Genomic DNA, 104,349 nt, shown 5'->3' on the forward strand with positions numbered 1-104,349 from the left:
CCTGTTAAACGACGAAACTCATCTGCTGCTAACTTGTTTATCGTTTCCCATCTCATTGATCATATCCACCTTTAATTTTTAAATAGCTATTTTGCTAGATTAAATACGGTTTGGAAAGAACTCTAATGTAATAGGTTGACCATTAATTGTAAGTTTACGTCTTTTATGAAGCAAGGATTCTTTTGCTAAAGCGTTTTGGCAATGTTGACATAACCCTTGTTTGGTCTTTTGTAAACATAAAATACATTGGTAATGAATGAAAATTGTTTTTAGGATGGTTAGGACTTTTAAAATAAACATTTTTTGTTTTTAATTGAAGTATCTTCATAGCTTTTATTTAAGCAGGAATTTTGAATAATGCTTCTTGCTAGGAAAAATACTTAATACGTGGTAGATGCCAATTTTTATAAATCGCGCATAACCTTAAACAAAAGCCAATGCCAATAATGGTAAGCGCACTAATAAGATTATCAATTTGAAAATAAAGCGTAATAGTATGTAGAAATCCAACTACAGCAGCGACAATCGCATAAAGTTCTGCCTGGAAAACCAAAGGTACGTCGTTACATAGGATATCTCTTAACACTCCTCCAGAAATTCCAGTGATAATGGCCATGATAATGGCAATAATAAAACTACCGATTACAGTGAATCCATCATTGTTAACAGCATGCAAGGCAATTTTATAGCCAATATCGCTTCCAAGGTAGGCAAAGGTCACAAGACCAAGCGCATCAGCAATAAGGAAAAATTTATGTAGTCTTATGATATGTTTAGCAACAAAAATAGCAACAACTGATGCAAAGAAGGTAACAACGATATACTCAGGATAAAGTATCCAAGTTAAAGGGTAATAACCCAGTAAGATATCACGTACGGTTCCACCACCGAGTGCAGTAATGGTAGCAATTGTAATAATCCCAAATAAATCCATATTTTTTCTACCTGCAGAAATGGTCCCAGACATGCTCTCAGCCGTAATTCCAATCACAAATAAGATTTGAAAAATAATAATTTTATCTACTAAAAATGCCATATAATTAATCTTCTGAAAACCGCGAGGGGTATCATAACGCTAAGCTTAGCGACTACCAAGCTTTTTATATAGTAGATATGCAGATACGTCACCTTGTTGAGTCTGTTTTATGATCTCAAATAAATCAAGTTCTTTAGGTGGTGATTTGGTAGCAAATTCAGTATAGATAATTGTGTTAGTAGTAATATGAATATTATGATTAATAATGTTAAGTGCGCGATCAAGTAGTTCGCTTTTAAAAGGAGGATCAAGAAAAATAATGTCATAGTTTATTGGGTTTTGCAGATGAGATAACACATTAGCGTGGAGAATATGAGCATTACCTATATTTAAACGTTGAGTATTTTGATTTAAAAAAGCGAGTGCGTTTTTATCTAACTCGAATAAATCACAACTATGCGCTAACCTTGAGAGTGCTTCAAATCCTAATGCACCACTGCCTGCGAAAGCATCAAGACAGCGTGCATTTACTATATAAGGCATCAACCAATTAAAAAGTGTCTCGCGTAAGCGATCAGATGTAGGTCTTAAGTTGGGATCTATTGTTGGAAAAGAGATTTTGCGTGACTTATATTTACCAGCAATAATGCGCAGCTGGCTATACTGATTTTTAATAAGTGTTGATTTTTGAACGTTCTTTGGCATGACCATTACTCACGCATTTTCCAAAATAAAAAGCCTAGAATAAAGGTGAAAATGACATTTGGAATTGCCGCACCAAAGAATCCGGGTAAGTTATAAACAAGGCTAAATGGACCAAACGTTTGATTAATAATGTAAAAACTAAAGCCAAACAGCATACCAATAATAAATTTATAACCCAAAGCAGATGAGCGCATTGAACCTAATGAAAATGGTACTGCAATCAGCATAAGAATGATAAGTGATAAGGGTTGGAAGAAAGTTTGCCAGAATTTTAACCAGATACGGTTAGCATTTTGTTGTCCTTCTTTATTAACTTTGATGTAATCAATCAGCTCACTTAGGTTTAAATAATCTGTGTTAGAAGTAATGATTTTAAGTAAGGAGGGGGGCAATAAGTTATTCCAATATTGTTTAGCATCTTTGTAAACAACACTATTGTCTTTGCCAATTTGGGTACTGACAACGTTATTGACTTGCCATTGTTTATTTTCAAAGGTTGCACTATCACCATGATCAATAGCAGTCAGTTGATTGTTATCAACCGTATATTTGGTAACGTTGCTAAGTTTACCATCAGTATCATTTTTGCCAACGTGAATAAAAGCATTACCTTCTCGTACCCATAGTGTTTGCGTATCGTATAGTACTAAAGCTTCATTACCACCTGTAGCAAGCGTTTTGTTAATAGTGGCTTGTTTTTGGAAATAAGGTGCAATATAAGCACCTGTTAAAAAAGTAATAAGTGCTAAGCAAAATGCGGCTAACAGTACGCCTTTTGCAATCTGACTAATTGATTGCCCAGATGCACGCATAACAATAAGCTCACTGTTGTTAGCTAAAAGTCCTAATCCCATAAGCCCCCCTAATAATGCGCAAACAGGCATGATAAGGTAAATATTAGCAGGTGCCTGATATACTACATATAAAAAAGCTATTAGAGCTGTATACTTACCTTTACCAATATCACCTGCTTGCGCAATATAGGTAAACAAGAAGAAAATAGCAGTTAGTGCCAATATCATAATAAAAGAAGTATATAAAACAGTAGAGGCGACGTATAAGGTCAGACGCTTCATACCTTTACCTCACTTTTTGCAGTCTGATAATAAAAAAGTTTGCCATTATAACGCTTGAGTATTATTAGCATAGTCACTGCAAAGATAATATGAATCCACCATAGCCCAATCCAGCTGGGAATTGTACCATCATTAAGCCATGATTTAGATAAGGACAACAAGTTAAAGTACATGATAAAGACTAAAATAGCAGGAATAATTTTGCTATAACGGTTTTGGCGTGGGCGCATTTTAGACATTGCAAGCGCAATTAAAGTGGATACTAAAATTGCTAAAGGAAAGCTTAAACGCCATTGCAGCTCTGCTTGATAAAGTGGATTGTTACTGCCAAGTAACTCAAATGTAGGTACTGATTCGATGGAGGAGTTATAACCCACAGTGACTTTAGAAGATATAAATTGAGTCGCTTCTTTGAATTCACCTTTTTGAAGTTCGGCTGTACCAGCTTGAGCATCATAAAAATAGCCATCTTTTAGAATTAGATACTGATTACCATCTGGACGCGTTTCAGCATAACCGATTGGCGCAGTAATGATGGTGCTGGCATTATTGGGTTTTTGTTGATAGATGAAGATATCGTACATGGTGCCATCACTATCAGTTGATTTGGTATAGACAACTTGTTTGCCATCATTAAAAGGAATGATTTGACCTGGTTGAATAAAACTAATTAAAGAATTTTTTGTTGTGGTTTTTTGAACAAGGAAATAATTTTGGTCCATCTTAGGTAGAATGAATAAAGTCAAAATAATTTCGATAATAAATAAGCTTAAAGCGGGAATAAGAATAAATTTAAATAGGCGAAACCAACTTGTTCCACAAGCAAACGCAACTGTCAGTTCATTGTTGGCAAATAATTTACCATAGACAATGAGGATAGAAAAGAAAAAACTAATGGGCAGAAGATATGCAATATATTTAGGTAACATTACTGAAATCATTTTAAACACGGCATCTGCTTCAATATTACCACCTGAAACAATAGACAAATATCGAACAAACATGTTGCTGATCACAATTAGTAGCAAAATTAATATAATTGCCATTGTCATATTGACCAATTCACGGTTTAAATAGCGCAGTAAAATCAATAATTCACCCTCTAAGTGTTTGTTTTAAGCTTAAACGTTTTTTATTACTTAATTATTTCTCACAATAAACTCTCGATGACTACCTTTAAAAGGTAGCACACTTATCTCAAATGTATTTTGGAATCTAATAAGAACCTCATTAAAGTTTGTAACCTTAATAAATAAATCTGGGTGTATTTTACATGAATCTATCAGAAAATCAGTTATTTTGCGCATTGATTTTTATGTTGTTACAATTAGACTAACATAACATATTTCTTCAATTGCTGTTAAATTTTTGACTTACCAACCAGCTGTTGATATCTCTTGTTAGCGTTTGACTGAGTTTGTTAGTGGCGATTGCAAAACCTTTTGCGTTTGCATCTGATTTTTCTGTTAAGTCGAACGTTTGAATTGCAACAACTTTTCCTGAGTTAGCATTGGTTAGTGTATAAGTCACAGATAGGATAACACTACTATTACCATTTTGAATTAGCTGTGTTAACTGATTTAAATTTCCAGTAAGCCGATAATCGGCGTAGCCAATGAAGTTACTTGAAACAACATTTTTAAAATTATGAAATTGAAGCAAGGCTTGCAACGTATTTCTGCTTAACATTTGTTGAGGAGGAACTGCCCAACTGTTCTCACTATAACTTAATAACTGATATGATGTGTTTTCACGATAATACATTACGGTTGAATTATAAGGCTCAGCAGCAGTTAAGGGTGTAACAAATAAGGTCAGGTTATAACTTTTGTCAGGCTGTGAAATTGCTTCTCTCTGATCACCTTGATCTTTTTGAGTTTGTAAATTAGGAGGAAGTATTTGATATTGTTTGGTTTCTGGAGTTGAAATTGGCGCTAAAACGCCACAGCCACTTATTAAAAGTGTTGAACAGATTGCTAAAATAACTTTTGGGGAAGTAAACTTGATCATCGTTATTCTCCAGTGTTAGGTTTTTGAGATAATTCCCCTCGTACTAAAATTGAAGGGTTATGGTTGAGTTTTTTAATGAGTACTGAAAGTTCTAAAGAAGTTTGGTTAACGTTATCTAATGTCTGTACTAATTGTGGCAATAAGACATTATTGATTCCCTGTAGAGTCTGGTTATTAAAACTTGCTATGATAGAGCTTACATCATTTGACGCTTGAGCGACTGATTTAGACGCAACATTTATGTTATTTATTATCTGATCAAAATAAGCAGAGCTTTTAGCTGTGTTGTTTAAAATAATATTCAAAGATTCTAGGCTTTGATAAATGTTGTGACCACTTGTCGCAAGCGAGTTCGAAATATCTTCAATATTTGTCATGATATGATTGATCTTTTGAACATTTTCATCACTGATAATATTAGTAACACGTGTAGAAATTTGGCTTATTTGATCGGCAACAACGCTCATTTGATTAACAATATTGGTTAAAAAAGAAGGTTTGGTTTTAACAACTGAGTAAGGCGGTTTGGAGCTTGGCTCAATAAGCTCTCTGGTTGTATCTTTGTCAATAGATAACGTAATAAAAACTTGTCCTGTAATACCTTGAGGTACCAAATTTGCATAGGTTGTGGTGTAGATAGGAATGTCTTGTTGAATTTGCATGACGACAATCACAATACTGGGATTCTCTTTATCAATCCTAATACTTTCGACTTTCCCGACATTAACACCATTATAGTTAATTGCAGCATTAACATTTAATCCGTTCACTGATTCATTAAAACGCGCAATATAGGTATTATATTTAATATCTTTTAAGCCAAAGGTAAGCCAAAAACCAATAAATATCATGAGCAAACTTGTGATAATAATGAACAAACCTGCGATGAAATAACGATTGTTTTTCATACTTTTATCCCTTAAATTACGTTGTTAACCGTGGTTTTAGGACCATTAAAAAAGTTATTTAAATTTTCATACTGTGTCATTTTTACAGCATTTTCTACAGTATCGTGCACAAGTATGCGTTTATCATCGATATAAACAACTTCATCAACGATACGCCAAATGCTTTTTAGTTCGTGTGTAATCATAATAATTGATAGATTAAGACCTTGTTTTAACTGTAAGATGAGCTGATCTAGCTCATACATTGAATGAGGATCCAATCCAGCTGAAGGTTCATCAAGAAAGATAATAGCAGGATCAAGTGCAAGTGTTCGCGCAAGTGCAACGCGCTTTAGCATACCGCCACTTAACTGTGAAGGATATTTATTGTAAGCATCTTCCTTGAGTCCAACCATTTTAAGTTTAAGTCTAGCAAGGTCGATGACGATATCTCGACTAAATGATGTATATTCTTGTAGCGGAAACATGACGTTTTCAAGAGAAGTTAGTGCGCTAAAAAGTGCACCTCCTTGGAACATCATACCCATTTGACTTGCAAACTCACGTCTTTTAATTTCATCGTCGTATAAGTCAGATATCTTATGCCCAAGTAGAAAAATCTCACCTTCGGTGACAGGCTGTAACATCAAGATTTCTCGAATTAATGTGGTTTTGCCTGAACCGCTACCACCAATGATCGCAGTAATATGGTGAGGATAGATAGACAAGTTAAGATTTTTATGTACCCATACACCATCAAAACACGTCCCTAAGTTTTTAACTTCAATAATCGGTTGATTATCAATCTTATGCATATTTATATTCCAATAGTGCTAAATAAAATTGAAAATAGCGCATCGGTTACAATGATTAAAAAGGTTGAATAAACGACGCTTTTAGTTGTTTCTTGACCGATACTTAATGAATCATTTTTAACAATAGTCCCGCGATAACAGCCAACGGCTCCAATGATGATCGCAAAAAAGGGTGCTTTGATTAAACCTGTCAAGTAGTTATTAAACGATACAGCAGTAGAAAAGCGCTGGATAAAGTCATAAAAATTAATGCCAAGCGAGGCTTTTGCCATTACCATTCCGCCAATACAACTGATAATGTCAGCAATGACAATCAGTAAAGGTAAGGCTATAACCATGCCAATAATTCTAGGCAGAATCAAGCGTTTAATAGGACTAATACCAAATGTTTTAAGTGCATCAATTTCTTGCTGAACTTTCATGGTGCCAAGCTCAGCGGTAAAAGACGAAGCGGAGCGTCCTGCGACAATAATAGCGGTAATCAAAGGTGCAAATTCACGCAAAAGTGAGATGCCTAACAAATCGACCACAAAAATATTAGCACCATAAATTTTAAGCTGTGAACCAATCTGATAACAAAGTACGATACCAATTAAAAAGCAAAGCAAAGATACAATAGCAATCGCTTTGACTCCTGTTTGGGTGATGATATCAAGAAGTAAGCGCCACTGTGTAGCAAAAGGAGTGCGTATTACTTGTAAATAACTCATTACGGTTGCACCAATAAAGGCAACCAGATTTTTACTATCTTTGATGTAGTTGGTTGTCTGCTCGCCAATTTGATATACTTTTTCGTAAGTATTTAAAGGCTGGAGGCTACTATCATAAACGGTATAATTTTTGGCAATAAGGCTAATCAAACTTATTTGTGTTTCAGTTGCAACAAGACTTACATTTTTAAGTATTTGCTGAATTTTGTAAATGAAATAAGCTCCCATGGTGTCAAGTCTTTCAATATATTTAATATCTATTTGCTCAATAGTTTTTTTAAGGGATTTGATTTTATTGATAATATTTTGGTCAATCGAGTGCCAACACCACTGACCATTTAGCATCAATGTTGATGCTTCAACATGAAAGTGAGCCTGTTTTTTATTCTTTATACTTTTTTTGCTTTTCATCCGTGCACTTAAGTAAGTCATCTATGATTAAACAACTAAAATCAAAGTATATCTATTTATTGCTATCTCAGTCGATGATTTTATGTAAAAAGTCTCTATACCAAAGAAAAATCTGTATGAAAAAATGTATTTTTTCTATAGAAATGTCTGTGAAAAGTGGTTATTGAGCATTATTAATAAATCGATTTTTAAGTGTAGCTAGGTTACTTTTAGCAATATCTTTACGTTCTTGGTGGTTAGACTCGGATTTCCCACTCCAGCTTAAATCATCTTGTGGCAGTTCATCAAGAAAGCGACTGGGGTATGAAACGATGGATTCACCAAACTTTTTGCGTGCTTTGGTTAACGTTAAGGTGAGAGTGTATTTCGCTCGTGTAATCGCAACATAAGCTAAGCGACGCTCTTCTTCAATAAAGTCATCATCAATGCTTTGCTGATGAGGTAATAGTCCTTCTTCAACTCCCATAATATAGACATGAGGATACTCTAAACCTTTTGATGCGTGGACGGTTAGAATTTGAACTTTTTCGTCTTGTTTTTGCTCTTGCTGACGATCGATAATATCCAGTAGAAGCATACGATTAATAATTTCAGCAAAATAGAGCTCTTTCTCATCGTCTTGTGGTTTTTCAGTAATCCAATCAATTAAATCAAGGATATTCTTAAAGCGTTTTTCTGCCTGCTGAAGGCTACTTGCGTTATCAATAAGCCATTGTTCATAGTGAATATCTGTCATAAGTGAAATTAAGCTTTGGCGAAGCGTATCAGGATGTTTAATTTTTTGTTGATAGTGGCAGATAAATTGATGGAATTGTTTAAGTTTATGAAGTGCAATAGGTTTAAGCTCATTTTCTAAGCCTATTTCAGTGATTGCATCAAAAAGCGCTATCTGACGGCGACTGGCATATTGACCAAGCTTTTCTAAGGTAGAAGGACCAATTTCACGCCTGGGAGTATTAATTATACGTAAAAAAGCACAATCATCGTTACTATTGATCAAAAGTTTAAAATAAGCTAAAACATCTTTTATTTCTGTTTTGGCAAAAAATGAGCTGCCACCACTGATCGCATAAGGAATTTTATACAGTTGAAAATAACGTTCTAACAAAAAAGATTGGTGATTACCACGTATAAGGACCGCATAATCTTTAAAATAAGTATTATTTTTAATTTTATGTGTCATGATTTCACTTGCAATGCGTTGTGCTTCATCCTCTTCATTTTTGGTGATTAGTACGCGAATTGGTTCGCCATAATTATGCACTGACCACAGTTTTTTATTAAAGAGATGTGGGTTATTGCCAATAAGGGTGTTAGCAGCATGTAAAATGCGACCGCTGGAACGATAATTTTGCTCAAGTTTAATAACTTTTAATGTAGGGTAATCTTGTTGTAATGCGAATAGATTTTCAGGTCGTGCGCCACGCCAAGCATAGATTGATTGATCATCATCACCAACGACGGTAAATTGTTTGCGCCTGGCAACCAAAAGTTGCATAAGCTGATATTGGCTTTCATTAGTGTCTTGATATTCATCGATTAAAACATAATGCAATTTGTTACTCCAATATTCGGCTACTTCAGAATGAGTTTGTAAGAGTTGTACAGGAATAAAGATTAAATCATCAAAATCAACAGCATTATAAGCCTTAAGATATCGTTGATATTGGATATAGATTTCATGTGCTTGTTTGATATTACTATTTTTAGTAGAAAGGTTGACTTGATCAGGCGTCAAAAGAGCATTTTTCCACAGAGAAATTTGATGTTTAATTTCAGCTGCAACTTGCTTGGTTACTTGAAAAGCGCTATATGCGATTTCATGGATGAGTGTAAGTGAATCTTGTTCGTCAAATAATGTGAAATTTGCTTTATAGCCAAGTTTTGCATGGTGTTTACGAAGCAGGTTAAGTCCTAAGTTATGAAAAGTCGAAATGCATAAGCCGCGTGTATTGTCATTTTCTAAGCGTGATAATACACGTGTTTTCATCTCTTTAGCGGTTTTATTGGTAAATGTAACAGCAAGAATACTACTTGCACTGTAATGACAGGTTTGAATCAAATAAGCAATTTTCTCAGTAATGACACGTGTTTTACCACTGCCTGCTCCAGCTAAAACTAAGAGAGGACCACTGATATATTTGACTGCTTGTTGCTGCTCAGGATTAAGTTTATGCATAATCATGCAATAATCTTGGCTTCTATGTTACCGTTTAAGATAATAGGTGTTTCATTTACGGCATGCTTAAGTACAGCAAGGATATAACTTTTGTTATCGATATTGACTTGGTTAACCACATCGGCAACGTTTTTTAGTTCTAAATCTTGCAGTTTATCTGTGATAGGCAAAGCGGTTTCTGTTTCAAGGCTAAGAAGTGATTTTTTCAATGTGCCACGATACTTCATACGCGCAATAATTTCTTGTCCCATAAAACAACCTTTTTGATAGGATATAGCATTGAATTGATCTAAATTAAGCTCAGCAGGCAAAAAGACTTCACTATTTTTGATATCAATATAGGGCAGTTGTTGGCAAATATTTTCTTTACAGACAGTTTTATAATCAAGCTTGGAGTTTATTTCTTTAAGCTTAGTATTGACAATAATACTGTGTTGAAATAAAAAACCTTCTTGTGCGGGAAGGTTACTATATACTAACTGGTGGTTATCACAGGGATCAAAACTAATCTTAGAAAATACAGCATATTTTCTTAATGCACTTAACACCTGATCAGTTAAGTTATCAGGTAGTGCTAATAAAAGCGTTTGCTCATCTATAAAGTAAGTGAAAAATAATGCGATAAGGCGACCCTTTTGATTGCATAGACCATTTAACTGCATTAGGTTGTCGTGATTTAAAAGTGCCAAATCATTTGTCAATTGGCTTTGTAAAAATTTAATGCAATCAACGCCATGAGCGCGAACAATATGGATGTTTTGATAAATATGGTAATTCATAGATGGTACGGTAAACGGTTATTTATTGCTGGCAAAATAACGGATTTAGAGTGTAAAGTAAAGTTGTTACTTTTGCTTGTAACATTAAAAATTAGGTATTGCAATCTAGCTTATCAAAGAACAAAAAATAATAAGGTCAATTGTATTTATGGTGGGTAATATTACCATTGATTGTAATTTTCTTTTACTTCCTGAATTAAGCGATGATAGTTAATCAGACGTTGCCTTGAAATTTTTCCAGATTTCACAGCTTGATCAAGTGCGCAACCCTTGGTATTTTCAAGGTGTTGACAGTTCCTAAACTGACACTTATTATCAAGTTCAATAAATTCGTTAAATCCATTAAAAATATCCGTTTCAGTAAGGTGCCAAATGCCAAACTCTCGAATACCAGGGGAGTCAATGATATTGGTATTTTGATCTAAGTGAAACAGTCTGGCGGTGGTCGTGGTATGTTTACCACGATTATTTTGTTCCGATATTTCGCCAGTTTGGGCAATTTGCTTACCAAAAAGGGCGTTGAGAGTTTCGGATTTACCTACACCAGATTGACCAACGATAATAGATGTTTTATGACTGAGCATATCTTTTAATGCTTGTAAGTTTTTATCGCATAATGCCGAGCAGCTAATGCAAATGTAGCCTAGTGTGTGATATAAAGTCATGATCTCTTTTAACTGAAGTTTGTTATCAGAATTGTCAAACAGATCCATTTTATTAAGCACAATAATTGGCGTGATTTGCATGTGCCAAGCTGCAACTAAATAGCGATCAATATAATGCTCAATAGGAAGGGGGTTCACAGCAATCATAATGACAAGTTGATCAATATTTGCAGCCATGGTTTTATGCGTATGCGAGAGTTTACTTGGGCGAATAAGCGCATTTTTACGTGCTAAAACTTGGTAAATAATGCCATACGCACTATTAAGTTGTGGCATATAAAGCACTTTATCACCTGCGACAATGGTGCCTAAATTCTGGCGATATTGGCAAAAAATAGGTTGCCCATTTTCTGCCTCAACTTCAATAAACTTACCTCTGTGCGAGATAGCAAGTCCGCTCAAAATGGAAGATAAATCTTCAGAAAGTTGATTTGCTTTGTTGTTTTGAATATTTCGTAATTGCTGCTTGCTTAATTTCCATTTGACCATGCACTTGTAACGATATTGAGTAAAAAAACTTATATTGTTGGTTAGTATAACTACATATAACTAGAATAGAAATTAAATAATAGGTTCTACTCTATGTTTTTTTAATCAATATAAACTAAGCCATGTACATGCCACCATTGACATGAATAGTTTGACCTGTGATATAACGTGCACCTTCTGATGCCAAGAATAAAACAGTTGCTGAAATATCTTTAGGTTGACCTAAAATTTGGGCAGGGATTTGCTTAATGATGGTGGCTTTTTGCTCGTTGGTAAGCTTATCAGTCATATCGGTTTGGATAAAACCAGGTGCAACAACATTAACTGTAATATTGCGAGAGGCAATTTCTTGAGCTAATGATTTAGAAAAACCAATAACGCCAGCTTTACTTGCACAATAGTTAGCTTGTCCTGGATTGCCAGAAGTACCAACAACAGAGCCAATCGTAATAATACGACCCCAGCGTTTTTTTATCATATGACGAATTCCTGCTTTTGAAATATTAAATACTGAATCCAAGTTGGTGCGAATGACATCTAACCAGTCTTCTTCAGACAAGCGCATCGTGAGATTATCCTTTGTGATACCAGCATTATTAATAATAATATCAGGATGACCTGTGTTATCTTTCATCCAGTTAAAAGCAACTTCAATTTCAGCGGTATTCGTAACATTTAGCTTTAAGCCATGACATTTACCATGTTGTTGCAAGCTTTCAGTGATTTGTTGTGCTCCAGTTTCTGATGTGGCAGTGCCTATGACTATAGCACCTTGTTCGGCGAAATTTTTAGCAATCGCAGCGCCAATTCCACGGCTAGCACCAGTAACGAACACGATTTTGTTTTTAAAATCCATAATTTATCCTTGTATTTAGTTTTATGCTTTTACTTGTTCAATGAGTTTTTCAAATGTATCAACTGTTGAAGTGTCATAATAGTTAAGCTCTTTAATAATGCGCTTATTTAAGCCAGTTAATACTTTACTGGCACCACATTCAATCACAGTATTTATTCCATCTTTAGCCATTTGTTCAATAGTTTGAGTCCACTTAACAGGGCAATACAACTGTTTGATTAAGGTATGTTTAATTTCTTTAACATCAGTATGTGAGACAACGTCATAATTATGTAATACTTTTATTTCAGGTTTTTTAATATTTATTTTATCTAACGCAATGGCAAACTTTTTTGCAGCTTCCTTCATTAAAGAGCAGTGAGAAGGCACGCTCACTGGTAAAATTTGTGCACGCTTAGCTCCCATTTTCTTGGCGATTTCATTAGCTTTTTCGACGGCTTGAAGCTCACCTGAAATAACGACTTGACCTTGCGAGTTAAAGTTAGCTGGTTCGACGATACCCATATCGTTTGCGGTATTGCAGCATTCTATGACTTGCTCATTAGTCAATCCTAAAATGGCACTCATTGCACAAGCCTTGTCTGTAACAGCAGATTGCATTAGTTGCCCGCGAAGTTGAACAAGCTTCAAAGCATCAGAAAACTGAATACCATTAGCTGCACATAATGCTGAATATTCACCTAAACTGTGACCAGCTAAAACATTGGCTTGAGTATTACTGTGTATCGATAAAATACGCCAAATTGCGATACTTGCAGCAAGTATCGCAGGTTGAGTGTATTCAGTTTTATTGAGCTTTTCTTCGTCATTTTGAATAATTTCCCACAGATCAAATTGAAGTGTGTCATTTGCTTCAGCAAACGTTTTTCTAACTTCATCAAATTGCTGATAGTAATCGCTTAACATTCCAATCTTTTGTGAACCCTGACCTGGGAAAACAATTGCAGTATGCATCATAACTTAATTCCTGTAGTTTAAAATACGTAATTATGCTAGTGAATTTTACGCCAATCTTCAAAAGGTTTATTTGTTTAAACTCTAATTTAAGGCTTGGTAGTATTTTAGGCAGCACGACAGCTTGATTAGGCAATAAAATGCACTAAACATCTATCAGTATTTGAAAACTTAAGGTTTTGCTAAAAGATAATCCTCTAAATTGCCTTTGATTTTAAGCTCAGATATAGCAAAACGTGCGGCTGAAATACCAATCTTGTGAACACTGTTTTTATCTTGAGTGATAAGTGGATGCCAACTGGGCAAATTTTTGCCTTGATATAGGCGTTTGTAAGCGCAACTATTAGGCAACCAATGTTGAGCATGTCGTAGGTGATAGACATCTAACTGTAAACAGTTAGGTACAAGTTGTTTGCGTTTTGGATAATTGCTGCACTGACATGTTTTACAATCTAATAATTTACAAGCAACCTTGGTGTAATAGATTTCATTGGTTTCATCATCTTGCAGTTTATGTAAACAACAAAGCCCACAACCGTCACATAGCGCTTCCCATTCAGAAGCTGTCATGTCAGAAAGAGCAATTTTTTGCCAGAAGTTTGGGCGTAGGGTTTGGGACATGTTAATGTGTCCTTTCAACAGCAATATGTGCTAAGGCAATAAGTGCTTCTTTATAAGAAGAATGGGCTAAATTTTCAATTGCATCAATCGCTTTTTGTGCTGCATCTTGTGCTTTGCCTATGGCATATTCAATGGCGCCACTTTGTTTAATAATATTAATGATTTTATCCATTTGTGGGTGGTGACCTTGCTCTATTGCATTACGAATAAGATTAGCATCTGTATTATTGGCATTTCGTAGTGCATATATTACAGGTAGTGTGGTTTTGCCTTCGGTAAGGTCATCACCGATGTTTTTACCCAAGGTGTCTACATCAGAGATATAGTCTAAGATGTCATCTGCAATTTGAAAGGCGTTGCCTAAATTCATGCCATAGTTGTGGAGTGCTTGTTTTTCGATGCTATTGGCTTTTGCAATAATGCTTGCTACATCACATGCTGCTTCAAAAAGTTTAGCTGTTTTGCAATAGATTACTTGCATATACCCATCTTCTGTAACATTAGGGTTATGACAGTTCAATAATTGTAAAACTTCGCCTTCTGCGATTTTATTAGTGGCATCTGCGAGTATTTGCATAATTGATATTTCATTTAACTCAACCATCATCTGAAAGGCGCGTGAATAAAGAAAGTCACCAGTAAGAACTGAAGCGGCATTACCAAAAACATTATTAGCAGTTTGTTTACCACGACGCATATCAGATTCATCAACAACATCATCGTGTAAAAGCGTTGCAGTATGAATAAACTCAATAATGGCTGCGGCTTTGGTGTGAGCTTGACCTTGATAGTTAAGGGCTCGCGCAACAAGCATGAGTAATAATGGGCGCAAACGCTTACCACCACTGTGAATAATATGTTGACTGATTTGATTAATTAAAACAACATCAGAAGCAAGTTGTTCAACGATGACATCGTTATTTTGCTCAGTATCATAAGTAATGAGTTGTTGAATTTGTTTTAGGTTTAACATTCTTTTTTTTCTTAAATATATCGCTAACCGAGAGCATAAAGTGATGATAAGTTTGCGTCAAGTAGATTACTGGAAGTGGCGATGTAAAAATGAACCAAAGAGAGTAGTGACAATAAGAGATAAAATAAATATAACAAGCATGGTCAACCAGTTCGTTACAACCCAGATATTGTAAATCTTTTGAATAAAAGCACTTAGGATAATACTAGGTGCAATCAAACGTAAGCTTAGATTATAAATAGCAGATAGTTTAATTTGTGTTGCTTTTTGTAACTGATAACTGAGTCTTTGGGCATCAAAAATCCAACCAAAAATTAATATTTCTATATAAGTAATTACAAAGATTAAGTTTATTATTAGCTCCGATTGGATTATTTGTTTAAACTCATCTTTTACGATGTGCTGATAGATGATAACAGCAGCAAGTAATAGAATAAAAAAGGGTAGATACACATACCATTTTGTGTTTTTGATATTTTGAGTGACAAGTCCTTTAAAAGTTTGGCATAGTAAAATTGCAGCAGTTAACAAGCAGAAGAAAAATAAACCAAATGCAAGTAAATTCAATGTGTAGGCATATTCAAAGCCTAAAATCTCAGAAGCAGATTTGGTGCTTTTAACATAAAAGTTTTGAATAAGCATAATCACAATCGCTGCAATAACACTGCCAATAATAAATATCCAGCTAAAGCGACGAATAGAGCATTGTGCAGTAAGATAGGTGCCAAAAACAGTATTGATCCCTAAACCAATGAGACCTGAGAATAATGCAAGGGTTAAAGCATTTATCCAGACCTGTTGTTTGGTCAAAAGAGAAAAATTTGGGATGAAGAAATCAGTGGTGATTACACCTGCTTTAAAGGTGATTGAATTCATAATAAATAACCCAATTAAGCAGGCGATACCAAGAGTGGAAAAAGCAGCACTTAGATTTAAAAAACGCTTAGCCGTTTGAGTAATAAACAAAATAACGATCATCAAAACACTCAACGCAACACTAATTGTCAAAGCATACTGATGGATTATATAAAGCGTTTTTTCAGGTGAGTGGTCCATGTACCAGTGACTTGTATAGACTAGGCTTATGGTTAGTAAACTCATATTGTTAATAACAATGATAAGTATCAAGCCAGCAAGCAGCAAAGAGAGAAGACTCACAAACCGTAATCGGTTAGATTTTGTCATGTAGTGTAAACTTCCAGAAAGCTTTTTCTTACTTAAAAAACCGGATATAGATTCCGATATCAAAACAGGCATGCTAATAAAAACTAGCATCAGAATATAAGCAAAAATAAAACTGATATTGTTATACTCGATTGGGTATTTGCTAATTTGTGAATATAAAAACAAACCAATTGCGGCAGCAACAATAATCAACGAGTAAAGTGCTGAACGGATAGATGATATTTGGTTCATATGAATTCCTGTAAATAATAATGTCCTTATGATAGCAATCTCATTTTGCTTGTCATCTAAAACCAACTAATATTTATCGCTATACTTATAGCCATCTATTGGATGTTTTACTATGAAATACTGTTTTCCTTTATAAGGGTGATCAACTTATGTGATCATCAAAGTTTGTAGTAATTATTTAATTTAAAAGAGATATAAAGATGACTCTAGGTAGTAACGTTTATTCTTCGATCAACGCAATTAAAGCGGTTATAGCTACTGTAATTGGCTATTTAGTAGGGTGCTGGCTTGGGTTTTGGTTAGATGTGCCAGAAATGTATGCTTGGATTGTGGTAACGATATTGGTTGTAATGTCAAGTCAACCTAATTTAGGTGGTGCGCTTGAGAAGGCAAAAATGCGATTTCTAGGTACTATTGTTGCGACATTATGTTCAATTGTGATTTTATTATTAATGCCAGGCTTTCCCATTTGGCAGATGATGTTGGGGCTGTGTTTAATTGCTGTTGGTGTCTTTACTGCAACGGCATCGACTAAATATATGTACGCTGGTGTGTTAGGTGCTATTACTATAGCAATTATTTTATTTGGTAGTCGTGCGAGCTTAGAGATTGCAATTTCTCGAGCATCAGAAGTGTTCATTGGTATTACAATTGCTATTATCGTTAATCGTTATCTTTTTCCAATACGTGCCAGTAGACGCATATATCAGTCTTTTTCACAGAGTATGATGTGCATCAATAAATTGCATCAAAAGTTATTTGTAGGTGATGATCATGAAGACATCCTGGTGGAGATTTTTACACACTTTTCAAAACAGATCACCTTGCAAAAGGAAATTGTACATGAGAAAGAAAAAATCCATTTAAAGCAGTACAAGGCAACAACGCGTTATTTACGTCAACTTTATCGTTATACTTGTGTGATATATGAGTATATCAATCGGTATCCCAAAAAAAGAGAACGCTTTGCTAATAGTAATGAGTTTAAAGCATTACATGAGGCAATTAGAGTACTTTTTGAGAAGATAAGCAATAGCTTTAAACAACAAAAGTTCGATGATTATAGTGATGATTTTAAGTGCTTAACCAAGTTATTAGCAGCATTTACAGAAACCCTTAATATACAAGTGGAATTTCGTTATGCAAGCACCTTAATTTTTTCATTGAATATGATAGTTGATACTTTGCAGGCAATTGAAAAAACACAAAATTTAAAAACAGATAGTTTGCAAAATCATTCGTGATGTATATACCTAATTTTGACAAGTTTGATCATATTGTTTTCTACTTTTTTTACTTCAACAACATAATCATTTATTTTAAGACAACAATTCCCAATGGGAATTTCTCGCAGTTCATCGATGATAAAACCAGAGATTGTTTTCGCGCCGTGAGTAGGCAAATGCAAGTGCAAGTGGCGGTTAATCTCGCGAATGGTTGTATCTCCTGTCGTGGTATGTGTATTGTCAGAGCCAATTTTGATATGGGTTTCTAAGTTATAGGTATCGGCAAACTCACCAACAATTTCTTCAATGATATCTTCAACGGTTATAATACCTTCGATTTCACCATATTCATTAACAACAGTAGCAAAACGCATACCTTTCTTTTGAAAGTCAATCAATTGAGTTTGAATAGAGATATTGTCAGGTGTGTAATAAGGTTCATTGAGTAAGCTTAAAATTTCTTCATAAGTGGGGGTGTCATCTTTGGTGATGAATTTCAAAGCTTCTCTTGTTAAAATGATGCCTGCAATATTTTCGATCGTATCATAGCATGCGATTAAGATAGAATGCTTAGCATTGACGATTTGTTTGATGATGTTGTTAATATTTAAGCTTAAGTTAATGCATTCAACTTTGTGATGTGGAATCATGACATCGGATACTTTAATTTGGTTGAGCTCCAACACACCAAGCAGCATGTTTTTGTTTCGGGGTCCTAATTTGCTTTTTGAGTCATGAACAACAGAGTGAATTTCATCGCTGCTTAATGGTTCACTGGTTTCTTTGTGTTTAATTTTAAGACCACATAGTCTAAATAAGATATTAACAAAGCTATTTAATAACCATACCAGTGGATAGAAAAGCATAAGTAGCAGCCACAATATAGGTGAGGCAGGAAAAGCAAGTTGCTCTGGAAATACGGCTGCCAAGGTTTTAGGAATAATCTCACCAAATAACAAAATAATAATGGTCAAGCTAATGGTTGAAACCACAAGTCCAATTTGACCAAAGCTCTGCTCAGCATAGCTTGTTAGTATGGCAGACGCAATAATATTAGCAAATGTATTACCTACTAAAATCATACCAAGTAAGCGATCAGGGCGTTTAATTAAATTTAAACTGCGTTTTGCTGCCTTATTTTTGCGCTTTACAAGATGACGTAGCTTATATTTATTAAGCGACATCATTGCGGTTTCAGAAGCAGAAAAAAACGCAGAACATAAAATTAATAGAGCCAAAGCAATCAAAGTGAGGTTAACATCCATAACAAAATCTATGTACAAGTTAGGTTAATCTGGTGCTAATCATAGCAAGTGTTAATTGAGCAATCAGTATTTTTGTGGGCAATTTTTCGCAAATGGGTGAAAAGTTTTACGTGCGTGATATAATCGCCTGAAAATTTTGAATAAGGCTTAGGGCAATCTTTTAGTCATGAAAGACATACATCAACATAAATTACTAATTCTTGACTTTGGTTCTCAGTATACTCAACTCATTGCCAGACGTGTGCGTGAGATTGGTGTTTATTGCGAAATTTATTCATATGATGTGGCTATTGAACACATTAAAAGCTTTGCTGCTAAAGGAATTATTCTCTCAGGTGGACCTGAGTCTGTTAATGAGTCAGAGTGTGTTCGCGCACCTGAATGTGTGTTTGAGCTTGGTGTACCTGTACTTGGAATTTGCTATGGGATGCAAACGATGGTGCATCAATTTGGTGGTAAGGTAGCTTCCTCTGATAAGCGTGAGTTTGGCTATGCTAAGATCGAGTTAAAAACAACAAGCGTTTTATATAATGGCATTCCAGATGTACAAGATGTTTGGATGAGTCATGGCGATAAGGTTGTTGAGCTTGGTGAGCACTTTGAAGTGATTGCAGCATCAGAAAATGCGCCTATTGCTGCTATGGCACATAAATGTCAACCTTTCTTTGGAGTGCAATACCATCCTGAGGTTACACATTCAGCTTATGGCAAAGAGCTATTAGAAAACTTCGCATTCAAAATATGTGGTTGTGAAGCACGGTGGAATCCAGCAAGCATCATTGAAGATGCGGTTAATAAGATTCGCAAACAAGTTGGAGAAGATGAAGTAATACTTGGTCTATCAGGAGGCGTTGATTCTTCTGTAGTGGCAGCACTTTTACACAAAGCGATTGGGGATCAATTAACATGTGTATTTGTCGATACAGGATTACTGCGTTTGCATGAAGGTGATCAGGTCATGCAGACTTTTGCTGAGAATATGCACGTTAAAGTCATTCGAGTAAATGCCGAATCGCGTTTTTTTGAAAAACTAAATAGTAACTCTGACCCAGAACAAAAACGTAAGTTGATTGGGACTTTATTTGTCGATATCTTTAATGAAGAGTCAAGTAAGCTTAAGAGGGCTAAATGGTTAGCACAAGGTACAATTTACCCTGATGTAATTGAATCAGCAGGGAGTGCTACAGGTAAAGCACATGTGATTAAATCACATCACAATGTAGGTGGTTTACCTGAAGATATGAAGTTAGCTTTGATTGAACCATTAAGAGAATTATTTAAGGACGAAGTACGCAAGGTTGGTATTGAACTTGGATTGCCTTATCGGATGGTGTATCGCCATCCATTCCCAGGACCTGGTTTAGGTGTGCGTATTTTGGGGCAGGTCAAAAAAGAATATGCTGATATTCTTCGTCAAGCCGATGCAATTTATATGCAAGAGCTTGAAAAAAGTGGTTGGTATGACAAGGTCAGTCAAGCATTTACGGTTTTTTTACCCGTTAAATCAGTGGGAGTTATGGGTGATCAGCGTAAATATGACTATGTTGTCGCATTAAGGGCAGTTGAAACTATAGATTTTATGACTGCACGTTGGGCTCATTTACCTTATGAACTTATTGGTCATATTTCTAATCGTATTGTCAACGAAGTCAAAGGCATTTCACGTGTGGTTTACGATGTAACAGGAAAGCCACCTGGAACGATTGAATGGGAGTAGTTTTTCTCGAGTAAACTAGTTGTTTTGCTTGAGAAAATAAGCATAGTGAAGGATACTATTCTCAAACTAAAGAACCACTTGGTACTATGTCAAAAACCAATCGTGTTAATTATCCACTCCTTTCAAAAATCAATTCACCGCATGATGTGCGTAGATTGTCTATTAGCCAGTTATCTGTTTTGGCAACTGAAATACGCATGTTCCTTGTTGAAACTTTAGATGTATCAGGTGGGCATTTTGCCAGCAGTTTAGGTGCTTTGGAACTTACTATTGCATTACACTATGTCTATGGTACACCGAATGACCGCTTGGTTTGGGATGTGGGACATCAAACCTATGTCCATAAGATTTTGACTGGGCGTGCGGATGAACTTATCACTATTAAAAAGTCAGGTGGTTTATCAGGATTTCCTAAGCGATCAGAAAGTCAATACGATAGTTTTGGTGTTGGGCATTCTAGCACTTCAATTGGAGCTGCTCTTGGTATGGCTGAAGCCAATAAATTAAAAGGTGTGAACTATAAATCTGTTGCGGTCATTGGTGATGGGGCGCTCACTGCAGGAATGGCGTTTGAAGCACTTAATCATGCAGGTGGTATGCACGCCGATATATTGGTGGTACTGAACGATAATGAAATGTCAATTTCTGAAAACGTGGGGGCCTTAACTGCACATTTGACTAAATTACTATCAGGTTCTGCTTATAACAATTTTCGTGAAACAGGTAAAAGAATACTCAAGAAATTGCCTGGCGCGTTTAAAATTGCAAAGCGTATAGAAACGCAAGCTAAAGGCATGTTTGTTCCTGCAAATTTATTTGAAGCACTTAATTTCTATTATGTAGGGCCAATAAATGGGCATGATATAGATGGTTTGGTTGAAGCTTTAAAAACCCTTAAACATCATCAAGGTCCTAAGTTATTACATGTGTTAACCCAAAAAGGCAAAGGCTATGATAAGGCGGAAGAAGACCCGATTGCTTTTCATCATGTTAATCCTAAATTTAATTCACAGCAAAAAGTAGAACAATCCGCTAAGGTTGCTACAAAGCCCACATATTCTAATATTTTTGGTAATTGGATATGTGATATGGCAGCTAAGAGTGGTCAACTTGTTGGTATTACACCCGCTATGCGTGAAGGTTCTGATTTAGTGCGTTTTTCCAAAGAATATCCTAATCGCTATTATGACGTTGCCATTGCTGAGCAGCATGCGATAACCTTTGCTGCAGGATTGGCTTGTGAGGGCTTTAAGCCAGTGGTGGCTATATATTCTACTTTCTTGCAACGTGCTTATGATCAAGTTATTCATGATGTTAGCATTCAAAATTTGGATGTGCTTTATGCTGTCGATCGGGCAGGTTTAGTTGGTCCAGATGGTGCAACACATGCAGGAAGTTTTGATTTAAGCTTTATGCGCTGTATTCCCAATACAGTTATTATGACACCAAGCGATGAAAATGAATGTTATCATATGCTAAGCTTAGGTTATGAGCATAAAGGACCAGCAATGGTACGCTACCCAAGAGGAGCTGTTGTGGGTAAAGGGATTACACCAGAGCTTGACCTTAAATTAGGTCAAGCCAAATTACTAAGACAAGGTCAAGTGGTTGCAATTTTGAACTTTGGTACTTTATTGCCTATTGCATTAGAGGTAGCTGAAGTAGTTAATGCAACAGTTATCGATATGCGTTTTGTTAAACCTATAGATGAAAAAATGATTGAGCAATTAGCTAGCCAACATAGTTTGTTACTCACACTAGAGGAAAATGTGGTGATGGGTGGAGCAGGATCTGCAGTTAATGAATACTTAGTGACACATGATTTAATGACGAACTTAAAAGTTCGTAATATTGGTCTTCCAGATTACTATCAAAATCATGGCGATAAAAAAGAACTTCTAGCAGAAGTTGGAATCTCAGCTGCCAAAATTATTGAGTTAATAATGGAAGTTAAACAGTCCTAAGATTTTAATAGGACGTTATATTATTCAATATTCAAAGTCTATCAAATGTCTAAACAACAATCACAAGCCTGCTCAATCCTGACTTTTTTGTTTGCCAATAAGAGACTGATAACTTAGGTAAAAACTTTCCAATTCTATGTACTTTCTAGTATGATGTTGTTACTCCATTTTAGCCTATCTTTCTATGGATTTAGTGACCAAAAATCAAAAACATATTCAAGCTCAGTATCAAGCACTTTGCGATGAAATTAACTATTATGACTACGCATATCACACATTAGATAATCCTATCGTTAGTGATGAAGTTTATGATAAAAAATATCAAACTTTGGTAGAGTTTGAAAATATCCATAAAAAAGAGCTTGATATTTCATACTCACCAACACAACGAGTAGGGAGTAAACCCTTGCCCTACTTTGAAGTGATTGCGCATAAAGTACCAATGTTATCATTATCAAATGGTTTTGATGAACAGGATGTTAAGAGCTTTTATAAGCGTTTAAGTGAATTAACAAATGAAACTCATCTTGATTTTGAGTGTGAACCAAAGCTTGATGGCTTAGCAATCAGTATTTTTTATAAAAATGGCTTACTAGACTATGCCGTAACACGTGGTGATGGTGTGGAAGGTGAAAAAATCACTGAAAATGTCAAAACAATTCGTAATGTTCCTTTGCAGCTGCATGGTGAGGATCTTCCACTTGAGTTAGAAGTAAGGGGGGAAATTATTATCAATAAAGCAGATTTTCTTGCTTTGAATGAAGTGGCACAAAAAAAAGGCGACAAACTTTTTGCTAATCCTAGAAATGCCGCATCAGGTAGTATTCGACAGCTAGATTCTCGTATTGCAGCTAAGCGTAAGCTTAAAATGTATGCTTATGGCATTGGCATATACTTAGATTTTGAATTACCTAAGACGCAATTGGAGCTCATGCAACAGTTAAAGGATTGGGGGTTTCAATTAACAAATGAAGTGAAAGTTGTCACAGGTGAAAAAGGACTTATGGATTATTATGCTTATATGAGTCATAAGCGCGCAGATTTACCATATGATATTGATGGTTTAGTATATAAGCTGAACCTTTTGAGTTTACAAAATAAAGTAGGTTTTATTGCTAAAGCACCACGCTGGGCGTTAGCGCATAAATTCCCAGCCCAAGAAGTGGAATCTGAAATTATAACAGTGGATTTTCAAGTAGGTAGAACAGGTGCAATTACCCCTGTAGCAAGGTTAAAGCCTGTTGCTGTTGGTGGGGTAATTGTTTCTAATGCAACTCTACATAATATGGGTGAAATCAAACGTAAAGATATTCATATTCATGATAGGGTTATTGTACGCCGTGCAGGTGATGTCATCCCCGAAGTAGTAAGATCATTGCCAGAGTATCGCCAAAATGCGTTAATAGCAATTGTGATGCCAAAAAATTGTCCTGTCTGTTACTCTAAAATAGAAACGATCGAAGATCAGGCAATTGCTCGTTGCACAGGTGGCTGGCACTGTCAAGCACAGCGAAAAGAGCGAATTAAACATTTTGCTTCTCGTAAAGCCATGGATATCGATGGACTGGGAGATAAAATCGTTGATCAATTGGTTGATAAATGTTTAATTAGTTTACCAAGTGATTTATATCAGCTAACTCTACCAGCGTTGATGCAATTACAGCGAATGGGGCGTAAGTCTTCATTAAACCTGCTTGAGGCAATAGAAAAAAGTAAAACAGTTCAACTCCACCGTTTTATTTATGCACTTGGCATTAAAGATATTGGTGAGGTAAGTGCTAAGGCGCTTGCGAATCACTTCGGATCATTGGAGGAAATTAAAAAAGCTGATCTTGAGGAATTTAAAAGTATTCATGATGTCGGTGAGGTCATGGCTAAGAGTGTGGTTCAGTTTTGGTATGATGATTATAACCAGAAGATGATTGATGCGTTGTTAGCTAACGGCATAGTCATTATCAATCCTGAAAAACTTATAAGCAATAATCTAGAAGCAATAAAAGATAATCCTTTTTATGGTAAAACTGTGGTTATTACTGGAAGTTTTAGTAATTTTTCTCGTGATCAGCTAAAGCTGAAATTAGAGAGCTTAGGAGCTAAATGTATTGGTAATGTTTCAGCAAAAACCGATATTGTGATTGCAGGTGAAAAAGCAGGCTCAAAGCTTGCTAAGGCACAAGCGCTAAACGTATTGGTCATGGAAGAGGATAAGCTAAAAGACATTTTATTTTCGGTTGATTTGTGAGTAAGTTATGAGTAAAAGAGATCAAATACTTTAGTAACATAAGAAAGTTTTACCTTGCGACATATACTATTTAATTAAGTGATTGCAAATAAAATGCAAACAAAAGCATAAGAATAAAAAAGCGGAAAAATAATGAAAATAGCGATAGTTGGAAATGGTCAGTTAGCGCAAATGCTGATTGAAAGTGTGAAGGATTTAGCTTTTAAAATTGATGCATACCCTTTACCTGAAATTAATCAAAATGGGCACAGTAATGCTCATGAAATTGTAATGTGGCAAAATAAGCTTAAAAGCTATGACGTGGTGACCTATGAAATTGAAAATATTTCGGTTGAATTACTGAAAGCCGTAGCACAGGAAACGCAAGTTTATCCTGCAATTGGAGCCTTAAAGGTAGCACAAGATCGTTTAGCAGAGAAGAAGCTATTTACCGAATTAGAGATTGAAACGAACAATTTTATCGAAGTAAACTCAAAAGAAGATTTGTTGCTAGCAAAGGATCTGTTGGGCTTTCCTTTTGTATTAAAGAAACGTCGTTTTGGTTACGATGGAAAAGGGCAGTTTGTCATTAAAGCGGCTGCTGATTTACAACAAGCATGGGATGCTTTAGGGCAATATGACCTAATTGCAGAGAGTTTTGTTAATTTTGACTTTGAGGTGTCACAAGTTGCAAGTTGTGATCAATTTAGCAATATCGTGTTTTATCCTTTAGTGCGCAATGAGCATAGAGAAGGAATCTTACGTGAAACACATGTTTTAACTGATGCAAGTGAATTAAGTATGGTTGCTCAAGAAGTTGTTAAAAGATTTATTCGCCATTTTAATTATGTCGGGACTTTTGCGATGGAATTTTTTGTTAAAGGTAATACATTATATGCCAATGAAATTGCTCCACGTGTACATAACTCAGGGCATTGGTCTATAGATGGTGCGAACATCAGTCAATTTAGAAATCACATGTTGGCAATTACTAAAGAAGAGATTGTCCAAGTCAAAGTGAATGCGCGACACATTATGATGATTAACCTTATTGGAGAGAATGTACCTAAGTGCCAATTACCAGAAAACGTTTATGTTAAAAGCTATGGCAAGGAACTAAGAGCTGGGCGTAAAATGGGGCACATTAATATTGTTGATAATGAATTAGAGACATTTATTGAAAGCGTGAATATAATCTATAAAAATGTTGCAGCGAAATCATGCTTAGAGGAGTTCTAGCTGGAAGGCACTGTATACTTTGGGGTGTCACAACCATGTTAAAAGATTCGATGAATAGAAAGGAAAAATATGTTTGAAGTATCTGAAAATATAGAAAGTTATTATAACTTAAATCAAAGTATACGCGAGAAAATGCGTGCGATTGATGATATGGCAGATCAGCTTGGTGATCTTTTGGATTGGAATTTAACTGTTGATTTTCAAATTATTAATCAAAGTGATAAATCAAGCTTATATGCAGTGTCAATTATAGCGGGTGAAGTAGAGGATGAAGGTGCTCCTGTGTTCTTTACAACGGCGTCAGCAGACGAGGCACTTATTCGTTTGCAAGTTTACCTTGACCTTATGGAAAAATTTGAAATTAACAACCTTGCGCGATCTGTAGAATACTATCAACAAGCACTTGATAAACTCGCTCATTATTACAATGAAGAATGTGAAGATATTTTACACCAAATTGTACTTGAGGGCTTTTTTGCTTTTAATGAGTCTTTAGTTATCACTGAGTAAGGTGAGGTGCTTTTTCTTTTAAATGTTTCACAAATAAATCAACAAAAAAATAACACCTCAATCAGCATATTGCAAATTTTTCTTAGATTCCCAAATAGGAGAAAATAGATGTTATTAAGCTTTGCGGTTGCCCTTATTGTTATTATGAATCCAATTGGTAACTTGGCGATTTATAGTGCATTAATTGAAAATAGAAATACAGAAGAATGCAATAAAACCGCTAAAACTTGTGCTATTGCTATATTTAGCATATTAATGATTGCATTATGGATTGGCTGGCCAATATTAAATTTTTTTGGGATCAGTATAGGTGCCTTTGAGTTTGCAGGAAGCTTGATTATTTTGAGAATCGCTTTGTCGATGATTAAAGGTCATAGTCATACGCATGATAAAGAGAAAACAAAACAACTAAAATATCCGTCTATTGCAGTGGTACCAATGGCAACACCTGTCATTGCAGGACCAGGATCGATGGTCGTGATTATTAGCCACGCTAATGAGTTTACGATTACACAATTTATCTATGCGAGTGTCATATGCTTGATTATTTCTGTATTTTTTTGGCTGCTTTTGAAATTTACACCTAAATTTGCAAGCCATATAGGAGATGAAACAATGGCGGTTATATCAAGGATAATGGGATTAATATTGGCAGCTATTGCCATTCAAATGGCAGCAAGCGGTTTAATACTTTTATTCCCAGTTTTGGGAAGCTAAGGTCTTTGCTTTATCAGCAAACCTTGAAAGGACTCTGCAAAAATTGAACGTAACAAAATCAAAAAATACTAGTTGACAGTTTGTTAAAGTTATAATACAACTTTATGACACAGGGAGTTATTAATGAAACGAGGAGGGTTTACGAAGCGTAAATTCTATAAAGCTGAATTTGGTGATTATTTATGGGAATATGAATGGGATAATATTATGTCTGAAGAAAAAGCATGAGGTCTATCTAGAAAATGACTTATACCAGAATGCTTTGCGTATTTTTAATAATTACTTTATTAAGTCTTTTTTCACGTGACATTTATATTCCATCACTACCTGAAATAGTTAAAGATTTATCATCTAATCAATCTATGATTACTGGTTCTATCACTGCCTGCTTACTTGGCTGCGGAATATCTGCACCATTTTATGGGTTTTTCGCCGAAAAATATGGAAAAAAAATAATACTAATGTTTGGACTTTTTCTTTGCTTAATCGGAAATGTAGTAACTCTAGTTGCGTATAATGGGATTCTGTTTTGGACAAGTAGACTTGTTGTGGGTATAGGAATAGGCTTTGTACCAGTTATTACTAGAGCATTAGCTGCTGATTATTTTCAAGATTACAAATTAACTAAAATCTTGTCATATTTATCTATGGCTGCAACCACTGCTTTAGCTATTGCTCCAATATTAGGTGGGTACTTACACAGTTATTTAGGTTGGCAATCCAGTTTTATTTTTTTTAATAGTTTGTTCAGTTCTATCATATATATGTGTTAAATTTTTAATTATTAATGATATGCAGAAAGGTAGAGTTAAACCTAAGAGTTATAAATTTTTGACGAAAAATTTTATTTCTTTATTCGTTGATAAACAATTTATGAGTTATGCATTAATCTCATCTTTAGCTTTTTTTTATGGTATGGCATATCTTATGATTACTCCTTTCTTATTTCAAGGCGTACTAAATTTAAATGTTTCTGAAAATGGTTTTATGTATATATTCATCGCAATAGCATTCTTTTTAGGGACTTATTCTTGCGGAATTATAACAAAGCATATAAGTGATAATTTAATATTAATTATTGGTATAAGTGCCACTTTTGTTGGAACGATGATTTATCTGCTATTTCATTCTATCAACTTTGTAAGTATTTTCTCAGTAACTTTTGGTGGTTTTGTTTGTATTTTTGGAAGCGGTGTAATAATGCCTATAGCGAATAAAAAGTGTGTTACCAACAAGCTCAATTTAACAGGAATATCATCATCAATGCTATCTTTTATTAGAATGTTGATCGTCTTTATATTGGGCATTCCAGTATCTATGGTCGATAAAAGCAATTTAGTATCTTTGTTTATTACATATGCATTATTGAGCATAACCACATTCTTATTGTTTATATTTACACTGAAAAAATCGCTACAAACCGAACCCACAGCTCTTCCTAATCATTAACGTCCCTCAGGATTTTGTTACAAGCCACGATGACTGATCATCTAAAACAATATGGGGAGCTTGTGCTAGATTTAAACAGCATCCCCGCAAAGATAGATGACATAAGGGATAGAGAGCTATTTTAAAAAAACCATGACAGGTTTACTGACGTATTCCGACTAGACCCGAAGTTGAAAAGCCATAATTTTAAAAATTAAATTGACTTTGCAATGGTAGTCTTGTCTAATATCAAGCCTGGAATAATACTCGATTTTTAAGGAACTTGATCCTATGCGACAGGTATCTGCCAATGTTTCATATCGCTTCTTTTTACAGGCTTACCTATTGATCTTCTCAACAGAATTTATGTTTGCTTTGATTAATCCTAGCTATGTACAATTATTCTTTGACGCAAAATCTCCTTTTAGTAGTTCATTTGCTAATCAGTATAACGCCTCAATTATTTATGGTATTTTTTTACTAGGAGGACAGATCGCAGGGTTAGTTGCAAATATTGTGTGGGGCGTTATTTCAGATCATGTGGGTAGAAAACCTATTGCGACCATCTCAACTGTGGCACTTATTATAACGGCAATCACTGCAATATTGGCAGAACATTGGCAACTGATCACTTTATTTGTGGCGGGGGCAATCTTGGGGCACGCATTGTATGGCATGTTTCCTGTGGTGATTGCCAGTGTCTCTAGTGCTGCATATCAAAGTCAAAGAAAGTTAATTTGGATTGGTCTTTTGCAGTTTTTTACAGGATTAGCATTTGTTATTGGTCCCACTGTTGGTAGTTTATTGATGATTAATTATGCAAACTATATGGCGCCATATTACGTTGTGGTCCTATTAGCAATAGTGATGTTTTTTATCGTTGCAATTGGTTATTATCCTGAGCATTACTATCAGCAGCAAAGGGTAACACACCAAAAGAATGTCTTATGTGATTTGTTGCATTTATTAAAACAAAAAAAGGTTGGTGTTTTGGTTTGGTTGTTATTGCTAGATCAGCTTGCCTGGGGAATGTATTTTCAATTTATTCAACCATTAGCAAAATTAAGCTTAGGTTTTTCAATCAGTGATATTGGTTATTTAGTGAGTTTTATTGGCTTATCATTAATGGTATCAGCGTTGGTATTATTACCTATTTTGCAAAGATTCTTAAATCATAACATGTTATTTATTATTGCTGTGATCGCTATGCTTATAGGAAGCTTTGGTGCTATGCTTATTACTTTTTATCCGCAATTGAGTAAGTTTTGGATTTACGCAGTAAGCTTTATGGTTGCATTTGGTGATATGGTAGTTTTTTCACTATTAGTTGTTGGATTTTCAAATGCGGTACCTTCTGCATATCAAGGCTTTATTTCTGGGGTATTATATACCTTAGCAAAAGGATTTGGCTGGGGTGTATCAGGATTTTTAGGTGGATATTTCATTTCACTGCATATGTTTTGGTCAATGGGGTTTGCAACTATTATGCTTTTAATACTGCTTATTAGTTTTTGTAGCTTTCGAAATATTCGTATTTAAAAACCATTTGAATCTTAGCTAGTAAGAATTTTACACTTTTTCCTTATTTTTCCGTGAAAACTAGATTAAAAAATTTTAACTTAGTGTGATATAGTGTGACATAAAGAAAAATTCTTGGGGAGAGAAATATGAAACATATTAAGTTAATGACATTTATTCTATCTAGTGCATTACTGGTTAGTTGTGGTAATGATAACAGTAGTACAAGTCATTCAGAATTTGCATTAAAAGACAAAGACACATTGGTGCGTGGAAATGCTTTTGAACCTGAATCATTAGATCCTATACATGTACAAACGAATGCAGCAGCTTCAATTTTGTATGACGTTGGTGAAGGTTTGATGTCTGAGGATCAAGCGAATAACCCTGTGCCTGGAGTGGCGAAGTCTTATGAAGTTTCTAAAGATGGTATGACTTACACTTTTTATTTACGTGATGATGCTAAATGGTCTAATGGGGAGTCAATTACGGCTGAGGATTTTGTTTATGCATTTAAGCGAGCAGTAGATCCTAACATGGCATCTGAGATGGCGTATAAACTTGCACCAATTCAAAATGCGCAAGCGATTATGGATGGCAAGAAGCCTGTTTCAAGTCTCGGTGTTAAAGCATTAGATGCACATACTATACAAATACAGTTAGATTATCCAGTTTATTATTTTCTTAGCATTGTAGCCGACCCTATTAGTTATCCAGTTTATAAGGAAGGTGTTGACCAATATGGGCAGAGCTTTTTCCAAGCGGGTAAACTCATTAGCAATGGTGCGTATAAGCTAAAAGAGTGGGTACCTAATGGATATGTTTTAGTCACCAAAAATTCTTATTATTGGGATGCAAAAAATGTTCATATTCAAAACGTTAAATTTCTACCAATCGTTGAGCGTATGTCAGCGTTAAATGCTTATGCTTCTGGGCAAGTAGATTATTTGATGTATGTCCCGTCTGTTAATTTAGATACACTAGAAAAAAAATATGGTGATCAGTTGAAAGCAACTTCTTGGTTAGCATTAGAATATCTTGATTTTAATTTAACCAGACCACCGTTTAAGGATAATAAGGATTTACGTGAAGCATTATCTCTTGCTATTGATCGCGAAGCATTGGTTAAGCAAGTAATACGAGATGGTAGTATTGCAGCTTACAGCTTTTTCCCTGCTGATATAGATGAGGGGCGTTATAAAGATATCAAATATACATGGAGTGATTGGGGTCAAGAAAAACGCTTAGAATTGGCTAAACAACTATACACAAAGGCAGGCTACTCAAAAATTAACCCACTTCGTATATCAATTGAATACAACACAGATGAAAAAAATAAGAAAGTTATGGAAGCGATTGCGCAGATGTGGACACAAAATTTAGGTGTGAAAGTCAACTTGGTAAATTCGGAATTTAAAGTATTTTTAAAAATTCGTCAAACTCATAATTATGATGGTGTTGCACGTGATGGCTGGGCGGCTGATTTTAATACCATTGATAATTTCGCCTCAATGTGGACGTGTAATAATCCACAAAATAATGTAGCATATTGCAATCCTGAATATGATAATTTGATATTGGAAGGGCGAAAGCAATTAATAGTAGATGATGTAGTTTCTTATTATACAAAAGCCTTAAATATCGTACAGAATGATTATCCAGTTGCGCCACTTTTTGTCCACCCAGTTATTCACTTGGTCAAACCATACGTTCAAAATTACAATATGCAAACGAATCACCTTGATCATGTTTATGACAAGTGGTTTTCATTTAAATATCAATCATAAGTAATATAAAAATATGATATTTTTAATTTGTTTTTTTGTAAGCGAAAATACGATGTAAAACTAAAATAGTTTACCATACTGGTAAGCAGTTTATGCGCACATAAAATAAGATGAAAGAGGGAAAATTAAATGTTTGGTTATATAGTGAGACGTTTAGGTGGCGCCATTCCCACCTTATTTGTGGTGGTATTAATTAGCTTTTTAATGGTGCATATGACCCCTGGAGATCCGTTTGCAACAGAGCGTGCACTGCCTCCAGAAGTGTTAAAACAACTTCATCATCAATATCGTTTAGATTTACCGCTTTGGAAACAGTTTTTATATTATTTAAATGATTTGATTCATGGTAATTTGGGGTATTCCTATAAGTATCAAGGCCAATCAATTAATCAGCTTGTTTTTCCAGCAGGTGCTCAAGGTGGTTTTTGGGTGTCAGTACAGTTGGGTATGTTTAGTATTATTTTGGCAAGTATTTTGGGTGTGATTTTTGGTGCTTTCTCAGCGCTTACACGTAATACTAAATTTAACTTTATAGACCACATTATCGGTGTGGTTGCAATGTCGTTTATCTCAACACCTATCGTAGTAACAGCGCCTTTAGCGGTACTTATATTTGCTGTTATTCTAGGTTTGTTTCCGGCAGGAGGCTGGGGGTCGTGGAGCGATATGGTTCTACCTGTGATCGTATTGGCGATCCCTTATATTGCGATTATTACCCAAATTACAAGAAGTAGCTTGATTGAAATCATGAGCTCTCCATTTATTCGTACTGCTAAAGCTAAGGGTTTATCCATGCCACGAATTGTCTGGAGGCATGCGCTTAAGCCTTCACTTATGCCCGTGGTATCTTTTTTAGGACCAGCTGCTGCAGGGATCTTAACAGGTTCGGTTGTTGTGGAAACTGTTTTCACAATTCCTGGTATTGGCGTTCAAGTGGTACAAGGTGCAATAAACCGTGATTATAATCTTGTCTTGACCTTAACGATTATTTATAGCTTATTGGTGATTTTATTTAACTTAATTGTTGATATTATATATGCCTTTTTAGATCCAAAAATTCGTTATTAGGGAGAAGCGATCATGGCAAAAAGTTTCACAGTTGAACAAAAAAAGAAAAATGCAAATTTCTTAGAAGAGGTCGCTAATACTTCACATGAGCAATCGTTTAAGGGTAGGAGCCTTTATTATGACGCTTGGGAGCGTTTTAGAAAGAATAAAATAGCGATGATTAGTCTTATGATATTAGGATTAATCGTGTTAGCAGTGATTGTATTACCTTGGTTTTCACCTTATACCTATGCTCATCAAAACCTAACAGAGGTTTATCAAGCACCAAGTTCTAAGCATTGGTTTGGTACGGATAGTTTGGGACGTGATGTATTTACCAGAGTAATGGTTGGCGGACGTGTGACCTTGCAAATTGGTTTGGTGGCAACCCTCGTTAGTGTGATTATTGGTACATTAATAGGCGCTACAGCGGGATTTTTTGGAAATAAAATTGATAATATTTTAATGCGTATTGTCGATGTGCTTTATGGCTTACCATTTATGTTCTTTGCAATCTTATTGGTCACACTTTTGGGGCGCAATTTTGTGTTGGTGTTTATTGCCATTGGTGCGGTAAGTTGGTTGGATATGGCACGTGTTGTGCGTGGACAAACCTTAAGTTTAAAGAGCAAAGAATTTATTGAAGCAGCTTATGTGTGTGGCGTAAAAGAGCACACTATCATTACCCGTCATATTGTTAGAAATCTAATTGGTATTATTGCTGTGTATATTACATTAACTGTACCTGTTGTGATTATGGTAGCCGCATTTTTAAGTTTTTTGGGGTTAGGCGTCCAACCACCAATGACAGATTGGGGTGGACTTATCAGTGATGGTGTACAGGTCATTGCTTTCAATTATTGGTGGCTACTTATTATTCCTTCAATTTTCTTAACTACGACCTTGTTATGTTTTAATTTTGTCGGTAATGGTTTAAGAGATGCACTTGATCCACGTGAACATCGTTAGGAGGAAAGAAATATGTCACTATTAGTCGCAAAAGATTTAGAAGTAAAATTTAAAACCAACGATGGACTCGTTAGTGCAGTTAACAAAATTAGCTTTAGCTTAAACCAAGGCGAAACTTTAGGAATCGTAGGAGAATCAGGTTCAGGTAAAAGCCAAACCGTTTTGGCATTAATGGGGTTATCAGCTTCAAATGCAGTGATTTCAGGGTCGGTTAAGTTTGATAAAGAAGAGCTAATTGGAATGCCAATAGCGGCATTAAATAAGGTTCGTGGGGATAAAATATCCATGATTTTCCAAGATCCAATGACCTCGTTAAACCCTTATCTTACAGTTGAAAATCAATTAAGTGAAACCCTGATTACCCATCGCAATTGCTCGAAAGCGGAAGCTAGAAGAAAGGCGATTGAAATGTTAGATGCAGTACATATTCCAGATGCCAAGAATCGTATTAAGTTATACCCACATGAATTTTCAGGTGGGATGCGACAACGTGTGATGATTGCAATGGCTTTAATGTGTCGACCTAAACTGTTAATCGCAGATGAGCCAACAACTGCGTTAGATGTAACTGTTCAAGCACAAATTTTAAAGCTATTAAAAGAATTGCAAAATGAATTTAAAATGGCAACGATTTTGATTACTCATGATATTGGTGTAGTTGCAGGTGCTTGTGATCGGGTGATGGTGATGTATGGTGGTTCAGCTGTTGAGTCGTCAGCTGTAGATGATTTATTTATATATAGTCATCATCCTTATACTAAAGGCTTAATGGCTGCAACGCCTCGCGTTGATATCCCAAGTACACGTTTACAAGCCATTCCCGGGGAACCACCTGATTTATCTAATTTACCACGGGGCTGTGCGTTTGCACCAAGATGTGCATTTACATTGACAACGTGTGCGATGCAAAAACCTACTTTGAAAAATTTAGACAAGGAAAATACACATTTAGTTGCATGTTTTTATACACAACAACGATTGGAGACAGTATAGATGAGCACTGCAGAAGCATTATTGACGATTGAAAATTTAAAAGTATATTTTCCACTTAAAAAAACTTGGCCTTGGCAACAGACAAGATTTGTTAAAGCAGTTGATGGTGTATCATTTGAGGTTAAAAAAGGTGAAACATTGGGTATTGTTGGTGAGTCTGGTTGTGGTAAATCAACCTTAATTCGTGCTGTTGTAGGTTTAGTGGGGGCTACAGAAGGTAAAGTCGTGTGGGCAGGCAAAGACTTAACTGCATTAAAAAGTAAAAAATCTTGGCAACCCGTACGTAAAGAAATTCAAATGATCTTCCAAGACCCTTTTGCTTCACTTAATCCGCGTATTACTATTGGTAATATTATTGCGGAACCCCTAAAAGTGCATGAACCACATTTGTCAGTATCACAAAGGCGTGAACGTGTTGAGCAGATGATGCGGATGGTAGGTTTGTCTCCCAAACATATTAACCGTTATTCTCATCAGTTTTCAGGTGGTCAATGCCAGCGTGTGGGTATTGCTCGTGCCTTGATTTTAAAGCCTTCTATCTTGGTTTGTGATGAGCCTGTAAGTGCTTTAGATGTTTCAATTCAAGCACAAGTGGTAAACCTATTAAAAGAGTTACAACAAACGCTTGGGTTGACAATTTTATTCATTGCCCACAACTTAAGTGTGGTAAAGCATATTTCCGATCGAATTATGGTGATGTATTTAGGTAATGTAATGGAAGTTGGTGAATCTAAGTCTTTATGTGATTCTCCTCAACATCCTTATACGAAAGCATTATTGTCAGCTGTACCCTTACCAGATCCAGCGTTAGAACGAAATAAACAAATTCAAATTTTGGAAGGTGACTTGCCTTCGCCTATTAATCCACCATCAGGATGTGTGTTTCGTACACGTTGCCCATTAGCAGATGAGATTTGTGTTAAAGAGAAGCCTAAACTTCATGAAGTCACCAACGACAGAAAAGCTGCATGTATTAAGATATAAACGGGGTAAGTAATGTTGAAATAAGTTAATTAAAAATAATTGTTTAGAGCAACATTTTTTTTGATTACAATATCTTAATAGATAAGACTTAAGAATGATGTGAATTTTTATGTTAGACATTCAAAACATTCGTCGCGATTTCCCCTTTTTAAAACAAATGGTTCATGGCAAGCCAGTTGTTTTTTTAGATACAGGCGCATCAGCGCAAAAACCAAATGTAGTGATTGATGCCGTTAAAGAAAGTTATACCAATGACTATGCGAATGTTCATCGTGGTGTGTATTATCTTAGTGATCAAGCCACTGAAAAATATGAAGGTACGCGCAAGGTCGTACAGAACTTTCTCAATGCAGAAAAGCTTGAGGAGATTATTTTTACAAAAGGCACAACCGAGTCGATTAACCTGGTGGCAAGCTCACTATTAGATGATTATTTTGAAGTTGGTGACGAAATTCTCATCACCGAAATGGAGCACCATGCCAATATCGTACCCTGGCAATTAATGAGTAAACACAAGCCGTTAGTGATTAAATATATTCCTGTGACAGATAAAGGCGAGCTTGATTTGTCGGCTTTACCTTCACTTTTAAAAGCTAAAACCAAACTTATTTCTTTAACACATTGTTCAAATGTGCTCGGTACGATAAATCCAATTAAAGAGATTATTCAACAAATTCGTCAAAACTATCCTGATATTGCTATTATGGTTGATGGTGCACAATCGATTGTTCATCAAAAAGTCGATGTACGTGATTTAGATTGTGACTTTTTCGCTTTCTCATCTCATAAGCTTTATGGTACAACAGGGGTAGGAGTACTCTATGCTAAAGAAAAATGGCATTGGCTTATGTCACCTTATCAAGGTGGGGGAGATATGATTAAACTTGTTACGATGCAGCAAACGACTTTTGCTGATCCTCCCTATAAGTTTGAAGCAGGGACACCTGATATTATTGGTGTGATTGGTTTGTCAAAAGCAATAGAATATGTGCAAGGCGTTGGAATGGATAATATTTCTGCACATGAACAAGCATTATTACAATATGCAACAAAATCTTTAAAAACCATTCCAGGTTTGCGAATTTTAGGTGAAAGTGAACACAAGGCAGCTGTCATTACATTTGTCATTGATGGCTTTCACGCTAATGATTTAGGGACTTTGTTAGATTTGTCTGGGATATGTGTACGCACAGGACATCATTGCGCACAGCCGTTATTACAACGCTTTAATGTGCCTTCTACGGTGCGTGCTTCATTTGGTATTTATAATACTCAAGAAGATGTAGATGCCTTGATAAAAGGACTGAATAAAGCAATGAAAATGTTGAACTGATGACGTTTACCAAGCAGGAATCGCAGCATCATCTGGATAAAGTTTTTCAGCTAATTTTTTGACCTGGGGAGATTGGTAGGCTTGGATAAATTTCCTTAATAGAGGATTATTTTTATTATTGTCACGAATGACAATAATATTAGCAAAAGGCGAATCTTTAGACTCAACAAAAAGGGCTTGTTTTAGCGTTAAATTTGCTTTGGGTAAAAAATCATTGTTAATCACTGCAAGGGTTACACTACTTAAGTTATTTGGTATTTGGTCGGCTTGTAATGGAATAATTTGCAGTTTATAAGGATTATCAGTGATATCGCTTAGCGTTGCTTTCCAACTTGCTCCAGGTTTAAGTTGTATGAGTCCTGCATCAGCAAGTATCATTAAAGCACGACCTCTGTTAGTTGGATCATTTGGGATGGCTACTTTAGCCCCCATAGGGACTTCTTTCAGTGAGTTGATCTTAATTGAAAAGACGCCCATAGGATAAATAAAGGTTTTTCCAATTTCAGTCAGCTTATAGCCAAACTCTTTTATTTGGTTTTCTAAAAATGGGATATGTTGAAATACATTAGCATCAATATCACCATTATTTAAGGCACGATTAGGAAGATTATAGTCGCCAAATGAAACAAGTTTAACATTTAAACCATATTCATTTTTGGCTACTTGTTGTGCCATTTCCATGACCTTTTGCTGCTCAGATGATTGTGCATAACCAACAGTAATTATATTTTTATTTTGTGTGTCCTGATAAGCGTTATAGCCAATTTGTGCAATTGAAGCTAACACTAAGATGCCAGCAAGTACCCACATACTGGTAAGTTTTTTCGTATTTGTTAAGTAATTACCATAAGATTGACATAATTGCACTAAAACAATGAGTAAGATGACACCACCATATAACAAGAAATAATTGCCATTGTTATAACCTTGGAAATAGGTAAGGTCACCAAGTCCACCACCACCAACGATCCCAGCCATTGCAGAATAACCAATAAGACCAATAGTAGTTAAGGTAGCTGAATCTACTAATAGCGTTTTGGCTTCAGGTAATAAAACTTTAAAAATGATTTGCAGTTTAGTGGCTCCCATAGCATTGGCTGCTTCGATAAGACCTTTATCTACCTCTGAGATGGCTGACTCGGTTAAACGTGCATAAAATGGTAGCGCTGCTATGGCTAAAGGCACAATTGATGCAGTTGTGCCAATTGTCGTGCCAACGATTATTTTTGTTATTGGGTAAAGCAATATCAATAAAATAATATATGGGATGGAACGCGTGATATTCACAATAAAACCAATCACTTGGTTAAACAAACGGATGCTTAAGTTTTGTTTGTTGTGTGATAAATACAGAAGCACACCCAATATTAAACCGCCAATTATTGCAATAGCAGTGGCAATAAATACCATATAAATGGTTTGCCAAGTTGCAAGTGCCAAACTAGAAAGCATTGATTGTAGCATAACCGATTACCTCGATTTTGATTTGTTGTTGATGCAAAAAGCCTAATGCCTTTTCCCAGTTATCTTTCTCACCTAACATATGGCAAATAGTGATCCCAACTGATTGAGCTTGAATACGTTCGATGTTGGCCTGAATAATGTTACAAGAGACTTTAAATTTGCTATTTAGCTCAGCAATCACAGGTGTAGTAATACTGTCTCCTAGAAAAGTCATTTTGATAACAGGAGATAAGTGTTCAGCCTGATAAGGGTCATTGTAAAGTTTGCTTTGAATTTCTTCAGGTAATTTCAAGTGCATGCTATTTTCAGTAAAGCTTTTGGCAATAGCGGTTTTGGGGCTTAAAAAAAGCTCTGTAACGGTTCCAGTTTCTTGAATTTCACCTTCATCAATAATTGCTACCTGATCACAAATTTTACGGATAACGTCCATTTCATGCGTGATTAAAATGATAGTAAGGTTAAGCTCTTTATTTAGCCTTTTGAGCAGCGTTAGAATTTGATCTGTTGTTTCAGGATCAAGCGCTGAAGTCGCCTCATCACATAAAAGCGCAACTGGTTCTGACGCTAAAGCGCGTGCAATAGCAACACGTTGTTTTTGACCACCACTTAACTCATCTGGATAACTACGTGCTTTTTGATCTAAACCAACTAGTGTTAATAATTCATTTACTTTGGTGTGAATTTTGTCCTTGCTAACATGTTGCAATTCAAGTGGAAAAGAAATATTGTCATAAACCGTCCGTGAAGACAATAAGTTAAAATGTTGAAAGATCATACCAATTTTTTGACGTGCTTTTCTTAGCTTCTCATTTGAAAGCTTGGTAATATCTTCACCATTAATCAAAATATGACCTTCGCTTGGAGCTTCGAGCAAATTAATACATCGAATAAGTGTACTTTTACCAGCGCCGCTTTTACCAATAATGCCAAATACTTGACCATCTTGGATTTTAAGATTGATTCCTTTAAGGGCAACATGACGAGCATGCTTGGTTAGGTATTCTTTTTTTAGATTTTGAATTTCAATCATCCTATTTTTCCACCTCTTTTTTATAAAAAATTAAATATAATTCGATTTGAATAATTTTTTGTCACACCCTTAAAGTTGAAGTGGTTAAAAGTATAATGCTATTATTTAGCATGTGCTATTCCAATTGCGAAGCATTTTATTGGGTTTGATGGCGAGGGAATTTGCGATGAGTATAAGCAATAAGAATAATAATACTCAAAACTGATAATATGGTAAAACTGATTGGCATTGAGAGCGTATCACTTAATGGCAATATCGTTATAATTGCAGTGATTAATGAAGCAGTTCCCATTTGAAAAAAACCCATCATTGCGGATGCTGAACCTGCAGTTATGGTAAAAGGTGCCAAGGCTTTAGCAGTAGCAATCGGTATGACAAAGGCAATACCAGTGAAAAGAATAATAACGGGAATTAGTAAACTATATAAATGTACTATGTCAAATAGCATAAAAATTAACAGCAATAATGCGCCACAAAGACTAATTAACATGCCAACAAGTAAAATGCCATTTTGACTCATTTTATGGCAAAGATAAGTGCAAAATGTTAATTACAATGCCAGGTGCCTCAACCAAACAGCTATAAACCATCCCAATATTTAAACCTAAAATACATAAATAGACAAAATAGCCGCGTGTACGATATAAGCTCCAATAATTAATGACAAATTTGTATGGTCGTGTAGCACCATAATTTTTTTGCTTTAAAGTTTCTGGAAATAACCAGATAACAAAAATAAGCAAAATAATTGACAGCACAAATAAAACAATAAAGTTAAATTGCCAAGGCACAAAGGTTCCAACGATTGCACCAGCACCTGGTGCAATTGCAAAGGCAGTATTCATCTTGGCAAACACTTTACCTTGATCTTTTTGCAAAAAAGCATCTCTTACGGCAGCGCTAGAAATAACAGCCCCAGCACATGCACCAAACCCTTGTAAAAAACGAGCAAAAATCAAAATCACAATATTAGGGCTCATCAGACAAATTGTAGAACCAATAAGGAAAATGACAGAACCAATAATCATAATTGGCTTACGACCAAAACGATCTGAAAACGGACCATATAGGATTTGACTGATAGAATAACCTAAAAGATAAAAAGTAATCGTCAATTGAACATTATGATAGGGAGTGTTGAAGGCTTCAGCAATACTTGGTAATGAAGGTGCATAAATGGTATCACCAAAAGGACCTACTGAAATCATCAATACCAAAATAAAGAGTGATGGAGTGATAAAAGCAGCAGCCTTACTTGTTGTTTGATTCATCTTTTTACTTTAAAGGTCAATGGCTGCAAGTGTGCCATTATTAGTTTGAACGACTATTGTTTTGCCAACTGCAATTGGTTGAGCATTTATGCCATCCCCACCAACTTGAACACGATTGAGATATTTCCCTGTTTTGGCATTAAGTATATGAATGTAGCCTTCATAGTCACCAACAACAATAAAACCATCTATATATAAAGGCGCAGAGGGTTTTCTACCTTCTAATTCTATTGCTTGCCAGAGTGTGTCACCCGTTTTAGTGTTATAAGCTGTGATATTTCCTTTGCTATCAACAGCAAACAATGCTTCGTTATTTAAGACAAGATTACGATAAATGGAGGCTTTTTTTTGCCAGTTCATACTACCAAGTTTAGTATTAAAGCTAATTAAGTTGCCTTGGAAAGTAGCAACATAAAGTTTGTCGTTGTCAATAATCGGAGTGGCGGTGATGTCAACCATTTGCTGAGCAGGGGAACCAGATTGAGGAAGTGCAATAGGGTTATCCCATTGTTTTTCTCCACTGTCAGCTTTAAGCCCCCATAAGCTACCTGATGATGTTCCTGCTATGACTAAATCTTGATAAAGAATAGGAGAGCTGTTGCCAATGAGCATGACATCTGGGATAGGGGTGCTTTGTGTCCATAACTGCTGCCCATCACTGATTGCATAAGCAGAGAGGCTACCATCATGTGTCTGAACATAAATAACGTTATCAACAATTGTGGGTTTGGAAAAAAGGCTACTTGGCAGGACATTTTTCCACAAGATTTTACCTGTGTTACGATCAAGTGCAATAATTGTGCCACACAAGCTGCCAGCCACGACGTATTGACCACTGACATTAGCAGCTGAGCTGAGTTTAAGATCAGTATTCGTTGACCATAAAAGTTTGCCTGTTTGAGCATTTACAGCACTCATGTAACCATCAAAGCTTGTGGTGTATATAATATTATTAAAGCTTACAGGCGTTAATGTTAAATCAACTTGACCACCGTTGCCATTACCAATACTCCTATCCCAAACATAATTGACTTCAACGTTAGGTTTAAACTCAACAAGTGGTTTAGGCGGAATATCGTTACTCTTGTTACCACAACCAGTGAGCGTACTGCCAAGAAGGGTGATTAATAGAGAAGCGATAAAAATTCTTTTAGCTTTTTTCATGTATATTCCTAAATTAAACGTTACTTAAGTGCAGCAAGGTTATCAATTTTTATTTGCAGTAGGTTGTTAATATCAGTAAGCTCAGGTTTTTGTGTCTCTTTGAGTGCAAGTTCCCATTGCGTTTGTGCTGCTGAATAATCTTTATTAGCAAAATAAGCATCACCTAATAGCATGGCTTTGGATAAAGAAAAACCCGTAAGTTTAATGCTATTGAGCGTTGTGATTGCGTCATTTATTTGGTTTTGAGCCATTTGAATACGTGCAAGTCGTAGTTTTGCAATTGCTTGAACGTTTGGGTTAATCGAATTGTTTGCAATTTCCTGTAAACTTGCTACTGCTTGCGCTAAATCATCTTTAAGTACAGATTGCCTTGCAATTTCTAAACGCGCAAAATCTGAGTAAATAGATTTAGGATAAAGATTAATAATATTTTGTGCTTGGTTGATTATAATATCACTATTGCCAGTAACGTTTTCAGAAATCAACATCATTTTTTGATAAAGCTCAATTGCTTCAACATCATTTTGCAGCTGTCTTTTTTGCCAATATTGCCAACTAACAATGACAATTAAGACCAAACAGATAATGGTAACAACAGATGTTCTATATTTTTTCCATAGTAGCTTGGTTTTATCAAACTCATTAGTATCCAATTGTTCAGTCATGAATATAAAACGTAAGGTAACGACATTGGTCGCAAATATAACATAAAGCTTGGTAGCACTGTAGTGGAATATTAAGGTATCTTAAAATTGTTGAAAAAACGCTACAGCTATGGATGAAATTAAGTAAAATAAGCGCGGATAAAGATATCTTAAATGGTGAGCTGTTATGGTAAAAGCAGAAATATTAATGAATATAGCAGCACATGAGAAGCGTGTGGCTGTGATTGAGAATGGGGTTTTGCAAGAAGTACATATAGAGCGTGAGAATCAACGTGGCATAGTTGGTAATATATATAAAGGTAAAATTACACGTGTGTTACCAGGTATGCAAGCTGCTTTTGTCGATATTGGCTTGGAGCGCGCAGGTTTTCTACATGTTTCAGATGTAATGCCAATTGCTTCAGATGAAAGTGCTGGAATCGATTTAAATAGTAAGGAGGCGGATGTACGCCACTGGCTAAGAGAAGGTCAAAGCATTTTAGTCCAAGTATTAAAGGATCCATTAGGTACCAAAGGTGCACGTTTAAGTGCACATTTATCTCTAGCCTCACGCTATCTTGTCCACATGCCGGATTTAGATCATATTGGGATTTCACTTCGTATTGAATCAGAAGAAGAACGAGAGCGTTTGCAACAAGTGATGAAAGAGGCGCTTGGCTATGAATATCCACGTGGTTTTATTATTCGCACTGTAGCAGAGGGGTTGTCTTCTAAAGAGTTAAGAAAAGACATTATTTTCTTACAAAATCTATGGCAAGGTGTTGTTGATTCTGCAAGCACGGTAACAAAGGCAGGTGTGGTATATGAAGATTTAAGCTTAGTGATGCGAACGCTTCGTGACTTTGCTAATGATAAGGTAGAGCGTATTCGAATCGATAATATTGATATGTATAGCGAGCTGTGCCGATTTAGCGACAAATTTGTACCTGGCGTACGTGAAAAACTTGAACTTTATCGTTCTGATAATCCTATCTTTGATATGTATGGCGTCGAAGAAGAACTAGCGCGAGCATTAGATCGAAAAGTACCTTTAAAATCAGGTGGTTACATTATCATTGACCAAACGGAAGCAATGACAACTATTGATGTCAATACAGGAGCATACGTTGGAATGGTGAATCTAGAAGAAACTATTTTCAAAACCAACTTAGAAGCGGTACGCGTCATTGGTAGACAATTGAGATTACGTAATTTAGGTGGAATCATCATTATTGATTTCATTGACATGTTAGATGACGAGCATAAAGAACAGGTTTTAGATGCATTGGCTAAAGTGCTAGAGTTAGACTACGCACGAACAACTTTTTCTGGTTTGTCTGAATTGGGACTTGTCGAAATGACGCGTAAACGTACTCAAGAAAGCCTCGTTCAGTTTTTATGTGAACCTTGTCCAATGTGTCAAGGCAAAGGTAGGATTAAAACTGTACAAACGATTTGTTATGAAATTTTTAGAGAAATTAAACGAGAAGCCTGTACTTACCAAAGTAATGGTTTTCTAATAGTGGCATCAAGCGCAGTTGTTGATGCCTTGCAAAATGATGAATCATTTGGGTTAGGAGAACTTGAAATTATTATCTCGAAACCCATTAAGCTGCAAGCAGAATTCAGCTATGCTCAACAAATGTATGATATTGTATTAATCTAAATCAATAAACTTAGGTGACAATTTATGAGAAGACGTGTTTTTATTTTATGGCTTGGAATTGTCTTTGCCAGTTTTCTCCTGATTGTGATCTTAGTAGGATATGGATTATTAAGGCTGTTGCCAAGTTATCAACATACGATTGAAGATGTGCTTTCTCAAATGACAGGTTCAAAAGTATCATTACAAATTGAATATGCTGATTGGCGTGGTCTTGATCCTGTAGTTAAGGTTGGTCAAATTATGGTGAATGGCCATGATTTTTCACTGAATATTCCTGAAATGACAGTTAGAATTGATGGAATTCGATCTTTAATCGCTTGGAATTTTGTGACGAAGTCGATTGTGATTGATTCACCAAAACTGAAGTATTATTCAGAAACAAATAAAATTGATAATCAATTTTTGCAGTTACTATCTGTAGAAGAGATCAATCAGATAGGTGGATGTTGGTCGAGAGTTTTGGATTACTTGCTTCAACAACAGCGGTTAAGCTTAAAAGGAATGATAGTTGTCATTGATCTAAGAAGTCAGGGTATAGCCTGGGAACTTACGTTAAATATGGATTATACAAAAAGAAAGCAACAAAAAGGCTTATTAAACATAGCAATTTCACCTTTGATAGCTAAGCAAAATACACAAGTAGAAATAACAGCAGTTATCGAACAAAAGGATGATAAATATTACTTTGATAGTAATTTAATGGATAAAGCACATGTACTTATTAGTGTGCTTAATAACCTTAGTGATAAAATCAAGTTTGAGCCATTGATAGGAAATCAAATTAATCTATTTATTCAAAGTTCTATAAAAGGCTTGGATGAGATTTCTATGATCGGGGAGTTATCTGAATTAGAATTAGAAACTAAATTGCTGCAGAAAACAAAGTTTAAAAATATATCCTTTAACTTAAGGCTATTTCGCTACCAAGGTCGCTTTATGTTAGACGTAAATCCTTTAACCTTCGTAACGCACAATAAACATTATATATTTAGATCTACGCTCATGGCTTTGGATAATCATCGCTTAATGATGAATGTTTCACGCTTTAATTTGGCAGATTTTTCAAATTTGACTCAGTTAGATGTTGTTAAATGGCGTAAAGACTTAATTTTATCAGGGCAGCTCACAAATCTACAACTTTCATTTGATTTACAGGAAATGAATATGGATGGTGTGCAACTAAGTGCCAACTTCAATAATTTAGGCGTCACACAAAGTGATAAACGCTTTGATTTTACCGGTTTAACTGGACAACTTTGGTGGCAAAAAAATAGTGCAAAAATTTTATTAAATGCACCAAATTTTACCTTGGGTGAAAATACGGTGTTTACAAAAGTATGGCCACAATTTAACGCTGTTGGCGAATTAAATATCATCAAACAACAAGATAAAGTCATCGTTTATGTGCCAAATCTTCAATTAAATAACAAAACAATTAATTTTTCTGCTAAAGGCAATATCGACGTTCCACTTGATCAGCCATTAAATTTTACATTAGATATCAAAGCAAACCTAACTGGACAACATGTAACAACGGAATATCAATCTTTTTTACCCAAACATGGTATTCCAATAGCGCTTTATGATTGGTTAATGAAATCTTTATATGGTGCAAAAGCAGTTGATGCAAGTCTTAAAATCAAAGGGGTGGCACGTAATATTCCATTTGCAGATGATTCAGGTGTTTTTAAAATAGATGCTAATATTCAAGATGGAAAGCTTATACCATATTTTGGTTTAGGTGTTGCTTATGGGCTTAATGGTAGTCTTCACTTTGACAATGAACAATTAAGCGCTAAGGTCGATAGGGGAATGCTAGGTGGAATTCCAATTAAAATAGCTCACGTCAGTGTTGATAACATTGCTCGTAACATCCCAGCAACTCTTACTATCACTGGTAGTGCTGACACAAATAGTAAGCAAGCTTACACGTATTTAGAAAGTACAGAATATGGCAAGTTAGTGAATGAGCTAAGCCATTATGCAAAATTACAGGCTAACACAAGTATAAGCCTAGGGATTGAGATTCCATTCGGTGATCAGTCACGTCATCATCGCTTTTATGGTAAAGTTTCAATCAATGATGGTTTATTATCTATATATCAGCCATTTGTATATAACATCTATGCTATGGAAGGTGAAATTGCATTCAATAATAGCAATGTTTTTATACACCAAATAAAAGCTATGTTAAACAAGAATTTCCCTGTCGCATTAACAGGGTCGCTTAACATAGAAAATCCCAAAAACCCGACTGTCATGCTAACAGGCAAAACGACTATTCCATTTACAGAAGGAAACTTCAATCCATTAACAAAGTTTAGTACAAAACAAAAACTGTCAGGAACCTTGCCCATTAGCTTCGCACTCAATAGTAATTTTGATAAAGGCGAATTTAAAATAGACAGTAATTTTATAGGTTTGACAAGCACATTAGGTGCTCCATTTAATAAAACAGCTTTTGAATCTTTGCCAATTGAGCTTAAGCTTTCATGGCAAAAGGACAATAACATAGGTAAACCAATTGACATTCAACAAATTTCAAAAGCACAATTTGAAGTTGAAACTAAACTAAATATTGCAAATCAAACAGATTTAACAACGGGATTTAACTTTAGCAACAAAGGTATAGGCGCATTGAGTATGACAGGGCACATCCATAAACTCAGTTTAGATTTCTTATTGAATCTAGCAAATATGGTTGACCAAGCAATCTTAACCTTTCGTGCTCAAAATCAACTACAACAACTAACAGCACTAAATACTCCCTTGGTGGAAGATAAAAAAACAAGTTATGATAATTGTCTCATCGTTGCAAATTATGCTAATTGCATCTATCGCAATTTAAGTAATTGGCTTAAACCAAAAATCAATTTGGATATAGGTTTACTTGATGTTTGTAATACGATTTACCAGGATGTCAACCTTAAAACAGCAGTAAGTCAACATTATACAAATATTGAGTTGACGGCTAATAATTCAGTTAAAATAACTATTGACATACCACAAGCTTTACAAAAGCCAATAGAAGTAAACGCAGATAATTTATCCTTTAGGTTATCTAGCGATAAATTTAAAAAAGAAAAAGAACAACAAACTCGAAACGATGCTCAGTTTAAAGGTGTTTTAGCTAAGGTGCTTAACGTTAATACTCTACAAAAAATTCCAAATGCCAACATTAAATTAACTAATTTACAAGTAGGTGGATATGGTATTCCAAATATCTTAGTAGCGGTTAATATACGCGCTGGCGTTTTATTTATTCCAGTATTGTCAGCCTATGATCCAAGCTCAAAACTCTTAGCAAGTGTGCAGTTATCACCACAAGGCAGTACCTTGCAACTTAATGCATTTTCACTAAATTGGGGAAATTTACTTAATAGTTTTGGCTATGAAAACTTTCTTAAAAGTACATCTGGGGATCTAAATGCAAATTTCAGCTGGTCAAAACTCATGCCAAGTTTCTCAAACATAAAAGGTAACATAAGTATCGACTTACTAAATGGCGTAATTCTGTCGATAGATGCAGGTATTGCAAAATACATAGGTTTACTAAGTTTAGATGCTTATTTTAAACGATTATTTTTACCTTATAACGATTTTGAGCATCAAGGGATGCCATTTAACCATATCACGGGTAGATATGACTTAAAGGATGGCATTGCCATAAGCCAGCCTTCAGTTGTGATTGACACGCCAGGTTTTGCACTTATTGTGCAAGGAGATATTAACATTTTAAACAAAACATTGAATCAAAGAATTAAATATCAACCTCATTTTTCGGGCACCACAGCTGCTGTAGCTGGTGCTTTGGGGGGACCAGTAGTTGCTCTTGCCACCTATTTGGGTGGTAAGGTTTTAGGCAATACATTATTTAGAAATATGGGTCTTGTTAGCTTTGATGTGGTCGGTAATTGGGATAAGCCGACACTTAAGCAAGTTCAGTAACGGGGGGTTAGGCGTACTCATTCAACACATCTACCACGGCTTGTAGTAATTTTGTGGCGCTAAAGCCATAAACACCTTTTTCTTTAGCATATTTTTCACTGGCTATCCCTTGTAAAAGAACAGCAAACTCAGCAGCCTTACTAACGGATTGAAGTTGTGCAGCAAGACCTGCAATCATGCCTGTAAGTAAATCACCTGAGCCAGCAGTTGCTAAAATAGGATGTCCATAACGGCAAAGCTTAAGTTTATTCTCAGTGTAGAGTAAAGTTCCAGCACCTTTTAGCAAGACTTGTGTATGATAATGATCCGCCAGTGTTTTGGTTAATTCAATACGGTTATTACGAACTATGCTTGCAGTTGTATTTAATATTCTTGCTGCTTCGCCTTCGTGTGGTGTAATGAGCAGTTGATCTTGATTACATCGAAGTTGAATTGATTTCAAGAAATCTAATGCACCGGCATCTATAATCATAGTTTTATTAAACTTAAGTGCTTCAGTGATAATACGTTGTGACCAAGGCATAGATTCAACCATGCCTGGACCAATTACAAGAACATCTAATTTATTTATTAGCATTTCAACGTCCCTGAATTGCTCAACTCCATAACACATAATCTCAGGTTGATTCAGGTTGATAAAAGTGGCATGCTCTTTATGAGTAAATAAACTTACACGTCCTGCACCTATGATTAATGCGGCAGTTGCAGTCATAATAGCAGCACCAGACATCCCTTTATCACCTGCAATGATACCAACGTTTCCTTTGTCATTTTTGTTAATAGTTTTGCATTTGAGTAAGTGAGAAATATAGCTTTTTAGATCACTATGGTCTAATAGAGTTGCTTGCGGTTGAAGGCTAGAATCAAACATATCCTCACTAACAAGTGGAGCATAAATGAGATTACCGACATAATCAGGAGCTTCCCCTGTATAGAGTCCTATTTTGTTGCAGACAAAGCTTACGGTTGTATTGGCCTTGATGGCGCAACTAAATAACTTACCAGTCGAAGCGCACACCCCTGATGGGACATCAACACTTAAGGTATAACGACTGTGAGCATTAATCGTTTTAACAATTGTACTGAGATAACCACTGATATCACGATTAATGCCAGTGCCAAAAAGCGCGTCAACCACAACATTTGCTTGTTTAATCGCTTCTTCAAAAAGATCATGATCAACATAAGATAACAATTTTATATCAATGCCTAAACTTTTTGCATGCTTCAACATATATTGGGTATCTGGGGTTAATCGATCATCATCAATAGTAGTGAATATACGTGTGTCAATATTGGCCATATGTGTAAGCGCTGCAATCATAAAGCCATCTCCTGCATTATTACCATAACCTGCAATCACAACAATGCGTTGAGGACATTGCTTTTGAATTTCATTAAAACAAGCAAAAGCAGCTTTAGCCATAAGATCTAGACTGTTAATGCTTTTATTATGAATAAGATATTGATCTATATCATAAGCTTGTTTGGCACTATAGAGACTTTTAAAATGAGTCATGATTTTTTGTTGATTCAATAAATTTGTGTGATAAGCATATTTTTTATAAAGCAAAAGTGCAATAGGGCAGCAGTGGTTGTCGTGTCAGAATGGTACTCATAACGAATCTAACAGTTCGATTTATTCATGAGCTTGACTTTTTTAAAGCATACAGTTGAATAATTAAATCAGAAAGCTTAGAAAGTTCTTTGTTACGTTGATCTAAAGACAAATTCTCAAAATCACATTCATCATCAAAGCCTAATATTTCATCAATAACAGATTCAATTTGTGGATTTAAGTGCCATGCAGCTTCAAAATACTCAAAGCCACGTTCAAACCCATCTAGCCAAAGGTCAATCGCAGGCATGGCTTGACCTTTGTACATTTTATGATAAACGAATGGTTCAAAGTCAACAAGTTCATTGTCAAAACAGTGCTTAAGTGTATCGTAGTGTTGAGCAATACCTTCAAGCAATTTAGTTTGCTCTGCTGGGTCTTTGAAATGTGGCAAGGAACCTTCTTGCCAAACACCTTCTAACCAATCTTGCTCATCTATAAACTCAGGGCATAGTAATACTGCAGTTAAATATCCATCTAACATGGATAATGAAAAAATATGCTCATCACCAGTGAAGTTTTGTTCTGGTTCAGGATACAGGTTTAATAGTAATTCATCAAATTCATTGATTTTCTTAAGATCGAGTTTTAAGGGTCGTTTTTTATCAGCTTTAGGGCTCATATATACTCCGTTTTTAGTATTATTTTTTTATATCCATGCTGAATTTATAACGCATGAGAGAACGTAATAAAGTTATTTTTAATTTAATAAGAGTGGGGTTAAAAGTAATAAATAGTATAAATGATTTTAAAAGACTTTGAGAGAGCCTAACATGATTAAAAAACAACAAATGGTAATAATTAAAGACATTGGCGTGATTTGGCTGCGATCTTGGATCATGGTGATAATAAACCATGTTACCATCCCCCAAACGATGCCTTCTGAAATTGATAGCGTAAGTGGCATCAAAATAATAGTCATAAATGCAGGAATGGCATGGGATGTATCATCCCATTGAATTTGCTTAACGGAGGATAACATAAAACTTCCCACAATAACTAAAGCAGGTGCGACAACGTACATTGGGACCATCATTACAATGGGTGCTAAAAACAAAAAGGGTAAAAACAATATTCCGACGATAACTGCTACTAAGCCAGTACGCCCACCAACGGAGATACCCGTCACAGATTCAACGTAAATCGAAGTAGGGGAGCTGCCCATGAGGCCAGAGCTTGCTGATGCAAATGAGTCTACGATAAGGGATTGTTTGATACGAATCGGTTGACCATCTTTATCAAACCAATTAGAAGATTGTGCAAGACCGATTAAGGTGCCAGTGCTATCAAAAATATTGATAAATAGAAAAGTAAAAATTGCAGGAAGAGCAGCTACTTTTAGGCTACCTGACCAATCAATTGCAAAAAAGAGTGAAAAATCTGGCCATGATACAATATCGTTTGGTAAGTGCATGATGATGTTATCACCAAATATGCGTCCAACTGGAAAAGCTAATATGCAACCCAATACAATCATCAATAAAATAGCAGCTTTAATGCGTAGCGCTAGAAAAATGGTAAGCGCAAAAAAACAAATCAAAAATATAAGCGTTTCTGCTGTTAATGGTGCGATTGCCAACAAACCAGATGGTGCTTGGTGTATAACACCAGCATTATAAAAGCCAACCAAAGCAATAAAAATACCAATTCCTGCACCAATACCATGCTTTACACCATCAGGGATGCCAGCCAGAATTTTAGTACGAACATTGAAAATAGCTAAAAGTGCAAATAGTACACCTGACCAAAAAACCGCACCCAGTGCAACTTGCCAAGGAATCTCCCAAGCTTTAACGATAGTGTACGTAAAAAAGACATTCATTCCCATTGCTGGTGCTAAAGCATAAGGGTTTCTGGCATAAACTCCCATAGCAATCGAGGCAAAGGCGGAAATAAGCACTGTACTTGTCACAAGTGCACTTTCTGGCATTCCAGTTTGTGAGAGAATTTTCGCATTAACAACAATAATATACAGCGTTGCCAAAAAGGTGGTTAAACCTGCAATAAGTTCAGTGCGTAAAGATGTATTATATTTAGAAAATTGAAAGTAATTTTGTAAAAAATTCATAATTATTGAGTAAACCTTATTACCTTTGAGACATTCAAGCGCAGTATTGTATCATGAAATAAAAAACATACTAGTGTACCTAAATCCTAAACCTGCTTACAATATGCTGATTTACTTTGATTCTCATAATATATATTATGTTAAATTAATACCTAATAAAGATAAAAGATAAATTTTATCTCCTAACAACTAAAAAAACACATATCTGGTTTTTCCCAGATGTGAGACTCAGACAAAAAATGAAAAAACTCCTTTCCGTAGAGCTCATTTCTGTTTTATCTTGTCTCTGTCTCACCTTGCGCGAGCAAGGTCATCTAAACTTCTAAAAGCAATATTTACGGATTCAAGGTTAGGCTCATCGGCACGCATATCTTCAATTAAACCTAACCAGCGTGCAATGTAGCTTTTATTAAGGTCAAGCCAATACTGTATTTTTGCTTCAACACCTTCAATATCTAGACATAGCTCAATCACGCGCTTAACAAGGCGATATTGTAATTTATCTAAGTCATCCCTTAATGCTGAAGTTGAAAGCGTACCCCAATACGATTGTTTACTACCTAAGTTATTAATACATCCCCTAAACCATGACAACCATAATTTTTGATTCAAGAAAATAGAAATTTCTTCAAATAGCTTCTCATCTTGAATTACTTCAATTGCCGCAGTTAAATCCATTACCGAGGTTGCCATTTTAAATGACAAGACACTATCAATGATATCTTGTGGGACGCCTGCTTCTAACAACGCAGCAGATTTACGCTCAATACGTTGTTTTTCAGATGAAATAAGAAGCCTTGGGAAAACTTTTAACGATTCAGTTGCTGATATGGCATATTTTTCAATAGTTTGATTAATTGCAAAACCACGTGTCTCATTACGTAATATCCAACGGCAATTTCGTCTAACAAATCTAAATAAGATTTGCAAACATTCTTGTTGGCTTTCGCTAGAAACTTTGCCATTTAGGTTTTCAACCTTTTGCCATATTTGATTCAAGCCAAAAATTTCAACAATCGCACAAAATGCCTTAATAATATCGGCAACAGAAGCACCAGTTTCATCATATAGTCTCTGAATAAAAGTAACACCCATATATAAAGTTACAGCATTGGTAATTTGAGTCGCGATAATCTCTCTTTTAAGCTTATGACTTTGCATTAAATTCACATACTTTTCGCGTAATACTTTTGGAAATTCCCATAATAAAAAGAATGAAAAATAAGGGTCATCAGGCAAGTCTGACTTTAAGATTTGTTGTTTAATCATTGTTTTGGTGTATGCCATAATCACAGCAAACTCAGGAGCAGTTAAGCTTTTACCAGATACAGCTCTTGTTTGTAATAACTTATCAGTTGGCAAATATTCAACTTCACGATCAAGTTGCATTTTACGCTCAAGCTCACGCATCAAGCGTGCATAAGATTCAACAAAGTAGCGTTCCTGATATTTCAACTCATTAGCAATAGTCCTGTTTTGACTATAATTATTTTCAAGCACCAACTTTGCTACATCATCAGACATTTCTGCCAATAACTTATTCCTACTTTGCATAGAAATATCACCACATTCGACTGCTGCATTAAGTAGAATTTTAATATTCACTTCGTGATCTGAACAATCAACTCCTGCGGCATTGTCTATCGCATCAGTGTTGATTGCACCACCTTTTAAGGCATATTCAATACGACCTAATTGAGTAAAACCAAGATTCCCCCCCTCCCCCACTACTAAGCAGTTTAGATCACGACCATTAACACGTAATGAATCATTGGCTCGATCACCTACATCTTGATGACTTTCAGTATGCGCCTTAACGTAGGTACCAATTCCTCCATTCCATAGTAATTCAAAGTTTGCTTTAAGCAGAAGTTGAATTAATTTGTTTGGTTCAAGTTCATCAGCATCTGTTTGCAGTAAAGCTTTAATTTCATTGCTTAACTTAATACTTTTTACTAGACGACTAAATATCCCACCACCTTGTGAAATAAGAGATTTATCATAATCTTCCCAAGTTGAGCGCGGCATATCAAATAACCGTTTTCTTTCTACATAACTAGAAGTTGCATCTGGATTAGGATCAATGAAAATATGCATGTGGTTGAAAGCAGCGATTAGGCGAATATGTTTAGACAATAGCATTCCATTACCAAACACATCCCCTGACATATCACCAATACCAACCACTGTAAAATCTTCGCTTTGGATATCTTTACCTTTTTCTCTAAAGTGACGTTTAACTGACTCCCATGCTCCACGCGCAGTAATTGCCATTTTCTTATGATCATAGCCATTTGAACCACCTGAAGCAAACGCATCCCCTAGCCAAAAATCGTATTGAACAGCCACTTCATTAGCAATATCTGAAAAAGTCGCCGTACCTTTATCAGCTGCAACAACCAAATATGGATCATCTTCATCATAACAAATGACATTTTGTGGTTTGATAATTTCATTATTTTTAATATTATCAGTGATATCTAAAAGAGAACTAATAAACATTCTATAACAGCTTATAGCTTCCTCCATTACGGCATCACGCCCTAAGTGAACAGGTAATTTTTTAGGTAAAAATCCACCCTTTGCACCAAGTGGGACAATAACAGCATTTTTAACTTGTTGTGCTTTAACTAAGCCTAATATTTCTGTGCGATAATCTTCTTTTCGATCCGACCAACGTAGTCCACCACGAGCAACTTTTGCACCGCGTAAATGTATGCCTTCAACTCGTGGTGAATACATAAAAATTTCGAACATAGGTACAGGCTTTGGCATTTCTGAAATTTTTGCTGGAATGAGCTTGAAAGAAATATATTCTTTATATTCATTATTTGCAGTTTTTTGGTAGAAGTTTGTGCGTTGGGTTGCCTCAACGATTTCATATAAACGGCGCAAGATCTTATCCTGATCTAAACTTGCAACGTTACTCAATTTATTTTTAATTGACTGACGATAAGCTTCTACTTTTTCTTGACGCATTTCTTTAGCATATTCTGGGTTAAAACGTATATCAAATAATTTTATTATTTCTCGAATAATATCAGAGTATTCTATAAATGTGGTTTCAATATGCTGTTGACTAAAACGCATACCAATTTGTACCACATAGCGTGTGTAGGTCCTTACTAAAGCAACTTCACGCCAATTTAAACCAGCATAAACGATTAAAGAGTTAAGGCGATCATTTTCTGTGATACCAATCCATATAACAGCAAAGGCTTCTTTTAATAATTCACTTACTTCCATAATATCAACTGGTTTAGTAGTGGTTAAACCAAAATCAGATAACCATATAAATCCACCTGACTTTGGGCTAATTTTATATGGACGCTCCTCCGATACGCAAAGACCAAAATTTTCTAAAATTGGCATCACTTGGCTTAACTGAATAATTTCATCACGTAAAAAAACTTTAAAATGTAATCTATTGCTGCTTTCTTCTAGAACCTGGTATAAGCACATTGATAGTCGATTTTTATGCGAGGTTTCAAAATGAATAACATCAGAAACTGCTTTACGTGGAATGTAATCATCTTTATATGCTGAAGAAAAAGCATGTCCATACTCTTGGAAATAATAACGACCTTTATTTTCGCCATACTCTTCAATTAATTCATCAAAAAGGTAATCGCTCCATTGGCGCTCAGCTGTTTTAATTTGTTCTTCTAACAGCTCAAAATCAATATTTTCAAAGGCTGGATTACCATCTAAGTAAACTGTAAAGTCAATACGGCATAGAACACTTTCTAAGAAGTTTGTTTTAAACACAATGCGGTTACCATTGAAAGTTTTTAGCAATATCTTTTCGGCGCGTTCACGCACATCGGAATTGTAACGATCCCTCGGCATATAAAGCATACAAAAATAATAACGACTAAATTGGTCCTTACGTACGAACAACTTTATTATTTGGCGCTCACGAATATGATAAATTCCAAGAGCAGTATTAAAGAGTTCTTCATCAGAGCTTAAAAAGAGCTCATCACGTGGATAAGTGTCAATAATATTACTTAGTGCTTTATAGGCATGACCAAACTTTCTAAAGCCTGATTGCTTTAATACCATTTCTTTGCGTAAGCGTAAAAATGGGATATGTTGTGGTGATGAATGATAGGCAGTTGATGTATACAAACCTAACAAACGTTTATAGCCAATAATTTCACTTTTATCATCATAAATAGCAACAGAAACAATATCCATATAAGCTTGACGATGAATTGGAGAAATCTGATCTGACTTAGCAACAGTTAAAATTGCATCTACATTTGTACTAATATTTAAACTTTTTTCATGAATATCATTGAGTGCAGTAATATAGTCATCATTCACTGAGAATAATCCTAAGACAGAATCTTTTTGTGCTGTAAAAACCTTCCCGTGTTTAGTTTTTTTTGCCGCAAATGCACAATAACCTAAAAAGATAAAATGGTCTTTTTTTAAGAATTCTAGAAAGTCAATTGCCTCATTATAATAGTTTTTAGCAATTTTATTTTTCGGACGTTGGACATCTTGAATCATGGTTTGTAATTCGTTTTTCATTGGTTCGAAATCACGAATAACTGCTTGTAGCTTTTTATAGGTTTCTCTAACATTTGCTTCAATAAGCTCAAAATTCTGGCGTTGATCGCTCTGACGATCAATTTCCATTATAACCAAGCATGATTTAGCAGTATCTAGCATTGAAACGTTATCTCCAATATTATCAACAAGCTCAGTAAGCTCACCTCTAGCATTGCGCTTTAAATCAATACCCCCAACATTCATCATAAAATGAATACCAATACCCATAGAAGACATTAACATCATTAAGCTATCAACGATAAAAGGAGAATCATAACATGACATTTCTATGACTGTATGGTGTGATACCCAGCCATTTTGTTCATATACTGGATTGTAAACACGTACTAATAAATCATTATCACTGTTTTTGTAAATGTATTTCCAAAAAGATACGATAGAGCCGTATAAATCAAGAAGTTCGCGACTGTACAATTCTTTTTCTGAAATCACTCGAATATATGCTTTTAAAAGTGACTCGAGATTCTTTGCATTTTGTACTGAAAATTTGTCCTTGAACATGCTTGTTAATTTTTCGATAAGCGCTTGCGTTCTCTCGTTGTAGTGCATTTTTAAACCTACTGTTTGTTTTGTTGACAAAAGACGCAAGCATAATAAGCGAGTTTTGCCTGTCTCTCAATACCCTACTTTACTTTAGTTTAAACTTTTTAGTACCTTATAAAAGGTTAGGTTTTAAGGCGATAATAAGTGTATATTGCTGAGCATTAATTTGATATTGAATTTCAATACCCTTTGTTTCTTTGTACCAACTATTTAGATAACCTGGAGTACCTTCATTATCTATATTTCTCCAGGCGCCATTAATAAAATAGCGAATCTGAAAGTCTTCAACATTTCTGATCACTTCATCACTTTTGCTTTCCCCATCCACATTAAGCATGAGGCTTCTTACACCATTAAGTTCACGCAAATAGAAGATATAAACATGATATTGAGCTAAAAAACTATTGATTGCATAGGATCTTGCTGGACCTTGCTCAACAGAAACTAAGCTACCTGAGGCATTAGCTGTGGCTTTCATGACCTGATATCCTGCCTGATCGGCAAGTAATACAAAATCATTGTTTCCAATTGCTAAAGTTGTTGGAATAGGATTGTCACCTTGATTAATTCCTGATGTGGTAAATTGACTGCTAACCATGCTTTGTAACATTAAGATATGTGTCCCTAATACCTGGTTAGGAGGATTATAGAAGTTTAATAAAGTTGCAGCATAGATAGGGGGATAAACTAGTGGATTAAAGCTTAAAGTACGCACATCAACTTGCTGCCAAGGCCAAATTCCAAAAGGTGAAAGTGAAGTTGCTTTATCTATAGTATTACGGATAACTTGTGAAACGAGATTTGCACGCGTATTATCCGTCATTTGTGTTACGGTACGCGTATAACTATTACGTACCGTAAAATACATTTCTGCTGCAATCACTAAAACAAAGGCACCCACAGAGATACCAATCAATACTTGAATAAGCGATGCTCCTTGTTGTTTTTTTAGTTTCTTTAGATAACTAGCCATCCTGTGTGCTCCTTAAGGACTCACCGCATAAATTCTTTTTTGTTCAATATTTAACATGATGTTTCTACCAATTAATTCTGTAGCTGTTGTTGAAAAGTTAATGTTTCCTGTAGGCGAGAGATCCATGTTTTGACCTGTTATCCAGGACTCTTCAACTCGATTGTCAAGTAAAAATTCAATCTCAACTTGACTGTTAGTACGATTGGCAACTATTGCTGAACGCAGCATTACGGTTATAAATGAATTGAAAACAAAGACTAAAATGGTAAGAACAACGAGTGACTCAATTAAGCTAAATCCATTTTGTTTTTTTAATTCAATTTTCATGGCTGAACCTTAAATACTGCTAGATTCTAAACTCAGTATAGATAGTACCATCTTTTTTAAAAGTTAATCACGATACTTTTATAGTGTTACCTTGCTGTTAAAAACCGATCAATCCGTTGATAAAGAATTTCGCATTCTTGCGGCACCAGTTTGCCAAAATTAATGAACCCATGAATCATGTTATCAAAATGATAATGATGAGTATCTACCCCCCTCTCCATTAATGCTTGTGCAAACAATAATCCTTCGTCTCTTAATGGGTCATAACCTGCAGTAAAAACTAAGGTGCGAGGCATTTTTTCGAGATTTTTAATATAAAGTGGTGATATACGTGAGTCATCAGCATTTATACCTTTTGGTCGATATTGCTCATTATACCAATTAACATTGCGTGATTCTAACAAATAACCCTGGCTAAACTCACACATCGACTCCGTATTATGGCTAAGATCAGTTGTAGGATAAATGAGTATCTGATTAGTCACATTAAAATCTCTTGTTTGTAATGATTTCTCAATGCATAAAACTGTGTAATTACCACCAGAACTATCTCCTGCCAAAGTAAAATCTTCATTACTTGCCTTGATATCATGTGCATGGTTATATGCCCATTTAGCAGCAATATAAACATCATCTAGCCCTGAAGGGTAAGGATTTTCAGGCGCCAAACGATAGTCAATAGCTAAAACCACACGATTGGTTATTTTAGCTAAATACCGACAAGGTGAATCAAAAGAGTTCAATGTACCAGACACAAAGCCACCACCATGTGTATAGATAATAATTGGAAGATATTTACTGGGATCAGGATGGTATAAACGTACATTAATTTCACGTTTATCAAGTTTAAGTGCAAAATCCCTAATCGAGGTAAGTTCAATTTTTTCTCCAGCGTATAACATGAGTGATGATGCGGACCTACGCACACTTTCAATGTTAAGTGGGCTCTCTTTTTTATATTTATTCACGAAATCCAATAAGTTTTGTAATTTATCTGGAATCATCTTTAAACCATGATAAAGTGTGACTTCTCTTAGTTCAGATTTTGGTTTAACCTGCACTGATACACTATTTGACTTCGCTAAAACGCTAAACCAACTTTGCTGTTTGGGTGTCATCCTATCACCCAAACCACTTATACTGCTTGCAATACCTAAATCATTACAATCAGATAGGGCAAATTCAGTTAAGTGCATACCAACCCATTTCACTAGCATTACAGCTTTAGCATGATTATCAAAACGAGTTTGTAAAATACAATCATTGTTGATAATGTTATTTGACCAAGGCACGTAGTCAACAATAAAATTACATGGCAAGTAATGGAGTCCTGCCTCTCTTGCTAAAACAAATTCAGGAAAAGCCGTCATACCAATAACACCACCTCCCATTACCTGATAGCATTTTGCATCTACCATCGTTGGAAATTGAGGTCCGTCAATACAAATACAAACTTGACCAAAATGAATAGGGAAGTCAAAGTTTTTCTTATACTGCTTTATTTTATTTGCCGCCTCTTCGCTAATTGGATGTGTTAGTGATACATAAGCTAAAATTCCATCATCACAAAAAGTAGCTTCACGCAACCCTTTAGTACGATCTATATATTGATAAGGAATTACCATTTCTCCAGGTTTGATGATGGTTTGTAAACTTCGTACCGACGATAGTGCCAAAATCGCTGTGGCTCCGTATTTTTTAAGCACATAAATATTAGCCCGATAATTAATTTTAGAAGGCAGAATATTTTCAGATTGTCCTGTTCGACATAAGAAAAGCATTTCTTTATCATTAACCTTAATACGGTAGAGTCCATTTGAACACAAGCCAAAAGGTGTTTCTCTTGGTAAGGGCTCGATTATTTCAAACTCATCAAATTCTTCAAAACCACTGCTACCAATAATTGCCCACATAACTTTATTTGATCCTTATTTTCAACATATCAGTTTACATTTAGGTTATAAACTTGCTTGCCAAGACTGTCGTAATAACATTTTTTCATTTAAATACAATTCAACCTTAAACGTATCACCTAATTTGATTTCTCCAACGCCTTCTGGTGTACCTGTCATCAATATATCACCAGATAACATGCTGAAATATTGTTCTATATGATAAATTAGCATTTGCGGTTTATAAATCATATGTGCATAATCACCTTTTTGCTTAAGTTGATTATTAATATATAACGCAAATGATAAATGCTTAATAAGACTTTCATCTTCAAGTAGAATAAACTTGCTAAACACTGCAGATGAATCAAAGGCCTTAGCCTTTTCCCAGGGCAATCCTTTTTGCTTTAAAGTTGTTTGTAATGCTCTATCTGTTAAATCCAAACCAATAGCAACAGCTTTTAGATGGTGATCAATAACCATAAAACTTAATTCAGCTTCATAATGTAATATTCTATTAGCTGGAATGACTAAACAATCGGATAGTGAAGAATTTGGTTTAATAAAAAGTACTGGTTCATCAGGTACTTGATTGTTTAATTCATGAATGTGCTTAAGGTAATTACGACCAACACAAACGATTTTTGAAGGTGTTATTGTAGTTTGATTAAATGCAACACTACGCATATAAATAAAATAAAGAGTTAAACTGAAAAAGATGAACCACAACCACAAGTTGTTTTAGCATTGGGGTTGCGAATAATGAAATGTGCCCCTTCTACATCTTCTTTATAGTCAATGTCAGCACCAATTAGGTATTGAAAACTCATTGCATCCACTAATAGACAAACACCCTGATTTTCAAACATCATATCGTCTTCTTTTCGCTCCTCATCAAAAGTAAATCCATATTGAAAACCAGAACAGCCACCGCCTGTTATATAGACGCGTAACTTCAAATTAACGTTTTCTTCTTCGTTGATAAGCTCTTTCACTTTTAATGCTGCAGCATTAGTAAAATTAAGTGGTTGAGCAAGTTGCACAGCCATCTTCATATCCTTAAATATCATTAACTATATTTTTATTGTATTGGTACAAGCTTAATTTTTCCCATGCGATCAATGTTTTGCACCATTACTTTAAGGGTTTTACCCTCAGTCATAGTATTTGGGTTAACACCTATATTTTCAAGCTCAGAAAATGGCAACAACCCATCTTTACCAGGCAGAATGTTCACAAATACTCCAAAATCTAATGCTTTTACCACTTTCCCACTATAAGTTTGCCCAATTTCAGCACTTGCCGTTAATGCTTCAATTTCAGCAATTGCAGCATTTAATGCATCCTTACTTCTTGCAAAAATTTTTACTTCACCATTATCTGAAGTATCAATTGAAGCTCCTGTTTTCTCAGTAATACCTTTTATGGTTACACCACCCTTACCAATTACATCACGAATTTTAGCCGGATCAATCGTAATGATTTCAACCTGTGGCGCATTATCAGCAGTTTGCATTTTATATTCAGAAATGACTTCATTCATAATACCTAAAATATGTAAACGCCCTTCTTTTGCTTGCTCTAAAGCTGCATGCATGATTTCGCGCGTAATCCCTTTTATTTTGATATCCATCTGTAATGCAGTTATGCCATAACGTGTACCTGCTACTTTAAAGTCCATGTCACCCAAATGATCTTCATCACCTAAAATATCAGATAAAACAGCGTATTTACTACCATCTTTTATCAGTCCCATTGCAATGCCTGCAACAGGGGCTGCAAGTGGAACGCCCGCATCCATCATCGACAAAGATGCACCACAAACGGTTGCCATTGAACTTGAGCCATTAGATTCCATGATTTCGGATACTACGCGCACGACGTAAGGGTAAATCTCTTCATTTGGAAAAACCGCTTGTGTAGCACGTTTTGCTAGATTTGCATGACCAATTTCACGGCGTTTAGGCGATCCAATCATGCCCGTTTCACCAACAGAAAACGGTGGAAAATTATAGTGGAGCATATAACGATTTTTCTTGTCACCACTTAGCGTTTCGATAAACTGGGCATCTCGGTCGTTACCTAACGTTGTGACAACTAATGCTTGTGTTTCACCACGTGTAAACAAAGCAGAACCATGTGCTTTAGGCAATACACCTGTCTTAACATTGATTGGGCGCACAGTACGTGTATCGCGACCATCAATACGTGGGAAACCATCTAAAATATTTTTACGCACCAATTCTTTTTCGATATCGTGAAAGATGTTTTTAATTTCGTCAACTGATACTTCATCTAATTCGGTTTCATCAACAATAATCGACTCAATAACAGTCTTTCTTAAATTATTTAATAATTGCGTACGCTTTTGTTTTTCTGTTGCTTGATATGCACTTTTAATTTCGCTAAAGAAACGTGTCTTAATTTGCTCTTTTAGTGCTTTATTTTCAATTTTAGGTGTAAATTCCCAGCGTGGTTTTGCTGCATATTTTGCCAAATGATTAATCGCTTCAATAATTACTTGCATTTGTTGATGACCATATAATACGGCACCTAACATCACATCTTCTGGTAAGCTTTTAGCTTCTGATTCAACCATTAAAACGGCATCTTTTGTACCAGCAACTACCAGATCAAGCTCAGAAATCCCTTGCTTTGCAAATGAAGGATTTAAAATATATTGACCATCGATAAAACCAACACGCACACCTGCAACTGGTCCTTCAAACGGAACTCCAGACAATAGCAACGAAGCCGAAGCACCGATCAGCGCTGGAATATCAGGTGGTACCTCAGGATCAAATGATAAAACGGTTGCAACAACTTGAACTTCATTATAAAAGCCTTCCGGAAATAGTGGTCTCAATGAACGATCAATCAAACGAGAAATGAGTGTTTCATAATCGGTTGGACGCCCTTCTCGACGTGGAAAACCACCTGGAATTTTGCCCGCTGCATAAGATTTTTCTTGGTAGTTAACTGTCAATGGGAAAAAGTCGATACCTTCCTTAACCTCTTTGTTAGCAGCTGTGGTTACCAATACAACAGTATCGCCAATTGTAACAGTCACAGAACCTGCTGCTTGACGTGCCATCGCACCTGTTTCCAAAATAACCTGATGTTGTCCTAACTGAAAGACTTCTTTAAATATTTTCACTTGTATACCTTAAATTATCATTGTTTTGCAATGTGTCGTGCCAATGAATATCAACTATTATTTCTTATCTACGTAGACCTAAACGATCGATCAATACGCGATAGCGCTCAATATCTTTGCTCTTTAAGTAATCTAAAAGCTTACGGCGTTGGCTAACAAGGCGTAATAATCCACGTCTTGAGTGGAAATCTTGCTTATGCTGCTCGAAATGACCTTGCAAATCTTCAATACGTGCAGTTAATAATGCAATTTGTACTTCTGGTGAGCCTGTGTCGCCCTCTGAACGTTGATGTTCAACGACGATTACCTTTTTTTGCTCGGTGCTTAACATAAAGTTTTTCTCCTAAGATTTTGTATTGTGTTAAACTTCCCATTTTTAGTTTTCCTTGTTAGTTTAGAAACATAAAAAACCGTGACAGTTTAGCAACGCAGTATAATACATGCTTTTTTTAGAAACAACAAGCAAAGCCAAGGCTTATTTTTACGTAACTCCGTAGTTTTTTTGATAAGATTTCATGCGTATTAATAAGGTTTCTTCAATCTGACCTTTAACCTGTATATATTCAATTAAGTCACGCAATGTAGCTACAGCGTAAATAGGAAACCGATATGTCTCTGTAAGTGATTGAATAGCAGAAACGTTTTGACCAGGCGCAATTTCTTGACGATCAAGCGCTACACAGACACCGACAATATGACCATTTTGTGCGTAAATTACGTTAATAGCTTCTTTGATTGCAGTACCTGCGGTAATTACATCATCAATGATCAGTACACGCTTACCAGTAATGTTAGCACCAACTAATATCCCACCCTCGCCATGGTCTTTTACTTCTTTACGATTATAGCAAAATCCAACTTCAATATTATATTTTGAAAATAAAATTGAAGCCACAAGTGCTGCTAGGGCAATACCTTTATAGGCAGGTCCGAACACTACATCAAATGCAACCTTCTCCTGCATGATTTTCTGTACATAACACTCCGCAAGTTGATACAGCGTCTTACCACTATTAAAAAGCCCTGCATTAAAAAAATAGGGGCTTATTCTGCCAGATTTTAATCTAAACTCACCAAATTTAAGCGCACTAGCGCTAATCGCTGCATCAAAGAAAATGTGATTCATCATCGTTTAGTTACCATACTTTTTTTCATAACGCCACTATAGCAAAATCTGACCGACTTTAAATATAATTTTTAGCATCAGAACCTTTCTTAGAATAAAATAAAAAAGCATCTTCCTTGCTAAGATATTTGACCTTAATTTGGAATGCTCTTTCGAAATTATCATCAAGTATTACTTCTTTGGGTGATGATTTTTTTAAAAGTTTACCTTCATGAATCAATAGCATTTCATCACAAAATTTTGCTGCTGAATTAATATCGTGCATCACTGCAATAACGCCAATGTTACGCGTTGCTAAAATATGATTTAGTGTTTCGAAAACTTGCGCTTGTTGGTATAAATCTAAACCAGTTGCATGCTCATCTAACAACAGCCAACGTTCAGCGCTATTATTGTTATCTGCCATAATTTGAATAAGCACGCGCGCAAGATGGACACGCTGTTTTTGCCCACCTGAAAGAGTATGAAAACTTTGATTTTTTTGTTTAGATAAACTTAACAGTTTAAAAATATAATCTAAAACCTCAAGCTTACTATCATGTGGAATTGCACAGGAATAGGTACCCATTAAAACAACATCCATAACAGAGTATTGAAATAATACTTTTGTATATTGAGATAAACATGCGATCAATTTTGAACGATCTTTTATACTTAACATCAAAATGTCTTTTTCATTTATATAGACTTTGCCCGATAAAAGTTTTTGAGAAAAGACTCCTGTTATTGCATTTAATAAACTAGATTTACCTGCACCATTGATGCCAATAATGGCATATTTTTTACGAGGGATAAATTCAGCAGTAATTTTTTTTAGTCTTAACTGCAAGACTAGATCTTCTACTTTAAGCACAACAAAAACCATAACAAAATCATAAAAAAACTATACCTAAAACAAAGAGGTTAAAGCAATAGTTAAATTCTCTAATTCATATAATAATATATTTGTATATTCAAATATACGTATATTTGAATATGTGTATATTTGGATATATGTTAATACAAATAAGTATTTAAACACTTATTTGTATATTAGTTGACTCCACCCTATTCTATCGGTAAAAATAGATATCAACTTAACGATGGAGAAATCTAATCATGTCTATATTGAAGAGCCTAGGATCAACTTATCAAACAGAATTATCTTTAAAAGCGTTCAAAGCACTGGCTAACCCAGATCGACTTAATATCGTTTTATGGTTATTAGAACCTAAAAAAAACTTTTTTTCTGAGAAACTTAATATTGAAAAAGAAGGTGTCACTATCGGAATGATCATGCAGAAACTCGACCTATCGCAGTCCGTTACCTCACAATATATTCAACAATTAGAAGAAGCAGGAATTATTACTTGCGAACGAAAAGCACAATTTAGAATGTGTAAAATCAATAAAACTTATACTCGACAATTATTTGAGTCAATTGCTGAACTGTTTAATTAATCACCTTTTTATTCACTACCACCAACGGTAATTTCATCAATTTTTAAGCTTGCTTGCCCTACTCCGACAGGTATTGACTGTCCTTCTTTGCCACAAACTCCCACTCCGCTATCTAAAGTAAAATCTTTTCCGATCATTGAGATTTTCTGCATAATTTGTGGTCCATGACCAATTAAAGAGGCTCCTTTAATCGGGTAACAAATTTTACCATTCTTTATTGAATATGCTTGATCCATTACAAAAACAAACTGACCCGATGTAATGTCTACCTGACCACCGTTAAAGTGAGTTGCATAAATACCATGATCAATACTTGCTATCATGTCTTCAAACTTATCCTCACCTGGCAACATATAAGTATTAGTCATCCTTGGTAAAGGCAAATGCGCATAGGATTGGCGACGTCCATTTCCAGTAAGTGAGACGTTAAATGCTTTGGCTGAAATACGATCATGAATGTAGCTTTTTAGAATACCATTCTCAATTAGAATGGTTTTTTGAGTTGGTGTACCTTCGTCATCAACGTTCAATGATCCTCGTCGATTTTCAATACAACCTTCATCAATGACAGTGCATTTTTCAGATGCTACTTTATGCCCTATTTTGCCACAAAAATGTGAACTTCCTTTACGATTAAAGTCTCCTTCCAAGCCATGTCCCACTGCTTCATGCAATAGTACTGCTGGCCAACCTGCACCCAAAACCACGGGCATTTTACCACTAGGGGCGGGTTTTGCATTTAGATTGGTTTTGGCACCTTCATATGCTTGATGAACATAAGACTTCCATAATTCGTTTTCTAAAAAAAAATGATAATCATAGCGTCCACCACCCCCTGCAGAATAGCTTTCTCTTTTGCCATCATTGTGCAGGATTAAGTTAATGTTCATACGCACCAAGGGGCGCACATCCATCACGCAAAGTCCATCGGTATTTAAAATTAAAATCATTTCTATATTTGATGCCAAGGATATACTGACTTGTTCGATTTTATTATCAAGTGCCTTTGTATAACGATTAACTTCATGTAAAAATGCAATTTTACCTTCAGTAGATATACTATTTAGTGGTGATATAGAACAATAAAGTCGCTTTATTTTTGGTGTAAATAGTTTTTGTGTTTTGGTTAAAGGGTTTGCATTTTTTAATAAGTAAAGTGATGTCTTAATAAGTTTTTCAATAGTAGAAAGTGCTAAATCATCGGCATAAGCAAAACCAGTTTCCCCTTGATAGACTGCTCTTACTCCAATTCCCTGCTCAATACCAAAACTACCATGTTTTACCACTTCATCTTCTAACATCCAACTTTCTGCAATAATTTTCTGTAAATATAGGTCACCAAAGTCAAGTGTTTTTTGATTAAAAATCTCTAGCTGTGCTTTTAGAGATTCTAAATTCAAAGCAAAAGGTTGCAATAAATGTTCATTTATAATTGAATAATAATCTTGCTGCATATACTTCTCATATTTATTGGAAAATAGTAGGATCACCACTGCCAATTCGTAAGATTTTGGCTGGCATTTCAGTCATATCAACAACCGTTGTTGGTTCATATCCACAATAATCTGTTTCTAAAATATAATCGATTAGTTGCGCACTTGGCTCGTTAGCAAACTCTTCTGCATATATCAATACTTTATCTTGATTTGGCAATATAAACGTTGTACTTAATAGGGGTTCACCTAATGCCTCAGTAATTATAAGTGGAACAGAGTGATCTGGTATTCGAATGCCAATTGTTTTTTTACTTTTATTTAACATAAGTGCAGGCACTTTGCTGGTAGCTGGTAAAATAAAAGTATAACTACCTGGAGTAGCGCGCTTTAGTAATCTATAAACACTATTGTCTACCTTTGCATAGTTAGAGATTTCTGATAAATCACGACAAATCAGAGTGAAGTTGTGTTTATCATCTAAGTTACGAATTTTTTTAATTTGCTGTAATGGTTTTTTTAACCCCATTTTGCAGCCTAAAGCATAGCCTGAGTCAGTTGGATAAGCAATAACTTTGCCTGATTGTAGGGCTTCCACGATCTCATTTAACAGCGCTTTATTTGATGAATAGGGATTTATTTCAATATATTGGCTCATGGCACAATCTTCATTTATACTGTAGCGCTAAAATTAAGTTCAGTGTACCATTAACCCACTCTGGAGAGAATATGAAAAAACTGCTTTTTGATTTTTTCCCAATTATCATATTTTTTGTCATGTATAAGATTTATGATATCTATACAGCAACCATAGCACTTATTATTGCTACAGCCATTCAATTGAGCTATGAAACTATTCGCTATAAAAAAGTTTCTATGATGCACGTTGTAACATTTATATTGGTATTAACCCTAGGTAGTGCTACTGTTTATTTTCATGATGAAGCTTTAATCAAATGGAAAGTGACAATTGTAAATTGGCTATTTGGTATGATTTTTATTTTTTCAACCTACCTTATGCAAAAACCAATTATTCAACGATTAATGGAAGAAAATATTGAACTACCAGAAAAAATCTGGAAAAGACTCAATAACATTTGGGGAATATTTTTCTTATTTTTAGGTACTGTTAATTTATTTGTTGCTTACACTTTCTCGACTGATATTTGGGTTGATTTTAAACTTTTTGGCATGCTTGGCATTACGCTTATATTTGTTATCGGCCAAGGAATTTTTCTGGCTAAGCATGTTGATCATAAATAACATTTCACTAATCCAAAAGACGCTTTTGGTTTGGATTAAGGTTTCTTAATTATATGCTTCTTTATCTCCTGAAAATCAGTAGTATTTAATATTGTTTAAATGAGTGATAAATTCACACCCAGATATCAGGCTGTAATTTTTAACGGACTGTAACGATAAGTTGAGTTTTAGAACTTTCCATTAGACAAGCAAAAGCTATGTAATATTTATAAACATTCTTTTTAGTAAAAATACTCACCTTGAATATGTGTAGCGGAAAATTCACAGATTATTTTTTAAGTTTAACTCTATTGATTTGAATCTTTAAAAATTTCAAAACAAAGATTTCTGCGTCCCTACAGTAATCCCATTTTCATCAATAGTTATTCCATATTTATCTTTTATAGCTTTCTGGAAATCATCTATTGCATTCTTATGGTTCCTTAAGAACCAGTTCACATGATTCTTTAAATATTCGCTTCTTATTTCAGCATTCCTTAAGTCATTGGGAACGCGCTCCATACGGGGATCAACACTATCAAAACCTAAAAATGGTTCACTTAGTCTTATTTTTGCCATCTCAATATATTTAGGGTTGATGTCAATTCCAATAGCATTTCTATTTAGTTGCTGACAGACTCGCACAGTTGTACCACTCCCAGTAAATGGATCTAGGATGGTATCACCAGCATTTGATGAGGCAAGAACCATCCTTTCAATTAACCCTTCTGGTTTCTGTGTCGGATGACCTTGACGATTCGGATTAGAGTAATGGACATGTGAAAACTTCCAAACATCTCCTGGATTTGCGCCTCGCATATTATTTCTTTGTCTATAATACTTTTGTGGAACACGAATATCATCCAAATTGAATGTAAAAGCTGGAGATTTTGTAAACATTAGAATATCATCGTGCCTAGGAGAGAACACCTTTGTTTTACCGATTCCTTGAGTATAGTGCCATACTATCCATCCATGGAAGTGCAAGTTTAAGTCACGCTCCAAAATATTGTATAGATAAGATATAAAGCGAAATCCCATAAAGACATAAATGGTACCATGTGATTTTAATACACGACTCGCTTCTAAAAGGCATTCTTTAGAAAAATATAGATATTCTTCAAATGTTTTATTATCGATATTATTTTGATAATTTTTACCTAGATTATATGGTGGATCTGCAATTATCAAATCAACAGAACTTGCCTCCATTTCTTTTAATTTCTGTACTGCATCACCTATTATTAGCTCCAAATTAATCACCTTTCTTAACCCAGCCTTTGCTCTCTGCGAGATGGTTATTCAAGTTGAAAGTATTTGCCATAACCTCGGCAACGGTACCTTTGCGCACACCATTTGGATTAGATTTCAATTGATTCTTACCTGATTTAACTGTTGGAATTCATGCAGCGTACATCAATTTTCTTCGTCATTTTTGATTTGAAATTATAAAAAAATATGCTAGATGACAACACTACCCCTACAAACATAACTGTCTCACAGAGTTTGTTCATGTCAACATCAATTGAACGTTGACAAATGAAAAACAAAGTTCCTAAAAGCTACATGGAGTCAACACCAAGTAGTCCAAATATAATTAGCATTAAAACAAATATTGGAAAACTTGAGAATAAGCTATCCATTCTATCAAGAATTCCTCCATGTCCTGGTAGAATCGTGCCACTGTCTTTGACACCACATTCACGTTTAATCATACTTTCAAATAGGTCTCCCAATAGAGCAACTATTACAATTGCAAACGATAAGATGATTAAAATAGTTTGTTCAAAATGACTATGACTAATAACAAGTGCACAGATAACACCTGCTAAACCACCAAATACAAAACCTCCCACAAACCCTTCAACTGTTTTTTTAGGGCTAATAATTGGCGCTAGTTTTTTCTTACCATATTGGCGACCAACAAAATAAGCACCACTATCAGCAAGTGTTACCACCAACATCATCAGCAACAGTAGCGCAGGCTTTTGCTGATGTAATAAGCTTAGTGATATCCACATTGGCACAATAACCAAAAAACCCATTGCATAACGTGCACCAGGTGAAATGGCTTTAAAAGGAATATTAGGATAACGCAATACCAAATAGCAGGCAAAAAACCAGAATAAAAGTGAAATCAATAAAACCGTAAGCTGAGAATACCGTGATAGATAAATAAGCACCAAACTAATTGCTAAATAAATGATTTTTGTAGTGATTTTTTTTATATTTGCAAGAGCAGTCCACTCCCAAGCAGCAAACAACAAAACAACTGCTACTGCAATATCAAAAATTGTATTACTTAAGCAAAAAATCGCCCCTAAGACAATTAACCCAAGAATAACACCTGTAATAATCCGTTCCTTCACGTTTCACCTTTTACCTGCTCATCCGTTTTGCCAAAACGCCTTTTGCGTAGCTGATAATCATCTAATGCTCGCTGAAAATCTTTCTTTGTAAAATCTGGCCAATACTTTTGACAAAAATATAATTCAGCATAAGATAACTGCCAAATCATAAAATTGCTTATCCTTAGCTCACCACTGGTACGAATTAAAAGATCAACAGGAGTTTGAATACTATCAATTAAAAATTTTTCAAAGCACTCTTCTGAAAGTTGCTCAACATCACACTGATTACTTATTATTGCTTTTAGTAGTTTCTTTGTTGCTAATACAATTTCCCATTGCCCACTATAATCAATCGCAACATTAAGAATTAGACCTGTATTTAACTTCGTTGCATGCTCTGCTTGTAAGATGTTAGCCAAAATATCTGATGCTAAGCGACTGCGATCACCAACAACACAAAGTTTAACATTGTTTTCCTGCATCATTGGTATCTCTTTTACCAAAACTTCAGAAAAAAGTTCCATAAGTGTTGCAACTTCTTGTTTTGGACGTTGCCAATTCTCGCGCCCAAACGCAAACAATGTTAAGATTTCAATATTTTTTTCTACAGCAAACTCAATTGCTGAACGCACATTCTTAATTGCAGCTTTATGCCCTGAAGTACGCGGAAAAAAGTGCTTTTTTGCCCAGCGTCCATTACCATCCATAATAACAGCAACATGCTTAGGCAAACTCTGACTTGAGATATTCAAAAGTTACATTTCCATTAAGTCTTGTTCTTTCTCTTGAACGATGACATCGGCTTTAGCAATCATATCATTTGTTAGTTTTTGAATACTGTCTTCCGCCTTTTTAGCATCATCTTCGGAAATTTCTTTCTCTTTGAGTAAATCTTTAATATCTGAATTCGCGTCACGACGAATGTTACGAATAGCAACACGTCCTTTTTCTGCTTCTGTCCGTACCAATTTTACAAGCTCCTTACGACGTTCCTCATTCAATGCAGGCATTGGGATGCGTAAACTATCACCTAAATTAGCAGGATTTAATCCTAGATCCGACATCAAAATAGCTTTTTCAATTTTTGCGGTAAGCCCTTTCTCCCAAGGTGTAATACCTAAGGTTCTCGCATCTAATACTGTAATATTTGCTGCTTGAGAAATTGGTGTTTCTACCCCATAGTAATCAATAATTATATGCGCTAATAAGTCTGGATGCGCTCGCCCTGTTCTGATCTTTGCCAAGTCGTGACGTAAATTTTCTAAGCTTTTTTCCATACGATCTTTAGCATCTAATAAAATTTCTTTGATCATTTTTTTCTCCTAATTTCTAACCCAAGTACCTTCTTGCTCATTATTTAATACTCGCATAAGTGCACCTGAATTATTTAAATTAAAAACACAAATTGGAATGTTAAAATCTCGTGCTTGGATAAATGCACCAAGGTCCATTACTGCAAGTTCTTTGCGTAAAACATCTGCAAAGCTAAGTACATCAAATTTCTTAGCATTATCATGCTCCTTTGGATCTTTGTCATAAACACCATCAACTGTCGTTATCTTCAAAATTGCATCTGCTTGTATCTCTGCCGCACGTAAGCTTGCCGTACTGTCTGTTGTTACAAATGGATTGCCTGTTCCTCCTGCAAAAATTACGACCTTCCCTGTATTTAAATAAGATTTTGCAAGCTTAGGACAAGATGTTTGGATAACACCATCTATACCTTTTGATGAGAGTACTTCATTGTCAATACCATTCGATGTCAAAATATCCGACAGCGCCAGTGCGTTAATCATCGTCGCAAGCATCCCCATTGTATCAGCTGTACTGCGTTCAATTTGATCTCCAAATTGTGCTTTACTACCTCTTAGAATATTGCCTGCGCCGATGACTATTGCCAATTGCACACCCATTACTTGTGCTCGTTTAATGTCATGAATAATCTCTTTCACGGCTTCAACTTGAATACCAAAACCATTTATTGATAAAGATTCTCCACTTAATTTGATTAAAACACGTTTAAAACTTGGGTGTGACATATTTATTTAGGCCCCCTGAACTTGACTCATAACTTCAGCAGCAAAATTCGTTTCCTCTTTTTCAATGCCTTCACCAACACCAAAACGAATAAACTCAGTTACTATCGCATTATTTGCTTTCAAGAGTTGCTCAACTTTTTGATCAGGATTCTTCACAAATGGCTGACCAACCAAGCTTTGCTCATCCAAAAACTTACGAATACGCCCAGTAATCATTTTTTCAATAATATCATCTGGTTTACCACTTTCACGTGCTTGGGCAATAAAAATCTCTTTTTCTTTCTCAACCAAATCAGCTGGCACTTGATTTTGAGATACAACAAGTGGATTAGAAGCTGCAATATGCATTGCAACGTCTTTTGCCAGTTCTTCGTTACCACCTTTCATAGCAAGGATGACACCGATTCGACCACCATGACTGTATACACCTAAAGTTTCTCCTTCCAAGTTGTCGACACGGCGTACGTTAATATTCTCTCCAATTTTTGCAATCAATGCTTTACGGGTATCTTCAATTGTCTCACCATTTGTGAGTCGTAAAGCTAATACTTCTTCAAGTGTGTTTGCATTTGAAGCTGCAACTGCATTGACAACTTTATCCGCAAACCCTTTAAAATTTTCATCACGCGCAACGAAATCTGTTTCCGAATTGATTTCAATAATAACTGCTTTATTGGCAGACTTTGCCATTACAACAACACCTTCTGCTGCTATACGCGAAGCTTTTTTATCTGCTTTTGCTTGACCTGATTTACGCATTTCTTCGATGGCCTTTTCAATATCACCACCTGTTTGTGTCAACGCTTTTTTACACTCCATCATACCAGCGCCTGTGCGCTCACGAAGCTCTTTTACTAATTGTGCGCTAATTGTCATTATAAAATTCCTTCCGCCTTATAAAATTTTAATTAGACTTCTTCTTCAGAAAGATCTACTGTTTTTTCTTCTGTTATTTGAGCACCTTTTCTTGCATCAATAATTGCATCAGCAAAATGACTCAAATAAAAATGAATTGCTTTTACCGCATCATCATTGCCTGGGATAATATAGTCAATATCATCCGGGCTTGAGTTTGTATCCACAACAGCAATAACTGGGATCCCCAATCGCTTAGCTTCTTCAATTGCAATGTGTTCTTCTTTACTATCAATCACAACTAATAAATCAGGCAAGCCACCCATGTCTTTAATGCCACCTAGCGCTTTTTCAAGTTTCTCGATTTCACGTTCATTATGCAGTGCTTCTTTCTTAGTCATTCGATCGAAAACACCTTCTTCTTGCATTTTCTCAAGGTCACGTAAACGCTTAATAGATTGACGAATTGTTTTATAGTTGGTCAACATACCTCCTAACCAGCGATGGTTAACATATGGCATCCCACAACGCGAAGCTTCTTTAGAAACAATTTCCTGTGCTTGACGTTTTGTACCAACAAATAAAATCTTGCCATTTTTTGCAGCACTCTTACTTACAAAATTCACTGCATCTTGAAATAATGGAACAGTTTTTTCCAAATTAATGATATGGATTCCATGATTAATGCCAAAGATATATTGGTTCATTTTTGGATTCCAGAACTTTTTTTGGTGACCATAATGCACACCAGCTTGTAGCATTTCTTTCATTAAAGACATTTATATATTCTCCAAGTATGGGTTATTCCGCCATCACTCCCACTTTCAAACCTGATAAAGGCACCCTAAAAGTGTGTCGAGCGACGTGTGTTTTATTGTTTAACGTTATGCTTTTTGCTAATGACAGATATAGATAATTTATAATTGCCATGCAAAAGCGAGCGGATTTTAACATAAATCGACATCAGCTGCTAGATTGAATTAATCTTTAGTTGCAAGAAAATCTGTACAAACAATCTCGGTCATTTACCTTTTATGATGGTGTAAAATCATGTAATGTTAAACTACCAACATAGGAATTTTAAAAACTAGGAATTTCTTTAGATGACAAATAATTCACTGGTAAAACAACTTGGTTGCACGATGATTGTAACAGGTACTGAAATTGGGGCAGGCATTTTAGCATTACCAATTATTACTGCAAAATTTGGCTTCCTTGTAAGTAGTGTTGTTATGCTTATTGCATGGTGTATTATGACTTATACAGCACTTCTACTTGCTGATATTTCTCTTTCTATGCCAAAAGGCGCAAGCTTTGCTTCTATTGCAAAGCACGCTTTGGGACTGCCTGGCGTTGTCGTGACATGGATATCATTTTTATTGCTTATGTATTGTATTAGCATTGCTTATATCTCTGGGGCTTCTTCTGCCTTTCATGCACTTTTACCAAACATTTCACAAAACGCATGGGCACTTATTTTTGTTGTTATATTTGGTACAATTGTTGTAATTGGTACTTCTGCTGTAGATATCATTAATCGTGTATTATTAACTACAAAACTCGTTTTTTTATTACTGGTATGCATCACCTTCCTACATTATATTGAAATCAGAAATTTACTCGTTTCTCCAATTGACCTCACCCCTACTCTATTTATTGCCATTCCTATTATCATTACTTCTTTTACCTCCCATATCATCATACCAACACTTACTGAATATCTTGATAAAGATGTCAAAGCACTCTTTAGAGTGATTTTTATCGGTAGTATTATTCCTTTGTTTTTATATTTCCTATGGCTTATTTCTGTGCTTGGCGTATTACCACTCCATGGCTCAGTCAGCTTTATGAGTTCTATTTTTGATCATGTTAGCATTAGCTCTGCTAACGTTGGTGATGTGTTAAATGCCTTAAAAGAAAAAATCACAAACTCATCTGCCAACATCAGCATGAATATATTTACGGATATTTCTGTCATAACATCTTATCTTGGGGTGAGTCTTGCTCTTTATCACTTTAATGTAGATAGCTATCGTTTAAACCGCTTACCTACTCAGTTTAAACTTTTAACAGCAGTCATCTTGACCTTCATCATACCGTTACTTGTCAACTTACTCGATCCAAACTTATTTATTAGTGCTATTGGTTATGTTGGGGTGTTTATTGCTGTACTTTTGTTAATGATGCCTGCTGTTATTGCTTTTAAGCTCACTCAATCAGGGTACCATTTTCATTACAAAATCAGCCAGTTTCGTTTCTTGTGGATTGCCTCTTTTCTAGTAGGAATTGCCATCATTGTGATCCATTTTTCTATTTAGTTTTGTGTTCAGATTTTAAACTAAATTGAAAATTTACCTTCTTCTAATTGTATTTATCAAAGTTTTTGATCTGGATATGATTGAGTTTTTGAAAATTTCTTCTAACATACCTCCTACTTCATCACAATATTTAATAATACATATGAGAGTTGCTCGTATCTTTTGCCCTGAAGTTGTAATGCATAGTAATACTTTTTCACTATCAACAGAGCTCAGTCATTACCTTATTAAAGTATTACGCCATAAAGTTAAGCATAAAGTCATCTTATTCAATAATGACGATGGTTATGAATACCTTGCTGAAATTTGTGATGCTAACCCTAAAAGTGTTACTGTCAATATTTCAACCAAATATTTAATTGAGAGAGAATCCATACTTGATATACATCTTTTTCAATCACTGTCAAAAGGTGATAAGCTAGAAACTGTTATTCAAAAAGCTACTGAGCTTGGAGTTAAGCACATAACGCCCATTATCACCCAACGTGTTGACTACAAACTCTCGCTTGAACGCATAAACACTAAACTTGAACACTGGCAAAAAATTGCCATTAGTGCAAGCGAGCAATCAGGTCGTGTTTTTATTCCAAAAATAAATCCCCCTATTATCTTTTCGCAAGCACTAAATCTTACAGTAGAGCTTAAGCTTTTGTTATCGCCTTATGCAATACATCATGTCCAAGCCTTAAAACAACAATATCCTAAAGTCAGTCAGTTTAATATTTATATTGGTCCTGAAGGCGGTTTTAGCGAAGATGAACTAAAATTAGCCTCCCATCATGACTGCCAAAGCATTGCTTTAGGTCAAAGGATTTTAAGAACAGAAACCGCTCCGATTGCAACTATCGCCATTTTACAAGCACTATGGGGGGATTTTAATAAATAAAAAAGGCGCCAATGGCGCCCGTTATTGAATAAGACAAATGTTCAATTAAACATTGGTTGCCTTTTCTTCAATTGAAATATATTGACGTTTTAACTCACCACCAACGTGGAACTTGACAATACCATCCGCTATTGCAAATAAAGTGTGATCACGACCACAACCAACGTTTACACCTGGATGAAATTTTGTTCCGCGCTGACGAACAATAATCGTACCTGCTTTAACAAACTCGCCACCATAACGCTTAACACCTAGGTACTTAGGATTCGAATCGCGACCATTACGAGTACTACCGCCTGCTTTCTTATGAGCCATGTTTTATACTCCTTAAATTAACCTTGAATTGCTGTAATTTTAACCGCCGTGAAATATTGGCGATGACCTTGATGCTTCATGCTGTGCTTACGGCGACGAAACTTAATAATTTGTACTTTCTTATGACGACCTTGCTCAATAATTTCAGCAACGACTTTGGCACCCTGAACAACTGGATTACCTACTTTGATTTCATCACCATTTTGTAACATTAGTACATCAGTGAATTCAACCATTTCACCAACGCCTTTTTCAATTTTTTCTAGCTTAAGCACAGCACCTTCTTTAGCTTTGTGCTGTTTACCGCCACTTTTAATAATTGCGAACATATTATTCTCCGAATTACTCAAGCTGGTTTTTCACCGCTTGACTTTTTGTTATTTTTTAAAATAAAGCTTTATAAAAAAGCGTTGGGATTTTAGTGTTTTTAGAGCTAAATAGCAAGAGCCAAATTCAAGTATACCTTTAAAAAATACTTTATTTGGCTCAAAAACACTAAGCTATACTGCATACATGAAATAGCTAACACAAGTTTTAGGACATTTAGATCACTAAACGAGCTCCTCTGGGATTTTGATATTCACTATTCTGTTTTCAAGCTCCTGTTTCAATAACACAATTTCATTTTTTAACTTGCTTCCCGTATAAACCAAGGAATGTTCAAGATTCTGATAGTGAGGCTCTCTAGCGGCGCTAAACCAATTGAAGGAGCCAACACAGTAGATCATATCATCACAAATCAAAAGCTTACTATGCATTCTACGAATACATTTCACTCCAATGCCAAGGCTTTCTAAGTGTGCCTTATCTTTCAAAAACCGCTGTTGATATTCATTGCTGATATTGTTTGGATCGGTGTAGATATTGATTTTTACACCACGTTTAACACACTCGATCATAATAGCGTAGGCATTAATAGCTTGAATTTTTCTTAATTGCATCCAAGGAGAAAAAATATGAACTTCAAACTTTGCCTGACATAAGGTCTTTAACAAGAAATCATCGTGTTCTTTTGCGTTTTCTATCAAATAAGGATTCGTTTGACTGGTTCTTAAATCGCTTCTTACAAGCCCCTTCAGCTTTGAAAAATAAATTTGCTGGTGTGCGTGCCTAAACAAATAGTGAGCTAATTTCCCTCTTGGAGTAAACGTATCTGGATTGAACAAATCCATATCACCAAACACGAAAAAGCCATCCTTTGCTCTTGATACCGCAACATTTAACATACTTGGGCTCTCATCAATAAACTTTCCATCTGCATGCTTGGAATAAACACTAGAGAAGATAACGATTTCCTTCTCTGCCCCTTGAAGCGAGTGGATAGTATCTACAATGATGCCATGACTTTTTTCATTTTTCCCTTCTTCCTTTACTTTTATCTCATATCGAGTGCATGCTTGTTTTAATGCTGCCACTTGAACAGAAAATGGAGTGATCACAGCAAGCACTGCACCCAAGCCCCCTTCTTGATATTTCGTTGGATATCTTTCTTTGATGAGCTCTTGATTGTCATTTATCCAGGCGGCAATCGTTTCTGCCTCAAGTAAGTTATAACGACTCCCTCCGCTATCTTGCTCACACCTCCCATCAATATGTAAGTATCTTAGTCCTGATAAGTTATCCTCTGGAGCATTTCCACGCAATGCTGCAAGCTTCCAGTCATAGCATAAATCGTTACAGTACTCGATAATTTCATTATAACAACGGCGGTGTTCATACAGATACATACCACGTTCCATACCTGAACTATAGTGATATTTGCTTGCATGTTGTGCGATCATCATAGCACTACCCATTGCAGAGCTTATCCCCAGTTCCTGAAGCTCTCTGTATTTCTCATCGCTGTTTTCGCCCTTTTGGATAACACCAGATTCAATCAAATTACCAATATCAATATGAGCAGAGGTTGACCATATAGGCTCTAGCTGACGGGTATCCCCGATCACTAAGGCTTTTTTAGCCAGTGTAAATGCAGCACCCGCAACCTCAGGCAAAACCTGACCTGCTTCATCCACAATCAATAAGTCTATCATATTATATAGATACAGATTGGGAGCGTCTTGCCCAGAGTTATTGTGTTCTTTTCCTCGTAGAAACGTTGGAAGCATAAAGCATGTTGAGACTGCACAAGGCGTTAGTTTCATTCTACGGCGCCAATCTTCCATAATCTGAGTCTTGCTTTTCTCGTCATCTTTAGTAATTCCATATAATTTTTGACGTTTAAGATAAGCTTCCATATCTTGTAACCAACGCCCTTCCCAATAATGGGAAGTCAATAAGAAAATTTTGAAGCGAATTTTAGTATCAGCCAGTTCATCAATTTCCACGATAAACTTTGAAGCAAGCTCTTTAGCGACACCCAGAACTTGAAGGGCAGTCAGATAATTCTGCCATGCGGTTGAAAGCTGGTTTACTTTATCATCAACAAATTCTTTCAACTTAGTTAATGACGTAAAATCATCAAACACACCAAAAGCATAACCATTTTCTTTTACCAATCGTTCAATAGATTTTTGTTTTACTCTCTTAACAGTAGGTAAAAAATCTACCAACTTATTCCATATGGATTGCTCCGCTAGCTTCTGAGATATTTTCCCTTGAAATTCTCCTAATCGACGCTCAAGCTCTTCATATCTGACTTTGGGAATATCAGACTTAGTATCTTTCCGCGTTTCCAATTCAGTTTCAATGGCAATAAAATCACGCCATGCCTGTTCAATCTGTTTTAACTTCTCCACTTCGGTTTGAAGGGCTCGCTTTAATAAAGTGATGCTCTCATCAATCCCAATCTTATCTTGCTTTTTGAAAGCTTTGTTTGCATGCTCTAGATAATTACTCTTCGCTTTTTCAAAGTAGCCTGCATTCTCTCTTTCTTTGAAGAACAATTGTGTTTGGTGCGGGCTCTTGTCCTTTATTGTGCTTCTGGCCATATATATGCCAAAACCATCCCTTTTATTGTCTTTGAAATCGGAAAACCATCTCCCTGAAAATGCTCCAGTGCCTACTGAAAAGTCTCTGCCAAATGACTCAAGGATATTGGCCACCGCTTGATTGTTTGACGAGCAAGCCATAATTAAGGGGGGCTCTTCGCCTTTAAGTGCAGCTTCTGCCCAGAGGGTTGCGACTACCGAAAGCAAAAGCGTTGTCTTTCCTGTGCCAGGAGGTCCATTGACTGCAAGAATGTCTCCTGTTGAAGTTTCTATAAAATGGGAGAGCGCCTCTCTTTGCGAGTGGGACAAACAAAACGTATCCTTAGAGTGCGCTAACCTTTTTGAAAAAGTATTAATGAGTTCAACAGCAGGGAGTGCATCTTTAGTATTTAATGAAGTGTATTGATCAAAAAGCGGCATTGGCTCCTTCTGCTCAATTAAATCCTCATACAGAGGAATAATGTGACAAGCTGCCGTATTTGAAATCTTTCTTTCACTTATATACCACTGGTTTTTATCCGCAAACTTGTAATTATTTGTGCTAGAAAATCCTTTGGTGACAGTGTCTAGCAGATCATAACACCTATTAAGATATTGATCCCACTTCACTATATAGACTGTTTCACGATAAGCTGCTTTTTCCGCATCAATATCTTCTTTAGAAAAACCTGCAATAGGTGATTTCTTAAGGTAATCGTCATAATCAGTCATCTCACCTATGGTGAAACTTGCCCTACTTTGCGGAGCAAGCGCATCTCGCGCCACCTTTGGGGGTATAGGGTAAAGTCTTCCATCTCTGTCAAGAACTGCATGTATAACAATGGGGATAATCCGGTATGGGTAATATGAATTGAATCTCCCATGTTCAACCTCGATCAGAGTAAATTGGTATGGCCTAATAATAACTTCTATTGCATCTATTTCCTCACTCTTACCTGAGAACAATTGCTCTACATCTTGTTGGGCTATTTTCCAAGAGCTATCGATCTTAATTACTAATCCTATCTTTGCCTTTTTAAAATTACTATCAGTTTTAAAAACACCTTTACCAAGTTCTGCATCTGCAAGCACATTTCTCCAATATTTGGCAATTTTTTTAAAATTTCCTTTCATAATTTCTTGTGGTCTCATTCATTTGCATCCTGTTGAAGTTTAGGAGTATAGATGGATTCTGAGCTAAAATAGCATATCCAGTGTACTAGATATAATGACTCTTTAACATTAATTTACCTTTCCAATTTTAGCAATTGCTGCTTACAAGCAATACCGCCAGCATAACCACCAATTTTTCCGTCTGCTTTAATCACTCGGTGACACGGCACGATAATACATATCGGGTTTTTAGCATTTGCAGTTCCTACTGCACGGACAGCTTTTGGGTTGTTAATTTTCTCAGCCAACTCCTGATAGCTTAATGTCCGCCCAAAGGGAATTTGCTGCAATGCCTGCCATACATTTTCCTGAAATGGGGTTCCCTTAAGTTGAATTGGGAGATCAAAGCATTTGAGCTTCTTTGTGAAGTAAGCATCAAATTGTCTCATGGTTTCCTTTAACACTTTGTTATTGGACTTAACTTCCTCTGTTAATTCGTTCAGCCACTCACAAAACAAAAGATATTGATCATTGGCTTGCAATTTCACTAATCCAAACGGGGAGCAGTAAATCGCCTCATCAAAACCATTAGTTTGCATAAAAGCCTCCTTGATCACTTTTATCTTCTTGTTTACTTTTAATTGATGCATCCCTTTTGTGAGTTGTTTTAGCAAACTTTCTGATTTAAATAAATTTGACAGATCAGCGCCTGAATCAACAATCAGATCAAACGCTTGATTTAAAGCTTCATTTTGTTTTCCATTTCTCACCTTTCGTTCCTAGATTATAAGTTTTAACCAGTATAACCTATGAATGAATTTACACAGTTATTTTAATACTCCTTCACCAGAACCTAAATAAAAACTTATTGATTATCTGGTTTTGCCTCTGGATTAAGTTTACGCACTAAAGTTTGCCCTTCATTCAAGACCTTATAACTGGTAGAAAGTTGTTGTTGATTATGCAATGTTTTCACTTGACGAACTACTCCGTGACGCTCAGTTGTAACATCTACATCAAACCCTGTGGCAATAATGGTAATATCTACTGCATCCCCCATTTCTTTTCTAATTGATGTACCAATAATAACTGGTGCATCAGGAGCTGCAATCTCAGCTACACGATCACCAAGCTCAGTAAATTCACCCAATGAAATATCATTGCTGGAAGTTACACATACCAAAAGTCCTTTAGCATCTTTTAGTTCAATATCCTCTAACAACTCACAAGATACTGCTTTCTCAACTGCTTTTAAAATACGATCTTCGCCTTTAGCATGCCCTGTACCAATCACAGCTAATCCAGGAGAAGCCATCACGGTTTTAACATCTGCAAAATCAACATTAATATGACCAGGCGTACGAATAATTCCTGTCATTGATGACATTGCGTTATATAACACATCATTTGCTGCATGAAATGCATCCATTAGAGTTGTTTTTTCTCCTAGTGATTTTTTAAGCTTGTCATTAGGAATAACAATTAATGAGTTCACATGTTCTTGTAAGGCTGAAATACCTTGTCTTGCAATAAGTTCACGCCGTCGCCCTTCAAAAGAAAACGGGGTAGTGACCACACCAACTGTTACAATGCCTTTACGCTTAGCCACCTCAGCAATAATACCAGCTGCTCCTGTACCAGTGCCTCCACCCATACCTGCGGTAATAAATAACATATCACAATCAGCAATAGCTTCTTCTATATGGTGCATGCTCTCTTGAGCTGCTTTCAAGCCAACCTCAGGGTTTGCCCCTGCTCCCAGTCCTTTAGAAACGTATTCACCAATTTGCACCTTAAAAGGGGCAAGATTCTTATCCAACGCTTGCTTATCTGTATTCATGGCATAAATTTTAGCGCCTTTTAAGCCCTTTTCAACCATGTAGCTTACAGCATTTCCACCACCCCCCCCTACACCAATAACTTTAATCCTACCATGTTCAAATCCGCTTGAATGATGCTCATGATCTAATTCTGTCATAGTCTCTCCTAAAACATGATCCCAACTCGTAAATGTCTATAGTATATACCTAAATATGCCAGAATAACGATATTTCTCCACTTTAGCACAAAAATCTTAAGGCTTTTCCTTATTTTGAACACAATTATGAAATATATACTAAAACGTTATAAAACAATCGATTTACAATTGGTAGCGATTATGTTCTTTGTCTAAAAATAAATTTAACAGGTGATTGGCATTAATTGCCGTAGCAATAATCTGAGCATCAATTTCTACAAGTTTACTAAATACTTTCTGTAAATGTGCTTGATCAAGCTCAGAATGTAAATCATCGACTAAATAGATACAACCGCTTTGATGTTCTTGTGAAAAGATTTCCCCTTGGGCAAGCTTAATCGCCGAGATAAGAATCTTTTGCTGTCCACGCGAGAGTATATCTTGAGCAGGATGTCCATTTACTTTAAAGCGTAAATCAGCTCGATGCGAACCATGACTTGTGATGCCAGATTTTACATCGCTTTGAAAGCTATGTATTAAAACCTCTAACAAAGCCTTATCCTGCGACCAGCCACGATAATAACTGATTTCAACTTGCAATTGAGGACTAAATAGCAGTAATAGCTCTTGTATTTTAGGCATAAGCATTTGGAAATAATCCAAGCGTGCTTGATCTAAAGCTTCCGATTTAGTCACTAATTCCCTATCTAAAATCTCAATATAGTTACGTGGATAATTTTGCTTTAATGCAGCATTCCTTTGTTTAGTTAAACGCTTAACTTGTTGCCATATATTCAAGAAATTCTTTTTATGATAAAAGACCCCCCAATCTAGAAGTTTACAGCGCTGTTGTGCACCACTATTAATAAGACTAAAACTCTCAGGATTAAATAATTGTACGGGTAATGCGCGCGTCAATTCTGCTTGAGAACTGACCTCTTCACCATCTAACCTAATTGTACTTTTGCCAGTTTTATCACGCAGGCTTGCAATTGTCCTCTCTTTAGCATTATAAAAACGTGAGAATAATTTAAAATTCTCCTTTTCATGACTAATAATTCTTGCTAATTGAGCACTCCTAAACGATCGTCCTAGAGACAAAAAGTAGATCGCCTCCAAAATGGAAGTTTTACCACTTCCATTTTGACCACTAATCAGATTAAGCTTAGGATGAAGTGTCATAGCAACTTCACTTAAGTTACGAAACTGATAAATATTAAGGTTTTGAATATACATTTTAAACAGGTTTAAATATGCTTTGTGCCGAGCTCGATGTAAATCGGCTATATAACTCTATTGCATAGCGATCTGTCATACTGGCAATAAAATCGCTAATTGTACGTGCGCGATTAGCTTGATCATCTAAATGATAGGCATAAAAAATTTCACCTACATCTTCTGGTAACAAAGAAGTCTCAAATTGTGAAGCAATTAAAATATCAAACAGAGTTGAAATAATCTCGCGTCCTTGATAGCGCACAACGTTCATTTTTGGCGCACTGATTACCGTAAAGTAAACAAATAACTTTAATATTTCAACTTGCTTACGTACTTTAGGACTAAGGTGTACACTGGATAGCACAGGACAGTTTTTGTCACAATCAAGTTCAACGTTTGAAATACAATAATGTACTAAATTTGAAGTAAATTTTGTGCGCAAATAACTTGAATTTGCTAGTTTCTTTGCTTGCTGATAAATGTCAGTAAATTTAGCATCAAAATCTATGATGCCTTCAAAAATGGATCTCAATACAGATTGAATGTCCGAAATACTCACAATAATGCCATCTAACTCTGCTTGCTGTTGAACTTTTTTAAGCAACTTGTGCTCGGTATTTAACATCGAAAGCGGATCAAGGAAACCTCCTTTAAACGCATCCTCAATGTCGTAAGTAGAATAAGCAATATCATCGGCCAAATCCATTATCGAACATTCAATAGTTTTAAATTTTTTACCTACTAAGACACCTTCTGAATAACCTGCTAATACATGCTGCTTAATTTTTTCAACCAACATTTTTTCACTTAAATAATAACCCTTTATCGGATAGCCACTTGAACTAATGATATAACTTGGAATTTCTTTGTCATATTTTAAGATTGCAGCTAGCGTTCTGTATGTTAAATTCAAACCAAAACGGTTATCTTTACCTGAATGAATAGGACCTTCGCCTTCAAAGATTTTTTTTTCAGTCTTTGCTAATAGGCGAAGCGCTTGGGCATTGCCTTCAAAACCGCCAAATTCAAGCATTTTAGCATGCAATGCCTTTTCGCCATTATGACCAAAAGGCGGATGACCAATATCATGACAAAGTGCAGCGGTTTCAACTAAATCAGTGTCAATATCTAAGCTAAAACGTGAATTAAGTCCTGTTGCAATTGACTTTGCAATTTGAGCCACTTCCAATGAATGCGTTAAGCGATTTCTAAAAAATTCACTCTCTGAACAAGGAAAAATCTGCGTTTTACCTTGTAAACGCCGAAAAGAAGCTGAATGGATCACACGTGCATAATCACGTCTAAAAGGCGAAAAATGTTCTTTAGGATGCGCTTCATATACGCCTCTGTAGTAATCCTGCTCTTGATATAAAGATGATGCCATTATATACTCAAATTGCTAATTTAAACTTTACTATAGTATTTTGTGCATAGTATACCTAAGAAATGCTTCAAACACATTACCCTCTCCTTTGTACACAATAATTTTTTATTTGAATAGACAGGTCTCATGAGTTAGTTTTTATATGGTTTTTAAACGTAAGTCAAAGCTGCTAATCAAATATTTCCTTTAAACTATTTATCAGCTTATTTAGGTACTTTTCGTGTTGTAAAAATCAAGAAAAATAGTACTTCATTCAACATACAATGCATCGTTTTACTTGGGGAAAATACTTGTTACTCATAACGTATACTGATGCTATTTAACGACGCCCTCGGCTTAACCTGTATTGTCATATCCTCATCACGATAGCCATGCAAAAGACGATAAGCACCGGCAATCGCAATCATTGCCCCATTATCAGTACAATACTGAAGAGGTGGATAAAATACTTGCCAATCATGCTTATTTGCGATTTCTTTTAACATGATACGCAATTGCTTATTTGCACTCACACCACCCGAGACCACTAAATGTTTAACATTTGTTTGTTTTAGTGCACGTTTACATTTTATAGCAATCGTTTCAATTATGGCTTCTTGAAACGCACATGCAATGTCAGCTTTAATAATATCATTCTGTTCTATTTGTCCTTGCCAAGTATTTAAAACAGCGGTCTTTAAACCACTAAAGCTAAAATCAAGTCCTGAGCGATCACACATGGGACGAGGAAAATAAAACACTTCCTTCCGCCCTCGTTCGGCTAATTTTGCAAGATGTGGTCCACCTGGATAGGGCAAACCCAATAGCTTTGCTGTTTTATCAAAAGCTTCACCTGCTGCATCATCTACAGACTCTCCCAATAACTGATAGCAACCAAAATCATTAACCTTGATCAGCTGAGTATGCCCCCCTGACACCAATAAAGCAATATAGGGATACACTGGCTTTTGGTTATCACTTAGTAATGGGGCCAGTAAATGTCCTTCTAAATGATGAATGGCTATAGCGGGGATGTTACACATAAAACTTAAGGTTTTAGCAAATGCTGCGCCAACCATAAGTGCACCTACCAAACCTGGCATTGCTGTATAGGCCACAGCTTCAATATCTTTCAACGATAGTTCTGCTTCTTTTAATGCTTGTTTTGTCAATGGCATAAGCTTTGCCACATGATCTCTAGAGGCAAGCTCAGGCACAACACCGCCATACTGCGCATGTAAATCAATTTGACTATAAAGTACATTAGCTAAAAGCTTATGTTTTTCACCATCATAAATTGCAATACCTGTTTCATCACATGAAGTTTCTATTCCTAATACAATCATACAGATTGCGCCTTGTTAACTTTGCACTTTATTCGTGACAGAAGTATCAACAACATGCCAATTATTAAACCTGATACAAAAACTATCAATAATAACAATATCAATGGTAAATTTAATGATCCTAATAAATAGTTAAATGTTACTTGTTGAGCATTTAATACTGCTAATGCACAAACAATCAAAAATATAATAATTAATAGCAAATATCCAATTAAATGCATTTTTTCATCCTTTAAGTCTGTATTTTATTCAACTATTAGCTAATGAGTCTTGGATATCTATTGCTAACGCACATGCACCCTTTAGCCCTGCATCACCATCTAGCTCTGATGGCACAATAAAGTCATCTAAATATTCTTCTAAATTCTGATGTTGAACATACCCATTTAACAACGTTTTTAACTTTTGCCTAATCAAAGGAAACAACTGTATCTGCTTCATCACTCCACCTCCTAAAATAATTTTCTGTGGAGATAAGACTAAAACATAATTCATTAAAGCTTGTGCTAAATAATCGGATTCTATCTCCCAAGCGATATGATCTTTTGGTAGTACACTACAACTTGCCACTTGCCAGCGCATGTTTAATGCAGGTCCTGATGCCATACCCTCTAAACAATTTTTGTGACTTGGACAAATTCCATTAAATTCTTCCAAGTCTTTATTACTTTTTCTCACTAATACGTGCCCCATCTCAGGATGGGTTAAACCATGTAGCATTTTTCCATCAATAAGGACACCACCACCAATCCCTGTTCCTATCGTTAGATAAACAAAATCCGTTAAACCTCTTGCTGCACCAAAACGCTGTTCACCTAACGCTGCTACATTCACATCGGTATCAAGCTTAATTGCACAACTTGGGAAAGCTGATGATAAAGCTTGGTATAAATTAAAGTTACGCCAATTAAGTTTAGGCGTATTCAAAATCATACCATATTTTGGATGTGCTTTATCAACACACACAGGACCAAATGAACCAACACCCATTGCTGTAAATTCAAATGGTTTAAAAAAACGAATGACGTTTGCTAGTGTTTCTTTAGGTGCTTCAGTATGAAACTGTGCTTTTTCAATGACTTCACCTCGGTCATCACAAATACCACAAACAAATTTTGTACCTCCTGCTTCTATTCCTGCATATAATCTCACCATACTCTAACCATCTATTTATTTAACCCTGTTGATAATACCACACACTCCATCAAAAGTTTTATTACGTTTTGCATTCTTTACTTTTTGATTCTACCTTAATTTATTTTTTGCAGATTAAAGTCCTTGCCAACAACTTGCTATAGTCTATAGTCCTAACTAACTCATCTTCATCCTTGTTTCTAACTTCTCTAAACTTTGTTGTAATTTTCATAGAATGCTTGAAAAATATTATAAGCACTTGACAATTGCACTTTTATTCATAGGTAAGTTTTGCTAGAATATAACTGTTTTTGCTAAGCAAACTTGACTTTGCCAACCAAAAATGAAAACGAATTTTAGTATGGACTTTGGCTGTAGTACTCTATGGGGACAATCTGTGCACAAACAAGCACTAAATAGGAAACAACCCCAACCAGCAGAGAATTCTCCAAGATCCACATTTTGTTTGCCATAAATAAACATGAGTAACTGGTTAAAGTAACAGTTATTTAATGTATAATAGAGCAAATGATGAGGTGTCTTGTTGCAAATCTATTGATCGACTTTGCAATAAGCACAGTACCCATGCTGATTTAGATGATTTTAATAAAGAGTAAAAACAATGCTCTTAAAGCTTACCTTAAGCCATTACAAGCCTGAGTTAAAAAATTAAACGTTAAATCACACAAAAGGCATGATAATAAGAAAATAAGTAGCTTTTTGTGCAAGCTTACATAACCAACTGATGTAACAAAAAACACAATGATGACGATTTTTATAACAATGATAACAATATTAGTTTGCTTAATACAGGTTTTAACTAACCAAACACAAGCATATGCTCTATCCAATCAAACATCGTCTTTTTACTACTTATCTCTCGCCATTATGCCTTTTAAACATCAATTATTTAAAAGGATACCAATTTATGAAAAAAATGCTGATCAATGCGCGCCAAGCAGAAGAAACGCGTATTGCTATTGTCGACAACAATCAGTTGTTAGATTTAGATATTGAAAGCGTTGACAGAGAACAAAAGAAAGCTAACATTTACAAAGCAAAAATTTCACGCATTGAGCCTAGCTTAAATGCCGTATTTGTAAACTATGGTGAAGATAAAAACGGCTTTTTGCCCTATAAAGAAATATCACCTGAGTATTTCAAGAAAACAACCAAAGATCCTAATACACCATTAAACGAATTACTTGATGTTGGTCAAGAGCTTATCGTGCAAATCGCTAAAGAAGAGCGTGGCACAAAAGGCGCTGCTCTTAGCACCTTTATTACGCTTGCAGGTTGCTATATGGTGCTTATGCCAAATAACCCAAGTGCTGGCGGAATCTCACGCCGTATCGAAGGTGATGAACGTCAAAAACTTAAGACTTTATTTGATTCTCTTACCATTCCAAACAATATGGGAGTTATTATTCGTACCGCTGGGGTAGATCGCTCAGCAGAAGAGATTCAAGCCGACCTTGATACATTAATTAACCTATGGGACGCGATAAAACGCGTTTCTTACCAGCGTAAAGCACCTTTTTTGATTCACAAAGAAAGCGACATTACCATTCGTGCCATTCGTGATCACTTAAAAGAAGATATTAATGAGATTATTATTGATGATGAAGAAGCTTTTGAGGATTTAAAACGCCAGCTATCTATGCTGCGTCCTCACTTTATCTCACGTTTACAGCTATACAAAAAAGAGCTTTCTCTTTTTAATGCTTTTCAAATCGAAAAGCAGATCGAAAGCGCTTTTAAGCGTGAAGTACACTTGCCTTCTGGTGGATCGATTGTCATTGACACAACCGAAGCTTTAACCGCTATCGATATTAACTCTGCACGTGCCACAAAGGGCGACAATATTGAAGAAACTGCGTTGGCTACTAATCTTGAAGCAGCTGAAGAAATTGCTAGACAATTGCGCTTACGTGATCTTGGAGGTCTAATCGTCGTTGACTTTATCGATATGGCATTCTTCCCTAACCAAAAAGCCGTTGAGCAAAAGCTGGTCGATGCATTATACAGTGATCGTGCTAAGATTCAAATGACGCGTATTTCTAAGTTTGGCTTAGTTGAAATTTCTCGCCAGCGCTTGCAAGCATCTCTAGGTGAGTCTGTGATGCACGCTTGTCCTCGTTGTGAGGGTCATGGCTTTATTCGCTCCATCCCATCACTTGCACTATCCATTTTACGTAACGTTCACGCTGAAGCATTGCGCGAGAAAACAAATGAACTACGTGTTCAATTGCCAATCGATGTTGCTACCTTTTTATTGAACGAAAAACGCGATGAATTATCACAAATTGAGGAAGGCACTAACACTAAGGTACTCTTGATTCCAAATGCAAACTTACAATCACCGCATTATAACATTCAACGAATATGGGGAGAGGCTTACACGGCTAATCGCCCAAGCTATAATTTGATTGAGGAAGAGCAAAATGTCCAATTATACAAGACACCTAAGCACGACAAATCGAAACAACCTGCATTAAAATCAGTTAATCAAACTCTAAACTCAGATGAACTTGATAAGGCAAACAACAAGAGCAATCAAAAACTAAACCGACAAGTGCCTCAAAAACAAATCGATAAGCATGAGAAAAATCAAAAAAATCAAGTTCAAAAAAATCTTTTGGTAAAATTAATGTCCTTTTTCTTCTCCGAAAAACAAAACGAAAAAGAAAAATCTAATCATAAGCATATTAACAAAGAAAACTCCAATAAAGATCAATGTAATGAACAACGCAACGATCGAAATATTCGTGATAATAATGATCGGGGCAATAAGCAAAATCGTCAACAGCAAAGCGATAAAAGTGATAACGTTGCAATAAAGCAAAAACGTGAGCAAAATAGCCAACAAAGTAATGAGCGCGATCGCAATGCCAACAAACTAAACGGACGTAATAATAGACCAAATCAACGTTTACAAGTTCATCAAAGTGAAGAAGTGATTAATATTTCCATCTTGAAAAAAGAGTCTCCAGAAGCAATTAAGGCTGCTAAAGAGAAAGCCATGATGAAGACCATTTCAACCACTCCTGAAGAAAAAATTTCACTGATGGTGAGGAAAGTATTAACTGAAGCTAATACTGTAAGTAGTGGTAAAGCTACTCAAATTGAAACGCACTCTGCCCATACAAACAAAACGAAATATCTAACCTTTGAAGTCATTAACATTACTGAATTAGCTAAAGAAGAAGTTTTAAAAGGTCAAGTACCATCAGAAGGTGACGTTATTGTAGTTGAACATGATAATGAAGGTACAGATGATGAGGTATTTGATGTTATTGTTGATGAAGCAACAATTCAAAGCTCGGATGCTGATAATAACATGAAAGAATCAGATAACTCAGAAGAACAGAAAATTAAAAAACCAAAGGTGCAAGATAAAAAAGCTCGTCCACGTAAAAATACACGCAAAGCTCTATTTATCGAATATTCTGCTGCTGTTGATGTCAACTCACAAGGTTTTATTTCTAAAGAATTACAACAGTAATACCTCTTGGTCATCTAATAGCAAGTGATCACTTTAGGCACAGCTAAAAACATATGACTTACCTTAATTATTTCAAATGATGGCATATCTGCCAGCAGGTAAATGATTCATGAGTTTCAAACCCCTCCTCCAATGCAAGCTTGATAATAGGGGTATCCTTACTTATCTCTATTTGTTGAACAACTTTCCTAAATAATATCACGTTTGTCAACTAACCATTTATTTACTTTGGTTACACTGCCAACGCCAACTATCAACCATCATTGTATAAATATCTCTTTTTGCCTGCCAGTTAAGCTCCTTTTGCGCTTTAGCGCAGTCTGCCCAACATTCATCAATATCACCTGCTCGTTTGGATTTAATTTGAAATGGGACTTTTTGCTTTGATGCTGTCTCAAATGCTTTAATAATTTCAAGCACTGAATAGCCTTTACCTGTACCTAAATTCCAAACGTAACAACCGTTTTTATCCTTAATATAATCATAAGCTTTTAAATGACCATTAGCTAAATCCACAACATGAATATAATCACGTACACCTGTACCATCTTTTGTATTGTAATCATTTCCAAATACCGATAATTTTGGCAATTTACCACTGGCTACTTGGGTAATATAAGGCAATAAATTATTAGGAATACCATTTGGTAACTCTCCAATCAATCCACTTTCATGTGCCCCGATTGGGTTAAAATAACGTAAGATTGCAATGGACCATTCTTTATCTGCAAATGATAAATCTTGCAAGATTTTCTCGATTATGACTTTAGACTGTCCATAAGGGTTTATTGGTGTACCAATCGGGCAATTTTCTGTTATTGGAATCTCATGAGGATTACCATAAACCGTAGCAGAAGAGCTAAATACAAATTTCTTAATACCTCTATCGTACATGACATTGAGTAAGTTTAGCGTACCAGAAACATTGTTATCATAATATTCCAAGGGTTTCAAAACACTTTCACCCACTGCTTTTAAGGCTGCAAAATGAATGACCATTTCAATTGGATATTGCTCAAAAATACTTATTAAAAATGCCTTATCACGGATATCTCCTTTGACAAAAATTGGCTTTGTGCCTGTTATCTCATAAATGCGATCTATTATAACTTGTGAGCTATTGTATAGGTTATCGATAATGATAACATCAAGCCCTATCGTAATAAACTCGACTACAGTATGTGAGCCAATAAAGCCTGTACCACCCGTAATTAAAATCATTTTTTATCCTTTTTAATTTATATTACAAAGTGCTAATGTTTGATATATTCTTGACACAACTGTTCAGCAATACCAATATAATTCGCAGGAGTCATTGCCTTAAGGGATTGTTTAACCTCATAAGGCAAGGTCAAGCTGTCAATAAAAGCAGATAAATCATGCAGTGATATGCGCTTGCCACGCGTAAGTTCTTTTAATTTCTCATAGGGCTGTTCAATACCATAACGGCGCATCACCGTTTGTACGGCTTCACCTAATACTTCAACGTTATCCTTTAAATCTTCTAAAATTGGCTCCCGATTGAGCTCTAGTTTACTCATTCCCTTTAGCATTGCCTGATACGCAATTAAGCTATAAGCCAAACTCATGCCGATATTACGCAATACAGTAGAATCCGTTAAATCACGCTGCCAACGTGAGATCGGCAATTTAGACGATAAGTGATTCATTAAACTATTTGCCACACCTAGATTACCTTCTGCGTTTTCAAAATCAATTGGATTGACTTTATGCGGCATGGTGGATGAGCCAATTTCACCTGTAATAGTTTTCTGTTTAAAATAATTTAATGAAATATAGCTCCAAATGTCCCGATTAAAGTCAATACAAATTGTATTGATGCGACACAAACAATCAAAGCACTCTGCAATATAGTCATGCGGTTCAATTTGGGTAGTCAATGGATTGTAGGTCAGTCCTAAGGATTGGATAAAGTGTTTTGCAATCTCTGGCCAATCAAGGTTAGGATAAGCTGCGATATGTGCATTAAAATTTCCAACAGCACCATTTATCTTACCTAAATATTCAAGCTTTTTTAATTGCATAATTTGTCGTTCTAAACGATAACTGACATTTGCAAACTCTTTGCCTAAGGTTGTTGGGGATGCTGGTTGTCCATGCGTGCGCGATAACATCGGCTGATCGGCAAAATCTAAAGCAAACTTAGCAATAACCTTCTGTATATAGGTAATTTCAGGTAATATCACTTTATTAACGCCATGCTTTAGCATCAAGGCATAAGATAAATTATTGATGTCTTCTGAAGTACAAGCAAAATGAATAAATTCACTTATTCGACTTAACTCAGCATGATTAGCAATTTTATTTTTTATGAAATACTCCACGGCCTTAACATCATGATTGGTAGTTGTTTCAATTTTTTTAACCTCCAACGCATCTTCTTCACTGAAATTTTTGATAATTTCATCCAAGTACTCTAACGCACTTTGTGAGAGTTTTGGTACTTCAATAATTTTATCTTCCTTAGCTAGTTGCTTAAGCCATTTTATTTCAACAACTATACGATAATAAATTAAACCATATTCACTTAAATGCGCGCGTAGTGCGTCGACTTTATTCGCATAACGACCATCAACGGGTGATAAACAAAACACTGAGTTCATAAAGGGAGAAATTAGCGTAAAACAAAAGTGTAGTGATTGTAACAAAAACCTTTGACTTCCCTCAAATGCTATTTTGTTTTTTCTTAACAAATTAAAGAAACAAAAATCTTCAACCAATATTTGCTATCTTTAGGTTGATTCTAGATAATGATTGTCATTCATCCTTACTTAATAAAAGAGATTATAAATAGCCAGCCATGTTAATCTTAGACAAACTATCTTACATCAAAACGGTACTTACCAGTACTTATGAGCGTTTACAACACAAAAATATTGATGCCTTTGAAATAAGCTGTAGTTATAACCAAGGGCACGTCATCGCTGTACGTGATTTACAAACTGAAACACTTGAATTTAATGTTACTCAACAACTTAATGTAACCGTTTATCATCAAGGCAAAACAGGCTATGCTGAAACTTCTGATCTAAGTGATAAAAGCATTCAATCAATTATTGATAGTGCCACGGCGATTGCTCAATATACAGAAGTTGACCCCTTTGCTGGCATCGTTGATAAAGCTTTTTTATGTGAACCACAAAAGATGCCTGAACTATACTGTCCCATTGTGGACTTTAGCATTGAAAAAACCATTGAACATGCCAAAACATGTGAGCAACTAGCAGTTAGTCAAAAAAGCATTTTCCATTCTGAAGGCGTGGATATCAACAGTTTTGAAATCATACATGGTTTTGCTAATAGCTATGGCTTTATACACGTTTATCCTGAAACACGTCATAGTATCGGTATTGGACTTATTGCTAAAGACAAGCATGGCATGCAACGTGATAATGCGTATTTTAGTGCTTATGACTTCTTTGCTTTACCAACTATTCAAGAAATCGCAAACCTTGCAATTGAACGCACTTTAAATAGACGAAATCCAAAGAAAATTAAGAGTCAACGTTTACCTATTTTGCTCTCCCCTGCCATTGCACGTATATTCTGGAAAACATTGTTATCTGCGATAAAAGGGGGACATCAATATCACAAAGATACCTTTTTACTGAATAAACTTGATTATGATATTTTAAGTCAAAATATGAGTTTGATTGAAAACCCAAATATTAAAAATGGTTTAGGAAATCAACCTTATGATGACGAGGGAGTCAATTTTGGTGAAAACCCCATTATTGTCAATGGCAAACTTAAACGCTATCTATTAAATAGCTATAGTGCACGTCAGTTAAATTCAACAACTACAGGTAACTCAGGAGGGGTTAGTAATGTAATTGTTAACAGTACCCAAACCATATCACTTGATGCTCTTATTAAAAAAATGGATAAAGGCATTATCATTCATGAAATAATGGGACAAGGCTTTAATCTCACAACAGGAGACTATTCACAAGGTGCGATGGGGTATTATATTGAAAATGGTATCATCCAATACCCAATTGACAATTTTACCATCGCTGGGAATTTAACAGATCTATTTCATAACATTGTTGCCATGGGGGAAGATATTGATACATTTTCGCATATTCGTACAGGTTCTTTACTAATTAGCACATGTAACATTAGTGGTGAATAACGATGCTTCAGGCAATTATTATTCTATTTGCTTTGGTCTTAGGTTATTTTATTAACGTTAAACACTTATCCAACAAAGTAATGAGTAAACTCTTATCAATGATGATTAGCCTGATTATTACTGTGATGGGTTATAACTTTGGTGAGCTTATTTATCATTTAAAAGGTGAACTTCTAGCAATACTTGCTATTGTACTAAGCTTTATTGTTACTTTGTTCTTTGTTAATATTTTTGCCGTAACGCTTTACCTAAAAATAAAACCCAAACATGCACTGGTAGCTCATACTCAATTTATCAAATCTACTAATCCAGTTAAGCCTATTTTAGAAAGTTGCAAATACCTTAGTTATCTTATTATTGGTAGCTTACTTGGCTTATTTATTAACAAACCTTTTCCTTATATTGAACTCATGATTGATGGCATTTTGATCTTAACGCTATTTATTATTGGTGTCCAAATGCGACGTGAGGGTCACTCATTAGCCCAAATCCTAAAAAACAAAGTAGGTATCATGATAGCAATTATTCTTATCCTAAGTTCATTGATTAGTGGAATAATATTGAGTTTTATTTTCAATATCTCCACAGGTCACGCATTGATGCTTAGCAGTGGTTTTGGTTGGTATAGTTTAGCAAGTATCTTAAATGCACAACTCATTGATGCTCATTTTGGTACCATGACATTTTTTATCGATTTTTCACGTGAAATTATTGCTATCATTATTATTCCCATACTAGCAAAACGCATGCCAACTGAACTTGTAAGTTACTGTGGTGCAACAGCGATGGATTTTACACTACCAGTTATCAAAGATCATATTGGCATTAGTGCAGTACCTATTGCCATCAGTAGCGGCTTTGTTTTAACCCTTGCTACACCTATTTTAATTCCTATGTTTAACCTCATTCCATTTTAAAGGACATAGCATGGAAGATAATTTAGCTGCCAAAAAAGCGCATTTACTTGGCATTCAAAACATAAAACGGCATATTTTTTTATGCTGTGATCAAAGCATTGATAAGTGCTGTAACAAAGAAGATTCAATGGTTTCTTGGAAATATCTTAAAAAACGTCTATCTGAACTTAGACTGTCACAACATGGTGAAGTATATCGTACCAAGGCAAACTGTTTTCGTATCTGCATCCAAGGACCAATTGCTGTTGTTTATCCAGATGGCATTTGGTATCACTCTTGTACGCCAGAAGTATTAGAAGAAATCATTCAATCTCACATTATTGGCGGTCAAATCGTAAAAAAATACCAAATTAAAGCATCTGAACAATAGAAAATCACTTTTGTTTTTACCTTGTTACTTTTTTCCATTCTTAATAAAAGCCTTTATCTTACCAAATCAAAGCTTTACAATGCCTAGCATATTGTTTTTCTATCGTTTTGGAGTGCATGAATGCAGCAAAAAGGAGACATTGCCGTTGTTGGCTTAGCAGTGATGGGTCAAAACTTGATTCTCAATATGAATGATCATGGGTTTACAGTTGTTGCTTACAATCGCACAACCAGTAAAGTGGATGAATTTCTAAATGGCAATGCTAAAGGTACAAATATTATTGGTGCCTATTCGATTAAAGATATGCTTTCAAAACTCAAAAAACCACGTAAAGTGATGTTGATGGTAAAAGCAGGAGAAGTTGTCGATCAATTTATTGATAGCTTAATTCCTCAACTTGATCAAGGCGATGTTATTATCGATGGTGGCAATTCCAACTTTGCAGATACCGAACGTCGTGTAAAAACATTAAAGAAAAAAGGAATTTACTTTATCGGTACAGGGGTTTCAGGCGGTGAAGAAGGAGCGCGTTTTGGACCTTCAATGATGCCTGGTGGTATGATGGAAGCATGGCCCACAATTAAACCTATCTTTAAAGCAATTGCTGCTAAAACACCAAATGGTGAAGCCTGTTGTGAATGGGTTGGCTCTGGAGGTGCAGGACACTTTGTTAAAATGGTACATAATGGAATTGAATATGGTGATATGCAGCTAATATGCGAAGCTTATCAATTTATGAAAGACTTGCTTGAGCTAGATAATGAACACTTATCTGCTATTTTTACCAACTGGAATCAAACGGAACTTAATAGTTATTTAATTGAAATCACTGCCAATATCTTGAAGTTTCAAGATAAGGAAGGCTATGTTATTGATCGGATTTTAGATACCGCTGGACAGAAAGGTACTGGCAAATGGACAGGCATTAATGCACTTGATTTAGGTATACCTTTGACCTTAATTGCAGAAAGTGTTTTTGCACGTTGTATTTCAGCTCAAAAAAATACTCGCCTACAAGCAGAGCGTTTTTATGGCAAGAAAGCTTACCCACATACCCCTATTTCTAGCGCACTATTACACGATTTACAACAATCACTCCTATTTGCCAAAATCATCTCCTATGCGCAAGGTTATATGCTTATGCAAGAAGCCTCCCAAACATACAATTGGATACTTAATTATGGTGATATTGCGCTTATGTGGCGTGAAGGTTGTATTATTCGTAGTATATTTTTAGAAAAAATAAAAGCTGCTTTTGATCGTAGTCCCCAATTACAAAATTTGTTATTTGATGACTATTTTAAATCTCTTGTTCAAAAAGCATTACCAAGTGTAAGGCGAATCGTTGCTAAAGGTATAGAAACTGGTATTGCTATGCCTGCATTAACTTCTGCATTAAGTTTTTTTGATGGTTTTACTACAGCTAGGCTACCGGCAAATTTACTCCAGGCACAACGTGACTATTTTGGCGCACATACTTATGAGCGTTTAGACAAAGCATATGGTCAATTTTTCCACACTGATTGGATTGGCTCTAATAGCAATGTTTCATCTTCTGGATATAATGTTTAGAGTCCGATTCATACATGGATTTACTGTTTGCATTTTTGTTTGCTAATCTAATCAGTGTTTTGCAGTCATATTAAACTTCCCGAAATGTGCAAAAAACCACTGAAACTGATCCTTGTTTTATCAAATCTAGAAAAAACTCTGCGAAAGTGTTTCAGCTTAGAAAAAAGCACTCAATTAGGTGCCTGGGCTGGGGTTTCCTGCAGAGCCCTCCATTTTTCCCTGTTTTTCAATTTTCACCCCTTCTCAAAGTGCGATGTCAGCTTACTTTCAAGGAATTTTGATATTACTTCAATATCAGGCGCATAATCCTGGGACATAAACTTGTATCTTCCAGTAACGTTAATATGTTGCCATGCTACTGGCGATATACGATTTATGATTTGCTTAGCTTTATCTTCCCCGTATTTTTCGACCAGTTTAATATATATTCGATAATAAGATTGAATTGTAAGCAATTACACAGTTGGCAATGAGTCTTGATGCCTAAATATAAACACAGTTATCAATTGTTTTATTGCCTCTAAACAAGCCATCATGCACCTTTCTAATAATGCGTTGGAGCTGATGATATGACTCGGTTCTGTTTCTTGCTCTTCTTAATTTCTGTTGAAGAGATTCATCATTAATCAGGTTTAAAATGTGTATTGTTTTGAGTATTTTGTTGTACTCCCATAATGCCGACTTTAAACGTATGTTCCGCTTGTGTGATGACAATTTTTTAACGATAACCGCCTGTGTATTATGTTGAAGTATAAGTGAAAGAAGCACTCTGATAATTTCACGTTTTTGACTCTTAATAAGAGCAAGATCAACTTTTCCTTTTGGCGAGATTAACCCTTTATATATATCTAAATCACGCGTACAGTAAAGAAACGCAGAGGCTTCTCGAATATTTTTTATACTTGGCACAAACTCGATATCAATTGCATCAAGTGCAATATAATTAATCTGATTTACCGTATGATTATCGCCAGTCAGCATATCAATTTTGATTTGTGAAGTGTTGTTGTATACCAAATCAAAAGCAAAATGACTCTCGTGCTCATTACACCCTATTAATCGAGCATTGATTGGAACATGATTAGCCATCAGCGATACAACAGAAATTCCAGGAGAATCACCAAAATATTTCTTTGAGTAGCGCGATTTAATGTTTTTACCGAAAATCTGGGGATGTGATATAACTCATCAATTTGCTGAAGCACTTTACAATCAAAAAGAACTCACAACTGAAGAAATTGCCAAGCAACTTAATATTTCTCGTACAACGCTTTACAAGTATTTAAAAGCTAGATCAAACGTTAAAAAACAGTAATCAGATAAAATACTGCTCATGTTGCGAGGGACTAGTTTTTATGTTAGCGTTTCTCCGGAAACTAGTTTTTACTAAATCTAACACAGGGAGACAGAAGAAATGAGTTCTTTTAAAAAAGCATGCTCATCATTGGCGCTTATAAGCATACTTTCAGCTGCTGCAGTCAGTGCTTTTGCAGGCAACCAAAGTGTTTTCCCTTACAATAATCCCGTATTAATGGAGACGTTAAGTAAATATCAAATAAATCCAACTGAAGTTAGAGAGGTTAGCTTGGGTGAACCAACTATCCTGAGTCAAAACGAATTGGATAAAATTATGCAACAAGAGCAAATATTTTTTACCTCTAGCAAAAACCTTAAAAATATAGGTTGTGTTGGAGCATATGTTAGTACTGAATATGGCAATACGTGGGTGATAGTCAATAAATGCAGCAAACCAATTAGTTTTAATGTTGTTTTAAGACATAACGACGGATACACAGCATCATTTGGTAAAAAGTGTACTCCTGCTCACGCATTATACACAACAGGTTACAAATATAGCTGGCAATTAGTATCGATGACAGATGGTGAACCTCAATGCTAGGAAAGCTTTTCCACTATCTTTACGTGGGAGTTTTATATTTATTTTTATGCAGCAGTGCATACTCATCTGAATACAAAGAAAGTAATTTAAGCTTTGATATTAAAATCAATGATTCTGAGCCTGTTTTGCTACAGCCTGTGAATGAGCAAATAGTTCATCACAACTATGAAAACTTTAAGTTATATATCTTGAAACCTGCTGCTTTAAAAGATAATTACCAATATGGATATGAAAAGATTGAGCCTTACCTTAATGAAGGCAATACAGAGGATTCTTATTTTATATTTATAGCATCTAGAAGTAATGATTCATGCTATGTTTTTCAATATTCAACCAAATATACGCTTTTAAATACTAAAGTTACGGGCAGTAGTGTTGTACATATTCAACTTGAAATAAAAAATAATAATATAAACGATGTAACTAAGTATGACGATGAGCACCCATCTAGCTTGATAAGATTAAACTTTGATGGGCAAAATCAACTATGCTCTACAATCATCAATAAGCGTCAAGTAGAGTAGTAAATATAACTCATAAACTATACACTCCTATTGACACTATCCCTATTGAGATAGGCATAAAGCTGATTTCAACTGATCCCAGAATTTCTTGAGTTGGATTGACATTAGGGTTTGAGAGGATGTGGCAATTACAAAACAGGGAAAAATGGAGAGCTCTGCAGGAAGCCCTCTGCCTCTCTTTGTAAATTCCTTTATCATACTAATGAAACTCCTTTGCCTCTACCAAGCGCTTGAGCATCGCTGCCATGCTTTTCATAACCTGCTGCACAAAGAGCATGTGCTATTACAATAGTTGAATCAAGCATGGTATCTTGCAAATCTGCATCACTAAAATTGATCATCATACTTTCCCATATTTTTCGTTCAGCTTAGTGTTTGTAAAGCCAGTACGAAAAAGTCTCTGTAAAGCGCCAACGAATATTGTCAGCATTTTAAACGTGTATGCCTTTTATTGTTTGTAAAAACATATACATCTTTTTCCAAACTTCATCACTTATGTGATAATCCATCCTGCAATCCTTTTTTTAGTTTTTTCAAAATATATTTCAATTTAAGGATTGCAAGCTTTCAAATCTTTTTTAATTAAATCAACCTAATTACATATTTATGCTATCTATTTTTATAAATATTTGTTAATTTAAATAACAAAATTATTTAGACTGAAAATAATGGTATCTATTTCAAAGGTTTTAATCACTCACTAAAATTTACTGTGATTTATTTTGGCTATTTTAGTGGTTAGTTTAGACCGTTTGGACAGCCTCTAATTGGAGTAAAGAAACAAGGCTATATTGAATGATAAATTATACGACTCTAAAACAGTTTGAATGTACAATTGAGTCGGAAACTCAAAAGTGTCCCAAATTAGAGTAGATCAATCATGAATAAACGAGATTTAATTAACTATTATCAACTAGCTTTTATTAATGGTGTTAACGATGCTATTTCCGTCATTATGCTATATAAAGTTTTTGTAGTGTTAATGACAGGTAATATTATTTATTTTATTGCAGATATGGCAACTAACCCTCAATTTACTGACATGGTAAGAGCAACTTTACTTATCAACTTTGTTATTTCAGGGATAGTTGTTCATAATTTGTTGGTTAAAAAAAGTGTTAAGTTCCGTATTATTTTATCTTTAGGATTTGTGATAATCTATTGCTTTGCTGGGAGGGTCGCCCTAACTAGTGGTCACTTACAGGAAGATAGCTTAGGATTTTTAATTGTTGCGAATATAGCTACCATTATGAGTATTATTACGAATAACGTCTTTTATCGCTTTCATTCAACCAAAATTAATCTAGTTGCCTATACTATGAATTTATTAAACCTTGCACATATGTTCGCTGAAAAACGTTATTTTGATTTAGTACTTATCAGTACAACCATAATCAGCTTTGTTCTGGGACTAACAATCGGTGCATTTTTAACCATTTTATGGGATTTTTATACAATACTTATTATTATCCCTATTTTAATTTATTTGTATTGGACGCATAATAAACCATTGACTCACATAAATTAATTATCTAAAAAAGGTTAGAAATATGAATGAAGCATTAAAAATTTCAACTTTTAAAGATATATCGGCTTTCATTTTAGAAACGTTACAAAAACGTTACCAAGCAGATATTGAAATTAAATACGTTAAAAACGCTAATGAAAGCCATCAAGACTTAATAGACAAAAGAGCTGATATCGTTTTCATGTCATACGATGATACCTTATCTATTTACTTTGAAAAAAAATTCCATGATATTAGAGCGTTTATGCCAATTCATGGTGGGATACTTGATTTATGTGGAAATATTAATTTTAAGCTAAACCAAGTTAATATTGGTATTGATACCGACAGTGGTTATGCTCGAGCTTTGAGGACTTACCTTAAGACAACGTTGAGTACCCAAGATTATAATCAATTAAAATGGCTAAAATCCGGTGCAACAAATATTCGTTACAAAAAACTAATTAATGGTCAATTAGATGCAACGTTATTAAACCCTCCTTTTTGTGTCATGCCAAATGTAAACTGTCTGACAAATCTTTATAAGCACCTTGGTGAATATCAAGGGTTAATTGCAAATACCAGACAAAAATGGTTTATAAAAAATCAGAGTAGAGTCAATAAATTTATAACTATTTATCACGAACTTTTAGCATCTATACTAAATAACGCTGAACAAACTATTGACCAGATTAAACAATTTTATGCTATATCTCAAGATACTGCACAAAAAATATATGCACGACTATTAGAATCTGATGGTTTAAATTTTTCAAAAGATTTCAATAATAGATTGAAAAATACCGAAAAAATTTTTTGTAGTGAAATGAAAAACGTATATATTCCAGAAAAAAGAGATTGGATAATAACCTACGATATTGTTTCCTAAGTCAAAAAATAATTAATAGTACAATTTGATTCGCTACCCTTGTATACAGGATATTTTAAAAAAGTTAAAGAGGTAAGGGTCGTTTTTATCGTATTGATAAACTAATGACAAATAAAAAACCTGATGATGTTCTACTTTCACATGACGAATGCCACACTATCATCGACGCTAACTGTTT

The 104,349-nt window shown here is 35.4% G+C and carries 92 protein-coding genes and 1 pseudogene; 32 read left to right on the forward strand and 61 right to left on the reverse strand.

The window, feature by feature from the left end:
* Positions 1 to 367: 367 nt before the first annotated feature.
* The 16 genes from M1V25_RS03480 to M1V25_RS03555 form a co-directional block, all read right to left on the reverse strand.
* Positions 368 to 1,036, reverse strand: a complete 669-nt coding sequence (locus M1V25_RS03480) for a trimeric intracellular cation channel family protein (RefSeq protein WP_116963465.1) — start codon at positions 1,034 to 1,036, stop codon at positions 368 to 370.
* A gap of 45 nt (positions 1,037 to 1,081) precedes the next feature.
* Positions 1,082 to 1,681, reverse strand: coding sequence for a 16S rRNA (guanine(966)-N(2))-methyltransferase RsmD (rsmD, locus tag M1V25_RS03485; RefSeq protein ID WP_157966566.1), 600 nt, complete (start codon positions 1,679 to 1,681; stop codon positions 1,082 to 1,084).
* Between the two features lie 5 nt (positions 1,682 to 1,686).
* Positions 1,687 to 2,757 carry an LPS export ABC transporter permease LptG gene (gene lptG, locus M1V25_RS03490; RefSeq protein WP_498842451.1) on the reverse strand — a complete coding sequence of 357 codons (1,071 nt, stop codon included), beginning with the start codon at positions 2,755 to 2,757 and terminating at the stop codon, positions 1,687 to 1,689.
* Positions 2,754 to 3,848 (reverse strand): LPS export ABC transporter permease LptF, encoded by a 1,095-nt coding sequence (gene lptF / locus M1V25_RS03495; protein ID WP_498842452.1) that lies wholly within the window; start codon positions 3,846 to 3,848, stop codon positions 2,754 to 2,756. Before lptF ends, lptG begins: the two co-directional genes overlap by 4 nt.
* Positions 3,849 to 4,107: 259 nt before the next feature.
* Positions 4,108 to 4,767: an ABC-type transport auxiliary lipoprotein family protein gene (locus M1V25_RS03500; protein WP_116963469.1), complete on the reverse strand. Its 660-nt coding sequence runs from the start codon at positions 4,765 to 4,767 to the stop codon at positions 4,108 to 4,110.
* A 2-nt stretch (positions 4,768 to 4,769) separates the two neighbouring features.
* On the reverse strand, positions 4,770 to 5,675 hold the full coding sequence (locus M1V25_RS03505; protein ID WP_116963470.1) for an MlaD family protein: 906 nt from the start codon (positions 5,673 to 5,675) through the stop codon (positions 4,770 to 4,772).
* An 11-nt stretch (positions 5,676 to 5,686) separates the two neighbouring features.
* A complete protein-coding gene (locus M1V25_RS03510; protein WP_116963471.1) occupies positions 5,687 to 6,469 on the reverse strand; it encodes an ABC transporter ATP-binding protein in 783 nt (260 codons plus the stop codon).
* A 2-nt stretch (positions 6,470 to 6,471) separates the two neighbouring features.
* Positions 6,472 to 7,590 (reverse strand): MlaE family ABC transporter permease, encoded by a 1,119-nt coding sequence (locus M1V25_RS03515; protein ID WP_157966567.1) that lies wholly within the window; start codon positions 7,588 to 7,590, stop codon positions 6,472 to 6,474.
* A 160-nt stretch (positions 7,591 to 7,750) separates the two neighbouring features.
* Positions 7,751 to 9,772 (reverse strand): UvrD-helicase domain-containing protein, encoded by a 2,022-nt coding sequence (locus M1V25_RS03520; protein ID WP_498842498.1) that lies wholly within the window; start codon positions 9,770 to 9,772, stop codon positions 7,751 to 7,753.
* On the reverse strand, positions 9,772 to 10,548 hold the full coding sequence (gene ygfZ / locus M1V25_RS03525; protein WP_498842453.1) for a CAF17-like 4Fe-4S cluster assembly/insertion protein YgfZ: 777 nt from the start codon (positions 10,546 to 10,548) through the stop codon (positions 9,772 to 9,774). The genes M1V25_RS03520 and ygfZ overlap by 1 nt, the downstream gene beginning before the upstream one ends.
* A gap of 161 nt (positions 10,549 to 10,709) precedes the next feature.
* On the reverse strand, positions 10,710 to 11,702 hold the full coding sequence (gene rsgA / locus M1V25_RS03530) for a ribosome small subunit-dependent GTPase A (protein WP_498842454.1): 993 nt from the start codon (positions 11,700 to 11,702) through the stop codon (positions 10,710 to 10,712).
* Positions 11,703 to 11,817: 115 nt separating this feature from the next.
* Positions 11,818 to 12,558: a 3-oxoacyl-ACP reductase FabG gene (fabG, locus tag M1V25_RS03535; protein ID WP_498842455.1), complete on the reverse strand. Its 741-nt coding sequence runs from the start codon at positions 12,556 to 12,558 to the stop codon at positions 11,818 to 11,820.
* Between the two features lie 21 nt (positions 12,559 to 12,579).
* Positions 12,580 to 13,515: an ACP S-malonyltransferase gene (gene fabD / locus M1V25_RS03540; RefSeq protein WP_498842456.1), complete on the reverse strand. Its 936-nt coding sequence runs from the start codon at positions 13,513 to 13,515 to the stop codon at positions 12,580 to 12,582.
* A gap of 168 nt (positions 13,516 to 13,683) precedes the next feature.
* On the reverse strand, positions 13,684 to 14,133 hold the full coding sequence (locus M1V25_RS03545) for a YcgN family cysteine cluster protein (protein ID WP_116963477.1): 450 nt from the start codon (positions 14,131 to 14,133) through the stop codon (positions 13,684 to 13,686).
* 1 nt (position 14,134) lies between these two features.
* Positions 14,135 to 15,106 (reverse strand): octaprenyl diphosphate synthase, encoded by a 972-nt coding sequence (ispB, locus tag M1V25_RS03550; protein WP_116963478.1) that lies wholly within the window; start codon positions 15,104 to 15,106, stop codon positions 14,135 to 14,137.
* A 66-nt stretch (positions 15,107 to 15,172) separates the two neighbouring features.
* Positions 15,173 to 16,522, reverse strand: coding sequence for an SLC5/6 family protein (locus M1V25_RS03555; RefSeq protein WP_498842457.1), 1,350 nt, complete (start codon positions 16,520 to 16,522; stop codon positions 15,173 to 15,175).
* A gap of 200 nt (positions 16,523 to 16,722) precedes the next feature.
* Between M1V25_RS03555 and M1V25_RS03560 the strand changes: the two genes are divergently transcribed.
* Positions 16,723 to 17,766, forward strand: coding sequence for an FUSC family protein (locus M1V25_RS03560; protein WP_498842458.1), 1,044 nt, complete (start codon positions 16,723 to 16,725; stop codon positions 17,764 to 17,766).
* Here M1V25_RS03560 and M1V25_RS03565 read toward each other — a convergent pair.
* On the reverse strand, positions 17,757 to 19,013 hold the full coding sequence (locus M1V25_RS03565; protein ID WP_498842459.1) for an HlyC/CorC family transporter: 1,257 nt from the start codon (positions 19,011 to 19,013) through the stop codon (positions 17,757 to 17,759). The genes M1V25_RS03560 and M1V25_RS03565 overlap by 10 nt on opposite strands.
* A 166-nt stretch (positions 19,014 to 19,179) precedes the next feature.
* Here M1V25_RS03565 and guaA point away from each other — a divergent pair, with 166 nt between their 5' ends.
* From guaA to M1V25_RS03640, 15 genes are all read left to right on the forward strand, one after another.
* Positions 19,180 to 20,730 carry a glutamine-hydrolyzing GMP synthase gene (gene guaA, locus M1V25_RS03570; protein ID WP_116963482.1) on the forward strand — a complete coding sequence of 517 codons (1,551 nt, stop codon included), beginning with the start codon at positions 19,180 to 19,182 and terminating at the stop codon, positions 20,728 to 20,730.
* A gap of 86 nt (positions 20,731 to 20,816) precedes the next feature.
* A complete protein-coding gene (gene dxs / locus M1V25_RS03575) occupies positions 20,817 to 22,694 on the forward strand; it encodes a 1-deoxy-D-xylulose-5-phosphate synthase (RefSeq protein WP_498842460.1) in 1,878 nt (625 codons plus the stop codon).
* Between the two features lie 184 nt (positions 22,695 to 22,878).
* Positions 22,879 to 24,936, forward strand: a complete 2,058-nt coding sequence (gene ligA, locus M1V25_RS03580; RefSeq protein ID WP_498842461.1) for an NAD-dependent DNA ligase LigA — start codon at positions 22,879 to 22,881, stop codon at positions 24,934 to 24,936.
* A gap of 132 nt (positions 24,937 to 25,068) precedes the next feature.
* The gene (locus tag M1V25_RS03585; protein WP_116963485.1) at positions 25,069 to 26,154 is read left to right on the forward strand and encodes a 5-(carboxyamino)imidazole ribonucleotide synthase; all 1,086 of its coding nucleotides are present in this window, start codon (positions 25,069 to 25,071) and stop codon (positions 26,152 to 26,154) included.
* 69 nt (positions 26,155 to 26,223) lie between these two features.
* Positions 26,224 to 26,664: a hypothetical protein gene (locus M1V25_RS03590; RefSeq protein WP_116963486.1), complete on the forward strand. Its 441-nt coding sequence runs from the start codon at positions 26,224 to 26,226 to the stop codon at positions 26,662 to 26,664.
* Between the two features lie 108 nt (positions 26,665 to 26,772).
* Positions 26,773 to 27,381, forward strand: coding sequence for a MarC family protein (locus tag M1V25_RS03595; RefSeq protein ID WP_116963487.1), 609 nt, complete (start codon positions 26,773 to 26,775; stop codon positions 27,379 to 27,381).
* A gap of 242 nt (positions 27,382 to 27,623) precedes the next feature.
* On the forward strand, positions 27,624 to 28,154 hold the full coding sequence (locus M1V25_RS03600; protein ID WP_498842462.1) for an MFS transporter: 531 nt from the start codon (positions 27,624 to 27,626) through the stop codon (positions 28,152 to 28,154).
* 19 nt (positions 28,155 to 28,173) lie between these two features.
* Complete coding sequence (locus tag M1V25_RS03605; RefSeq protein ID WP_498842463.1) at positions 28,174 to 28,830, forward strand: MFS transporter; 657 nt, start codon at positions 28,174 to 28,176, stop codon at positions 28,828 to 28,830.
* 270 nt (positions 28,831 to 29,100) lie between these two features.
* Complete coding sequence (locus tag M1V25_RS03610) at positions 29,101 to 30,348, forward strand: MFS transporter (protein ID WP_116963489.1); 1,248 nt, start codon at positions 29,101 to 29,103, stop codon at positions 30,346 to 30,348.
* 128 nt (positions 30,349 to 30,476) lie between these two features.
* Positions 30,477 to 32,114 carry a peptide ABC transporter substrate-binding protein gene (locus M1V25_RS03615; RefSeq protein ID WP_498842464.1) on the forward strand — a complete coding sequence of 546 codons (1,638 nt, stop codon included), beginning with the start codon at positions 30,477 to 30,479 and terminating at the stop codon, positions 32,112 to 32,114.
* Positions 32,115 to 32,243: 129 nt separating this feature from the next.
* A complete protein-coding gene (locus M1V25_RS03620; RefSeq protein ID WP_116963491.1) occupies positions 32,244 to 33,182 on the forward strand; it encodes an ABC transporter permease subunit in 939 nt (312 codons plus the stop codon).
* 12 nt (positions 33,183 to 33,194) lie between these two features.
* The gene (locus M1V25_RS03625; RefSeq protein WP_116963492.1) at positions 33,195 to 34,130 is read left to right on the forward strand and encodes an ABC transporter permease; all 936 of its coding nucleotides are present in this window, start codon (positions 33,195 to 33,197) and stop codon (positions 34,128 to 34,130) included.
* A 12-nt stretch (positions 34,131 to 34,142) separates the two neighbouring features.
* On the forward strand, positions 34,143 to 35,123 hold the full coding sequence (locus tag M1V25_RS03630) for an ABC transporter ATP-binding protein (RefSeq protein ID WP_498842465.1): 981 nt from the start codon (positions 34,143 to 34,145) through the stop codon (positions 35,121 to 35,123).
* Positions 35,124 to 36,107, forward strand: a complete 984-nt coding sequence (locus M1V25_RS03635) for an ABC transporter ATP-binding protein (RefSeq protein WP_116963494.1) — start codon at positions 35,124 to 35,126, stop codon at positions 36,105 to 36,107.
* Between the two features lie 109 nt (positions 36,108 to 36,216).
* On the forward strand, positions 36,217 to 37,440 hold the full coding sequence (locus M1V25_RS03640; protein WP_116963495.1) for an aminotransferase class V-fold PLP-dependent enzyme: 1,224 nt from the start codon (positions 36,217 to 36,219) through the stop codon (positions 37,438 to 37,440).
* 6 nt (positions 37,441 to 37,446) lie between these two features.
* On the opposite strand, the gene M1V25_RS03645 is transcribed toward M1V25_RS03640, so the two are convergent.
* The 6 genes from M1V25_RS03645 to M1V25_RS03670 form a co-directional block, all read right to left on the reverse strand.
* The gene (locus M1V25_RS03645; RefSeq protein WP_498842466.1) at positions 37,447 to 38,904 is read right to left on the reverse strand and encodes a MetQ/NlpA family ABC transporter substrate-binding protein; all 1,458 of its coding nucleotides are present in this window, start codon (positions 38,902 to 38,904) and stop codon (positions 37,447 to 37,449) included.
* Positions 38,882 to 39,934, reverse strand: coding sequence for a methionine ABC transporter ATP-binding protein (locus tag M1V25_RS03650; RefSeq protein ID WP_116963497.1), 1,053 nt, complete (start codon positions 39,932 to 39,934; stop codon positions 38,882 to 38,884). The genes M1V25_RS03645 and M1V25_RS03650 overlap by 23 nt, the downstream gene beginning before the upstream one ends.
* A gap of 136 nt (positions 39,935 to 40,070) precedes the next feature.
* Complete coding sequence (locus M1V25_RS03655) at positions 40,071 to 40,454, reverse strand: hypothetical protein (RefSeq protein WP_498842467.1); 384 nt, start codon at positions 40,452 to 40,454, stop codon at positions 40,071 to 40,073.
* Position 40,455: 1 nt separating this feature from the next.
* Entirely contained in the window at positions 40,456 to 41,205 is a 750-nt protein-coding gene (locus M1V25_RS03660) for an MFS transporter (RefSeq protein WP_498842468.1), read from the reverse strand.
* 9 nt (positions 41,206 to 41,214) lie between these two features.
* Complete coding sequence (gene bamB / locus M1V25_RS03665) at positions 41,215 to 42,369, reverse strand: outer membrane protein assembly factor BamB (protein WP_498842469.1); 1,155 nt, start codon at positions 42,367 to 42,369, stop codon at positions 41,215 to 41,217.
* Between the two features lie 20 nt (positions 42,370 to 42,389).
* Entirely contained in the window at positions 42,390 to 43,034 is a 645-nt protein-coding gene (locus M1V25_RS03670; RefSeq protein WP_498842470.1) for a YfgM family protein, read from the reverse strand.
* A 166-nt stretch (positions 43,035 to 43,200) separates the two neighbouring features.
* On the opposite strand from M1V25_RS03670, the gene rng reads away from it, so the two are divergent.
* Together rng and M1V25_RS03680 are read left to right on the forward strand one after the other, a co-directional pair.
* Positions 43,201 to 44,679 carry a ribonuclease G gene (gene rng / locus M1V25_RS03675; protein ID WP_239986729.1) on the forward strand — a complete coding sequence of 493 codons (1,479 nt, stop codon included), beginning with the start codon at positions 43,201 to 43,203 and terminating at the stop codon, positions 44,677 to 44,679.
* Between the two features lie 24 nt (positions 44,680 to 44,703).
* Positions 44,704 to 48,627 carry a YhdP family phospholipid transporter gene (locus tag M1V25_RS03680; RefSeq protein WP_498842471.1) on the forward strand — a complete coding sequence of 1,308 codons (3,924 nt, stop codon included), beginning with the start codon at positions 44,704 to 44,706 and terminating at the stop codon, positions 48,625 to 48,627.
* Between the two features lie 7 nt (positions 48,628 to 48,634).
* On the opposite strand, the gene M1V25_RS03685 is transcribed toward M1V25_RS03680, so the two are convergent.
* The 13 genes from M1V25_RS03685 to M1V25_RS03745 all read right to left on the reverse strand — a co-directional run bounded on the left by M1V25_RS03685 (position 48,635) and on the right by M1V25_RS03745 (position 65,765).
* Positions 48,635 to 50,146 carry an NAD(P)H-hydrate dehydratase gene (locus tag M1V25_RS03685; protein ID WP_498842472.1) on the reverse strand — a complete coding sequence of 504 codons (1,512 nt, stop codon included), beginning with the start codon at positions 50,144 to 50,146 and terminating at the stop codon, positions 48,635 to 48,637.
* A gap of 124 nt (positions 50,147 to 50,270) precedes the next feature.
* Positions 50,271 to 50,867, reverse strand: coding sequence for a UPF0149 family protein (locus tag M1V25_RS03690; protein ID WP_116963503.1), 597 nt, complete (start codon positions 50,865 to 50,867; stop codon positions 50,271 to 50,273).
* A gap of 126 nt (positions 50,868 to 50,993) precedes the next feature.
* On the reverse strand, positions 50,994 to 52,313 hold the full coding sequence (locus tag M1V25_RS03695; RefSeq protein ID WP_498842473.1) for an NCS2 family permease: 1,320 nt from the start codon (positions 52,311 to 52,313) through the stop codon (positions 50,994 to 50,996).
* A 291-nt stretch (positions 52,314 to 52,604) separates the two neighbouring features.
* Entirely contained in the window at positions 52,605 to 57,443 is a 4,839-nt protein-coding gene (locus M1V25_RS03700; protein WP_498842474.1) for an NAD-glutamate dehydrogenase, read from the reverse strand.
* 106 nt (positions 57,444 to 57,549) lie between these two features.
* Positions 57,550 to 58,410, reverse strand: a complete 861-nt coding sequence (locus tag M1V25_RS03705; RefSeq protein ID WP_498842475.1) for a PulJ/GspJ family protein — start codon at positions 58,408 to 58,410, stop codon at positions 57,550 to 57,552.
* A 12-nt stretch (positions 58,411 to 58,422) separates the two neighbouring features.
* The gene (locus tag M1V25_RS03710) at positions 58,423 to 58,737 is read right to left on the reverse strand and encodes a pilus assembly FimT family protein (protein WP_498842476.1); all 315 of its coding nucleotides are present in this window, start codon (positions 58,735 to 58,737) and stop codon (positions 58,423 to 58,425) included.
* A gap of 86 nt (positions 58,738 to 58,823) precedes the next feature.
* Positions 58,824 to 60,650 carry an alpha/beta hydrolase fold domain-containing protein gene (locus M1V25_RS03715; protein WP_498842477.1) on the reverse strand — a complete coding sequence of 609 codons (1,827 nt, stop codon included), beginning with the start codon at positions 60,648 to 60,650 and terminating at the stop codon, positions 58,824 to 58,826.
* 45 nt (positions 60,651 to 60,695) lie between these two features.
* Positions 60,696 to 61,316 carry a fumarylacetoacetate hydrolase family protein gene (locus M1V25_RS03720; RefSeq protein WP_116963537.1) on the reverse strand — a complete coding sequence of 207 codons (621 nt, stop codon included), beginning with the start codon at positions 61,314 to 61,316 and terminating at the stop codon, positions 60,696 to 60,698.
* Between the two features lie 17 nt (positions 61,317 to 61,333).
* Positions 61,334 to 61,684 (reverse strand): iron-sulfur cluster insertion protein ErpA, encoded by a 351-nt coding sequence (erpA, locus tag M1V25_RS03725; RefSeq protein ID WP_157966569.1) that lies wholly within the window; start codon positions 61,682 to 61,684, stop codon positions 61,334 to 61,336.
* A gap of 26 nt (positions 61,685 to 61,710) precedes the next feature.
* A complete protein-coding gene (gene pnp / locus M1V25_RS03730) occupies positions 61,711 to 63,786 on the reverse strand; it encodes a polyribonucleotide nucleotidyltransferase (RefSeq protein WP_498842478.1) in 2,076 nt (691 codons plus the stop codon).
* Positions 63,787 to 63,850: 64 nt separating this feature from the next.
* Positions 63,851 to 64,117 (reverse strand): 30S ribosomal protein S15, encoded by a 267-nt coding sequence (gene rpsO / locus M1V25_RS03735; RefSeq protein ID WP_116963510.1) that lies wholly within the window; start codon positions 64,115 to 64,117, stop codon positions 63,851 to 63,853.
* A 150-nt stretch (positions 64,118 to 64,267) separates the two neighbouring features.
* Positions 64,268 to 64,915, reverse strand: a complete 648-nt coding sequence (gene pyrE / locus M1V25_RS03740; protein WP_116963511.1) for an orotate phosphoribosyltransferase — start codon at positions 64,913 to 64,915, stop codon at positions 64,268 to 64,270.
* A gap of 55 nt (positions 64,916 to 64,970) precedes the next feature.
* Positions 64,971 to 65,765 (reverse strand): ATP-binding cassette domain-containing protein, encoded by a 795-nt coding sequence (locus tag M1V25_RS03745; protein WP_498842479.1) that lies wholly within the window; start codon positions 65,763 to 65,765, stop codon positions 64,971 to 64,973.
* Between the two features lie 245 nt (positions 65,766 to 66,010).
* On the opposite strand from M1V25_RS03745, the gene M1V25_RS03750 reads away from it, so the two are divergent.
* A complete protein-coding gene (locus M1V25_RS03750) occupies positions 66,011 to 66,352 on the forward strand; it encodes an ArsR/SmtB family transcription factor (RefSeq protein WP_116963513.1) in 342 nt (113 codons plus the stop codon).
* An 8-nt stretch (positions 66,353 to 66,360) separates the two neighbouring features.
* On the opposite strand, the gene tldD is transcribed toward M1V25_RS03750, so the two are convergent.
* Both tldD and M1V25_RS03760 read right to left on the reverse strand, forming a co-directional pair.
* Complete coding sequence (gene tldD / locus M1V25_RS03755; protein WP_498842480.1) at positions 66,361 to 67,806, reverse strand: metalloprotease TldD; 1,446 nt, start codon at positions 67,804 to 67,806, stop codon at positions 66,361 to 66,363.
* Between the two features lie 13 nt (positions 67,807 to 67,819).
* Positions 67,820 to 68,443 carry an L-threonylcarbamoyladenylate synthase gene (locus M1V25_RS03760; protein WP_498842481.1) on the reverse strand — a complete coding sequence of 208 codons (624 nt, stop codon included), beginning with the start codon at positions 68,441 to 68,443 and terminating at the stop codon, positions 67,820 to 67,822.
* A 71-nt stretch (positions 68,444 to 68,514) separates the two neighbouring features.
* On the opposite strand from M1V25_RS03760, the gene M1V25_RS03765 reads away from it, so the two are divergent.
* The gene (locus M1V25_RS03765) at positions 68,515 to 69,048 is read left to right on the forward strand and encodes a septation protein A (RefSeq protein ID WP_498842482.1); all 534 of its coding nucleotides are present in this window, start codon (positions 68,515 to 68,517) and stop codon (positions 69,046 to 69,048) included.
* Positions 69,049 to 69,360: 312 nt separating this feature from the next.
* Here the strand turns inward: M1V25_RS03765 and M1V25_RS03770 are convergent, their stop codons facing one another.
* The 7 genes from M1V25_RS03770 to rpsB form a co-directional block, all read right to left on the reverse strand.
* Positions 69,361 to 70,281, reverse strand: a complete 921-nt coding sequence (locus tag M1V25_RS03770; RefSeq protein ID WP_498842483.1) for a DNA-methyltransferase — start codon at positions 70,279 to 70,281, stop codon at positions 69,361 to 69,363.
* Between the two features lie 308 nt (positions 70,282 to 70,589).
* A complete protein-coding gene (locus tag M1V25_RS03775) occupies positions 70,590 to 71,396 on the reverse strand; it encodes a phosphatidate cytidylyltransferase (RefSeq protein WP_116963518.1) in 807 nt (268 codons plus the stop codon).
* A complete protein-coding gene (gene uppS / locus M1V25_RS03780; protein WP_239986734.1) occupies positions 71,393 to 72,130 on the reverse strand; it encodes a polyprenyl diphosphate synthase in 738 nt (245 codons plus the stop codon). Before uppS ends, M1V25_RS03775 begins: the two co-directional genes overlap by 4 nt.
* 3 nt (positions 72,131 to 72,133) lie before the next feature.
* Positions 72,134 to 72,691 carry a ribosome recycling factor gene (gene frr / locus M1V25_RS03785; protein WP_116963519.1) on the reverse strand — a complete coding sequence of 186 codons (558 nt, stop codon included), beginning with the start codon at positions 72,689 to 72,691 and terminating at the stop codon, positions 72,134 to 72,136.
* A 9-nt stretch (positions 72,692 to 72,700) separates the two neighbouring features.
* Positions 72,701 to 73,417, reverse strand: coding sequence for a UMP kinase (gene pyrH, locus M1V25_RS03790; protein ID WP_116963520.1), 717 nt, complete (start codon positions 73,415 to 73,417; stop codon positions 72,701 to 72,703).
* Between the two features lie 6 nt (positions 73,418 to 73,423).
* Positions 73,424 to 74,296: a translation elongation factor Ts gene (gene tsf, locus M1V25_RS03795; RefSeq protein WP_498842499.1), complete on the reverse strand. Its 873-nt coding sequence runs from the start codon at positions 74,294 to 74,296 to the stop codon at positions 73,424 to 73,426.
* A gap of 29 nt (positions 74,297 to 74,325) precedes the next feature.
* The gene (gene rpsB / locus M1V25_RS03800) at positions 74,326 to 75,051 is read right to left on the reverse strand and encodes a 30S ribosomal protein S2 (RefSeq protein WP_116963522.1); all 726 of its coding nucleotides are present in this window, start codon (positions 75,049 to 75,051) and stop codon (positions 74,326 to 74,328) included.
* 324 nt (positions 75,052 to 75,375) lie between these two features.
* Here rpsB and M1V25_RS03805 point away from each other — a divergent pair, with 324 nt between their 5' ends.
* Both M1V25_RS03805 and M1V25_RS03810 read left to right on the forward strand, forming a co-directional pair.
* Positions 75,376 to 76,590, forward strand: a complete 1,215-nt coding sequence (locus tag M1V25_RS03805) for an amino acid permease (RefSeq protein ID WP_116963523.1) — start codon at positions 75,376 to 75,378, stop codon at positions 76,588 to 76,590.
* Between the two features lie 142 nt (positions 76,591 to 76,732).
* Complete coding sequence (locus tag M1V25_RS03810; RefSeq protein ID WP_157966571.1) at positions 76,733 to 77,476, forward strand: 16S rRNA (uracil(1498)-N(3))-methyltransferase; 744 nt, start codon at positions 76,733 to 76,735, stop codon at positions 77,474 to 77,476.
* A 45-nt stretch (positions 77,477 to 77,521) separates the two neighbouring features.
* On the opposite strand, the gene rpmA is transcribed toward M1V25_RS03810, so the two are convergent.
* The 10 genes from rpmA to M1V25_RS03860 all read right to left on the reverse strand — a co-directional run bounded on the left by rpmA (position 77,522) and on the right by M1V25_RS03860 (position 88,852).
* Positions 77,522 to 77,791, reverse strand: coding sequence for a 50S ribosomal protein L27 (gene rpmA / locus M1V25_RS03815; RefSeq protein WP_116963525.1), 270 nt, complete (start codon positions 77,789 to 77,791; stop codon positions 77,522 to 77,524).
* A gap of 17 nt (positions 77,792 to 77,808) precedes the next feature.
* The gene (gene rplU, locus M1V25_RS03820) at positions 77,809 to 78,120 is read right to left on the reverse strand and encodes a 50S ribosomal protein L21 (protein WP_116963526.1); all 312 of its coding nucleotides are present in this window, start codon (positions 78,118 to 78,120) and stop codon (positions 77,809 to 77,811) included.
* A gap of 222 nt (positions 78,121 to 78,342) precedes the next feature.
* Positions 78,343 to 81,852, reverse strand: coding sequence for an AAA domain-containing protein (locus tag M1V25_RS03825; protein ID WP_498842484.1), 3,510 nt, complete (start codon positions 81,850 to 81,852; stop codon positions 78,343 to 78,345).
* A gap of 95 nt (positions 81,853 to 81,947) precedes the next feature.
* Entirely contained in the window at positions 81,948 to 82,583 is a 636-nt protein-coding gene (locus M1V25_RS03830) for a methylated-DNA--[protein]-cysteine S-methyltransferase (RefSeq protein ID WP_498842485.1), read from the reverse strand.
* A 95-nt stretch (positions 82,584 to 82,678) separates the two neighbouring features.
* Positions 82,679 to 83,791 (reverse strand): cell division protein FtsZ, encoded by a 1,113-nt coding sequence (gene ftsZ, locus M1V25_RS03835; protein ID WP_116964738.1) that lies wholly within the window; start codon positions 83,789 to 83,791, stop codon positions 82,679 to 82,681.
* A 162-nt stretch (positions 83,792 to 83,953) separates the two neighbouring features.
* A complete protein-coding gene (gene recF / locus M1V25_RS03840) occupies positions 83,954 to 85,006 on the reverse strand; it encodes a DNA replication/repair protein RecF (RefSeq protein ID WP_116964737.1) in 1,053 nt (350 codons plus the stop codon).
* A 1-nt stretch (position 85,007) separates the two neighbouring features.
* Positions 85,008 to 86,372: a dGTP triphosphohydrolase gene (gene dgt, locus M1V25_RS03845; protein WP_116964735.1), complete on the reverse strand. Its 1,365-nt coding sequence runs from the start codon at positions 86,370 to 86,372 to the stop codon at positions 85,008 to 85,010.
* 293 nt (positions 86,373 to 86,665) lie between these two features.
* Complete coding sequence (gene tsaD, locus M1V25_RS03850) at positions 86,666 to 87,697, reverse strand: tRNA (adenosine(37)-N6)-threonylcarbamoyltransferase complex transferase subunit TsaD (RefSeq protein ID WP_498842486.1); 1,032 nt, start codon at positions 87,695 to 87,697, stop codon at positions 86,666 to 86,668.
* Complete coding sequence (locus M1V25_RS03855; RefSeq protein WP_116964731.1) at positions 87,694 to 87,918, reverse strand: lipopolysaccharide assembly protein LapA domain-containing protein; 225 nt, start codon at positions 87,916 to 87,918, stop codon at positions 87,694 to 87,696. Before M1V25_RS03855 ends, tsaD begins: the two co-directional genes overlap by 4 nt.
* 28 nt (positions 87,919 to 87,946) lie before the next feature.
* On the reverse strand, positions 87,947 to 88,852 hold the full coding sequence (locus M1V25_RS03860; RefSeq protein WP_116964729.1) for an ROK family protein: 906 nt from the start codon (positions 88,850 to 88,852) through the stop codon (positions 87,947 to 87,949).
* Positions 88,853 to 89,759: 907 nt separating this feature from the next.
* Between M1V25_RS03860 and M1V25_RS03865 the strand changes: the two genes are divergently transcribed.
* Positions 89,760 to 92,336, forward strand: coding sequence for an Rne/Rng family ribonuclease (locus tag M1V25_RS03865; RefSeq protein ID WP_498842487.1), 2,577 nt, complete (start codon positions 89,760 to 89,762; stop codon positions 92,334 to 92,336).
* Between the two features lie 219 nt (positions 92,337 to 92,555).
* Here the strand turns inward: M1V25_RS03865 and galE are convergent, their stop codons facing one another.
* Together galE and purB are read right to left on the reverse strand one after the other, a co-directional pair.
* The gene (galE, locus tag M1V25_RS03870) at positions 92,556 to 93,557 is read right to left on the reverse strand and encodes a UDP-glucose 4-epimerase GalE (RefSeq protein ID WP_498842488.1); all 1,002 of its coding nucleotides are present in this window, start codon (positions 93,555 to 93,557) and stop codon (positions 92,556 to 92,558) included.
* A 32-nt stretch (positions 93,558 to 93,589) separates the two neighbouring features.
* On the reverse strand, positions 93,590 to 94,960 hold the full coding sequence (purB, locus tag M1V25_RS03875) for an adenylosuccinate lyase (protein ID WP_498842489.1): 1,371 nt from the start codon (positions 94,958 to 94,960) through the stop codon (positions 93,590 to 93,592).
* Positions 94,961 to 95,157: 197 nt separating this feature from the next.
* On the opposite strand from purB, the gene M1V25_RS03880 reads away from it, so the two are divergent.
* The 4 genes from M1V25_RS03880 (at position 95,158) to gnd (ending at position 99,351) form a co-directional block, all read left to right on the forward strand.
* Positions 95,158 to 96,492: a metallopeptidase TldD-related protein gene (locus tag M1V25_RS03880; RefSeq protein WP_498842490.1), complete on the forward strand. Its 1,335-nt coding sequence runs from the start codon at positions 95,158 to 95,160 to the stop codon at positions 96,490 to 96,492.
* A 2-nt stretch (positions 96,493 to 96,494) separates the two neighbouring features.
* On the forward strand, positions 96,495 to 97,409 hold the full coding sequence (locus M1V25_RS03885) for a LysO family transporter (protein ID WP_498842491.1): 915 nt from the start codon (positions 96,495 to 96,497) through the stop codon (positions 97,407 to 97,409).
* 10 nt (positions 97,410 to 97,419) lie between these two features.
* Complete coding sequence (locus M1V25_RS03890) at positions 97,420 to 97,779, forward strand: (2Fe-2S) ferredoxin domain-containing protein (RefSeq protein ID WP_116964718.1); 360 nt, start codon at positions 97,420 to 97,422, stop codon at positions 97,777 to 97,779.
* A gap of 120 nt (positions 97,780 to 97,899) precedes the next feature.
* On the forward strand, positions 97,900 to 99,351 hold the full coding sequence (gene gnd, locus M1V25_RS03895; protein ID WP_116964716.1) for a decarboxylating NADP(+)-dependent phosphogluconate dehydrogenase: 1,452 nt from the start codon (positions 97,900 to 97,902) through the stop codon (positions 99,349 to 99,351).
* 65 nt (positions 99,352 to 99,416) lie between these two features.
* Here the strand turns inward: gnd and M1V25_RS03900 are convergent.
* The 3 genes and pseudogenes from M1V25_RS03900 to M1V25_RS03910 all read right to left on the reverse strand — a co-directional run.
* Positions 99,417 to 99,535: pseudogene (locus tag M1V25_RS03900) on the reverse strand (IS5/IS1182 family transposase); the annotation flags it as partial.
* 49 nt (positions 99,536 to 99,584) lie between these two features.
* The gene (locus M1V25_RS03905) at positions 99,585 to 99,806 is read right to left on the reverse strand and encodes a Tn3 family transposase (RefSeq protein WP_498842492.1); all 222 of its coding nucleotides are present in this window, start codon (positions 99,804 to 99,806) and stop codon (positions 99,585 to 99,587) included.
* Positions 99,807 to 99,834: 28 nt separating this feature from the next.
* The gene (locus M1V25_RS03910) at positions 99,835 to 100,533 is read right to left on the reverse strand and encodes a Tn3 family transposase (RefSeq protein WP_498842500.1); all 699 of its coding nucleotides are present in this window, start codon (positions 100,531 to 100,533) and stop codon (positions 99,835 to 99,837) included.
* Here M1V25_RS03910 and M1V25_RS03915 point away from each other — a divergent pair.
* The 3 genes from M1V25_RS03915 to M1V25_RS03925 all read left to right on the forward strand — a co-directional run bounded on the left by M1V25_RS03915 (position 100,502) and on the right by M1V25_RS03925 (position 101,775).
* Entirely contained in the window at positions 100,502 to 100,666 is a 165-nt protein-coding gene (locus tag M1V25_RS03915) for a helix-turn-helix domain-containing protein (RefSeq protein WP_498842493.1), read from the forward strand. The genes M1V25_RS03910 and M1V25_RS03915 overlap by 32 nt on opposite strands.
* 99 nt (positions 100,667 to 100,765) lie before the next feature.
* Positions 100,766 to 101,251, forward strand: a complete 486-nt coding sequence (locus tag M1V25_RS03920) for a hypothetical protein (protein ID WP_498842494.1) — start codon at positions 100,766 to 100,768, stop codon at positions 101,249 to 101,251.
* Positions 101,245 to 101,775 (forward strand): hypothetical protein, encoded by a 531-nt coding sequence (locus M1V25_RS03925; RefSeq protein WP_498842495.1) that lies wholly within the window; start codon positions 101,245 to 101,247, stop codon positions 101,773 to 101,775. Before M1V25_RS03920 ends, M1V25_RS03925 begins: the two co-directional genes overlap by 7 nt.
* A 194-nt stretch (positions 101,776 to 101,969) precedes the next feature.
* Here the strand turns inward: M1V25_RS03925 and M1V25_RS03930 are convergent, their stop codons facing one another.
* The gene (locus M1V25_RS03930; protein WP_498842496.1) at positions 101,970 to 102,119 is read right to left on the reverse strand and encodes a hypothetical protein; all 150 of its coding nucleotides are present in this window, start codon (positions 102,117 to 102,119) and stop codon (positions 101,970 to 101,972) included.
* Positions 102,120 to 102,655: 536 nt separating this feature from the next.
* Here M1V25_RS03930 and M1V25_RS03935 point away from each other — a divergent pair.
* Positions 102,656 to 103,303: a DUF1275 family protein gene (locus M1V25_RS03935; RefSeq protein WP_116964704.1), complete on the forward strand. Its 648-nt coding sequence runs from the start codon at positions 102,656 to 102,658 to the stop codon at positions 103,301 to 103,303.
* Between the two features lie 22 nt (positions 103,304 to 103,325).
* Positions 103,326 to 104,171 carry a substrate-binding domain-containing protein gene (locus tag M1V25_RS03940; RefSeq protein ID WP_498842497.1) on the forward strand — a complete coding sequence of 282 codons (846 nt, stop codon included), beginning with the start codon at positions 103,326 to 103,328 and terminating at the stop codon, positions 104,169 to 104,171.
* The last annotated feature ends 178 nt before the right edge of the window (positions 104,172 to 104,349 follow it).

The sequence above is a fragment of the Candidatus Nebulibacter yamunensis genome (assembly GCF_024208055.1).
In the GTDB taxonomy this organism is placed as follows: domain Bacteria; phylum Pseudomonadota; class Gammaproteobacteria; order Francisellales; family Francisellaceae; genus Caedibacter; species Caedibacter lacustris.

Excerpts from the sequence above, each read along its gene's own strand:
- M1V25_RS03690 (WP_116963503.1), bottom strand. The coding sequence starts at position 50,867 with ATGAGCCCTAAAGCTGATAAAAAACGACCCTTAAAACTCGATCTTAAG.
- rpsO (WP_116963510.1), bottom strand. The coding sequence starts at position 64,117 with ATGTTAAGCACCGAGCAAAAAAAGGTAATCGTCGTTGAACATCAACGT.
- guaA (WP_116963482.1), top strand. The coding sequence starts at position 19,180 with ATGAAAGACATACATCAACATAAATTACTAATTCTTGACTTTGGTTCT.
- M1V25_RS03615 (WP_498842464.1), top strand. The coding sequence starts at position 30,477 with ATGAAACATATTAAGTTAATGACATTTATTCTATCTAGTGCATTACTG.
- ftsZ (WP_116964738.1), bottom strand. The coding sequence starts at position 83,791 with ATGACAGAATTAGATCATGAGCATCATTCAAGCGGATTTGAACATGGT.
- gnd (WP_116964716.1), top strand. The coding sequence starts at position 97,900 with ATGCAGCAAAAAGGAGACATTGCCGTTGTTGGCTTAGCAGTGATGGGT.
- M1V25_RS03625 (WP_116963492.1), top strand. The coding sequence starts at position 33,195 with ATGGCAAAAAGTTTCACAGTTGAACAAAAAAAGAAAAATGCAAATTTC.
- M1V25_RS03930 (WP_498842496.1), bottom strand. The coding sequence starts at position 102,119 with ATGATGATCAATTTTAGTGATGCAGATTTGCAAGATACCATGCTTGAT.
- M1V25_RS03810 (WP_157966571.1), top strand. The coding sequence starts at position 76,733 with ATGAGAGTTGCTCGTATCTTTTGCCCTGAAGTTGTAATGCATAGTAAT.
- M1V25_RS03880 (WP_498842490.1), top strand. The coding sequence starts at position 95,158 with ATGTTAATCTTAGACAAACTATCTTACATCAAAACGGTACTTACCAGT.
- M1V25_RS03620 (WP_116963491.1), top strand. The coding sequence starts at position 32,244 with ATGTTTGGTTATATAGTGAGACGTTTAGGTGGCGCCATTCCCACCTTA.
- M1V25_RS03585 (WP_116963485.1), top strand. The coding sequence starts at position 25,069 with ATGAAAATAGCGATAGTTGGAAATGGTCAGTTAGCGCAAATGCTGATT.
- M1V25_RS03500 (WP_116963469.1), bottom strand. The coding sequence starts at position 4,767 with ATGATCAAGTTTACTTCCCCAAAAGTTATTTTAGCAATCTGTTCAACA.
- bamB (WP_498842469.1), bottom strand. The coding sequence starts at position 42,369 with ATGAAAAAAGCTAAAAGAATTTTTATCGCTTCTCTATTAATCACCCTT.
- tldD (WP_498842480.1), bottom strand. The coding sequence starts at position 67,806 with ATGCAGCAAGATTATTATTCAATTATAAATGAACATTTATTGCAACCT.
- M1V25_RS03885 (WP_498842491.1), top strand. The coding sequence starts at position 96,495 with ATGCTTCAGGCAATTATTATTCTATTTGCTTTGGTCTTAGGTTATTTT.
- M1V25_RS03480 (WP_116963465.1), bottom strand. The coding sequence starts at position 1,036 with ATGGCATTTTTAGTAGATAAAATTATTATTTTTCAAATCTTATTTGTG.
- ygfZ (WP_498842453.1), bottom strand. The coding sequence starts at position 10,548 with ATGAATTACCATATTTATCAAAACATCCATATTGTTCGCGCTCATGGC.
- M1V25_RS03705 (WP_498842475.1), bottom strand. The coding sequence starts at position 58,410 with ATGGCTAGTTATCTAAAGAAACTAAAAAAACAACAAGGAGCATCGCTT.
- M1V25_RS03825 (WP_498842484.1), bottom strand. The coding sequence starts at position 81,852 with ATGAGACCACAAGAAATTATGAAAGGAAATTTTAAAAAAATTGCCAAA.
- M1V25_RS03890 (WP_116964718.1), top strand. The coding sequence starts at position 97,420 with ATGGAAGATAATTTAGCTGCCAAAAAAGCGCATTTACTTGGCATTCAA.
- rsgA (WP_498842454.1), bottom strand. The coding sequence starts at position 11,702 with ATGGTCAAATGGAAATTAAGCAAGCAGCAATTACGAAATATTCAAAAC.
- M1V25_RS03710 (WP_498842476.1), bottom strand. The coding sequence starts at position 58,737 with ATGAAAATTGAATTAAAAAAACAAAATGGATTTAGCTTAATTGAGTCA.
- M1V25_RS03560 (WP_498842458.1), top strand. The coding sequence starts at position 16,723 with ATGACTCTAGGTAGTAACGTTTATTCTTCGATCAACGCAATTAAAGCG.
- M1V25_RS03920 (WP_498842494.1), top strand. The coding sequence starts at position 100,766 with ATGAGTTCTTTTAAAAAAGCATGCTCATCATTGGCGCTTATAAGCATA.
- M1V25_RS03715 (WP_498842477.1), bottom strand. The coding sequence starts at position 60,650 with ATGTGGGCAATTATTGGTAGCAGTGGTTTTGAAGAATTTGATGAGTTT.
- M1V25_RS03650 (WP_116963497.1), bottom strand. The coding sequence starts at position 39,934 with ATGATTGAAATTCAAAATCTAAAAAAAGAATACCTAACCAAGCATGCT.
- M1V25_RS03660 (WP_498842468.1), bottom strand. The coding sequence starts at position 41,205 with ATGAATCAAACAACAAGTAAGGCTGCTGCTTTTATCACTCCATCACTC.
- rplU (WP_116963526.1), bottom strand. The coding sequence starts at position 78,120 with ATGTTCGCAATTATTAAAAGTGGCGGTAAACAGCACAAAGCTAAAGAA.
- recF (WP_116964737.1), bottom strand. The coding sequence starts at position 85,006 with ATGTATATTCAAAACCTTAATATTTATCAGTTTCGTAACTTAAGTGAA.
- M1V25_RS03645 (WP_498842466.1), bottom strand. The coding sequence starts at position 38,904 with ATGCTACAATCAATGCTTTCTAGTTTGGCACTTGCAACTTGGCAAACC.
- M1V25_RS03860 (WP_116964729.1), bottom strand. The coding sequence starts at position 88,852 with ATGGTGAGATTATATGCAGGAATAGAAGCAGGAGGTACAAAATTTGTT.
- M1V25_RS03750 (WP_116963513.1), top strand. The coding sequence starts at position 66,011 with ATGTCTATATTGAAGAGCCTAGGATCAACTTATCAAACAGAATTATCT.
- M1V25_RS03555 (WP_498842457.1), bottom strand. The coding sequence starts at position 16,522 with ATGAACCAAATATCATCTATCCGTTCAGCACTTTACTCGTTGATTATT.
- pyrH (WP_116963520.1), bottom strand. The coding sequence starts at position 73,417 with ATGTCACACCCAAGTTTTAAACGTGTTTTAATCAAATTAAGTGGAGAA.
- M1V25_RS03545 (WP_116963477.1), bottom strand. The coding sequence starts at position 14,133 with ATGTCCCAAACCCTACGCCCAAACTTCTGGCAAAAAATTGCTCTTTCT.
- M1V25_RS03670 (WP_498842470.1), bottom strand. The coding sequence starts at position 43,034 with ATGACTGAACAATTGGATACTAATGAGTTTGATAAAACCAAGCTACTA.
- M1V25_RS03505 (WP_116963470.1), bottom strand. The coding sequence starts at position 5,675 with ATGAAAAACAATCGTTATTTCATCGCAGGTTTGTTCATTATTATCACA.
- M1V25_RS03685 (WP_498842472.1), bottom strand. The coding sequence starts at position 50,146 with ATGACTCATTTTAAAAGTCTCTATAGTGCCAAACAAGCTTATGATATA.
- M1V25_RS03565 (WP_498842459.1), bottom strand. The coding sequence starts at position 19,013 with ATGGATGTTAACCTCACTTTGATTGCTTTGGCTCTATTAATTTTATGT.
- M1V25_RS03630 (WP_498842465.1), top strand. The coding sequence starts at position 34,143 with ATGTCACTATTAGTCGCAAAAGATTTAGAAGTAAAATTTAAAACCAAC.
- M1V25_RS03765 (WP_498842482.1), top strand. The coding sequence starts at position 68,515 with ATGAAAAAACTGCTTTTTGATTTTTTCCCAATTATCATATTTTTTGTC.
- M1V25_RS03680 (WP_498842471.1), top strand. The coding sequence starts at position 44,704 with ATGAGAAGACGTGTTTTTATTTTATGGCTTGGAATTGTCTTTGCCAGT.
- dxs (WP_498842460.1), top strand. The coding sequence starts at position 20,817 with ATGTCAAAAACCAATCGTGTTAATTATCCACTCCTTTCAAAAATCAAT.
- rpsB (WP_116963522.1), bottom strand. The coding sequence starts at position 75,051 with ATGTCTTTAATGAAAGAAATGCTACAAGCTGGTGTGCATTATGGTCAC.
- M1V25_RS03700 (WP_498842474.1), bottom strand. The coding sequence starts at position 57,443 with ATGCACTACAACGAGAGAACGCAAGCGCTTATCGAAAAATTAACAAGC.
- M1V25_RS03635 (WP_116963494.1), top strand. The coding sequence starts at position 35,124 with ATGAGCACTGCAGAAGCATTATTGACGATTGAAAATTTAAAAGTATAT.
- M1V25_RS03655 (WP_498842467.1), bottom strand. The coding sequence starts at position 40,454 with ATGAGTCAAAATGGCATTTTACTTGTTGGCATGTTAATTAGTCTTTGT.
- M1V25_RS03595 (WP_116963487.1), top strand. The coding sequence starts at position 26,773 with ATGTTATTAAGCTTTGCGGTTGCCCTTATTGTTATTATGAATCCAATT.
- purB (WP_498842489.1), bottom strand. The coding sequence starts at position 94,960 with ATGAACTCAGTGTTTTGTTTATCACCCGTTGATGGTCGTTATGCGAAT.
- M1V25_RS03915 (WP_498842493.1), top strand. The coding sequence starts at position 100,502 with ATGTTTTTACCGAAAATCTGGGGATGTGATATAACTCATCAATTTGCT.
- erpA (WP_157966569.1), bottom strand. The coding sequence starts at position 61,684 with ATGAAGATGGCTGTGCAACTTGCTCAACCACTTAATTTTACTAATGCT.
- M1V25_RS03855 (WP_116964731.1), bottom strand. The coding sequence starts at position 87,918 with ATGCATTTAATTGGATATTTGCTATTAATTATTATATTTTTGATTGTT.
- ligA (WP_498842461.1), top strand. The coding sequence starts at position 22,879 with ATGGATTTAGTGACCAAAAATCAAAAACATATTCAAGCTCAGTATCAA.
- M1V25_RS03590 (WP_116963486.1), top strand. The coding sequence starts at position 26,224 with ATGTTTGAAGTATCTGAAAATATAGAAAGTTATTATAACTTAAATCAA.
- M1V25_RS03610 (WP_116963489.1), top strand. The coding sequence starts at position 29,101 with ATGCGACAGGTATCTGCCAATGTTTCATATCGCTTCTTTTTACAGGCT.
- M1V25_RS03605 (WP_498842463.1), top strand. The coding sequence starts at position 28,174 with ATGCAGAAAGGTAGAGTTAAACCTAAGAGTTATAAATTTTTGACGAAA.
- galE (WP_498842488.1), bottom strand. The coding sequence starts at position 93,557 with ATGATTTTAATTACGGGTGGTACAGGCTTTATTGGCTCACATACTGTA.
- pyrE (WP_116963511.1), bottom strand. The coding sequence starts at position 64,915 with ATGATGAATCACATTTTCTTTGATGCAGCGATTAGCGCTAGTGCGCTT.
- M1V25_RS03510 (WP_116963471.1), bottom strand. The coding sequence starts at position 6,469 with ATGCATAAGATTGATAATCAACCGATTATTGAAGTTAAAAACTTAGGG.
- rng (WP_239986729.1), top strand. The coding sequence starts at position 43,201 with ATGGTAAAAGCAGAAATATTAATGAATATAGCAGCACATGAGAAGCGT.
- M1V25_RS03925 (WP_498842495.1), top strand. The coding sequence starts at position 101,245 with ATGCTAGGAAAGCTTTTCCACTATCTTTACGTGGGAGTTTTATATTTA.
- M1V25_RS03600 (WP_498842462.1), top strand. The coding sequence starts at position 27,624 with ATGACTTATACCAGAATGCTTTGCGTATTTTTAATAATTACTTTATTA.
- ispB (WP_116963478.1), bottom strand. The coding sequence starts at position 15,106 with ATGTTAAACCTAAAACAAATTCAACAACTCATTACTTATGATACTGAG.
- fabG (WP_498842455.1), bottom strand. The coding sequence starts at position 12,558 with ATGGATTTTAAAAACAAAATCGTGTTCGTTACTGGTGCTAGCCGTGGA.
- M1V25_RS03695 (WP_498842473.1), bottom strand. The coding sequence starts at position 52,313 with ATGAATTTTTTACAAAATTACTTTCAATTTTCTAAATATAATACATCT.
- rpmA (WP_116963525.1), bottom strand. The coding sequence starts at position 77,791 with ATGGCTCATAAGAAAGCAGGCGGTAGTACTCGTAATGGTCGCGATTCG.
- M1V25_RS03720 (WP_116963537.1), bottom strand. The coding sequence starts at position 61,316 with ATGCGTAGTGTTGCATTTAATCAAACTACAATAACACCTTCAAAAATC.
- M1V25_RS03865 (WP_498842487.1), top strand. The coding sequence starts at position 89,760 with ATGAAAAAAATGCTGATCAATGCGCGCCAAGCAGAAGAAACGCGTATT.
- fabD (WP_498842456.1), bottom strand. The coding sequence starts at position 13,515 with ATGATGCATACTGCAATTGTTTTCCCAGGTCAGGGTTCACAAAAGATT.
- M1V25_RS03760 (WP_498842481.1), bottom strand. The coding sequence starts at position 68,443 with ATGAGCCAATATATTGAAATAAATCCCTATTCATCAAATAAAGCGCTG.
- lptG (WP_498842451.1), bottom strand. The coding sequence starts at position 2,757 with ATGAAGCGTCTGACCTTATACGTCGCCTCTACTGTTTTATATACTTCT.
- M1V25_RS03640 (WP_116963495.1), top strand. The coding sequence starts at position 36,217 with ATGTTAGACATTCAAAACATTCGTCGCGATTTCCCCTTTTTAAAACAA.
- M1V25_RS03935 (WP_116964704.1), top strand. The coding sequence starts at position 102,656 with ATGAATAAACGAGATTTAATTAACTATTATCAACTAGCTTTTATTAAT.
- M1V25_RS03515 (WP_157966567.1), bottom strand. The coding sequence starts at position 7,590 with ATGAAAAGCAAAAAAAGTATAAAGAATAAAAAACAGGCTCACTTTCAT.
- rsmD (WP_157966566.1), bottom strand. The coding sequence starts at position 1,681 with ATGCCAAAGAACGTTCAAAAATCAACACTTATTAAAAATCAGTATAGC.
- M1V25_RS03940 (WP_498842497.1), top strand. The coding sequence starts at position 103,326 with ATGAATGAAGCATTAAAAATTTCAACTTTTAAAGATATATCGGCTTTC.
- frr (WP_116963519.1), bottom strand. The coding sequence starts at position 72,691 with ATGATCAAAGAAATTTTATTAGATGCTAAAGATCGTATGGAAAAAAGC.
- dgt (WP_116964735.1), bottom strand. The coding sequence starts at position 86,372 with ATGGCATCATCTTTATATCAAGAGCAGGATTACTACAGAGGCGTATAT.
- tsaD (WP_498842486.1), bottom strand. The coding sequence starts at position 87,697 with ATGATTGTATTAGGAATAGAAACTTCATGTGATGAAACAGGTATTGCA.
- M1V25_RS03805 (WP_116963523.1), top strand. The coding sequence starts at position 75,376 with ATGACAAATAATTCACTGGTAAAACAACTTGGTTGCACGATGATTGTA.